Annotated in this window: 96 protein-coding genes (1 of these 96 running past the window's edge); 66 read left to right on the top strand and 30 right to left on the bottom strand. The window is 37.5% G+C overall.

Annotation, left to right across the window (positions count from 1 at the left end; translation table 11 throughout):
• Window positions 1-982, top strand: the 3' portion of a protein-coding gene (fumC, locus tag ACFO3O_RS09815; RefSeq protein ID WP_379978428.1) for a class II fumarate hydratase. Its footprint begins 413 nt before the window's first position; the window shows 982 of its 1,395 coding nt (coding positions 414-1,395); the start codon falls outside the window, past its left edge; the stop codon is at window positions 980-982.
• 107 nt (window positions 983-1,089) lie between these two features.
• A complete protein-coding gene (locus tag ACFO3O_RS09810; RefSeq protein ID WP_379978427.1) occupies window positions 1,090-2,436 on the top strand; it encodes a LuxR C-terminal-related transcriptional regulator in 1,347 nt (448 codons plus the stop codon).
• On the opposite strand, the gene ACFO3O_RS09805 is transcribed toward ACFO3O_RS09810, so the two are convergent.
• Window positions 2,433-5,804 carry a cytochrome c biogenesis protein CcsA gene (locus tag ACFO3O_RS09805; protein WP_379978426.1) on the bottom strand — a complete coding sequence of 1,124 codons (3,372 nt, stop codon included), beginning with the start codon at window positions 5,802-5,804 and terminating at the stop codon, window positions 2,433-2,435. The two genes, ACFO3O_RS09810 and ACFO3O_RS09805, sit on opposite strands and share 4 nt — an antisense overlap.
• A gap of 208 nt (window positions 5,805-6,012) precedes the next feature.
• On the opposite strand from ACFO3O_RS09805, the gene ACFO3O_RS09800 reads away from it, so the two are divergent.
• The 11 genes from ACFO3O_RS09800 (at window position 6,013) to ACFO3O_RS09750 (ending at window position 18,972) form a co-directional block, all read left to right on the top strand.
• On the top strand, window positions 6,013-6,774 hold the full coding sequence (locus ACFO3O_RS09800; protein ID WP_379978425.1) for a Rossmann-like and DUF2520 domain-containing protein: 762 nt from the start codon (window positions 6,013-6,015) through the stop codon (window positions 6,772-6,774).
• A complete protein-coding gene (locus tag ACFO3O_RS09795) occupies window positions 6,758-7,285 on the top strand; it encodes a KdsC family phosphatase (RefSeq protein WP_379978424.1) in 528 nt (175 codons plus the stop codon). The genes ACFO3O_RS09800 and ACFO3O_RS09795 overlap by 17 nt, the downstream gene beginning before the upstream one ends.
• Window positions 7,286-7,464: 179 nt before the next feature.
• Window positions 7,465-7,995 carry a hypothetical protein gene (locus tag ACFO3O_RS09790; RefSeq protein WP_379978423.1) on the top strand — a complete coding sequence of 177 codons (531 nt, stop codon included), beginning with the start codon at window positions 7,465-7,467 and terminating at the stop codon, window positions 7,993-7,995.
• A gap of 341 nt (window positions 7,996-8,336) precedes the next feature.
• Window positions 8,337-10,043 (top strand): hypothetical protein, encoded by a 1,707-nt coding sequence (locus ACFO3O_RS09785; RefSeq protein WP_379978422.1) that lies wholly within the window; start codon window positions 8,337-8,339, stop codon window positions 10,041-10,043.
• A gap of 124 nt (window positions 10,044-10,167) precedes the next feature.
• Window positions 10,168-11,088 (top strand): geranylgeranylglycerol-phosphate geranylgeranyltransferase, encoded by a 921-nt coding sequence (locus ACFO3O_RS09780; protein WP_379978421.1) that lies wholly within the window; start codon window positions 10,168-10,170, stop codon window positions 11,086-11,088.
• A complete protein-coding gene (locus ACFO3O_RS09775) occupies window positions 11,078-11,665 on the top strand; it encodes a Maf-like protein (protein ID WP_379978420.1) in 588 nt (195 codons plus the stop codon). Before ACFO3O_RS09780 ends, ACFO3O_RS09775 begins: the two co-directional genes overlap by 11 nt.
• Window positions 11,666-11,696: 31 nt before the next feature.
• On the top strand, window positions 11,697-12,656 hold the full coding sequence (locus tag ACFO3O_RS09770; RefSeq protein ID WP_379978419.1) for a septum formation inhibitor Maf: 960 nt from the start codon (window positions 11,697-11,699) through the stop codon (window positions 12,654-12,656).
• Between the two features lie 452 nt (window positions 12,657-13,108).
• Window positions 13,109-15,640, top strand: coding sequence for a PIG-L family deacetylase (locus tag ACFO3O_RS09765; protein ID WP_379978418.1), 2,532 nt, complete (start codon window positions 13,109-13,111; stop codon window positions 15,638-15,640).
• Window positions 15,641-15,753: 113 nt separating this feature from the next.
• Complete coding sequence (locus tag ACFO3O_RS09760; RefSeq protein ID WP_379978417.1) at window positions 15,754-17,454, top strand: sodium:solute symporter family protein; 1,701 nt, start codon at window positions 15,754-15,756, stop codon at window positions 17,452-17,454.
• The gene (locus ACFO3O_RS09755) at window positions 17,447-18,418 is read left to right on the top strand and encodes a Gfo/Idh/MocA family protein (RefSeq protein ID WP_379978416.1); all 972 of its coding nucleotides are present in this window, start codon (window positions 17,447-17,449) and stop codon (window positions 18,416-18,418) included. The genes ACFO3O_RS09760 and ACFO3O_RS09755 overlap by 8 nt, the downstream gene beginning before the upstream one ends.
• A gap of 71 nt (window positions 18,419-18,489) precedes the next feature.
• Entirely contained in the window at window positions 18,490-18,972 is a 483-nt protein-coding gene (locus tag ACFO3O_RS09750; protein ID WP_379978415.1) for a hypothetical protein, read from the top strand.
• A 47-nt stretch (window positions 18,973-19,019) separates the two neighbouring features.
• On the opposite strand, the gene ACFO3O_RS09745 is transcribed toward ACFO3O_RS09750, so the two are convergent.
• Window positions 19,020-19,865, bottom strand: coding sequence for a DUF2911 domain-containing protein (locus ACFO3O_RS09745; protein ID WP_379978414.1), 846 nt, complete (start codon window positions 19,863-19,865; stop codon window positions 19,020-19,022).
• A gap of 134 nt (window positions 19,866-19,999) precedes the next feature.
• On the opposite strand from ACFO3O_RS09745, the gene ACFO3O_RS09740 reads away from it, so the two are divergent.
• The 11 genes from ACFO3O_RS09740 to ACFO3O_RS09690 all read left to right on the top strand — a co-directional run bounded on the left by ACFO3O_RS09740 (window position 20,000) and on the right by ACFO3O_RS09690 (window position 32,498).
• Window positions 20,000-20,698 (top strand): MIP/aquaporin family protein, encoded by a 699-nt coding sequence (locus ACFO3O_RS09740; protein ID WP_379978605.1) that lies wholly within the window; start codon window positions 20,000-20,002, stop codon window positions 20,696-20,698.
• 296 nt (window positions 20,699-20,994) lie between these two features.
• The gene (locus ACFO3O_RS09735; RefSeq protein WP_379978413.1) at window positions 20,995-22,107 is read left to right on the top strand and encodes a Gfo/Idh/MocA family protein; all 1,113 of its coding nucleotides are present in this window, start codon (window positions 20,995-20,997) and stop codon (window positions 22,105-22,107) included.
• A gap of 85 nt (window positions 22,108-22,192) precedes the next feature.
• Window positions 22,193-22,669: an SRPBCC family protein gene (locus tag ACFO3O_RS09730; RefSeq protein ID WP_379978412.1), complete on the top strand. Its 477-nt coding sequence runs from the start codon at window positions 22,193-22,195 to the stop codon at window positions 22,667-22,669.
• A 17-nt stretch (window positions 22,670-22,686) separates the two neighbouring features.
• A complete protein-coding gene (locus ACFO3O_RS09725) occupies window positions 22,687-23,385 on the top strand; it encodes an SDR family NAD(P)-dependent oxidoreductase (protein WP_379978411.1) in 699 nt (232 codons plus the stop codon).
• A 335-nt stretch (window positions 23,386-23,720) separates the two neighbouring features.
• On the top strand, window positions 23,721-25,028 hold the full coding sequence (locus ACFO3O_RS09720; protein ID WP_379978410.1) for a cryptochrome/photolyase family protein: 1,308 nt from the start codon (window positions 23,721-23,723) through the stop codon (window positions 25,026-25,028).
• Between the two features lie 190 nt (window positions 25,029-25,218).
• Window positions 25,219-27,099: a CBS domain-containing protein gene (locus ACFO3O_RS09715; protein ID WP_379978409.1), complete on the top strand. Its 1,881-nt coding sequence runs from the start codon at window positions 25,219-25,221 to the stop codon at window positions 27,097-27,099.
• A complete protein-coding gene (locus ACFO3O_RS09710; protein ID WP_379978408.1) occupies window positions 27,083-28,294 on the top strand; it encodes a succinylglutamate desuccinylase/aspartoacylase family protein in 1,212 nt (403 codons plus the stop codon). Before ACFO3O_RS09715 ends, ACFO3O_RS09710 begins: the two co-directional genes overlap by 17 nt.
• 41 nt (window positions 28,295-28,335) lie before the next feature.
• The gene (locus ACFO3O_RS09705; RefSeq protein ID WP_379978407.1) at window positions 28,336-29,766 is read left to right on the top strand and encodes an amidohydrolase; all 1,431 of its coding nucleotides are present in this window, start codon (window positions 28,336-28,338) and stop codon (window positions 29,764-29,766) included.
• Between the two features lie 42 nt (window positions 29,767-29,808).
• Entirely contained in the window at window positions 29,809-31,530 is a 1,722-nt protein-coding gene (locus ACFO3O_RS09700; protein WP_379978406.1) for an FG-GAP-like repeat-containing protein, read from the top strand.
• Window positions 31,530-32,000, top strand: coding sequence for a VOC family protein (locus tag ACFO3O_RS09695; RefSeq protein ID WP_379978405.1), 471 nt, complete (start codon window positions 31,530-31,532; stop codon window positions 31,998-32,000). The genes ACFO3O_RS09700 and ACFO3O_RS09695 overlap by 1 nt, the downstream gene beginning before the upstream one ends.
• A 6-nt stretch (window positions 32,001-32,006) precedes the next feature.
• Window positions 32,007-32,498 carry a hypothetical protein gene (locus ACFO3O_RS09690; protein WP_379978404.1) on the top strand — a complete coding sequence of 164 codons (492 nt, stop codon included), beginning with the start codon at window positions 32,007-32,009 and terminating at the stop codon, window positions 32,496-32,498.
• A 4-nt stretch (window positions 32,499-32,502) separates the two neighbouring features.
• Here the strand turns inward: ACFO3O_RS09690 and ACFO3O_RS09685 are convergent, their stop codons facing one another.
• From ACFO3O_RS09685 to ACFO3O_RS09665, 5 genes are all read right to left on the bottom strand, one after another.
• Window positions 32,503-34,257: an FG-GAP-like repeat-containing protein gene (locus ACFO3O_RS09685; protein ID WP_379978403.1), complete on the bottom strand. Its 1,755-nt coding sequence runs from the start codon at window positions 34,255-34,257 to the stop codon at window positions 32,503-32,505.
• Between the two features lie 177 nt (window positions 34,258-34,434).
• Window positions 34,435-36,075 carry an ABC-F family ATP-binding cassette domain-containing protein gene (locus tag ACFO3O_RS09680; protein ID WP_379978402.1) on the bottom strand — a complete coding sequence of 547 codons (1,641 nt, stop codon included), beginning with the start codon at window positions 36,073-36,075 and terminating at the stop codon, window positions 34,435-34,437.
• 61 nt (window positions 36,076-36,136) lie between these two features.
• On the bottom strand, window positions 36,137-36,637 hold the full coding sequence (locus ACFO3O_RS09675; protein WP_379978401.1) for an endonuclease V: 501 nt from the start codon (window positions 36,635-36,637) through the stop codon (window positions 36,137-36,139).
• A 399-nt stretch (window positions 36,638-37,036) separates the two neighbouring features.
• A complete protein-coding gene (gene murA / locus ACFO3O_RS09670) occupies window positions 37,037-38,350 on the bottom strand; it encodes a UDP-N-acetylglucosamine 1-carboxyvinyltransferase (protein ID WP_379978400.1) in 1,314 nt (437 codons plus the stop codon).
• A gap of 21 nt (window positions 38,351-38,371) precedes the next feature.
• Entirely contained in the window at window positions 38,372-39,016 is a 645-nt protein-coding gene (locus ACFO3O_RS09665; protein WP_379978399.1) for a DUF4290 domain-containing protein, read from the bottom strand.
• A 788-nt stretch (window positions 39,017-39,804) separates the two neighbouring features.
• Between ACFO3O_RS09665 and ACFO3O_RS09660 the strand changes: the two genes are divergently transcribed.
• Window positions 39,805-42,378: a GmrSD restriction endonuclease domain-containing protein gene (locus ACFO3O_RS09660; protein WP_379978398.1), complete on the top strand. Its 2,574-nt coding sequence runs from the start codon at window positions 39,805-39,807 to the stop codon at window positions 42,376-42,378.
• 84 nt (window positions 42,379-42,462) lie between these two features.
• On the opposite strand, the gene ACFO3O_RS09655 is transcribed toward ACFO3O_RS09660, so the two are convergent.
• Window positions 42,463-42,690, bottom strand: coding sequence for a hypothetical protein (locus ACFO3O_RS09655; RefSeq protein ID WP_379978397.1), 228 nt, complete (start codon window positions 42,688-42,690; stop codon window positions 42,463-42,465).
• Window positions 42,691-42,997: 307 nt separating this feature from the next.
• Between ACFO3O_RS09655 and ACFO3O_RS09650 the strand changes: the two genes are divergently transcribed.
• From ACFO3O_RS09650 to ACFO3O_RS09635, 4 genes are all read left to right on the top strand, one after another.
• Complete coding sequence (locus ACFO3O_RS09650; protein WP_379978396.1) at window positions 42,998-43,225, top strand: hypothetical protein; 228 nt, start codon at window positions 42,998-43,000, stop codon at window positions 43,223-43,225.
• Window positions 43,225-44,019, top strand: a complete 795-nt coding sequence (locus tag ACFO3O_RS09645) for a hypothetical protein (protein WP_379978395.1) — start codon at window positions 43,225-43,227, stop codon at window positions 44,017-44,019. The genes ACFO3O_RS09650 and ACFO3O_RS09645 overlap by 1 nt, the downstream gene beginning before the upstream one ends.
• A 509-nt stretch (window positions 44,020-44,528) precedes the next feature.
• A complete protein-coding gene (locus ACFO3O_RS09640) occupies window positions 44,529-44,783 on the top strand; it encodes an autorepressor SdpR family transcription factor (RefSeq protein WP_379978394.1) in 255 nt (84 codons plus the stop codon).
• 19 nt (window positions 44,784-44,802) lie between these two features.
• Entirely contained in the window at window positions 44,803-45,453 is a 651-nt protein-coding gene (locus ACFO3O_RS09635; protein WP_379978393.1) for an SdpI family protein, read from the top strand.
• 161 nt (window positions 45,454-45,614) lie between these two features.
• On the opposite strand, the gene ACFO3O_RS09630 is transcribed toward ACFO3O_RS09635, so the two are convergent.
• Entirely contained in the window at window positions 45,615-45,905 is a 291-nt protein-coding gene (locus tag ACFO3O_RS09630) for a DUF493 family protein (RefSeq protein WP_379978392.1), read from the bottom strand.
• Between the two features lie 91 nt (window positions 45,906-45,996).
• On the opposite strand from ACFO3O_RS09630, the gene ACFO3O_RS09625 reads away from it, so the two are divergent.
• The 11 genes from ACFO3O_RS09625 (at window position 45,997) to ACFO3O_RS09575 (ending at window position 64,599) form a co-directional block, all read left to right on the top strand.
• Window positions 45,997-46,533, top strand: coding sequence for an AAA family ATPase (locus tag ACFO3O_RS09625; RefSeq protein WP_379978391.1), 537 nt, complete (start codon window positions 45,997-45,999; stop codon window positions 46,531-46,533).
• Complete coding sequence (locus ACFO3O_RS09620; protein ID WP_379978390.1) at window positions 46,530-48,422, top strand: RecQ family ATP-dependent DNA helicase; 1,893 nt, start codon at window positions 46,530-46,532, stop codon at window positions 48,420-48,422. Before ACFO3O_RS09625 ends, ACFO3O_RS09620 begins: the two co-directional genes overlap by 4 nt.
• Window positions 48,419-49,444 carry a methionyl-tRNA formyltransferase gene (gene fmt, locus ACFO3O_RS09615; RefSeq protein ID WP_379978389.1) on the top strand — a complete coding sequence of 342 codons (1,026 nt, stop codon included), beginning with the start codon at window positions 48,419-48,421 and terminating at the stop codon, window positions 49,442-49,444. Before ACFO3O_RS09620 ends, fmt begins: the two co-directional genes overlap by 4 nt.
• Before the next feature lie 185 nt (window positions 49,445-49,629).
• The gene (locus ACFO3O_RS09610; protein WP_299208393.1) at window positions 49,630-49,902 is read left to right on the top strand and encodes an HU family DNA-binding protein; all 273 of its coding nucleotides are present in this window, start codon (window positions 49,630-49,632) and stop codon (window positions 49,900-49,902) included.
• Between the two features lie 172 nt (window positions 49,903-50,074).
• Entirely contained in the window at window positions 50,075-51,271 is a 1,197-nt protein-coding gene (locus ACFO3O_RS09605; protein ID WP_379978388.1) for an LETM1-related biofilm-associated protein, read from the top strand.
• A gap of 548 nt (window positions 51,272-51,819) precedes the next feature.
• On the top strand, window positions 51,820-55,317 hold the full coding sequence (locus ACFO3O_RS09600) for a glycoside hydrolase family 9 protein (protein WP_379978387.1): 3,498 nt from the start codon (window positions 51,820-51,822) through the stop codon (window positions 55,315-55,317).
• A gap of 311 nt (window positions 55,318-55,628) precedes the next feature.
• Entirely contained in the window at window positions 55,629-57,317 is a 1,689-nt protein-coding gene (locus ACFO3O_RS09595) for a glycoside hydrolase family 13 protein (RefSeq protein ID WP_379978386.1), read from the top strand.
• A 52-nt stretch (window positions 57,318-57,369) separates the two neighbouring features.
• On the top strand, window positions 57,370-58,581 hold the full coding sequence (locus tag ACFO3O_RS09590; RefSeq protein ID WP_379978385.1) for an RNA methylase: 1,212 nt from the start codon (window positions 57,370-57,372) through the stop codon (window positions 58,579-58,581).
• A gap of 70 nt (window positions 58,582-58,651) precedes the next feature.
• Window positions 58,652-59,929 (top strand): NAD(P)/FAD-dependent oxidoreductase, encoded by a 1,278-nt coding sequence (locus ACFO3O_RS09585; protein ID WP_379978384.1) that lies wholly within the window; start codon window positions 58,652-58,654, stop codon window positions 59,927-59,929.
• Between the two features lie 499 nt (window positions 59,930-60,428).
• Window positions 60,429-62,399, top strand: coding sequence for a vanadium-dependent haloperoxidase (locus ACFO3O_RS09580; protein ID WP_379978383.1), 1,971 nt, complete (start codon window positions 60,429-60,431; stop codon window positions 62,397-62,399).
• 229 nt (window positions 62,400-62,628) lie between these two features.
• Window positions 62,629-64,599, top strand: coding sequence for a vanadium-dependent haloperoxidase (locus ACFO3O_RS09575; protein ID WP_379978382.1), 1,971 nt, complete (start codon window positions 62,629-62,631; stop codon window positions 64,597-64,599).
• 104 nt (window positions 64,600-64,703) lie between these two features.
• Here ACFO3O_RS09575 and ACFO3O_RS09570 read toward each other — a convergent pair whose 3' ends face one another.
• Both ACFO3O_RS09570 and ACFO3O_RS09565 read right to left on the bottom strand, forming a co-directional pair.
• Entirely contained in the window at window positions 64,704-65,987 is a 1,284-nt protein-coding gene (locus ACFO3O_RS09570) for a DEAD/DEAH box helicase (RefSeq protein WP_379978381.1), read from the bottom strand.
• A gap of 163 nt (window positions 65,988-66,150) precedes the next feature.
• Window positions 66,151-66,909 carry a lipopolysaccharide kinase InaA family protein gene (locus ACFO3O_RS09565; protein ID WP_379978380.1) on the bottom strand — a complete coding sequence of 253 codons (759 nt, stop codon included), beginning with the start codon at window positions 66,907-66,909 and terminating at the stop codon, window positions 66,151-66,153.
• Between the two features lie 35 nt (window positions 66,910-66,944).
• On the opposite strand from ACFO3O_RS09565, the gene ACFO3O_RS09560 reads away from it, so the two are divergent.
• The 3 genes from ACFO3O_RS09560 (at window position 66,945) to ACFO3O_RS09550 (ending at window position 70,196) form a co-directional block, all read left to right on the top strand.
• On the top strand, window positions 66,945-68,060 hold the full coding sequence (locus ACFO3O_RS09560; protein ID WP_379978379.1) for a glycosyltransferase family 4 protein: 1,116 nt from the start codon (window positions 66,945-66,947) through the stop codon (window positions 68,058-68,060).
• A gap of 12 nt (window positions 68,061-68,072) precedes the next feature.
• Entirely contained in the window at window positions 68,073-68,633 is a 561-nt protein-coding gene (locus ACFO3O_RS09555; protein WP_379978378.1) for an L-threonylcarbamoyladenylate synthase, read from the top strand.
• Window positions 68,634-68,777: 144 nt separating this feature from the next.
• Window positions 68,778-70,196, top strand: coding sequence for a CCA tRNA nucleotidyltransferase (locus ACFO3O_RS09550; RefSeq protein ID WP_379978377.1), 1,419 nt, complete (start codon window positions 68,778-68,780; stop codon window positions 70,194-70,196).
• A 287-nt stretch (window positions 70,197-70,483) separates the two neighbouring features.
• Here ACFO3O_RS09550 and ACFO3O_RS09545 read toward each other — a convergent pair whose 3' ends face one another.
• The 6 genes from ACFO3O_RS09545 to ACFO3O_RS09520 all read right to left on the bottom strand — a co-directional run bounded on the left by ACFO3O_RS09545 (window position 70,484) and on the right by ACFO3O_RS09520 (window position 78,220).
• Complete coding sequence (locus ACFO3O_RS09545) at window positions 70,484-70,726, bottom strand: CDGSH iron-sulfur domain-containing protein (RefSeq protein ID WP_379978376.1); 243 nt, start codon at window positions 70,724-70,726, stop codon at window positions 70,484-70,486.
• An 84-nt stretch (window positions 70,727-70,810) separates the two neighbouring features.
• Entirely contained in the window at window positions 70,811-71,587 is a 777-nt protein-coding gene (gene bla, locus ACFO3O_RS09540) for a subclass B1 metallo-beta-lactamase (RefSeq protein WP_379978375.1), read from the bottom strand.
• Window positions 71,584-72,942 (bottom strand): DEAD/DEAH box helicase, encoded by a 1,359-nt coding sequence (locus ACFO3O_RS09535; RefSeq protein ID WP_379978374.1) that lies wholly within the window; start codon window positions 72,940-72,942, stop codon window positions 71,584-71,586. Before ACFO3O_RS09535 ends, bla begins: the two co-directional genes overlap by 4 nt.
• A 346-nt stretch (window positions 72,943-73,288) precedes the next feature.
• Window positions 73,289-76,255 carry a T9SS type B sorting domain-containing protein gene (locus ACFO3O_RS09530; protein WP_379978373.1) on the bottom strand — a complete coding sequence of 989 codons (2,967 nt, stop codon included), beginning with the start codon at window positions 76,253-76,255 and terminating at the stop codon, window positions 73,289-73,291.
• A 216-nt stretch (window positions 76,256-76,471) separates the two neighbouring features.
• The gene (locus ACFO3O_RS09525) at window positions 76,472-77,314 is read right to left on the bottom strand and encodes an ABC transporter permease (RefSeq protein ID WP_379978372.1); all 843 of its coding nucleotides are present in this window, start codon (window positions 77,312-77,314) and stop codon (window positions 76,472-76,474) included.
• A 6-nt stretch (window positions 77,315-77,320) separates the two neighbouring features.
• On the bottom strand, window positions 77,321-78,220 hold the full coding sequence (locus ACFO3O_RS09520) for an ABC transporter ATP-binding protein (protein ID WP_379978371.1): 900 nt from the start codon (window positions 78,218-78,220) through the stop codon (window positions 77,321-77,323).
• 95 nt (window positions 78,221-78,315) lie between these two features.
• Between ACFO3O_RS09520 and ACFO3O_RS09515 the strand changes: the two genes are divergently transcribed.
• On the top strand, window positions 78,316-79,389 hold the full coding sequence (locus ACFO3O_RS09515; protein WP_379978370.1) for a hypothetical protein: 1,074 nt from the start codon (window positions 78,316-78,318) through the stop codon (window positions 79,387-79,389).
• Here ACFO3O_RS09515 and ACFO3O_RS09510 read toward each other — a convergent pair.
• Window positions 79,386-80,438 (bottom strand): nucleoid-associated protein, encoded by a 1,053-nt coding sequence (locus ACFO3O_RS09510; RefSeq protein WP_379978369.1) that lies wholly within the window; start codon window positions 80,436-80,438, stop codon window positions 79,386-79,388. The genes ACFO3O_RS09515 and ACFO3O_RS09510 overlap by 4 nt on opposite strands.
• Window positions 80,439-80,542: 104 nt before the next feature.
• Complete coding sequence (locus ACFO3O_RS09505) at window positions 80,543-81,052, bottom strand: IS1096 element passenger TnpR family protein (RefSeq protein ID WP_379978368.1); 510 nt, start codon at window positions 81,050-81,052, stop codon at window positions 80,543-80,545.
• A gap of 438 nt (window positions 81,053-81,490) precedes the next feature.
• Here ACFO3O_RS09505 and ACFO3O_RS09500 point away from each other — a divergent pair, with 438 nt between their 5' ends.
• The 5 genes from ACFO3O_RS09500 (at window position 81,491) to ACFO3O_RS09480 (ending at window position 85,776) form a co-directional block, all read left to right on the top strand.
• The gene (locus ACFO3O_RS09500) at window positions 81,491-82,222 is read left to right on the top strand and encodes an SGNH/GDSL hydrolase family protein (RefSeq protein ID WP_379978367.1); all 732 of its coding nucleotides are present in this window, start codon (window positions 81,491-81,493) and stop codon (window positions 82,220-82,222) included.
• Between the two features lie 158 nt (window positions 82,223-82,380).
• Window positions 82,381-83,115 carry an SGNH/GDSL hydrolase family protein gene (locus ACFO3O_RS09495; protein WP_379978366.1) on the top strand — a complete coding sequence of 245 codons (735 nt, stop codon included), beginning with the start codon at window positions 82,381-82,383 and terminating at the stop codon, window positions 83,113-83,115.
• A gap of 16 nt (window positions 83,116-83,131) precedes the next feature.
• Entirely contained in the window at window positions 83,132-83,848 is a 717-nt protein-coding gene (locus ACFO3O_RS09490) for a phytanoyl-CoA dioxygenase family protein (RefSeq protein ID WP_379978365.1), read from the top strand.
• Between the two features lie 93 nt (window positions 83,849-83,941).
• Window positions 83,942-85,024: an amidohydrolase family protein gene (locus ACFO3O_RS09485; protein ID WP_379978364.1), complete on the top strand. Its 1,083-nt coding sequence runs from the start codon at window positions 83,942-83,944 to the stop codon at window positions 85,022-85,024.
• 77 nt (window positions 85,025-85,101) lie between these two features.
• Window positions 85,102-85,776 carry a leucine-rich repeat domain-containing protein gene (locus ACFO3O_RS09480; protein ID WP_379978363.1) on the top strand — a complete coding sequence of 225 codons (675 nt, stop codon included), beginning with the start codon at window positions 85,102-85,104 and terminating at the stop codon, window positions 85,774-85,776.
• Between the two features lie 4 nt (window positions 85,777-85,780).
• Here the strand turns inward: ACFO3O_RS09480 and ACFO3O_RS09475 are convergent, their stop codons facing one another.
• A complete protein-coding gene (locus ACFO3O_RS09475; protein WP_379978362.1) occupies window positions 85,781-86,311 on the bottom strand; it encodes a hypothetical protein in 531 nt (176 codons plus the stop codon).
• Between the two features lie 93 nt (window positions 86,312-86,404).
• On the opposite strand from ACFO3O_RS09475, the gene ACFO3O_RS09470 reads away from it, so the two are divergent.
• From ACFO3O_RS09470 to ACFO3O_RS09455, 4 genes are all read left to right on the top strand, one after another.
• A complete protein-coding gene (locus tag ACFO3O_RS09470; RefSeq protein WP_379978361.1) occupies window positions 86,405-86,818 on the top strand; it encodes an FKBP-type peptidyl-prolyl cis-trans isomerase in 414 nt (137 codons plus the stop codon).
• A gap of 102 nt (window positions 86,819-86,920) precedes the next feature.
• Window positions 86,921-87,529: a hypothetical protein gene (locus ACFO3O_RS09465; RefSeq protein WP_379978360.1), complete on the top strand. Its 609-nt coding sequence runs from the start codon at window positions 86,921-86,923 to the stop codon at window positions 87,527-87,529.
• A gap of 117 nt (window positions 87,530-87,646) precedes the next feature.
• Window positions 87,647-88,117 carry a nuclear transport factor 2 family protein gene (locus ACFO3O_RS09460; RefSeq protein WP_379978359.1) on the top strand — a complete coding sequence of 157 codons (471 nt, stop codon included), beginning with the start codon at window positions 87,647-87,649 and terminating at the stop codon, window positions 88,115-88,117.
• Complete coding sequence (locus ACFO3O_RS09455) at window positions 88,114-89,001, top strand: alpha/beta hydrolase (protein ID WP_379978358.1); 888 nt, start codon at window positions 88,114-88,116, stop codon at window positions 88,999-89,001. The genes ACFO3O_RS09460 and ACFO3O_RS09455 overlap by 4 nt, the downstream gene beginning before the upstream one ends.
• Before the next feature lie 163 nt (window positions 89,002-89,164).
• On the opposite strand, the gene guaB is transcribed toward ACFO3O_RS09455, so the two are convergent.
• Entirely contained in the window at window positions 89,165-90,637 is a 1,473-nt protein-coding gene (gene guaB / locus ACFO3O_RS09450; protein ID WP_379978357.1) for an IMP dehydrogenase, read from the bottom strand.
• Window positions 90,638-90,949: 312 nt separating this feature from the next.
• Here guaB and ACFO3O_RS09445 point away from each other — a divergent pair, with 312 nt between their 5' ends.
• The 6 genes from ACFO3O_RS09445 (at window position 90,950) to ACFO3O_RS09420 (ending at window position 95,321) form a co-directional block, all read left to right on the top strand.
• Complete coding sequence (locus ACFO3O_RS09445) at window positions 90,950-91,543, top strand: HD domain-containing protein (RefSeq protein ID WP_379978356.1); 594 nt, start codon at window positions 90,950-90,952, stop codon at window positions 91,541-91,543.
• Window positions 91,530-92,228 carry a Crp/Fnr family transcriptional regulator gene (locus ACFO3O_RS09440; protein ID WP_379978355.1) on the top strand — a complete coding sequence of 233 codons (699 nt, stop codon included), beginning with the start codon at window positions 91,530-91,532 and terminating at the stop codon, window positions 92,226-92,228. Before ACFO3O_RS09445 ends, ACFO3O_RS09440 begins: the two co-directional genes overlap by 14 nt.
• A 91-nt stretch (window positions 92,229-92,319) precedes the next feature.
• A complete protein-coding gene (locus ACFO3O_RS09435; RefSeq protein WP_379978354.1) occupies window positions 92,320-92,760 on the top strand; it encodes a thioredoxin family protein in 441 nt (146 codons plus the stop codon).
• 28 nt (window positions 92,761-92,788) lie between these two features.
• Window positions 92,789-93,748, top strand: coding sequence for an FAD:protein FMN transferase (locus ACFO3O_RS09430; RefSeq protein WP_379978353.1), 960 nt, complete (start codon window positions 92,789-92,791; stop codon window positions 93,746-93,748).
• A 2-nt stretch (window positions 93,749-93,750) separates the two neighbouring features.
• Window positions 93,751-93,963, top strand: coding sequence for a DUF4266 domain-containing protein (locus tag ACFO3O_RS09425; RefSeq protein ID WP_379978352.1), 213 nt, complete (start codon window positions 93,751-93,753; stop codon window positions 93,961-93,963).
• A gap of 32 nt (window positions 93,964-93,995) precedes the next feature.
• On the top strand, window positions 93,996-95,321 hold the full coding sequence (locus ACFO3O_RS09420; RefSeq protein ID WP_379978351.1) for a DUF3570 domain-containing protein: 1,326 nt from the start codon (window positions 93,996-93,998) through the stop codon (window positions 95,319-95,321).
• A 120-nt stretch (window positions 95,322-95,441) separates the two neighbouring features.
• Here ACFO3O_RS09420 and ACFO3O_RS09415 read toward each other — a convergent pair whose 3' ends face one another.
• The 5 genes from ACFO3O_RS09415 to ACFO3O_RS09395 all read right to left on the bottom strand — a co-directional run bounded on the left by ACFO3O_RS09415 (window position 95,442) and on the right by ACFO3O_RS09395 (window position 102,274).
• Complete coding sequence (locus tag ACFO3O_RS09415) at window positions 95,442-97,880, bottom strand: TonB-dependent receptor domain-containing protein (RefSeq protein WP_379978350.1); 2,439 nt, start codon at window positions 97,878-97,880, stop codon at window positions 95,442-95,444.
• Window positions 97,861-99,255, bottom strand: a complete 1,395-nt coding sequence (locus tag ACFO3O_RS09410; protein ID WP_379978349.1) for an HTTM domain-containing protein — start codon at window positions 99,253-99,255, stop codon at window positions 97,861-97,863. Before ACFO3O_RS09410 ends, ACFO3O_RS09415 begins: the two co-directional genes overlap by 20 nt.
• 6 nt (window positions 99,256-99,261) lie before the next feature.
• Window positions 99,262-100,380 (bottom strand): imelysin family protein, encoded by a 1,119-nt coding sequence (locus ACFO3O_RS09405; RefSeq protein ID WP_379978348.1) that lies wholly within the window; start codon window positions 100,378-100,380, stop codon window positions 99,262-99,264.
• Between the two features lie 69 nt (window positions 100,381-100,449).
• Window positions 100,450-101,673 (bottom strand): DUF4856 domain-containing protein, encoded by a 1,224-nt coding sequence (locus ACFO3O_RS09400; protein WP_379978347.1) that lies wholly within the window; start codon window positions 101,671-101,673, stop codon window positions 100,450-100,452.
• Between the two features lie 136 nt (window positions 101,674-101,809).
• Entirely contained in the window at window positions 101,810-102,274 is a 465-nt protein-coding gene (locus ACFO3O_RS09395; RefSeq protein WP_379978346.1) for a heme-binding domain-containing protein, read from the bottom strand.
• A gap of 166 nt (window positions 102,275-102,440) precedes the next feature.
• Here ACFO3O_RS09395 and ACFO3O_RS09390 point away from each other — a divergent pair, with 166 nt between their 5' ends.
• From ACFO3O_RS09390 to ACFO3O_RS09380, 3 genes are all read left to right on the top strand, one after another.
• On the top strand, window positions 102,441-102,863 hold the full coding sequence (locus ACFO3O_RS09390) for a hypothetical protein (RefSeq protein ID WP_379978345.1): 423 nt from the start codon (window positions 102,441-102,443) through the stop codon (window positions 102,861-102,863).
• Window positions 102,860-103,288 carry a VOC family protein gene (locus ACFO3O_RS09385; protein ID WP_379978344.1) on the top strand — a complete coding sequence of 143 codons (429 nt, stop codon included), beginning with the start codon at window positions 102,860-102,862 and terminating at the stop codon, window positions 103,286-103,288. The genes ACFO3O_RS09390 and ACFO3O_RS09385 overlap by 4 nt, the downstream gene beginning before the upstream one ends.
• A gap of 123 nt (window positions 103,289-103,411) precedes the next feature.
• Window positions 103,412-103,918: a hypothetical protein gene (locus ACFO3O_RS09380; protein ID WP_379978343.1), complete on the top strand. Its 507-nt coding sequence runs from the start codon at window positions 103,412-103,414 to the stop codon at window positions 103,916-103,918.
• 141 nt (window positions 103,919-104,059) lie between these two features.
• On the opposite strand, the gene ACFO3O_RS09375 is transcribed toward ACFO3O_RS09380, so the two are convergent.
• The 4 genes from ACFO3O_RS09375 to hisS form a co-directional block, all read right to left on the bottom strand.
• Entirely contained in the window at window positions 104,060-105,265 is a 1,206-nt protein-coding gene (locus ACFO3O_RS09375; RefSeq protein ID WP_379978342.1) for a glycosyltransferase family protein, read from the bottom strand.
• Between the two features lie 94 nt (window positions 105,266-105,359).
• Entirely contained in the window at window positions 105,360-105,575 is a 216-nt protein-coding gene (locus tag ACFO3O_RS09370; protein WP_379978341.1) for a hypothetical protein, read from the bottom strand.
• Window positions 105,576-105,787: 212 nt separating this feature from the next.
• Window positions 105,788-107,419, bottom strand: a complete 1,632-nt coding sequence (locus ACFO3O_RS09365; protein WP_379978340.1) for an NAD(P)/FAD-dependent oxidoreductase — start codon at window positions 107,417-107,419, stop codon at window positions 105,788-105,790.
• Between the two features lie 301 nt (window positions 107,420-107,720).
• Window positions 107,721-109,103, bottom strand: a complete 1,383-nt coding sequence (gene hisS, locus ACFO3O_RS09360; protein ID WP_379978339.1) for a histidine--tRNA ligase — start codon at window positions 109,101-109,103, stop codon at window positions 107,721-107,723.
• A gap of 792 nt (window positions 109,104-109,895) precedes the next feature.
• Here hisS and ACFO3O_RS09355 point away from each other — a divergent pair.
• From ACFO3O_RS09355 to ACFO3O_RS09340, 4 genes are all read left to right on the top strand, one after another.
• Complete coding sequence (locus ACFO3O_RS09355; RefSeq protein WP_379978338.1) at window positions 109,896-110,351, top strand: hypothetical protein; 456 nt, start codon at window positions 109,896-109,898, stop codon at window positions 110,349-110,351.
• A gap of 229 nt (window positions 110,352-110,580) precedes the next feature.
• Window positions 110,581-111,900 (top strand): hypothetical protein, encoded by a 1,320-nt coding sequence (locus ACFO3O_RS09350; protein ID WP_379978604.1) that lies wholly within the window; start codon window positions 110,581-110,583, stop codon window positions 111,898-111,900.
• 84 nt (window positions 111,901-111,984) lie between these two features.
• Window positions 111,985-113,439: a T9SS type B sorting domain-containing protein gene (locus ACFO3O_RS09345; RefSeq protein ID WP_379978337.1), complete on the top strand. Its 1,455-nt coding sequence runs from the start codon at window positions 111,985-111,987 to the stop codon at window positions 113,437-113,439.
• Window position 113,440: 1 nt separating this feature from the next.
• On the top strand, window positions 113,441-115,343 hold a 1,903-nt coding region (locus ACFO3O_RS09340), incomplete at its 3' end, for a PorP/SprF family type IX secretion system membrane protein (protein WP_379978336.1).

The following is a 115,343-nucleotide window of genomic DNA, read 5'->3' as shown; positions in this document are numbered from 1 at the left end:
TCAATCCTCTAATGACACATTTCCAACAGGAATGCACATTGCAGGCTACAAGAAAATTGTTGAAATTACGATCCCTGGTGTAAAAAAACTTAGGAATACTTTAAAAGAAAAAGCTACTGCCTTTAAAAAAGTAGTGAAAATAGGTCGTACACACCTTATGGATGCGACCCCTCTAACACTAGGGCAAGAATTTTCTGGGTATGTATCTCAATTAGACCACGGACTAAAAGCTTTAGAAAACACTTTAGATCATCTTGCAGAACTCGCCTTAGGAGGTACTGCTGTAGGTACTGGACTAAACACCCCTAAAGGATATGCGAAACGTGTATCTGAATATATGTCACAGTTTTCTGGCCTGCCTTTTCGTACTGCAGAAAATAAATTTGAAGCACTTGCAGCGCATGATGCTTTTGTAGAAACACACGGAGCCCTGAAACAACTAGCCGTATCGCTAAATAAAATAGCAAACGATATACGCTTAATGGCATCTGGTCCACGAAGCGGTATTGGAGAAATTACTATTCCTGCTAATGAACCTGGATCGTCGATCATGCCAGGTAAGGTAAATCCTACGCAATGCGAAGCTTTGACGATGGTGTGTGCCCAAGTAATAGGAAACGATGTCGCAATAAGTGTAGGGGGACTACAGGGGCATTATGAACTCAATGTATTTAAACCCGTGATGGCTTCCAACTTACTTCAATCTGCTCAACTGATTGGAGATGCATGCGTTTCATTTTCTGATCATTGTGCTTCAGGAATAGAACCTAATGAAAAGAGAATTAAAGAATTACTAGACAATTCACTAATGCTTGTTACAGCTCTTAACACCAAGATAGGCTACTACAAGGCAGCCGAAATTGCCAATACGGCTCACGCAAATGGCACCACATTAAAAGAGGAGGCTGTAAATTTAGGCTATGTCACCCCTGAAGAATTCGATGAATGGGTGAAACCTGAAGACATGGTAGGAGGACTCTAAAATTCTTACAAAGAATTACATTAAAACAGTCAAAATACACAAAAACACCGATTAAAAGTTGCTTTATGTATTTATATTAGTATATTTACACTTTATAATTTGTGTAAATGCGCTTGATATTTTTTATTGTTGCTTTTTTTTGTGTAATGACAGGTTTTTCACAGGAAACCGTTTCCTATTATAAACCTGCTACAGGCCACGAGATCACCGTTGCAGATCTTAAAGAGGTTACATTCTCTCCCATTGAAGATATAAATCACGGTACAAATAATGGCATCTATTGGTTTAAAATAGATGCCATTGATTTACCTAGAGCAATTATAGAACTTCAAAATGCTCACTCCAAAGAGACATCACTTTACGATATTAATGGAAAGGAAATTGCTTTGATGGCTGATACGCGATACCCCTCTTTCTTTGTTCTCAACAAAATAGTAGAGTTTCCTTTATTCCTCAAGGCTGATTTCCCTCTAGAAGCTTATTTCCCAATCCATATAAAAGACGAAGCTACCTTTGCGAAAAATGAAAAAAATAGCCTTTTAGGCATTGGCTTTTTTTATGGAACCGCTTTATCACTGTTATTAGCTACGATTATATTTCTTATTGTAACAAAAAATAGAGTATTTCTCTTTTATGGTATTGTTATTACAGCTGTCTGTATTTCTATTATGTCAAGAGATAATATTTTATACTTCTTTAATGCAAAACCTACTATTGTAAGTAGTATAGAATTATTTGGTCATTTTCTAGTGGGCTTATGTGCTACAGGGTATATATTTAATTATGTGAAATTCAAAAAGAAGAAACAACCTATACAGTATATCTTTATTACACTAAGCGCTTTTTCAACTATCTTTTTGTGCACGTATTGGATATTTAACACGCATTGGAGTTTCTTATTAACCGATATCACCGCCATATTGAGTGTACTACTATTATGGTGTATCACACTATACAACGCTAAAAACACTCGATATCTTCCTTTAATGATTACTATCTATACCATAGATATTCTCATTTTGAGTGATGCTTTTATATTGCATGGTTTAGGTATTAGTATTCTTAATCTTTCCTCGTTTCAACTCAGCATTGCTTCACTTATCAACTTCACATTAATTGCACTTTCATTAATTGTTAGTTTTAGAAAAATACAAGGGAAGACCGTTATTATGAAGCATCAAATAAAGATGCACTTAGAAAGCCTCTCGCTTTTGGATCGTTATAAAAATGTTCAAGATTCTAACGATCAGTACTTGGAATCTTTGATTCAGCAATTTGAATTGGAGAATATTGAAATTAAAGTATTAGATAGTATCTCTAAGGGGTTGACAAATGAACGTATTGCCACTAAGTATAATCTATCTACAGAAAAACTGAAAACAGTGACTTCCAATCTTTACCAAAAACTTGGTATTGAATCAGATCAAGAAGCTACAGGACTATTCACGAGTTAAGATTTCTTATAATAAGTAGCATATTTACGATAGGACAAAAACCCTAATATCGCAATGAAAGCTGCACTTATGATAATTTTTTCATTCGCTATATCACCTCCACTCTGGTAGGCATGTAATCCTGATAAATAAAAATTCACACCAAAATACGTGAAGAGTATACTCCCAAGCGCAATAATTGACAACAAGTTAAATAACCATTTACCACGCAATCCTGGAATGAGTCGCATGTGAATCACAAAAGCATATACGATCAGAGAGATCAACGCCCACGTTTCTTTTGGATCCCAACCCCAATAACGACCCCAGCTTTCATTAGCCCATTGACCTCCTAAAAATGTACCTATGGCGAGCAATACCATTCCAACGGTAAGTGCCATCTCATTAATGACAGTAAGTTCCTTGATATTGAGATCCATTTTCACCTTATTCTTCTTTGTGGTGAAAATCATTAAGAATAGAGATACAATCCCTAAAATAGCGCCTAATGCGAAAGGACCATAGCTCGCTACAATTACGGCTGTATGGATCATTAACCAATAGCTATTAAGCACCGCTTGTAAATTCTCTATCTCTGGGTTCATCCAGTTCATACTCGCAGCCCACAAGATAAACCCAGTCACAAACGCAGTACTGGCTACCGTTAAACTGGACCCTTTTTTTCCAAATAAAATATCTCCCAGAGAGGCCACTCCTGCTCCAATGATGGCAAAGGGTAAAAGAATCTTACTCACTTTTTGAATACTATATATTTTCTGTGTTGCCACCCAGTTCTGAATGGAAATAGAAAGACCAAAAAACATCGTTGCCCAACCTACATATAATACAGACTCATACGCATTTGACCAAGGAGCATGCCCTGAGATATACCAACGCCATATAAGCGACCCTGTGTGTAGTAAAAATAAAATCGTTACTAAAATTGTTCCTAATTGTACCATAAAAGACACAAACTTACTAGGACTAAAGATTTCTGTAATCACAAAAATCATCATAAAAAGCGCCGCTAGCATATAGAGCCAATACAGTTTTGTAAAAGGATCATTATTGTTATACAAAATTTCTGCGTCTATCTTTTCGGCAGTTGGCATGATATCATTACTGACACGTCTTTGAAATTTTTCAATACCCGCTAAAATTTTATCCGCATCTGAGTAATCTCCATCTAATCTCGCTTTACGAAGACTCAATAAGTACGCTGGAAATATTTGATTAGCGATAACAGAATCGGTAGCTCGATATCCGACATCTTTAACTTCTATTGGAGAGATCCACGTATTATTTTGATCATTAGGCTTTGGAAGAATTTTCAAGTTTGCCTTAGATAATGTTCTATTTAACAATCCTAATCTCAAAGAAACATCTCTAAATTCTTTATCAATTATACTAGGTGTTGCCTCACTAAAAGCACGATCTAAATAAGGTTCTAATTTATATTGAAAATCATCTGTAAAGAAATCTAGTACTTTAAAGTTCTTAACATCACTAGGCACCCCAATTACATTACGGATACTGTCATTCCCTTTTTTCAGATACAGAATTTCTGCTGAATTCCAGATAAAAGGATTCTCCATCATAGACAGTAACACTTGATCTGCATTTAATCCTGCATAATTATCACTACGACTAATTTTACGCAACAATAAACTTGCATAGGTATTAATAGGCATCATACGACCTCCCCCATCTTGAACGACCATTCGGCCAAATTTAGCTGCGTGCTCAGCCGGTACTGCATTTGCTATAATCAAAGAATCTATTTGAAACTTTGTAAGCGGTCTATTTTTATCTTCGTGCGCATCATCAGAAGAAGGAATAGCAATAATAGGCTCTTCTGTTAAATCTACCGTAGGTATGGAGTCTTGAACAACTACTGCCGAGGTATTAATGTCTTGTGAAAAAGCTGTTTCCGCTTTCGCGAAAGCGAATAATACAAGAATCATAGCCAGTTTAGACTTTTTAGACTTGATCTTATCCAAGGTTTTTTTGAGTTCTCCAAAACGAGACCCTTTGTCAAATAAAATAAGCATCATCCCTAGATATAATAAAAAATAGCCAATATAAGTTACCCAAGTACCCCAAAAATCATGACTTACCGATAGAATTGTGGTACGCTCTTCATCTTTAAAACTCGCCTGAAAAAAGCGATACCCCTTGTGATCTAACACATGGTTCATATAAATATCGTAGTCAAAAGACTCCTCGTCTTCCACTGTGATTTTACTGGTAAACGAAGCGTAGCTGCTCTCCGTACCAGGATATTTTTCTGCAATAAAATCTTTCAACTTAATCCCAAAAGGAAGTGGTATTGACTTACTACCATAAGATAAATACATTTTGTATCCTCCTACTTCTATCAGTTTTTTATCATTGCTGTAGCCTTTTCCACCTAGTAATCCTACGGTTTTGGTTTCTCCATTGGCCGTAACATCTACAAACAAGGCATCCTGCTCGTTTTTTTGTTTGATGGCTTTTTCTACAATCCCTATTTTTCCTTTTACAGCGGGTTCTGGAATCACAAATAACAATCCTTGTAAATTGTATAAGGAGCGTAATTGTAGAGGCTGTACACTGTCTTTTACAAAAGGGTAATCAGTTTGCGTAGCCATTACTTTATACTCTCCCTCAAAAGGAGAACGTATGGTATAGTTTTCACCATCATATCCTATATTAATGGCACCATCTGTAGGCTTATTGAACGCATAAAGGACATTGTGCATATTTACCAATTCGCCCTCTTCAAGATAATGCTCATGTCTTCCTCCACCGTCACCTGTCTCCACTATTTTAAGGTGGTATTTCCCTGTTTCATCTTCTATTAATCCTTCTTCGGCTCCTCCTATAAATTTATTGAACTTTACTTCTATCGGATTGTTATTAAAATCAGTATCCCAGGTGAAGTTATTATTGAGTCTCGTTGAGAGCATTAATTCTTTATCCAAGGTTCGTTGCATAGGTTGCCCATCAATTTCTCCTTGTACCAATAGCTCTAGATATGTTTTCTCACTTAAAAAAGTAGTTGCTGTTTCTCCTTCAGAAATAGGCATGACCCCTTCAAAACTAATATATCGGGTAATCCCTGCACCAATAAGAATAAGTATAAAGGAAACGTGAAAGATAAGAGTTGTTATTTTTTCTTTTCGCAACAGCTTAAAGCGAAAAATATTACCCAAAAAGTTGATGACAAACAAAATATGAATTAAGCTAAACCACCAAGAATTATACACCCAAACACGAGAATACGGTGTAGGAGACGTTTCTTGTGCATAGTCTAAAAAAGTACCTACCGCCATCGCGACAAAATAGGTTATAAAAAGGAGTCCCATCAAACGAGTGGAGAACAAAATATTTACAAGTTTCTTTTGCATAGCGTTCGGCCATTTTTTCGAGTGCAAAGATAACCCACAGAAGGCAAATAACCCTACAACTCCCCTTGTTAATATTCGTTAAGAAATTACCCCTTATTCAAGATCGCAGTATCTTACCTATGGTTCCAAAAGCTACTTTTTAAATAAGTATAATAACATCCTGATAAGACCCGCATAAAAGACGCCAAAAAGCGTTATTTTTACCCTGATGATAACGATCAATTTAATCGGAACTGGAAACGTAGCCTGGCACTTGGCAGACCACTTTGCAAAAGTTAGTGGATGCGAGCTTCAGCAAATCGCTGGGCGCTCCAAAGAGAAGCTCCAAGATTTTGCTCCTTTTACCAAAAACCTTGTTACAATCAGCGAACTCCGCCCAGCCAATATCACCATCATTGCCGTATCAGATAAAGCCATAGCAGCGGTAGCCTCACAAATACCTTATAAGCATAGTTTGGTTGTACATACCGCAGGAAGTATGGACATGGGAATACTGCCGCAAGATCGTAAAGGCGTCTTTTATCCGTTGCAAAGTTTTTCAAAAAACGATCAAGTTGATTTTACTAAGATTCCTATTTGTATAGAAGCTTCTCACGAAGAGGATCTTCAACAATTACAAAAGTTAGCAACACGCATCACTACTAAAATCCATCATCTAGATAGTTCGCAACGCAAGCAAGCGCATCTCGCCGCTGTATTTGTCAATAATTTCACAAATCATTGCTATACCATTGCAGAGGAGATATGCAATACCGAGAATATTCCGTTTGAATTGTTACATGCATTACTAGAAAAAACAGCACAAAAAGCAGTAGCGCATGCACCTAGTGATGTTCAAACAGGCCCTGCTAAACGTAACGATACCACTGTTATCAATGAGCATCTGGACATGCTTAAAAAAGAAAATTACAAATCAATATATAAAACACTTACCGCCTCTATTATTACACATTATGGAAAAAAGCTATAAAGAATACCTTCATCAAATCACCACCTTTGTTTTTGACGTAGACGGCGTCCTTACCGATGGCACGCTAAAAATCACCACCGACGGACAAATGCATCGCGAGATGAATACAAAAGACGGCTATGCCTTAAAAACGGCACTGAATGAAGGGTTTCACATGTGTATTATCTCTGGAGGAACCGACGAAGGTGTACGTCATCGCCTGCAAGCACTTGGCGTTAAAAATGTGTATTTGGGAGCGCATCAAAAAATGACGCAGCTCAAAGCATATATTAATGAGCATAACATCCAAACAGAAAATATCTTGTACATGGGTGACGACCTTCCTGATTATCCTGTGATGAAAATGGTCGGACTCCCCACTTGTCCGCAGGATGCAGTGAAAGAAATTAAAGAAATCTCCAAATACATCTCGCATAAAAATGGTGGTAAAGGCTGTGTTCGTGATGTGATTGAGCAAGTCCTTAAAGTACAAGGCAAATGGATGCGGGAGTTTGATGCGGGGAGTCATTAAGCACGATTAAAGTCGCAGAGCTAGCCTTTTTTACCATAACCCACCTAAAATTGGTCAACTATAGCTAGGAATGCATAGAAACGGTACATCTAAATTCTTTTTTCTATATTTCATTATCTTACAAGAAACGTAACAAAAAGCCTATATATCGTACATATAACTAAAGACACCATCCAACCATGACATTAGAAATCATCATCTTTATACTTTCCATTCTTTTTGGAATTGCATTATACTGGAGAGAATCCAAAAGCAATGCAATTTATAGATTCATCAATAAGCTCACACACAATGATGAGCTCCAAATGAAACCCGACAATCGCAAAGGGTTTATACACTTACAGCCCTTTTTAATGCGGCTCGTATATGTGAGTTTATTATTTATCATTGCTGCTGTTATCCTTCAATATGCGACACCCATTCAAGCGTTTGTACAATATTTTGTTTCGGCGATTGTAGGCACTATGGTTGGAACCTATATCGCTTCGGCGTTTTTGTTTGCACGAAATAGCACCAAGAAAGAAACCATTGAAAAAGTATTTGATAAAGGAAAAGAAATGGTACACGAATTTACCGAAGATGTAAAAGAAACCTTTGAATCTAAAGAACAACCTGCTCCAGAAACCAAAGAAACCCCAAAAAACACCGCTGAAGAAACTCCTAAAAAAAGCGCGAGAGATCGCTTTAAGGATAAAGGGATGATAAAATAAATTGGAGATTGGTGATTTTTAATTAACGACAATGAGATACCCGCCAGAGTTTATCCTTAGCGATAGTCGAAGGGCGGGTATGAAATGGGAGATGATTGAGTGGTTTTCGCTTTCGCGAAAAAGTATACCGAAAATACCGATTGTTGAAGTAAAAACTAAGAGGTAAGAGTTTCCCCTTTAGAAAGAGGGGATTAAGGGGTGTGTTAGCGCTGAGTGAACTTTAATTTAAAACAGAATAAGTCCGCTTTCGCGAAAGCGAGAACAATAATTCAAAAAACATGAGATATCCGCCTTCGCGGATATGATATAAAATATCGCTAGCGCGGGTAAAACAAACAACCATGATAAAATCATACTGGCAAAAAGGAGGCAAACAAAAACGGATTGTGATCATCAGTGCAGTCGTGTTAATCTTACTATTATTCTTCCTAAGAGATGACTATCAACCCGCATTATTGTTTGTCCGCAAGTATGTGTTTATCATTCTAATCAGTCTCCTGTTTTTGTGGTGGATTCTTAGAAAATTTCGCGCAAGCGCACACACGGGAAAACGTGTTTTATATCTCGTTGGGATTGCTGCCTTTTTTGGTATCTTATGGTTTGCAGGTTGGAAAACAGGATTGTACCAATACATGCAAACCTATAATGTCTACAAAAATCTAAATCTCGTCGAGATTCACGAACTTCCACTCACTCAAAACGAACGGATTCAACCATACAATAATATTGTCACGATGGCCTATGAGTCTATTGGAGAAACCCAAGAGGTATCGCCTCCACAATTAGTGCGAATTGATACAGTGAATCAGTGGACGATGGCGGTGCAACCTGCAAAGGAATATATGTTCCAACGAATGAATGACAACACAGAAGAGCTTTTTACCGTAGAAAGCACCTCCCCTTTCCCTCGTTTTGCCGATAAAAACAGGGTTCCTGTGACCTTCTCCATTGGAGAATCACTAGCCTTTAGTCGAAATACGTATAATGCCGTGGTGCAACGTTTTAATTTCTTTCAATTATTTACATTAGAACCTAGCCAAGTGTATTATATGAAAAACGACGAAGGCAAATGGGTACAAGTCGTCAACCTCATTAAATGGAAGGGTTTCTTTTTTCCATACCCATCTTACGGTGGGGTGATGATTATTGAAGCTGGAGAACACACCGCTGCTGATTATATAGAGCGTATTACCATCGGAAAAGGAACTTATGTATCGCCCGAGGAAACGCAAAATTATCCATTTTTAACCAAGCAAAATACACTGAGTGAAAAAGTATCTCGATTACAAGCGAAATCGCTTCAGTTTTTAGGTGGCTTTACAGATCCGTTACCATGGAATATGGAAACAGCTGTAAAAATACCAGATCTCAAAGATGATGAAAATCAGCAGCCTTTTGTCACTGATTTTAATTGGAGTGGTATTGAAACACAAGCTTACAGTGGCTTGTATCATTGGTTTGGATTAGAACCTATCGGAGAAGAACGTACAAGCCTGTCTTTTAGTGTATTAATTCCTGGAGACGGAACCGACAAATTATATTACTATAACCATGCGGCCAAAAAAGAAGGACTTGCAGGGGTTTCTGCCATGCCCCTTAAGGTGGTTGAGTCTCGCAAAGAATATGATTGGTCTGTAAATAAACCCGTCGAATTTAGACCGTTTGTCAAACACATAGGCGGACGTAAACGCATGTTTGTGATTAGTACCATCGCTGCCAAACGGGATGACAGTAAAAAATTTGATGGGGCAGCCACACCCGATCTTGCGTTAATTGATGTAGAGTATCGCGATGTGATTTGGGTCGATGCCAAACACCCATCCCAATGGGAAGAAACCATCTTACGACAATTAGGCGAAACATGGAAAACTTCAGAAGGATTGACAGATGAAGACCTTTATCCTAATAAAAATGATATAGATATGGAAGGGATGAGGGATTTGACAACCATCATAGAAGCCACTCAAAACACCATTAAAGATACAACAAGCACCAGAATAGATACGATCATTACTGAAATAAAGGAGGTTGTACAGGATTCTTTATAGGTCATTATAGAAGTCAACTAATGAGCTAATTACAACTTACTGACGTTAAAAACTCACAAGTTTTTTTATACTCTAGTTAATTTCCCTTACTTTGTTATTTATACACCACACAGACCTAACTTAAGTGAAGTATTTACGTCTCATCCGTTTTCCTAATTTGATAATGGTTATTGCCACGCAATGTATCATCTTGTATGCCTTTTTTAAACCTTTTGATATTGACGTAACATTAAGTCGACTAGGGTTTATTTTTTTAGTCATAGCGACAGTGTGTATCGCTGCTGGAGGGTACATCATAAATGATATTATTGATGTCACCGCAGACAAAATCAATAAACCAAAAAAAAGAACTGTCGGCGTTTCAATTGACGAAAAGCAAGCTAAACTTCTCTATTACTTATTTACATTTATAGGAATTGGTTTTGGTTTTATATTATGTGCGGTTCACAAAAAACCCTTCTACTTTCTTATTTTCGCAGGGTCTGCATTTGCGTTATACATGTACTCTAGGTTTTTAAGGAAAATTGCCTTGGTTGGGAATTTACTCGTTAGCCTAACCGTAGCTTTAACCATCATAACGGTTGGTATTTTTGAGTTATTTCCAGCTGAAACTGTCATCATCGATGAGTTTAAAATGTTCTTGCTAGATATCATCATAGATTTTTCTATTGCTGCATTTTTGATTAATCTCATTCGAGAAATTGTAAAAGATGTAGAAGATATCCAAGGAGATCATGTGGCAAGGTATAGGACATTACCCATAGTCCTTGGTGCAAAACGAACCGCTCGGGTTGCCTCGGTACTTAGTTTACTCACCATGACCCTTATTTCTTGGTATACCTTTACATTTTTATATGAAGACAAACTTACTGTAGGCATCTTATTTTTTGGAGTGATCGCACCGCTGGGATATGTAGCCACCCAATTATGGGAAGCCGATAAGAAAAGTCAGTTTTCAAGATTATCTATCGTCTTAAAGATCATTATGTTTATAGGTATTATCTCCATTCCATTCATATCACACGCCATCGAAAATGCTATCTAACCGATTACAGCATAAACAGATCATTCTTGCTTCTGGATCCCCTCGTAGACAACTCTTTTTTAAAGAACTTGGAGTAGAGTTTACGATCCAACTCAAACCCATTGACGAAGTATTTCCCGACCATTATAAAGGAGCGGAAATCACAGATTATCTCGCCCAAGCAAAAGCGGCTGCTTTTAATAACCTTAAAGAGAATGATATCCTCATAACCAGTGACACCATCGTTTGGTTTCAAGATAAAGCCCTCAATAAACCCGAAGATCGAGACCATGCATTTGACATGATTTCAAGTCTTTCTGGAAACACACATCAAGTCATTACCAGTGTATGTTTTACAACGCCTGAAAAACAAATCACCATACACGATACCACCCAAGTTACCTTTAAACCCCTTACTACAGAAGAAATCAATTATTACATAGATAACTTCCAGCCATACGATAAAGCCGGCGGTTACGGGATACAAGAATGGTTTGGCTACATTGCTGTCACCCGACTAGAAGGTTCCTATTTTAATGTGATGGGATTGCCCACACATAAAGTATATGAAACGTTAATGCAACTTGCCAACTCTTGAATTTTTAGTAATTTTAACTAAAATTCAAGCTATGTCATTCCGAATAAAAAAAATCAAACTCAAAAGTACATCACTCCTTTTAATGATTGCTGTGGCAATCACTACAATTATTGCTAGTTGTAAAGAACCAATAAAAGCTACAGAAAACGCAGGAATGACCACTGCCAATAGTACACTAGAGATCACTAAGAAAAGAAACATCTCACAAGAATTTAAAGACTATTGGTATGCTGGAAAAGCAGAAATTTCTTCCTACAAACTAGAGCAAGCACGCTATGGTGAAATGCGCGATGGTACCGCAGCGCTTATTTTTGTCACCGAAGATTTCCTGCCAGAAATACAAGTAAAAGCCGACCGTCAAAACGAAGCAAACATTCCCGTTTTAAAAGTAAACATGACAAAAAACTTCAACACAGGTATCTATCCCTATTCGGTCATGACGAGTACATTTTATCCCGTATTTGAAGAAAAACATGCCATCAAAGTATCACAAAGCATGCAAGAATGGTGCGGTCACCAATACGCGCAAATCAATAACCGTGGTCAGTATGAAGTGAAATCTCACTCCTATTTTGAAGGAGAAGCCGATCAAAACTTTACCCTCGCAAAAGACGTGCTCGAAAACGAATTATGGACGCAACTCCGCATAGATCCTAAAGCCCTTCCAACAGGAAACTTTAATGCCATTCCTGACTTTTCGTTTACACGTATGAAACACATTCCACTCAAAGCCTATCAAGCAAAAGGTACGTTAACGGCTACATCGTACACGCTAGAATACCCAGAAATAGCACGGACACTAGTGATCAATTTTTCAGAAGCCTTTCCCTATACCATCGAAAGTTGGGAAGATACGTATGTAGATGGCTACGGAGCCAATGGCAAAGCACTTACCACCAAAGCTATCCGCATCAAAACTATCAAAAGCGCGTATTGGTCTAAAAACAGTAATGCAGATGCTGGTTTACGCACAGAACTTGGATTGGAATGAATTGAATAAGGCACGAGATTGGAAGTACGAGGTTGGAAGTACCAGCGACGAATTCTGAAGTGTGAAGTATGAAGTGTGAAGTGTGAAGTGTGAAGTGTGAAGTGTGAAGTAAATATCGAATAAAAAATATCGAATGATGAAGTGACAAAAGGTGATTGAGTGATTTTCGCTTTTCGCGAAAATCGTATCGAAATTACCGCTTAATTATCCAATGCTCCCCTCCGTCTGTATGTCGTACCTCCATATATCCACCTCCCCTCGATGAGGTGAAGAGCTAAGATTTAGGTAATTAGTAGCTTTTCTTTTAGTTGTTCACTTTCACAGTCTTATATTTTAAAATAGCCAACAGCTAAGAGCTACCGACCAAAAGTTAAAAGTTAAAGAAACTCTAAAGGATTCCTGCACGCATCCATTTTGGTTATATTTGAAAATACTCAATACACCAAAACACAATGCGTACTATTACTTTTGTAGCTACACTACTTATTTGTTCGCTTTGCGCGAAAATCAACGCACAAGGAATCACTGTACAACCCAAGAAACCAACATCCTCAGAGATCTTTGAAGGAATTAAAAAACTCAACTTTTTAGGATCAGTTTTATATGTTGCCGCACATCCAGATGATGAGAACACCACAGCTATTTCTTATTTTGCAAACACCGTAAAAGCTCGTACTGCCTATCTTTCGCTTACACGCGGTGATGGAGGGCAGAATATCATAGGTCCAGAACTCCGCGAACTCCTCGGTGTGATTCGTACGCAAGAACTTCTGGCTGCGCGTGCTACTGATGGAGGTGAACAGCGTTTTACAAGAGCCAATGATTTTGGCTACTCAAAACATCCCGATGAGACCCTTGCGATTTGGAATAAAGATGAAGTCTTAAGCGATGTCGTTTGGGCGATGCGAACCTTCAAACCTGATGTGATCATCAACCGTTTCGACCACAGATCCCCAGGTTCCACACATGGGCATCATACTTCAAGCGCGATGCTAAGTGTCGAAGCTTTCGATCTTGTGAATGACCCAACCAAATATCCCGATCAATTGCAATATACAGAGACATGGCAACCGCAACGCCAATTTTTCAATACTAGCTGGTGGTTTTATGGGAGTCAGGACGCTTTCGCGAAAGCGGACAAATCCAATCTCGTCAAAGTAGATGTAGGCACCTATTACCCTGCTTACGGAATGTCAAATACCGAAATCTCTTCGCTGAGTCGGAGTCAACATAAATCACAAGGATTTGGAAATACAGGATCCCGCGGAAGCAATGAAACGTATTTTGAATTATTACGCGGCATCATGCCCACCAACAATGATGTTTTCCAAGGCATAGATACTACTTGGGGACGTGTCAAAGGAAGTTCTACAGTCGCTGCACTCTTACAAGCTGTCGAAAAAAACTTTGACCACGCACATCCAGAAAAAAGTGTTCCCAAACTTGCACAAGCCTACGCAGCACTTCAAAAACTAGACGATCAGCACTGGAAAACGATAAAAAGTAAAGAAATTAAAGACCTCATCGCTGCCTGTACTGGATTGTATTTGGAAGCCGTTGCCAACACGCAAACCGCCACCATAGGTGAAGAAGTCACTTTAAAACTGGAAGCTATTAACAGAACTGATGTTGCTATGACACTGAATAGCATTGCAGTACCTTCTCAAAAAAGTAAGCTACTAGGAGAAATGTTACTCAATAATAACAGATATCAAGGAGAAGAAAAAGTCACCATATCTAATGCCTTTGCCGCTACCAATGCGTATTGGTTAGAAAACCCAGGTACCCTCGGAATGTATCGCGTAGATGACCGCCGACTCATCGGAAAACCGGAGACTCCAAGAACAAACGTAGTTACATTTGAAATTATGATTGAAGGGATTCCTTTCAATTTTGACAAAGCGATCGTTTATAAATACAATGACCGTGTTAAAGGCGAAGTATATGAACCTTTTGAAATCGTTCCAGAAGCCTCTACGAGTATTAAGGATAAAGTACTCATTTTTGCTAATGCAGACACCAAACAAATTCCTGTAACTGTTACAGCACATAAAAATGAACTTTCAGGTACGCTACAATTACACATCCCAAAAGGTTGGAAAGTCTCACCTCAGAGTGCTCCTATAAACATTGCGACCAAAGGACAACAAGAAACTGTTTCTTTTACGGTGACGCCACCTGCCAATCAAGATGAAGGCGTGATTACGCCAAAAATCACAATCGGCTCGACCACCTATGATAAAGAATTGGTGAAAATTGATTACAGCCATATCCCCTTACAATCCTTATTTCTTCCTGCACAAGCAAAAGTCGTCCGATTGGATATAGAACGTAGAGGGGATTATATAGGCTACATCCAAGGGGCTGGCGATGCGGTACCTCAAAACCTAGAGCAAATAGGCTATCAAGTGGCCATTATCAAACCAGAAGAAATTACCAAAGAACGATTAGCACAGTTTGATGCCGTGGTTGTGGGTATTCGAGCATACAATGTCGTTGACGAATTACAAAGCAAACAACCTACCCTTCTAGAATATGTAAAAGAAGGAGGTACTTTGATTGCACAATACAACACAAGTGGCCGTTGGGGCAATACCAAAATTGGAGCGCCCTATCCTATGAAACTCTCTCGTGATCGTGTAACAGATGAGTACAGTGATGTAAAAATCCTTGCCGAAGATCATCCGCTCATGAATTTCCCAAATAAGATTACCCAAAAAGATTTTGAAGGCTGGACCCAAGAACGTGGGCTTTATTTCCCTAACGAGTGGTCTAGTGAATATACTCCTATTCTATCCATGCAAGACAAAGGAGAAACGGCTAAAGAAGGAAGCTTACTTGTTGCGCCTTACGGGGAAGGGCATTATATCTATACAGGATTGAGTTTCTTTAGAGAACTTCCAGCAGGCGTTTCTGGTGCCTATCGCCTATTCTCAAATATGCTATCAATAGGAAAAGAAACACCCAAAAAAGTAAAAGGATAACACGATGGATAAAGAACCTAAATATGTTTGGAAAAAATCGTACACCCTTGTATTACTAGCCAACGTGATCTATTTTATATTATTCTATTTTTTAATGAGACAATACGTTTAATATGGAAATTATTGATTGGATTGTTCTTGGCGCTACTCTTGTTTTTATAGTGCTTTATGGTGTTTACAAAACACAGGGAAGTAAAAATGTAGAAGACTATATACGCGGAGGGAACACCTCCAAATGGTGGACCGTAGGACTCTCTGTCATGGCAACTCAAGCGAGTGCGATCACCTTCTTATCGACGACAGGACAAGGATTTTATAGCGGAATGGGATTTGTCCAATTTTATTTTGGCCTTCCCCTTGCCATGGTCATTATCTGTCTGGTGTTTATTCCTATTTATCATCGGCTTAAAGTTTTTACCGCCTATGAGTATTTAGAAAGCAGGTTTGATCTTAAAACCAGATCGCTTGCTGCTATTCTATTTTTAACACAACGAAGCCTAGCCGCAGGAATCACGATTTATGCGCCTGCCATTATCTTATCGGCAGTATTAGGTTGGAATCTAACTATGCTCAATATTGTCATTGGAATCGTTGTTATTATTTATACCGTTTCTGGAGGAACCAAAGCAGTAAGTGTCACCCAAAAACAACAAATGGGGGTTATCTTTATTGGGATGTTCATTGCCTTCTTTTTAATTATAGATTATCTCCCAGAAGAGGTTTCTTTCTCAGACGCACTAAGCATTGCAGGAGCAGGAGATAAAATGGAATTACTCGATTTCTCTTTTGATTTTGATAATCGGTACACCGTATGGAGTGGTATTATAGGAGGTACCTTTTTAATGCTTTCCTATTTTGGAACCGATCAGAGTCAAGTACAACGTTATTTGTCTGGAAAGAATATTCGTGAGATGCAGCTTGGGCTTATTTTTAATGGTGTCCTAAAAATCCCTATGCAATTCTTTATCCTGTTAGTGGGTGTTATGGTATTTGTTTTTTATCAGTTCAATGCAACGCCTTTAAACTTTAACCCAGCAGCTACAGAAGCCGTATATGCCTCTGAATATGCTGATGAGTACAAAGCCATCGAAAAACGATTAGAAAGAAATCACAAATATCAAAAAGGTGCTGCCTATAATTTTGCAAAAGATCCTGCAAATGATCGGTTTATAGAAAACGGAGAGGAATACTCGTATATAGAAAAATTTGAAGATGTTGATAAAAACCTCCGATCAGAGGCCAAAGAACTCATTAAAAAAGCCAGTGATACAGTAGAAAGTAACGATAAAGATTATGTCTTTATCCACTTTATCTTAAACAACCTCCCTAAAGGACTAATCGGATTATTATTGGCCGTGATTCTCTCAGCGGCAATGTCATCTACGGCTTCAGAACTCAATGCCCTTGGAGCTACCACGGCTATCGATTTATACAAGCGAAATGTAAAAGACGAAAAAGACGAGCAGCATTATGTAAATGCGACCAAATTATTTACGTTGGGATGGGGTGTACTCGCCATTATTGTCGCCTGTACCGCTAGTCTTTTTGAAAACCTGATTCAGTTGGTCAACATCATAGGATCTATTTTTTACGGAAACATCCTAGGCATCTTCTTGCTCGCATTTTTCATTAAATATGTTCGCAGTAATGCTGTTTTTATCGCTGCATTAATCACACAAGCGATTGTGCTTGTAGGTTATTTTAGTGATTGGATGCCCTATTTATGGCTCAACCTCTTTGGTTGTGCTTTGGTGATGCTAATTGCAACAGGAATAGAAACCTTTTTTAGACTTAACACCTCAGAAAATGCATAATACGAATTGGGCTATTTTGGGATGTGGGAGTATTGCCCACAAATTTGCAGAAGATGTCCTAGCGACAGAAGGTGCAGTACTTTATGCCGTAGGGAGTCGGTCGCAAGAAAAGGCAGAAAACTTTAGACAGCACCACAACGCTCAAAAGGCTTATGGAACCTATGAAGCATTGGTCAAAGACCCTAACGTAGACATCGTATACATCGCAACGCCGCATACCTTTCACAAGGAGGTCACATTGCTTTGCTTAGCGCATAAAAAAGCGGTTTTATGTGAGAAGCCTTTTGCCATGAATCAAGAAGAGGTGGAGGAAATGATCGCTTTCGCGAAAGCGGAAAACACCTTCCTCATGGAGGCATTATGGACCTATTTTGTGCCACATTATCAATTTGCCCTACAAACGGCACATTCAGGCGAATTAGGAGCGATTAATAGTTTGAAAGCCGATTTTGGGATTGATGTCCCCAAAAATCCATCGCATCGATTGTACAATAAAAACTTAGGAGGCGGAAGCCTTTTGGACGTAGGCATCTACCCCCTATTTGCCGCGCTAACAATGTTAGGAATTCCAGAAACCATCGAAGCTAAAGCAACCCTAGACACCAATGGAATCGACCTCAACTGTGACATGGAACTCACCTATGCAAATCAGGTAAAAGCACACTTATTCTCTGCCATCGATACACAAACAGATACGACCTGCCGTATCGAATTGGAAAAAGGAACGATCCTGATCAACAGCCGTTTTCATGATCCTACCAACGTTACCATCACCAAAAACGGCATCACAGAAACCCTTGACTTTCCAGTCTCGGTACACGGGTATCATTACGAGATTGTACATTGTCAAGAAATGCTCGCGCAAGGCAAAACAGAAAGCGATATCATGACGTTTGAAAAAAGTCTACAACTGATCTCTCTACTTGATCAAGTGCGTAAGAAGATTGGATTAACCTATGATTAAATACTAGGAGGCTAAGCGTATCGTGTTTTACCGATTATCTTTGAAATGCTAGAATTCTATATCTTTAAAAGATGAAAGAAGTAAAATACAAAGAGACACAAACTATGTATTGGTTTGTTTCACTATTCGTGCTTATTACTGCATTTATAGTGCTTGCTACCTATTTCAAATGGGGCAATAGACCTATTGTTTCTTGGCTATATGCTATTCCGCTAGTGATTATTAATTGCCTACCTATAGTGGCTTTCTACAATATGACCATTACTATTAACACAGAAGTAGCAAGCGTCACATTTGGCATCGGACTTATTAAAAGACAAATTCCTGTAGACGATCTTGATCTCAGTACGGCAGAAATTGTACACTTACCTTGGTATGCAGGGATAGGTTATAGAATAAGTCGCAAAGGAACCTTCTTTAACACAAAACCTGGTCCTGCCCTACTGATCAAAACAAAAAATAGAAATACAGAGTTTTTTGTAGGCTCCAAACACGGTAAAAAAATCATTGCTATTTTAGAAGACATTCAAAAACAAGCAAACTTAAAAGCATAAAAAAACACCTTCTTTCAAAGGTGTTTTTTTTTTATAGAGTAAGCAACTTACATCGCTCCCCATTCTTTTAAAGAGTCGGTATTCATCTTTATGTAATCTGCATTACCTGCTTCTTTTGCTCCTGCTAATGATGCTTGAGCTGCTTTGATCGCTCCTTTTTTGTCACCACTTTTTGCAAGGATTAATGACTGCTGACGTAATTGCCAAAAAGCTGGCTTTTCTGTCATAGCCATTGCTTTATCCATGTATTCTTTAGCTTTCTTGATGTCTTTATCACTATCAGCTAGATATACTGCAGCTGCATAATAATCTCCAGCACCTGGTCCAGCCATTACTTTTTCGATTTGTGCAGAAACCATTTTCTCTGTAGGAACTCCAAAAGGAACCGCTACATATACATCTGCCCAAAGGATTCCTAGGTTTGCGCCATTGTTTGTAAGATCGTCAATCGTGATCGTGAATGACTCCACCATCATTGGCATTTTCTGTACAGGTACATTGACCATCGCAGCTACTTTAGCGTCATCCCACTCTCTTGGTGCTCCGCCTCCTTGATACTCTGTATAAAAATATACATCCCAAGAAGCTGCTTCTGGTTTTGTGAAAATAGCGTACGTTCCTGCTTTAAGTTCTTTTCCTCCTACAGTAACAGGCGTAGAAAATGTAATCTTAGTACGTTGGTTTGCTCCTGTTCTCCAGATTTTACCATAAGGCACTAAGTTTCCAAAAATCGTTCTTCCACGCATTGCTGGACGTGAATATTCTAAGCTGACATCGGTCAATCCTACTACTTGCTCCATTTTTGAAAACGGACTTGGTGCAGGCGTGTTAATTTGTGCGTATGATCCTACGGTTAATAGGCTCACAAAAGCAACTAAAAGTAATTTCTTCATGATCATTTAGTTTTAAATGTGTTATCTAATTTTATGTAATGATAGCTCTCATATCTACTTGAATTGTTTACCAAGTTGGATATCCTTACAAAAATACCATTCCCTTGCCTAGTAAACGTTAACAAAATCTTAATATCGTACACTGTATCTTTGTTCAAAATTCAAAATACATGAAGCGATATATCGCCGAGCTTATTGGTACCTTCTCTATGGTTTTTTGTGGCTGTGGAGCTATGACTGTTAATGAGATTACAAATGGAGCTGTCACTCATCCTGGTATTGCTATTACGTGGGGACTCATCGTGATGGGAATGATATATGCTTTTGGAGATATTTCTGGAGCACATTTTAACCCTGCTGTGACGGTTGCTTTTGCTTACGCGAAAAAATTCTCTTGGCGTGAAGTACCTAAATATATCGTAGCACAAGTCCTAGGAGCTACATTAGCAGCAGCAATCCTCTGGTTTTTATTCCCCGAAAGTGAATTTCTAGGAAGTACCGTCCCTTCATTTGAACACTATAAAGCCTTTGTATTAGAGATCTTACTCACCTTTTTCTTAATGCTTGTGATTATTAATGTCTCTACGGGCTCAAAAGAAATAGGCGTCATCGCCGGAATCGCTATCGGTGGAATTGTCCTCTTAGAAGCGATGTTTGCAGGCCCTATGACCAATGCGTCTATGAATCCAGCACGTTCTATCGGCCCCGCCATTTTCTCGGGACAGTGGGAACCTATGTGGTTATATGTCACCGCCCCGTTTATCGGAGCTATCCTCGCTGTGATGAGTTGCAAACTAGTAAAGGATGATCAATGTTGCGATGATGTTTGTTGATTGCTGATTTTTAAAAAGAAGTAAGGTGATTGTGTGATTTTACAACGTAACGTAGTGAAGTTTTAAAATAGCGTTGCATTGAGCCTGCCGAAATGTACCGAAATTACCGCTTACTATTCAAGTAATTTTACTCAAATAGAAACTCGATACAAATCAGTTGCATTTTTCTCCTTTCCCTTTCCTTTGATAAAGAATGCAATTTACAGACAAGATACATGAGCGTAGAGAACACAGTATGGATTTTCGCTTTAAGCGAAAAAAAGCTACCTTTCTATTCACTTCTTAAAAATTGAGTTATGAATAGGAGAACCTTTAACACCCAACTATCCAAAGCCGTTGGTGGTGTAGCCTTACTAAGTAATATCCCACTAGCATGTGCTTTTGAAAACTCAGAAAATAAAAAAAGCCTTGGCATTGCCTTGGTGGGGCTTGGTACGTATAGCACCTACGAATTGGCGCCTTCACTTCTAGAAACTAAGCACTGTCATCTTGCAGGGATTGTGACAGGAACTCCAGAAAAAGAAAAAATTTGGGCAGAGAAATATAACATCCCAAAAGAGAATATATACAACTACGAAACCTTTGATACGATTGTCAACAATGATGCAATAGATATTGTCTACGTCGTTCTTCCCAACGCCATGCATGCCGATTTTTGTATCCGAGCGGCGAAAGCTGGAAAGCATGTGATCTGTGAAAAACCCATGGCAGTCAGCGTTGCTGAATGTCAGGCGATTATTGACGCTTGCGCGAAAGCAAATGTAAAATTAAGCGTTGGGTATCGATTACACTCCGAACCCCATACGCAAGAAATCCAGCGGATGGTCCGTGAGAAAACATTTGGAAACGTACAATACATAGCTACAGGAGCGGGCTACCCATCACATGGAAACCCAAATCCTAACCAATGGCGTCTCAACAAAGCCTTATCTGGTGGAGGCGCACTGATGAATATGGGGGTGTATGCCATACAAGGTGCTATTTATGGAACTGGCGAACTCCCGATCTCAGTAACTGCGCAGGAATTTAGCACCAAACCCGAATATTTTAAAGACACGGACGAGACCATTACTGCTCAATTTGAATTTCCAAGTGGTGCGATGGGTTCTATATTTACATCACACAATGCCAAAGCAGATCGATTGTATGCTTCTTGTGATAAAGGATGGTATGAACTAGATGTGGCTTTTTCTTACGGTCCCTTGCACGGACGTACCTCCAACGGAAACGAAATTTCATTTCCTCACAAAAGACAGCAAGCGCTACAAATGGATGACTTTGCGTTGCATATCACTCAAGGAACCCCTAATAAAGTGCCTGGAAGTATGGGACTTAGAGATCTTAAAATAGTAGAAGCCATCTATCAATCAATTAAAGAAGGGGGGCGCAAAATAGCTTTAGATGTATAACATTACTAAATTTTAGATTTTGTTTAACCAAATATCTTTTATTCTTAAACAAAATAGCAATACTTTTATCATCTTAAAGTAGACTATGAAAATATACACCTTTCACGCCAAACAAAATTTACCCATCACTTTAGATGAGGCTTGGCAATTACTTTCTGATCCAAAAAATCTAAAAACCATTACTCCAGATTATATGGGTTTTGAAATTCTTTCTGGAGCAGATAGACCCATGTATCCCGGACAGATCATTCAATATATAGTAACACCGGTTTTAGGGATTAAAACTAAATGGGTGACAGAAATCACACACGTACAGGATCACACCTATTTTGTAGATGAGCAACGTTTTGGTCCTTATGCACTTTGGCATCATAAACATTTTATCAAAGAAATTCCAGGTGGTGTAGAAATGGAGGATATTGTGGACTACAAGGTGCCTCTTGGAATTTTAGGTCAGCTTGTACATCCCGTACTTGTAAAGCCAAAACTCAATGAGATTTTTGAATACAGAAAAAAGAAATTAGTAGAATTATACGGTGAATACAAAGCACCCATATCATAAATTATAACACAAAAAACATGGCAAAAAATATACTCTTAATAGGCGGTAGTCACGGAATTGGTTTTGAAATTGCTACAAAACTACATACTAAACATACACTTTATGTCGCATCAAGAACCAATGAAAACATAGGAAATCTAGATGTAAATTACATTAAGTATGACGCAGAAAAAGACGAATTAGATTTAAACGATTTACCCGATCATCTAGATGGTTTTGTGTATTGCCCAGGCACCATCAATTTAAAGCCTTTCAAAATGCTTTCTACAGATACCTTTAGGGATGATATGGAACTTAATTTTTTAAGTATGGTAAAAATCCTACATCAAGTTATGGAGCTTCTTAAAAAATCAGATCAGGCAAGTCTTGTCTTTTTTAGCACCGTAGCCGTAAAAGTTGGAATGCCTTTTCATACAAGCGTTGCTGCTGCAAAAGGCGCCATTGAAGGTTTCGCTAAAGCATTAGCTGCAGAGTATGCCCCAAAAATACGCGTAAACGTAGTTGCACCATCACTTACGGATACGCCGCTAGCGAAACGTCTTTTAAGCAATGACAAGAAAAAAGAGATGATGGATGCTAGACACCCTCTCAAACGTGTTGGGACCGCAGATGATATCGCAAATGTAGCTGCTTTTTTACTCAGTGATGAGAGTAGCTGGATCACAGGTCAGGTGATAGGCGTAGATGGCGGGATGAGCACCTTGAATGTTAATTAACGTTGAGTACGCTTCCAAGGTGTATAATTATAAATAAATTTATGGAGTATACGCTTTCGCGAAAGCATATAAAAAATAAAAACTCCGCTCTCTAGTAATATCACGATGTTTAAGCCACAACAAGTGTCACGCCAAGCTGGTCGAAATGACATATGAAGACACGAAAGCGTATATTACAGATGAGAGCATGAGATTTTTACTTAGAAAGTAAGGAATCTCAATTTTAAAAATAATGAGATTTCCACTTAGAAAGTAAGGAGTCTCCATCTTAAAACCATGAGATTTCCGTCGGAATTTACGCTGAGCGTAGTCGAAGTGCGGAAATGACAGTATATATGAAGAAAGTAACTATTTTTTGGTTTAGACGTGACTTGCGTTGGTATGATAATGTAGGATTGTATGAAGCATTGCAAGGAGAGTTCCCTGTGCTCCCTATTTTTATTTTTGACAAGGATATTCTAGATAAGCTTCCAGAAGACGACGCAAGGGTGACATTTATTTTTGGGACGTTACAAGAAATGCGTAATGAGGTGCAAGATAAACACAGTAGCTCATTAGCGATGTATCATGACACTCCTGAGCGTGTATTTAAGCATCTCATAGAGGAATATGATGTAGCGTCAGTCTATACAAACCATGACTATGAGCCTTATGCAAGAGAGAGAGATGAGAAAATTGCGTCACTTTTGAAGAAAAAGGATATTGCCTTTAATACCTTTAAAGATCAGGTAATATTTGAAAAAGATGAGGTGGTTAAAAATGGCGGAGATCCGTATGTGGTGTATACCCCTTACAAAAACAAATGGAAAGAACATTTTGATGCTGATAAAGATCTTACCGTTCATTATTCACACAGGACCTTGCAAAATCTTATAGAGCATACACGACTTCCCAATGTTACATTGAGTGATATGGGCTTTAAAAAGTCTTCTATTAAAGTTCCAGATTATACAGTAACAGCGCATCTTATTGAAAATTATGAAGACACGCGTAATTTTCCAGCAAAAAAACATGGCACTTCCAGACTAGGTCCACATCTTCGGTTTGGTACGGTAAGCATTCGTAAAATGGTAAGAAAAGCCATCGCAGAAAAGAATGAAGTGTTTTGGAGCGAACTCATATGGAGAGAGTTTTTTATGCAAATTCTTTGGCATTTCCCACATACGAAAGACAAAGCATTCAGATCAAAATACGATCGTATTGAATGGCGCAATAACGAAGATGAATTTAAAAAATGGTGTGAAGGAAATACAGGATATGCCTTTGTAGATGCAGGAATGCGTGAACTTAACAATACAGGTTTTATGCATAATCGCGTGCGAATGCTTGTCGCTAGTTTTTTATGCAAACACCTATTGATCGACTGGCGATGGGGAGAGGCATATTTCGCTGAAAAGCTATTAGACTATGACATGAGTGCCAACGTTGGTAACTGGCAATGGGCGGCGGGTTCTGGCGTAGATGCCGCTCCGTATTTTAGAATCTTTAATCCCATGACACAGATTGATAAGTTTGACAAACAGAAAGAATACATCAACAAGTGGATTCCCGAACTTGGAGATTCCTCTTATCCAGATAAAATGGTCGATCATAAAGAAGCACGAGAACGTTGTTTAAAAGTGTATAAAGAAGCCGTAGGATAACGTACCTATTTTGTCTGCCTCTTTTTGTATTGTATCCTAACCTATTAGAAAGTGGTATCCACGTATACGATGGTCCCTACGTAAACAAACTTTATTTAAAAATGATTTTTATCAAAAACTAGTCATTCTCTTTTTGTTAATTTAGTGGGCAAGGCTTTTCAGCCTTAAAAAACACTTCATATCAATTAATATGGGAGATCATAAAGTAAATGTAAAGACTGATAATCGTGCGAAAATTGATTTTTTGAGTCATTTGATGGACGACATTAAAAGTCTTGAATATATGTTTAAAGAAGGTATGATAGAAGACGATATCATACGCATTGGAGCTGAACAAGAATTTTGTCTTGTCAATAAAGAGTGGCGGCCAGATACAAATTCACTAAAAGTTCTTGAAGAAATTAATGACCCACATTTTACAACAGAGTTAGCTCGTTACAATTTAGAAATTAATTTAGATCCTATTCAGCTTTCTGGTGATGCTTTCGCGAAAGTGGAACATCAGATCAGATCACTTTTAGAAAAAGCAAAAGTAGTCGCCAACAAAAATGATAGTAAGATTATACTTACGGGTATACTTCCCAGTATTTCAAAGCATGAGTTGGGGATAGAGTACATGACTCCTTTTGATCGCTACTACGCTTTAAATGAGTTGTTCAAAGAAGCAAGAGGTGGAGAATTCAAATTACATCTTCTAGGAGTTGATGAACTATCTATATTGCATAATTCAGTCATGTTTGAAGCGTGTAATACCAGTTTTCAAATGCATTTGCAAATTGACCCAAAAGATTTTATGTCCAGTTATAATTGGGCGCAAGCAATTGCAGGTCCTGTGCTAGGTGCCTGTGTAAACTCACCTATGTTATTAGGAAAAGAGCTTTGGAGTGAGACTCGCATCGCTTTGTTTCAACAGAGTATTGATACACGTGCAGTATCAATGGCTCAAACAGAACAAGAATCTAGAGTCTCTTTTGGACATGATTGGATGAGAGGTAGTATTGTTGACTACTACAAAAATGAAATGTCTCATTTTAAGACCTTACTTACTAAAGAGATTGAGAAAAGCTCTTTGGAAGAATTGAAAGAAGGTAAAATTCCTAAACTAAGCGCGCTTAATTTGCTTAACGGAACCATCTACAGATGGAACCGACCTTGTTATGGGGTCGGAAATGGGAAACCTCATATTAGAATTGAAAACCGATATATTCCATCGGGTCCTACAGTACTAGACGAAATGGCAAATTTTGCCTTTTGGATTGGACTCATGAGAGGTAGGCCTACAGCATTTGATGATCTTCCAAGAATTATGGATTTTAGAGACGTAAGATCCAACTTCATACGAGCAGCTCGAACAGGTTGTGAGTCTGTGATGAACTGGATGGGCAAACCCATACCGATAGACGAATTAATACTCGACGAACTTTTGCCTATTTCTAGAAAAGGCTTAGAAAAAATGGAAATTGACCCAAAAGATATCAATCGATATTTGAATGTCATCAAAGCAAGAGTTCAGAAACAAACAGGATCACGTTGGATGATTCGAAATTATCGAAATATCAAAGAAAAACTAAAACCTAATGATGCTTTAATGGCGCTTACCGAAGCCATGCATCACCATCAATCTTCTGAAAACCCTGTGAGCGAATGGCCAGTACTACACGACTTTACGTCTTTTACCTCTACAGCAAGCAAAGTTGGGCATATTATGACTACAGATTTGGTGACCGCTTGCGAGACGGATTTGGCAATTTTGACCTTGAAATTCATGAAGTGGAATCATATCCATCACTTGCCTGTTGTTGACAATAAGCAGACCCTCGTTGGATTAATTACTTCACAACATTTAAAAAAATATTGGGATCAGGTACACGATACTGATCATTTATCAAGCGCTCGAGAAATCATGGTCAAAGAGGTGATTACTGTTAAAACTACGACCCCGATTAAAGAAGCCATACAACTCATGAGAAAACACGAAATAGGTTGCCTACCTGTATTAGAAGACACGCAATTGGTTGGGATTATTACTATTAAAGATATAGCCCATTTAGAGGATGTCGAAAATTTATAGTAAAGCACTGAATGAAAGCATTAACGTTCATCGAATTATCGGACGCGTTGATGGTGAAAAACAAGGCCCTTGCCTGCTTTTTTTTGGAGGGATTCACGGAAATGAACCTTCTGGAGTCTTTGCGCTACATCAGGTAATTCAAGAGTTAGAAACTAAAAAAGAAGCACTCTCTGGGTCCTGCATCGCGATCAGTGGAAACCTTTGGGCACTTGAAAGAGGAGTACGGTACCAAGAAGCTGATCTAAATCGATTATGGACATCAGCCACTGTAGACGCGATAAAAAAAGGAGACTTTATACCAAAAAACGAAGATGAAAAAGAACAAATTGCTATTTTCAACACACTACAGGATATTTTGACTTCCGAAACAGGCCCTTTTTATTTTTTTGACCTTCATACCACCTCTAGTCATACGATTCCATTTATCACCGTAAATGATAGCCTATTAAACAGAGCCTTTACAAATCAATATCCGATTCCGCTTATTCTAGGCATTGAAGAATACCTCAACGGTCCACTTTTAAGTTACATTAATGAATTAGGATACGTTTCTTTTGGTTTTGAAGCGGGACAACACGACGAACTCAGTGCTATAGAAAATCATAAAATATTTATCTATTTATCACTCGTTTTTTCTGGAGCTTTAGATCAAAGTGTTATAGCATACAAAGAATACCTCAAAAAATGGTCTTTATTACAACCTCAACATCAAGCATTTTATGAAATCTACCATCGGTTTCAACTAAAGAAAAAGGATGATTTCACCATGAAACCTGGTTTTTCAAATTTTCAATCAGTGCAAAGAAATACAGCACTAGCAACGCTTAATGGAAAAACGGTGTATGCTAAAAAGAAAGCTATCATTTTTATGCCTTTGTATCAAAATCAAGGCGATGACGGCTATTTCTTAATCCGGAAAATACCTCCCTTCTTTTTATGGCTTTCAAAATTTGTTCGTAAGTACGCGATAGATCGCCTCTTTGTGTTTCTCCCTGGCATCAGATGGGCTTCAGATAAAAAAGAAACGATGATTGTAGATCTTCGTATTGCAAAATTCATCTCCAAACAACTCTTTCACCTTTTTGGATACCGAAGTAAACAGATAGATAAGAATCACCTACTGATAAAAAATAGAGAGTACCAGTCAAGAAAACAAGAATACGCTAATGAAAACTGGTACAAGAAATACTCCTAGCTTTTCCTTATCTTAGAGGCCACCATTAACTCAAGCTTCTTATGAAACACTTTTATCTTATCGCATGTGCGCTTCTCATCACCTTTGGAGCCACCGCACAAAAACTATCGAAAAACAAAAAAGCCATCATTGCTTCTGTCGAGAAACACGAGCAAGCGCTTATTGAAATTTCAAATAATATCTGGGCACTTGCCGAAACGGCTTTTGAAGAAACCCAATCTAGTAAAATCCTAGCAGATTATGCCGAAAAACAAGGCTTTACGGTAGAAAGAGGGGTGGCAGGAATGCCAACTGCCTTTGTCGCTACCTACGGATCGGGAAGCCCTGTTATTAGTGTTTTAGGAGAATTTGATGCCTTACCAGGAATCTCTCAAAAAGCACAACCTACTAAAGAAGCCCTGAATGAAGGTGCCGCTGGACATGGGTGTGGTCATAATCTTTTTGGCGCAGGAAGCCTTGGTGCGGCAATCGCCATCAAAGAACTGATCGAAGCCGGAAAAATAAAAGGAACGGTTAAATTCATGGGAACCCCATCAGAAGAGAAATTCTTCGGTAAAATATGGATGGTTCGCGAAGGTATTTGGGACGGTGTAGACGCCAATGTCTCTTGGCATCCATCGGCAGCGACAAAGGCAGATGTACAAAGTTCACTAGCGCTTGTGGATTTTAAAATCGAATTTTACGGTCAAGCTGCACACGCCAGCGCCGATCCATGGAACGGACGTAGTGCTTCTGATGCTTTAGAATTATACACCACAGGAATCAATTACTACAGAGAGCACGTAAAACCAACCGTACGCATGCATTACCACATCCAAGATGGTGGGCAAGTCGTCAATGTTGTACCCGATTACGCACGTTTATGGATGCGTGTACGTGATACCAAACGTGAAGGTATGATGCCCGTTTATGAACGTGTTCAAAAAATGGCAGAAGGTGCAGCCATCATGGCAAATGTAGATTATAAAGTCTCTTTAATTTCAGGAATTTATGAAGTGCTTGTTAATAGAGCGGGTGGAGAAGCCATGCAGAAAAACTTAGAATTATTAGGTCCCATTACCTACACTCCCGAAGAAGAAGCTTTTGGTAAAAAAATCCAAGAAGTGACTGGAAAACCACAAGTGGGAATGGACAGCAAGATCAATCCGTTGGAAGAGACGAGAGAGCACCCAGGGGGTGGAAGCACCGATGTAGGAGATGTTAGTTGGAATGTTCCTAATATCAATTTAGGCGTGACCACCGCACCTAAAGATACGCCTTGGCATTCTTGGGCGGTTGTTGCTTGTGGCGGAATGTCTATTGGCCATAAAGGAATGACATATGCAAGCAAGGCCATGGCGATGACCATGTTGGACCTGTTTGAAGACCCTACTCTTTTACAAAACGTAAAAGACGAGTATAAAGAGCGTAAAGGCGATACCGTCTACGAAGCGATTGTCCCAGATGGACCACCACCTATCAGTGGGAATTAAAAACAATTAACACAAAACTACACACAAATAAATCCTATAGTTATGAATAAAAAATTATGTTCCCTAGCAGCGATGCTTCTGGTGTTCGCTTTCGCGAAAGCGCAAGTAACCTTCACAGATGCTACCAATCTATTAGTAAATCAAAGCCTTTCTAGCGGAGTCGCCATGGCGGTAACCGATATGAATAATGACAAACTTGATGACATCATTCGAATAGATAATGGGGTGAATCTGCAAATAGAATACCAACAACCCGATGGAAGTTTTGAACGACTCATTATCGGAAATGTGGCAAATCCTTGGGGGATGTCTATTGCCGACGTGGATGAAAACGGATTTAATGATATTATCTTAGGCGGTGCTTATGATGGAGTTCGTAGGATAATTGCCAATGATGAGGGTACTAGCTTTTCCTTAGAACTATTAGACGGTCCAAATATCTTTGTGCAAAACACCAATTTTGCAGATATTAATAATGATGGCGCCATTGATTTTTTTGCATGTCATGATGATGGGGTTTCTTCTCCGTATAGGAATGATGGTAGTGGAGAATTTACCTATGACCTCAACTTGATTAATGCGGTGAGCGCAGGAGATTCTGATAATTCTGGAAATTATGGATCTATCTGGACCGATTATGATAATGATGGGGATTTAGATCTTTTTATCTCCAAATGTAGACTACAAGCTGCTGGAAACCCTGATGATCCGCGTCGCTTAAATGTATTATACCAAAATGATGGATCAAATAATTTTACAGAAGTAGCTGAAGAAGCCGGTTTACGACCAAGAAGACAGACATGGTCTACCAATTTTGAAGATATTGATAATGATGGAGATTTTGATGCCGTGATGGTCAATCACGATTTACCAAGTCAGATTTTTGAAAATAATGGGGATGGTACATTTACAGACATTAGCTCAAGTTCAGGAGTCGCTGGTATCTTAAGTTCGATGGGACTCGGGATTCAAGTGATGATGGAAGATTTTAATAATGATACGTTTATTGATATCATCTTAACGTCTACAAATCAAAATCACCAACTGTTATTAAATGACGGTGACAATACATTTACAGTCGTTTCAAATCCGTTTCCTGCAAGTAATGATGAGATTCAAAGTGCCGCTGTGGGAGATCTAAATAATGATGGTTTTATTGATGTGATTGCTGGATATGCGACTGGATTTAACAACTCATCTAACATTGACGATCAAGTATTTTTAAACGATGGAAACAACAATAATTGGACAAGAATACATCTAGATGGTGTTGAGAGTAATGTAAATGGAATCGGAGCTCGTGTAGAAATACAAGGCGCTTGGGGATCACAGGTGCGTGAAGTACGTGCAGGTGAAAGTTATGGAACTCAAAACGCGCTTGCTTCTCATTTTGGATTAGGTACTGCCACCGAAATAGAAACGATTATTGTTAGCTGGCCTTCTGGTATTGTAGATACCATTGAGAATCCAGAGATCAATACAAATCTTAGGGTGATAGAAGGACAAGGATTATTAAGTGTAGATGACATTGCCAGTACAGAGGCATTTACCGTATTTCCTAACCCAGCTTCTACGCAAATCAACTTCACATTGAATCCTACGGAGACAGTAACAACCATTTATGTATATGATCTATTAGGAAGACAAGTCCTTTCCCAACAAACGCAACCTAGCGGAACACAATCTGTAGATATATCAAAATTAAACACAGGGGTTTACTTTGTATCTGTAGGAACAACCGTTCAAAAATTTATTAAAAAATAATGAAAAAACTATCTATTTTCATCTTGCTCATCAGTGCTATCTTCAGTTCTTATGGGCAAGATAAAAACCCAGACATGAAATTCTCCATAGACCATTACGCCATTAATGTTACCAATTTACAACGCAGTGTTGATTATTATCAAAATGTTTTTGGGATCAAAGAAATATATAATGGTACACAGCTCGAACATATCAAATGGTTTCGGTTGGGAGAACGTCAAGAACTTCATATTATTAGTGTAGAGGATCTCAAATTAGACATTCCTAAAGGAGTGCATCTCGCACTGACTACTGCAAATTTGTCTGTATTTATAGATCACTTAAATCGTTTGGAGATTTCTTATTATGATTGGCCTGGAGAAAAAAGTGCCGTCTCCATACGACCTGACCGTGTGGAACAAATCTATATTCAAGATCCTGATGGCTATTGGATTGAAATAAACGATGGTGAAAAACGATTTCAAGAGTAATATACAATGACTGAACAACGAGTAGCTACAAATTTCAAATCTTTTTTAAGAACGCTTACAGTTATTCATTTTGCGATGATAGGTGGTCTTATTATGATGACCGTAGTTTTTATGACTTCTAATAAATTAGGCTCATTATCATTTACACAAGAGCCTTTTGAATTTTTGATCCCTGCATTACTCATAGGCGGTATTTTTATAGGAAAATTTATAGCTAAAGTGATACTCACCAAAGAGATTCAAAATAAGGTCTTACGGCAGAAATTAGGTATCTATCAAACCGCACATATTGTTCGTGTTGCTCCTATTGAGGGCATTGGTTTTTTCGCAGCAATCACCTACTCGACTACAAACAATCTATTTTTCTTACTTATTGCAGGAATCGCTATACTTATTATGTTTACACTTATCCCAACCAAAGAAAAAATTGAAAATGCAATACCTATAAGCGCCGAGGATCAAGTGTATTTACGAAATCCTGAAAAGAATTTTGAATAACTATTTATTTGATAATCAATTTCAAAGACTCAATGTTATTTTGAGTGACTACTTTCAAAACATAAAAACCAGGAGACAATCCTTGTACATTAAATTGTGAAGAAACTCCGTTTATCGAAGAGTGTAACACTTCTTTTCCTGTAGTATCATATAAAGTAAGAGCTGCTTCCATTGGATTTTTGCTTTTTAAGAAAAATGTCCCGTCAGAGTTGACTGGATTAGGAAATAAGACAAAATCATTTGCAATCGGTGGTTCTTCAATATTGAGCGCTTGTCCCTCAACAATGGTTAACGACAGATTTACATCTATATCTTCATAAAAATCTACTTGACCACTTAACCAAGTAACTTCTATAAAATCGATGGTGGTAGCGTCACCAAGTCCAAAAAACTCATACGCACTATTTTGTCCTAAAAAACCTTCACCACAAAGCGTGTAATGATATTGTTCTTGACCCCCTGCACTGATACGGATCCAAGAACCTATTCCCATGCGGTTACTTTCTGTTCCTTCCAGTTTCACTTTTAACCAGTTATTATCTTGTGGAGTTTCATTTTTCCAAACATAAATTTCTTCAAATCCACTATTCATAACGATAATTTCTGGGTACCCGTCATTATCTACATCACCTATAGCGTTAGAATAACTTGTCCCGTTGTCTCCCTCAAATCCGGCAGTCTCAGGAATTAAAAAAGTATTATCGCTCTGATTTTCATAAAAAGCGGCTTCCAAAAAATCACTCTGATCGCTAATATTTCCACTAACATATAAGTCATGATGTGTATCATTATCTGCATCTAGAAAAACGGCTCCCCAGCCTACACTGTCAAATCGAGTTCCGTTTTCTCCTGCAACGTTTGTAAAAGTGCCATCCCCATTATTACGCAAAAATGCATTCCCTTCAACACCATTTTCAGGTTCAGGTTCTGGTGGATAAAAATTGGTTACATAAATATCTAACCATCCATCATTGTTATAATCATCTATGGTCGTAGACATAGCCCCCATGTATAAGTCGGCTCCTGTTGCTACTCCCACACTTTCAAAAGTACCGTCACCATTGTTTCTGTACAGTAGATTAGGCGTAAAAAATTTATCATTAGCTACATAAATATCCTGAAAACCATCTTTGTCGTAATCGAAAAAAGCGCTACAAAAAGATAAAAAGCCTGTAAGATCTAGCCCCGCTTCTTCAGTAACATCTGTAAACGTTCCGTCGCCATTATTTTTGTATAAAAAATTAGCCGTTACCTGATTAGGATCTCTTACACTCAAGAATACATCCAGAAAACTATCATTATTATAATCACCCCAAGAAGCTCCAAAGAATTGTAACGTAGTTTGTGGGATTCCGCTACTTGAACTCACATCAGTATACACCCCGTCACCATCATTACGATACAGACGGCACTTACTATTATCATTTGCTGAGAAAAAATCGGCATCTCCATCATTATCATAATCAACCCAAATCACTTGTTTAGCGCGTGCCCCACCATTGGATATATCTAAATCATCTTCTACAAAAAAGCCTCCTTCATTTCTTAGAAATTTGTGATTATTATCAAAGGAAGAAGCCAGTGTAATATCATCTAGACCATCGCCATTGTAATCATAAAAAGAGATTCCTGCTCCTAAAACATTGCCCTCGTACACAATATCTGCCCCCATTGCTGAAGATTGGTTTTCAAAAAAAACTTGTCCGTAAGAAATACAACCAAAGAGTAGGCTGCTAGAAAAGAGTATTAGTTTCTTCATGTCTTAGATTTAAAGAAGGGAAGTTACTAAATTATCCTTGAAATAAGAACAGGCTTATTATCAACAAAGCTACACCTGGCAGACCTATAACCACAACAAACGTATTTGCAACAGATTACATAGGTTTCATGCAAAAGTGATCTTCTTAAATTATCATAAGCATATGTTTTGCAAGGATTATTTCCCTATCAAATCCATTTCTTTTAAGTTTTCGATACGATTACGTTTTAGGAAATCATCAATGGTTTCAAAATGCTCAATCACGCGTTTTTCTTTAAACTCAAATACTTTTTTGGATAATCCTTGTAAAAAGGCACGGTCGTGAGAAACGAGTATTAAAGTACCATCAAAACTCTCTAAGGCTTCTTTCAGCACATCTTTGGATTTGATATCTAGGTGGTTGGTGGGTTCATCAAGAATGAGAAGGTTTACGGGCTCTAGTAATAATTTCACCATCGCTAAGCGTGTTTTTTCTCCTCCTGACAAGACGCTGACTTTCTTATCAATATCATCGCCTGCAAACATAAATCGCCCTAGAATATTTTTGATTTGTGTGCGGACATCGCCTTTGGCAACCTCATCAACCGTTTGGAAAACGGTCAAATCAGGATCTAGCAAAGCCGCTTGATTTTGGGCGAAGTAGCCTACTTTGACATTATGACCTAGTTCGCAGCTTCCCTCATACTCGATTTCTCCCATAATGGCTTTGATCATAGTGGATTTCCCTTCTCCGTTTCGACCCACGAAGGAGACCTTTTCGCCTCGAGCGATAGACATATTGGCATCTTTAAAAACCACATGATCATCATACACTTTGGTCAATCCTTCTACTTTCACAGGATAATCTCCCGAACGCATGGCTGGGGGAAAACGTAACTTTAATGCAGCCGTTTCAATCTCATCAATCTCAATGATTTGAAGCTTTTCTAACATACGCTCACGAGAAGACACTTGATTGGTTTTGGAATACGTTCCCTTAAAGCGTTCTATAAACGCCCTATTATCGGCAATAAATTTTTGTTGTTCTTGATAGGCTTTTATTTGATGTGAACGACGATCTGCGCGAAGTTCTAAGTAATGTGAATAGTTGGCTTTGTAATCATAAATCCGTCCCATCGTGACTTCGATGGTGCGGTTGGTGATGTTGTCAATAAACGTTTTATCGTGAGAGATTACGATCACAGCTTTTGCTTTATTCACTAAGAAATCCTCAAGCCAAATCACCGATTCGATATCTACGTGGTTGGTGGGCTCATCCAATAAAATAAGATCAGGTTTTTGAAGTAAAATTTTAGCCAACTCAATCCGCATACGCCATCCGCCACTAAATTCGCTAGTGGGTCTTGTAAAATCAGTTCGTTTAAATCCTAATCCGCGGAGTGCTTTTTCGACCTCTTCTTCATAATTGGTATCTTCAATAGCATAAAACTTCTCTCCGAGGTCTGATACTTGGGTAATAATATCCATATACGCATCCGACTCGTAATCGGTGCGGGTTTCTAGTTCGGTATTTAAGCGATCCATCTCCGCTTTCATTTCAAAAACATGCGCAAAAGCTTTAGAAGCTTCTTCCATGACGGTGCAATCATCATCGGTGAGTAAATGCTGTGGCAAGTAGGCAATCACCGCATCTTTAGGGTAGCGCACATTTCCTTTGGTTGCTTTTTGAACTCCTGCAATGATTTTCATCATCGTCGATTTTCCAGCACCATTCTTCCCCATTAGCGCAATTTTATCATGCTCATTAATCGAAAAAGACACATTACTAAACAAGGTATCGCCACTAAATTCTACGGCTAAATTATCTACTGCAATCATGGATGTATTTTAGGTGTATTTTAAGGGTGCAAAAATAGGGAAAAGCTTTCTTAGATGAGTATCACTCCCTCCCCAAACGATCGACTTCTTTCAACAATGTAGGAAACCGATATTCCCCATGCATTTCTTGGATATGAGCAGCCGCTTGCTGTAGATTCATTCCTTTCGCCGTGATGTATAATGGTTTTTGGCTATCACCCCTAAGTATAGGGATTTTCAAGGTTTTGATCTTTGCGAAGTTGTTTTTAGCCACACCAATCACAGGAATCTTTTGATCTAAGGCTTCGTACAAATATCCGCCTAATCCTAACGAACCTTCATCATCTAATACGACAAATCCGTCGACGATAATCGCGTCAATCTTAGTAAGATCCATTTGTTTCAATAGGCTTAAAATACACGGAAGTTCCCGTTTGTAAAACGATCCAGATTCGTAGGGTTGAATGCCTTCTAGCGTTTCTTCGTAGACATGAGAAGGAAATTCATCCGTCCAATGTTCAAATTGAATGGCAACGGTTTTTGCTTTATCTTCAAAGTAATGGGTGTCAAAAGCGAGGATCATGGGATTGTAGTACAAGGATTAACTTAGAAAAGTATTTTTTTTTATATGCTTCCGCGAAAAGTGTGCTCATTTTAATTCATATAAAAACTCACTCAGCTTTAACACACCCCTTACTCCCCTCTCTAGAGGGGAAACCAGACCTTCACTTCATATCCGCGAAGGCGGATATCTAAAAAATCAAAAACCAACAATCTCCAATCTCTTCCTTCAGTGTTCGGTCTTCATTATTCAAAAATAGAGTAACACTCTAAATTAGAGTAGTACTCTATTTTAAGTCTATACTCTATACTCTATGCTCTATGCTCTATATTCTATATTCTATACTCTATACTCTATGCTCTATCCTCTATACTCTATACTCTATACTCTATACTCTATATTCTTTTATCTTTTAAAGTACTACGCCGTTCGAATAATCTTGGCTCCGATGGCACGAAGGCGCTCATCTATGTTTTCATACCCACGATCAATTTGCTCGATATTGTGAATGACAGACGTCCCTTTGGCACTCAAAGCAGCGATAAGCAAGGAAATTCCGGCGCGTATGTCTGGAGACACCATTGTGGTAGCTTTAAGCGTTGACTTAAAGTTATGTCCAATAATGGTAGCACGATGCGGATCACACAAAATAATTTTGGCGCCCATATCGATCAGTTTATCGGTAAAGAACAAACGGCTTTCAAACATCTTTTGATGTACCATCACTTCGCCTTTAGCTTGGGTAGCAACCACTAGGACAATACTTAATAAATCAGGTGTAAATCCTGGCCACGGAGCATCGGCAATGGTCATAAAAGAACCATCAATATAGCTTTCTATTTGGTAGCCATTGGTATGCGCAGGAATGTAAATATCATCCCCTTTACGCTCAAGCGTTATGCCTAGTTTTCTAAACGTATTTGGAATCACACCCAAGTCGTCCCAGCTCACATTTTTTATAGTGATTTCGCTTTTGGTCATGGCAGCAAGTCCGATCCACGAACCAATCTCAATCATATCGGGTAAAATACGGTGCTCACAACCGCCTAAAGCTTCTACACCTTCTATATGAAGCATATTAGAGCCTACGCCCGTAATTTTGGCGCCCATACGATTCAACATCTTACAAAGCTGTTGTAAATACGGCTCGCAAGCAGCATTATAAATCGTTGTTTTGCCTTTGGCAAGTACCGCGGCCATCACAATATTTGCAGTTCCTGTCACCGATGCTTCATCTAGAAGCATGTAGGTTCCTGTAAGTCCGTTAGGCGCTTCTACACCATAAAAACGCTCTTCTTTATTGTATCTAAACGCCGCACCAAGTTTAATAAAACCTTCAAAGTGCGTATCTAATCTACGACGACCAATTTTGTCTCCTCCTGGACGTGGAATGTATCCTTTTCCAAAACGAGCTAATAAAGGACCTACTATCATAATAGAACCACGCAGGCCACTCCCCTCTTCTTTAAAAAGTTCGCTCTCTAAGTATTCTAATTTTAGCTCATCGCTTTTAAAGCTATAGGCTCCTTTTCCTAATTTTTGAGTTTTCACTCCTAAATTTCCTAGGATATGGATGAGTTTATTGACATCTAAGATATCTGGGATATTGGTGATTGTGACTTTTTCAGAGGTCAGTAAAACGGCACATAAGATTTGTAGTGCTTCGTTTTTAGCTCCTTGTGGTTGGATTTCACCTTTTAATTGATGACCTCCTTCTATTTGAAATGTACCCATGTAGTGTGTAAAAAAAGGGAGTTAGTATCGTTTTTTACGAGTGTAATTACTTTTTGATTTCTTAATCGGATGATCAGATGCCTTTGCTTTTTTGGTCGCTCTGATGAGTTTTTCAGAATCGCGTAATGTCTCTTCCTTTTCGCGAAGGTTAATTTGTCCTTGGCTCAACTCAAAAAGATGGTCAAAAATCACATCATCATCTACGGTATCTTTGTTCCAGTTAAGGAAACATTTTTTCATGTGTATCGCAATGGTGTACTCAAGGGCTTCGCGCATATCGCCTTCTTCCCATTTTACAGCAACATCAATCATACGTTTGATGTTATTTCCGTAAAATCGGTATTTAGGAAAATTTTGAGGATATTCTAAAGGTTCAGGGCGTTCGGCAAGTTCTTCTCTAGAAGGCTTACCAAAAGGAGAATCTACATCTAGTGCAAAATCAGACATAATAAATAACTGGTCCCAAAGTTTGTGCTGAAAATCAGGTACGTCTCTTAAATGCGGTTGTAAATTACCCATTACTGCAATAATAGCTTTGGCAACTTTATTACGCTCTTCGCGGTCTTCTATAGCGATGGCTTGATCTACCATTTTCTGAATATGGCGTCCATATTCTGGAATGATCAAATGATCTCTCTCTGTGTTGTATTCTAATTGATCTATCAATTGTAAAAAATTAAGTGAAGTTTGTTTACATTACGTAAACTGTTGCAAAATACTAAAAATTGTGCAAACTCTTGTTTATTTTTACTCAATGAAAATAAAAGGGGATCATTATATATTCTCTGCACAATTACAATTTTATTAATAGTCCTTAATATATTTTTAGAATATATAACTACAAAGGAATTGGTAAAACATATAACAGTAAGCCTTATTGTTTCGTTTTTTGCAGCTTATGGTCTCATTTGCAAGGAAGTACATTTTTTAAAGAAATTTATATATTTAAATTGTTTATGCTTATTACCAGCAAATTTGGAGCCCATCATTCATTTAATTTCCGATACAGTATAGGTATTCTAATGAGTGTATCATTTTACACGCTTTCGCGAAAGCGAACTCATTACTTTTTAAAAGGTATGCAATATTGACACCCCCCTTAGTCCCCTCTTTCTAGATGGGAAACGCTTCTCTTTTTTATATTTTCTTCGCTCCTACCTGCCGGCAAGGGAGGTTCGCGAAAAAATATATAGTACCATTTTAGACGTGTTTACGTGTTTCCGTACGGTTTTGTGTTTGAGAGTGGGTACATTTCGTTCCAATTACAAACGTTATACATATTTGAAGTCGTTTGTAAACGGTAGAAGCAGTTTAAAATCAAACAAAGCACCTAAATAACAGCAAACTACAGTCCTATTATTTAAAAATTCAATTACATTTGAGAAAAAATAGCCTTCTATCAAATTAGGATAGAGGTAATGATATATACTAGTTAGGCATAATTAAAACAAACTATGGAGAACAAAGAACAACTTTTTGAGAAAATATTCAAACAGCATTTAAAAATTGAAACTTATTCTCAATCGATTGATAGTTTATATAGTCCTCGACTTAAAAACAGAATTGATTATAAACCGTACTATCAAAGAAATTATGTTTGGGATAATAATAAAGCCACATACTTCATCGAAAGTATTTTAATTGGAACAGAAGTTCCGCCTTTAATTTTCTTTGATAATAATAAAAATATTGAAATAATTGATGGAAGACAGAGGTTCGAGACTATCCTTAGGTTTATGGATAATCAATTTTCATTAAGCACAAAAGGCTTAAAAATATTAAGACAATTAGGAAAAAAAACATTTAGTGAATTAGCAAAAACTGATAACGAAATTTTAGACAACTTTCTTGATGCAAAAATTAGGATAATAAACTTCACTCTTGTCAATGAACCACCTTTAGACGACTATTTAGCTGATAGAGTAAAAAAAGAAATTTTTTCAAGGTATAATACTGGTATAACACCTCTAAAGAAATCAGAAGTTGATAATGCAAAATATGACGAAGATGAACTTTCAAATGAATTTAAGGATATCTTAAATAATGACTTAGCATTACGGAAAAAAATATATAATACCTTTTTTAAACCAACAAAAAATAAAAAAGACAATCCACCGGTTGAGGATATTATGTCATTTATAAGAAGATTTTTAATTCTTCCAATGTACCCAATAAAGTCCTATGCTAGTGGTGGTGGGAGAACTGAGATTTTGACTTTACTTTATGAAGTGTTTTCAAATAACACTGACGATTGCAAATTAGTTATTTCAGATTTTCTAAAAAAATTAGATTACATTTCAAAAATTAAAGAATATTCTGAAAACAATCATTTAAAAAATAATAGACTTGCTCTAGAAACAATTCTTTGGGGTTTAGGTGTTTTAGACCAGGAGAATATTAGTATTAATTTTGACAACGACTTTATAGTAAAAGCTTCAAATTATATTAATGAACATATATCAGAATACTCAACAGAAGATTATCAATTCAATAAAATAGTTTTAGCAAGATTTAATGCTACAACAAATTTTTTAAGTCAATTTTCCAAAAAAAATCTTGACATTTATATTGTTGCAGATTCAGATAAGAAAGAAGAGCTTAAAGAACTTAGAAAGCCTAAAGACACAACAACGGCATTGTCTGAATTAGAAAGTTTAAGGTTAAATAAACCAGAGCCTTCTAGAAATTCGATTGATGATATTGTAAGAACAATGCAACGTAGAAGATTCCTTGTAAGACCATCTTATCAAAGGCAAGAAGTCATTAATCCAACAAAAGCTTCTTCAATAATAGAGAGTATATTATTAGATATTAAACTTCCACCAATATTTGTATTTAAGAGAAATGATGGTATAAATGAAGTAATTGATGGACAGCAAAGACTTTTAACTATTTTAGGTTTTATTGGCGAAAAATATTTGAGTGAAAATGACGAATTAACAGTTTCTAAAAACCATAGCTTCTACCTTAGAAAACTTAGGATTTTAAAAGAATTAGATGGTAGTAAATTCTCAGACCTTACAGATGAACAACAAGGGAAAATTCTTGATTTTCAATTGTACATTATAGAGATAGACGAAAACCAAAACCCTCATTTTGACCCAATTGATTTATTTATAAGACTAAATGACAAACCATATCCAATTAGAGTAAACTCATTTGAGATGTGGAACAGTTGGGTTGATAACTCAATAATTGATGAAATTAAAAAATTAACTTCTGACTTAAAACCTTGGTTTTATTTAAAACAACTATCCAGAAAATCAGATAGAGATAGAATGGAAAGTGAAGAACTATTAACTTCCTTAATTTATTTGGACTATTCATTGAATCATTCAAATTCTTATAAAGGTTTAGATATCTTTCAAAAAACTGACCGTATAAATGCTAGAATCGGTAATAAAGCAACAATTACTTCAGTCTTTCAAGAAGTAAGCGAAAATGATGATGCTAAAAAAAATTACTTTAAATCAGTTAAAAATATTAAATCTTTTGTCAAAAAGGTGAAATTCGTTCTTATTGATAGAGATGTGGATGTTGAAATACAAGAATTTCTTAAAGCTGAATTAGATACTCTTTTTAAAGCTAATAAAGAAAATAAGTTCTTTAGACGAACAATGCAAGACTTCTATATTTTATGGTTTGTCTTAAACGATATTAATTTTGAAATGGTCAAACATCATAGAATTAATTTGAAAAATGAAATTATTGACATTTTCTCTTATATGAAAGACATTCCACTAGAAAATCAAGAAAAGAATAATGGCTTTGAAGTTTTCAGCAAAATGATTTCAGACTTAAAGGATAAATATAAAAAGCAGGAGAGAAAATTAAAATTAACCGAAAAAGAAAAAAGAGAATTTATAAAAGAACAAAATAATATTAGTCCTTTTTCTGGTGCACCTGTTTTTGTTGGAGATGATATTGAAGTTGACCATATTGACTCATTAGCAACAGGTGGAGATGATGAAAAAAATAATCTTCAGATATTGCATAAAGACGAGAATAGAGAAAAAAGTGCAAAATAACTATTGCCAACAATGGTAACCGTTGCACAAGTACATAATTCTGATAAAAACGACTCACTATAAGCCTCGCTACCGAGGCTTTTTTTACGCCATCTCGTATTCAGTCCTGGTTTTAAAAACGTTTATATCAACCCAAAATCGTTTATCAAAAGTGATTTTATAAAACACAGACAAAATCCCCATTCCTACCCCACTTTTCACTTTTTTTTGAGTGAATTTGAGATACTTCTTCAGATGATACGCCATGGCTGAGAGGGGCATGACTTTATTGGCTTGTTGGATACCTATGGTATTGATCTTCTTAAGCCCCATAAACTACGTTAGGGTTCCAAAAACAGGTTCGACTCTACTCTGACGTTTGTAATTCATACAATGACCTTTTTCTAGGGAAGCTTACAGTATAACACCAAAAATAAATTTGCATCTAGCTAATAATAAACCAATTCAAAATTTTACGTATACTTGCAAATGAACTTCATTCGCCATACACATAGAACGTTGTGCGTAATAAAAACACCCGTTTCCTCTGAAAAAATAACTGCAACGTTAAATAAAAAAGAGATAAAAAACATTTCGGAGCGAAAATTGTAGTACATTTAAAATATATTATTAAATTAATATGAACAGAAAAAAAGAACATATAGACAAAAGGGTTATTACCCTCAGACATTCTGACTCAGCTCTAACAAGTAAAAGAGTTAGTATCATTATTAGTAGTCCAAAAGATTCTGTCAAATTAGCTAGAGCTGTTCGTGCAATACGAAATACTGGTAAAACTTCATTTAAATTGTCTGCTGAAACAGAAAAAAAAATAGAATTGGCAACTAAGAAACTAGAAAACGCTTAGTGAGTATAGCTTTATCTACATTAGTTTTATTCTTTTTATTAGTACCTGGCATTTTATTTAGAAGATTTTACTATTCTGAAGAATTTTCAAAAGAATATTTTAAGGAAACATTTTTTGGAGTTTTTATATCAACTATTTTACCGAGTTTATTCTTTCACTTTGTATGGTACTTTATAGTTAAAATATTCGGGCAACAAGTAGACCTTTTTGTTTTGGGCGATATAGTTTCGCAACAACCTTCAAGTATATCTTTTCAAAATTTACAAGATAATTCCGTAAAAATACTGTTTTATAATCTCACAATGTTTATTGTCGCTGGAGCAGGTGGCTATTGGCTCAAAAAGATTGTTAGAAAGGAAAAGTGGGATAGGTTATATAAGTTTTTCAGATTTCAAAATTCTTGGCATTACATTTTAAAAGGAGAGTTTTTTGACTTTCCGAGAGCAGAGATAACATTAGATGAGGATACAGTTGAGGATATAGAACTTGTTTTTGTAGATGCAATAATAGAAATCAATGGATTTTCATATTTGTATGATGGAATTTTAGTTGACTATGAACTTAATGGAAACAATGGACTTGAGACCATTAGTTTAACCAATGCGCAAAGACGAAAACTAAATGACGATAGTGTTATAAGTAAAAAAGGCAAGAAAAAGGATAACTCAAAAAAATATTATCCTATAGATGGCCATATAATTGTGTTGAAATATTGTGAATTAAAAAATCTCAATTTCACTTATTTAACTTTAGATAATGATGGTGATTCTTTTACGCCAAGACTGGTCGAATAAAACACTACGCACAACAACGGTAACCGTTGCACAAGTCCATAATTCTGATAAAAATGACGCATTATAAGCCTCGCTACCGAGGCTTTTTTTACGCCATCTCGTATTAAGTCCTGGTTTTAAAAACGTTTATATCAACCCAAAATCGCTTATCACAAGTGATTTTGTAAAATCCAGATAAAAGTCTCTTTCCTACCCCACTTTTTACGCGTTTTTGAGTGAATTTGAGATATTTCTTCAAATGATACGCCATGGCGAAAGGTGCATTACTTTTATTCGCTTGTTGGATACTTATCGTATTAATCTTTCTAAAGTGTTAAGGTGCCAAAAACAGGCTCAACCGTACTTTAACACTGTAATTTTAGTGTCTTGCAGGTAGGAGCAGAAACCCAATAACCAAAAGCTCTCACAGCGGTTATCACAACGCCCCGAATCAAATTTTTACTTAAAAATGTAACAAATAGTTGAATGTTACGTCTATTAATTAGATATTTGTCTAAATACTTAATTACGTGAATAAACTATTTAAAGCACTCAATGATGAAACCCGACGAGAGATTCTCCAACTCTTAAAAGAAAAGGATCTGACCGCCGGAGAGATTGCCGAATCTTTTGATATTTCAAAACCCAGTATCTCACATCATCTTGATTTATTAAAACAAGCCAATCTCGTAAGCAGTGTAAAAAAAGGGCAATATGTCACATATAGTCTTAACACCACGATTTTGGAAGAAGTCATGCAATGGATTATACACTTAAAAAACTAACCAATTAAAGACTATGATTATGAATGTACGTAAAGAAATTCCGCTGCTTGTTATTGTTATCTTACCGTTCCTTTATTTAGGATATTTGTATGCCGATTTACCTGAAACCGTGCCTACGCACTGGAATTTACAAGGAGAAATAGACGGTTGGGGATCAAAAAATATGCTTTGGATTATTCCGTTTGCCACTGGATTTTTAGGATATGTATTATTGAGTCTTGTTCCTAAAATTGACCCTAAAGGGCAAATCAAACAAATGGGAGCTAAGTTTTACCAGCTTAAGTTTATCACAGTGTTATTTTTAACCACATTAGGATTATATATTTTGTACGCATCACAGCAACAATCCATGTCAAGCCCTAAAATCCTCTTTATCTTATTAGGGGTGTTTTTTACTGCTTTAGGAAATTATTTACCCTCCGTAAAGCCCAATTATTTTGTAGGATTGCGTACACCTTGGACGTTAGAAAATACGACCGTGTGGAAAAAAACGCATCGTCTTGCAGGAAAATTATGGGTTGGTGGCGGATTGTTGATTATCGTATCCACCCTTTTACTCGCACAATCCCAAAACTTTATTGTATTTTTTGTGATCACCGCCATTATTACGATTATACCGCTTGTATATTCATACATCTGGTATAAACAGGAGAAGGTGAAGGTGGGTTAGAAAATCAGAGACAAATTTGATTCTGCTAAAATATGTTCTTTAGTGGTGGCCTGTGTAAAACCACTCTTTTCAGCTTTTGTAAAAATAATTTGTTTTATTATAACACAAAAAAAGCAGGTGTCGTTGTTAACGACACCTGCTTATATATCTAAAAAATAAGGTTATAAAGAAATCACCCCTTCTACCTCTCCTACTTCCTTATACTTTGCAATCACGGCATCGGGATCTTTCATACGTACATTTACAGAAACACTGGTGTATTTTCCTGTACGAGATTGCTTTCTATTAATCACAGCACCTGTGTGATCAAAAATATCTTCTATTTGTTTGATTTTTGCAGCATCAGAAGGCACTATAAACTTATACAAATAAGGACCTGGCCATATAGAGGTATCGCTCAGTTGCTCTTTTAATTTTTTGTAAAATGCGTCGGTTTTATTATCTGGACTCATATCCTGTAGTTAAGTTAGCAAAGATAAGACATCATATAAATTTGTTGTTCGTCTTGGTTTGCCTAATTTTGTGCAAATTAGTACCATTTTTATGCCAAAAAGCATTTTACTCATAGGGGGGCCATCCACGGGAAAAACAACCCTGATCAACCACCTAAAAACACTCGGATATCCTTGCCTAGATGAAATCTCTAGACACGTCATAAAAAAGGCACAAAGTGAGGGTATAGATCAACTTTTTCTTGAAAAGCCGCTATTGTTCAGTCAGTTATTAAAAGACGCTCGTATACAGCAACATCAAGAAGTAACTACGTTTGATACCGAATATGTATTCTTAGACCGAGGCATTCCTGACACTGTGGCATACATGGATTATATTGGACAGACCTACACACAAGAGTTTATAAACGACTGTAAAAACTATAGGTACGACCTTGTTTTTGTATTGCCTGTATGGCAAGAAATCCACGAGACCGATGCAGAGCGGTATGAAAGTTTTGAGCAAGCTCAAAAAATTCAAGAATATTTGCTAGCCACCTATCATACCTATGGCTACACACCTATCGAGGTTCCAAAAAATGATGTTGCCACAAGAGCTGAATTTATTATAAATACATTAAAGGATTGATACAATCCCCAAAAGACATATTAAAAACCTATTGGGGTTTTGACTCCTTTAGACCTTTACAGGAAGATAGTATACAGAGTGTTTTAAACGGCAAAGACACCATTGCATTACTGCCTACTGGTGGAGGAAAATCCCTATGCTATCAAATCCCAGCCATCGCCAAAGAAGGTATTGCTATTGTCGTATCCCCGCTTATTGCGCTCATGAAAGATCAAGTGCTTAACCTTCAAGAAAAAGGCATCAAAGCCCTTGCGATTACAAGCGGCATCAAATACAGCGACCTAGACGCTCTCTTGGATAATTGTATTTATGGTAATTACAAACTTTTGTATGTATCGCCAGAACGGCTTCAGCAAGAACTCGTAGTAGAACGCATCAAACAAATGAATGTCTCCCTGATTGCCGTAGATGAGGCACATTGTATCTCACAATGGGGGCATGATTTTAGACCTGCCTATTGTAAAATTGCCCGCTTACGCGAAATAAAACCCAACGCTCCCATCATAGCGCTCACGGCAACCGCTACCCCCAAAGTGATGCAAGACATTACCGAACAATTACAACTCACCGATCCGTTACTCTGCAAAGGGTCGTACCACAGAGAAAACCTAACCTATACCCTTATTCATAGTACAGATAAAAATTTTCGCCTTGAGCAAATCCTAAAAAAAACGACTCGAAGTGCTATTATCTATGTTCGTAATAGAAAAGCAACCATCGCAACCGCTCAATTTTTAAAAAGCCGAGGGATGACCGCTACATTTTATCATGGAGGGATGTCCCGAGAAGACAGACACAAACATTATAAAGACTGGCGTGATAATAAAACTCAAATTATGGTGAGCACCAATGCCTTTGGCATGGGCATCGATAAAGCAGATGTAGATACTGTAGTACATTTAGAAATTCCTGATAGTCTCGAAAACTACTTTCAGGAATCAGGACGTGCCGGACGAAGCGGACAACCCGCACAAGCTGTCCTTATATATAATGAGAATGACATCATCCGATTGAACAATCAGTTTTTGCAGGTGATTCCTACCGTTTCGTTTGTCAAAGAAATCTACAATCGGTTAAATAACTACTTCCAAATTCCCTACGGAGAAGGAGAAGAAAGTGATCATCGGTTTAATTTTAGTCATTTCTGTCAGACCTATTCCCTGCCTACCATGCGAACGTATAATGCGCTATTAGCCCTAGATCGTAATAGCGTGATTAGCCTGTCACAAGAATTTACAAAAAAAGCCACCGTTACCTTTAATGTCACAGATATTGCCCTGACGTATTATCTAATTAAAAACCCACAATGGGACACGATTGTAAAAACGATCCTCCGTACCTACGGCGGTATTTTTGAACAAGTCGTTACGATTAATTATAGTGTGATTGCTAATAAATCAGGTAGCTCAATAGATAAGGTACATGATGCATTGCTAATGCTTGCCAAAGATGACATCATCACCTACGAGCATCAGAGTTATGATACAGCACTCACTTTTTTAGTTCCCAGAGAAGACGACCGTACCATTCATGTGATTGCAGGCAATATAAAGATACAAGCTACTTTTAAAAAGCAACAAATAGAAACCATCAAAAACTATGTAAACAATAATAAGGTGTGCAGAACCATTCAATTGCTTGCTTATTTTGAAGAAGACGCGACAATCCCTTGTGGCAGATGCGATGTCTGTCTCACACAAAACACCCATAACAAACCAGCGGTTTCGGTAACGCAAGCCATTTTGGATTCGCTTTCGCGAAAGCAACAAAACTCTCGCCAACTCTGTGATCTGCCTTATCCAGAAACCGAAATAATTACGGCACTGCAATTGCTTTTAGACCAGAAAAAGATTACACTTACGTCTACAAATACCTATACATTATTATGAGAGATATACGCATTGTTTTTATGGGCACTCCCGACTTTGCCGCTACGATATTAGAAACCTTAGTGACCCAAGAATACAACATTGTAGGGGTTATTACCGCACCAGATCGACCTGCAGGACGCGGTCAGAAATTGCGTAAGAGCGCTGTCAAAGTATATGCTGAATCCCAAGGATTGACCATCTTACAACCGACCAATCTTAAAAATAAAGACTTCTTGAAGGAATTAGAAGCCTTACAAGCCAATCTGCAAATCGTAGTGGCGTTTCGTATGTTGCCTGCCGCAGTTTGGCAAATGCCAGAATATGGTACATTTAATCTCCATGCATCCCTCCTTCCGCAATATCGCGGTGCCGCTCCTATTAATTGGGCGATTATGAACGGAGAAAAAGAAACAGGCGTAACGACCTTCTTTATAGATGAAAAAATAGATACGGGCGCTGTGATTTTTCAAGAACGTCTTGCGATAGGCGAAAACGAAAACGCAGGCAGCCTACATGATCGGTTGATGCATCTTGGAGCAGGATTGGTTACTAAGACGGTCGACGCCATTGCACAAAATCAGGTCACGACACACATACAACCACAATCGGGCGATCTGAAAACAGCATATAAACTGTATCCAGAAAATACAAAAATAGATTGGGAAGCTCCAATCCAAACCATTCATAATCATATCCGAGGTTTGAGTCCCTATCCAGGAGCTTGGTGCTACCTCATCAACCAAGATAAAGAAGAGCGTATTAAAATTTATGGTGCTGAAGTTTATGCTCAGGGACACACTGAGCCTGTCGAAGCGCCAAGTCAAAACACAAAAGCAGAATCCCAAATCGTAGATAAAGTAGAAGAAACAGTTGCAACATCCTCTTTAGGAACCATTCAAATAGAAGACGGAAACCTAAAAGTCACTACCTTAAATGGATACCTAATAATTACCGAAATACAACTTCCTGGGAAGCGAAAAATGGATGTAAAGGCACTTTTAAACGGGTATCATTTTGACGAAAATGCTAAAATGCGCTAAACCCGCACTATCATTGGGCTAACAGAATACCCCAAAAAGTACCCTCTTTATTAACAATCGCCCTGATTTATTAACAAAATCACTGATTTCCCTTGCTATTACTTGCATGAGTGGATATTACGTATAAATTTGTTACAGAATTAAACACACAGTTTAACTAACAATAATTAATTAAAATTTACATTATGAACAAATCAGAATTAATTGATGGAATGGCGGAGCACGCAGGAATTACAAAAGCAGCTGCAAAAAAAGCATTAGAGTCTTTCTTAGGAAACGTTGAAGGAACACTTAAAGAAGGAGGACGTGTTTCTCTAGTAGGTTTTGGATCTTGGTCTGTATCTAAGCGTAACGCTCGTGAAGGAAGAAATCCACAAACTGGTAAAACTATCAAAATTGCTGCTAAAAATGTAGTAAAATTCAAAGCTGGTTCTGAGTTAGGAAACGCAGTAAACTAATTAAGTTTTGATATAGTATATGTATAAGGCTACTATACCTTATATGTGTATAAACAAAAAGCTCAGCATCATCATGCTGAGCTTTTTTTAATCTAAAACTAGGCATTATTTAATCTTTTAGAAAAAGAATCTCTTCACAATTGAATTACATTTGTGATAAAGTTACAAACGTATGAACCCATCTGCCCTAGGCTGGATAAAAAAACATTTACCCTACTTCATCTCGTTTATGAAGGCACATCCCATGGATGAGGCGGAAATGTATTACCAGCTTAGAATGAATGGTTTTATATATGGTACTTCTATCAAAACCTTATGTGATGAGGAGAGCGAGCAGCTTAAATGGACCGAAGAAGAGAAAACAAAAGTTAACCTTTTTGACGCCTTAACATTTACCTATTTTGATTGTATAGAAAATGGGAGTGCTACAGATGCTATCAAGAGTATGATTTCTTTTTATAGCGAACTTAATAAAAAGCAAGGAGGTCCTCCTATACAATTAGGTAGTTCTACAGATGCTAACTATAGAATCCTAGAGAAGATCATCCAAGAACGGATTCAAACGAATGAGACGCTCTTTAAAAAGAATTTTAGCCATATTATTACCAATGCACTCTTATTTATAGATGTACTGAGCTTTGATCATTACCTCATTTCAGGAGAAGACCCGTTGCCGTATGCAATTGATCTAGAAAAGAACCTTACGCAGATTGTCTGGCTCGCCTTAAAACAAAAAGAAAACAAAGATCATTACAACGAGCTTTTGATTAAGCTTTTTGAAAGCTCTATCCGATACAATACTACTATAAAAAGTGATGCTCGTACTTTAAAAGACATACAAAATGCTGTTGTGTCACAACCGTTAGAGCAACTCTATCTACTAGACCTGTGTGCTTTATCCCTATGGGATGATGAGCAAATAGACCCGCATGAGGAAGTATTTATGAACGAGGTATCCCAAATTCTTCGGATTCCTAACGATAGTAAGGAAGCTTCCTTAAAAGCTGTAGCTACTTTTATCTCAGAACATAAAGAAGATATTGCATATCTTAATTACAGTAATCCGGTGATGCATTTTTATAATCAAACCACGCGAACGGTGTCTACATTGATCCTACGTAATAAAAAACGCCTGATCAAAGAGATTACACAAAGTAAGGATTTGGTGATTTTATTAGGCAATTCCACTGTACGCGACCTTACTGAAGATGAGAAAAAAGTGGTTAAAAACCAATTGCTAGACATTTGCAAAACCGTGCCTTCATTAGCTATTTTCTTGCTTCCGGGTGGTACCATCTTACTTCCTATTTTGGTGAAATTTATCCCCAAATTACTCCCAAGTGCATTTAATGAAAATCAGATGGATTGAGGATTAACGATTTTTGATTGGGGATTGGAGATTTCTGATTCTATTTTAAAAACCTCAAATCACTAGCTCCAAATCTCAATAACTTAATCGCCAAATCCTCTCTATCTCTAGACAATCTCTGAATAAACTTTAATAAGGATCTCTAAAGCAACTATTTTAAGTTTCAACTTCAAATTCGATTTTGATTTTGATTTTGATTTCAGAATACATCTCTCCTGCCTTTTTAAGCTTTCTAAGAACACGGTGACGCAGAAGTTTATACTGAGCTAGGCCAAAGTATGAAAGCAAAAAACAACACTCCACTACGAAAGCAATACACCTGTCTTTTATAATCTAGTGATTTAATAAATATATAATACCACTATCGTATGAATAAAAGCTTAATTCATATGATAACAGAAGGATACATCCAAACGCGTATTCAAAAAAGAAATAAAAAAAATCGAAATAGAAAGTAATTTTTCAATTTGATTTTATAACTTTACCGTACCACAACAGAACAGTATAGCTTAAAAGAAATAAAAACTACTTAAAAAAAATCAAACAGTATGAAAAAGTATTACTACACCCTCATCCTTGCAGGGATGTTTAGTCTGTTCACAAACGCTCAAGTCATTTACAGTGATCAATTCGATGGCGTGCTGACCACTGAGTCCAACAGTGCCTACGACGTAAGTCTTGAAAATGGAAATCTTAAAATTGTTGGAAATGGTACCGCAGGGGCCTTTAATGCCTTTCAGTATAACGTACATGATGCAGGAACTCCTACCACTTTTAACATGACCTCTAGTCCACAGATGTATATAAAAGCAAGAGCCAATGGACCTGGCGTATTACGAATAGACGTAAAAGATGCTGGAGGCTATGTAACGAATCTTTCCGCAAATTTTGCTTCTCTAACGGAAGATTTTGCTATTTATACACTTGATTTTACAGGCGATTTTAGTGATGGCGGTTTTGGAGGTAGTCCATGTGAAGCTGCAGATGCTCCTTGTCCTGTTGATCCATCAACTATAACAAATCTTGTGTTTTTTGTAAATGATGCTACAGGAGGCTATAATGGAACTATTGAAATCGACTGGATTTCGATAGGAGAACCTCTGGAAGAGGAAGATACTGATCTGTTATACAGTGACCAATTTGATGACTTTCTGACTACAGAGTCAAATGGAGCCTACACGTCTAGCCTAGTAGATGGCAATTTAAATATTGTAGGAAATGGCACGGCAGGGGCTTTCAATGCGTTTGAATATGACTTACACGACATGGGCGTATTACAAGATTTTGATCTTTCTTCAAATCCGCAATTGTATATAAAAGCAAGAGGCACCAATACACCCTCGTTTCGAATAGATATGAGAGACGCAGCCGGCTATGTAACAAATCTACAAGCCAATGCTGTGACTTTAGATGATAGTTTTGGCATCTACGCATTAGATTTTACAGGTGATTTTTTAGATGGAGGTTATGGAGGTAGCCCTTGTGAATCAGCAGATGCACCATGCCCCGTAGATCCATCTACCATTGCTAATCTTGTATTCTTCGTTAACGATGCTACGGGTGGTTATGATGGAACGATTGAAATTGATTGGATCTCTGTAGGGGAACCTTTGGAAGCCCAAGAAGAAGCAGCACTTTTATACAGTGATCAATTTGATGACTTTTTAACAACAGAGTCAAATGATGCGTACACTGTATCTCTTGTAGACAGCCATTTGAATATTGTTGCCAATGGTACGGCTGGAGCTTATAATGCGTTTGAATACAGTTTACACGAAATGGGTGTGGCCATGTCATTTGATCTTTCTTCGGCTCCACAACTCTATATCAAAGCAAAAGCTACCAATATGCCTTCGTTTCGAATTGACATGAAAGATGCCGCAGGTTATGTAACCAATCTGCAAGCAAGTGCAGCGACCTTTACAGAAGATTATTTTATTTATACATTAGATTTTGATGGAGATTTTCTAGATGGAGGATTTGGCGGAACGCCTTGCGATGCAGCAGATGCGCCTTGTGCGGTAGATCCTACAACAATCACCAATCTCTTATTTTATGTAAACGATGCCACAGGGGGGTATGAAGGGGTGATTGATATTGATTGGATATCCATAGGACAACCGCTAGAAGATGCACTTCCAGCAGGAAAAAATATACGATACAATCAAGTTGGATACCACTTAAATAGAGAAAAACTAATCAACCTCACCTCTGCAACGGATTTCGATCCATTACCCTATACCGTATTTGATGCTGATGGAGAAACTGTGGCTTCTGGAATGACCTCTACAACACAACTTTGGAATGAATCTCAAGAGTATGTCGCAACCATAGATGTTTCAGAAATTAGTACAGAAGGTACTTATGTGATTGTAGTTGACGAGAAAGAAGCTGAATTTAGCGTAAGCGAAAATGTATATGAAGCCTTAAGCGAAGCCGCCTTTAAGTATTATTACTACAACAGAGCTTCTACAGAAATCACTACGCAATATGGAGGTGACTATGCAAGACCACTTGGCTTACCAGATACAGAAGTCTTAGTTCATTCTTCGGCAGCATCAGATGCACGTCCTGAAGGGACTATTCTATCTGCTCCAAAAGGATGGTATGATGCAGGAGATTATAATAAATATATTGTCAATAGCGGTATCAGTACCTATACACTCCTTGCTGCCTTTGAGCATTACCCTGATTATTTTGAAACAAAAGCCTATGATATTCCTGAAACCTCTAATGATATTCCGGATATTTTAGATGAAATAAAATGGAATTTAGACTGGATGTTAGCCATGCAAGATCCTAATGATGGAGGGGTATATCACAAACTCACAGGATTAAACTTTCAAGGAATCATTATGCCAGCAGAGTATACTGCAGATCGATATGTAGTTCAGAAATCAACGGCAGCTGCGCTCAATTTTGCAGCCGTCACTGCCATGGCATCACGCATCTATGCGCAATACGAAGCACAACTCCCAGGGTATAGCGCACAACTTATCGCTGCATCAGAAAGTGCCTATAGTTGGGCGCAAGCTAATCCTACAGTGTATTATGATCAACCTGATGATGTATTTACAGGAGAATATGGAGATACCAATGTAACAGATGAGTTTCAATGGGCAGCCGTAGAACTTTTCATTACGACAAATGATCAAATATATGCAAACGATATTGACGTAGAAGCCATAGGCAACGGTATCCCTTTTTGGGGCTATACAGCACCACTAGCACTTATTTCTATCATTGCCAATGGAGATCAACTTGCTGAAGACGTAGATGTCGATGGGGCTACTGCAAAGTTTTTAGAAACAGCCAATGAATTAAAAGATAAAGTCAATAACAGTGCTATGCGTGTTGCGATGGGCGCTGGTGATTATAACTGGGGAAGTAATGGCCAAGCTGGAAATCAAATGATGTTATTACTACTAGCGTATCAAATTGATGGAGATGAGAGTTTTCTGGATGCCGCATTTACAGCCTCAGATTATTTATTAGGGCGTAATGCGACGGGCTACTGTTTTGTGAGTGGTTTTGGCGACCTATCCATGAACCATCCACATCATAGGATTTCTGAAGCAGATACGGTAGCAGATGCTGTACCTGGCATGCTTGCTGGAGGTCCGCATTCAGGACAACAAGATGGCTGCCCTGGCTATCCAAGCACCGATCCTGCTCGTTCGTATGTAGATACCTGGTGTTCATACTCTTCCAATGAAGTAACGATTAATTGGAATGCTCCATTATTCTACTCGACGGCGGCACTTTACAGAATTCAAGAAGAAAGCCTTTCGGTAGAAGATCTTGATATCCCAACGGCAAATCCGTTGCAGTTGTACCCTAATCCTTCTACAGATTTTATTACGATTAATTTAGAAAACGCATCTAATCTATCTGTAAAAGTGTTTGCAATCGATGGTAAACTGATTATGACCAAAAAACTTGAATCTTCAACATCCCTCAATATTAGTTCCCTTTCAAAAGGAATGTATTTCATGCAAGTAGAAAGTGAAGGAGAAAAACATGTCGCTAAGTTTTTTAAAATCTAATATTTTGAAATTCTATTCAGAAAAGGTGCTTGTTATGAGCACCTTTTTTTTATGATTTTTCCTCACTACTTCTTAAACCCGCAGTATACATTAGAACCTCGTAATGTATAATGCGGGTTAAATCCATCTTGACCTTCTCTATAACAAATCAATGAAGAACAATATTTTGAGACCCTATATAATACCGTTTACACCTTACTTATGAAATAGATTTATTTTACGCTTTCGCGAAAGCGCATACCTAGAAATCTACCATCGTCTACATGCTCTTTTTTCAATTCCTTTTCCCTAAATTAGTACTAAAATAACGTATGAATCAAACATGGTGGAAAGAAGGCATTGTCTATCAAATATATCCTAGGAGTTTTAAGGATACGACTGGAAATGGGATAGGCGACTTACAGGGAATTATTGAAAAACTAGATTACATCGCAAGTTTGGGTGTTGATATTATTTGGCTCAATCCCGTGTATGATTCGCCCAATGATGATAATGGTTATGACATTCGAGACTATCGTACCATCATGACTGAGTTTGGCACCATGGCTGATTTTGACCAACTACTTGCGGGCATGAAAGCTCTCAACCTGCGTCTAGTCATGGATTTGGTTGTAAACCATTGTAGTGATGAACACGAATGGTTTCAACAATCTCGATCCTCGCGTGAAAATCCATATCGTGATTATTTTCACTGGTGGCCCGCTGAAAAAGGGACGCCTCCCAAACGATGGAGCTATTTTGATGTAGAAGAAAATGCCTGGCAATACGATGCCCAAACCGATGCCTATTACTTACATTATTTCGCTGTAAAGCAACCCGACCTTAAGTGGGAAAATCCGCAGGTACGCAGCGAAATTTACGAAATGATGCATTTCTGGTTTCAAAAAGGCGTGGATGGTTTCCGTATGGATGTGATCCCGTTTATAAGCAAGGATACCACCTATCCAGAAATTGACGCCACCGAACCTCATGAGTTTATTGCCTATTACGCCAACGGTCCTAAAGTGCATGAATACCTCAACGAACTCAACCGCGAAGTGATCTCCAAATACGATGCATTTACTGTGGGCGAAGGCCCTGGTATTCATATCGATCAGGCATTGGATTTTGTGCATGAAGACCGCAAAGAGATGGATATGTTTTTCCACTTTGACCTGATGTCTCTAGACCGTAAACCAGGTGAGGTGTTTACTATGAGAGAGGATAGATGGAAACTCTCAGAATTTAAAAAAGTATTTAGTGATTGGGATGCCGCTTTCGCGAAAGCGGGATGGGGCAGCTTATTTCTGGCAAACCACGATTTTCCTAGGTCTGTGAGTCGCTGGGGAAATGACAGTCCCGAACATTGGAAAAATAGCGCTACCCTACTTCACACCTTTTTATTAACCATGCGCGGCACGCCTTATTTTTATCAAGGTGACGAAATCGGAATGACTAATGTCCGTTTTACCGATATTCAGGATTATCGAGATATCAATACTATCAATCGGTATGAAAATGTAAAAAATAACGGAGGTGATCTAAATGCCTTTATGGAAAGTGAGCAACACGCTGCCAGAGAAAACGCGCGAACTCCCATGCATTGGGACATCACTCCAAATGCTGGCTTCACAAAAGCTACCCCATGGATACGCGTGAATCCGAACTACAAAAACGGCGTTTCTGTGGCGCATCAGGAAGATGAAGAATATTCGGTGCTTTCTTATTTTAGAAAAATCACAATCGTTAGGAAATCAAACCCTGCGCTAGTTTATGGTGCATATGAATGTCTAGATCTGGATCATGAGCAGATATATGCCTACACCCGAACACTGGGTAATGATCGGTTTTTGATCTTACTTAATTTTAGTGATGACACTGTAAATTACACGGTACCATCGCATATCACCTACAACAGAAAAGTGAAAGTAATTGCTAACGGACGTATCTTAGATGATCAAACCTACAGAGAGTTTATGCTCGGAGCTTGGCAAGCAGTGGTGTACAAGATTGAAGATTAACGATTCTTGTTATCTAAAAAACATAGTACGTATCAAACACAAATTATAACGCATGAACACAAACGCTTGGAACACTTTTATTCAAGATACACAACAATTGACCAAACCTGCAAGAGCAACACAATTAATTCCAAAAACAGCTATCATCGAGATTAAGCAATTGATTATAGAGGTGTTACAAGGGTTTCTGAATAAAGAAGAGCTTCACATGGGTTTAAAAGTCTATATCGATCACAAGCTCAGAAATGATATGATTGAGAAAATGGCTGCGAATCCGCCTACCTTAGACTGTGATCTTGAGGAGTGGTCAGAACAGATTTTTGGTGACCAGAAGTTTGGTATGGTACTGATTGGTTTAGAACAATACAGCAATGCCTTTGCAGAAAAAGCAGCAACCACTGTTCATCCTTTATTAGAAATGGCTGGATTACCACTTCATGGGTTGTCTTTTCTCTTTTTTATGGGAAATTATGGCTTTACGCCTTTCGGAATCCATAAAGAGGCTACGGGAGAGGATGGTATTTTATTTCATCTAGGCCCTGGAAATAAACAATTCTACACCTGGGATGATCCTAAATACAATGCGATAGAACACAACTCGGAAGTTTTTCATAACATCTCTGAGATGCTCCCAAAAGGAGAGGTCTATGCATTAGCCCCTGGAGATGCCATGTTTATTCCGCATTATGTCTATCATGTTGGTAATACCCCTGAGTTTTCTTTGAGTTTTGTATTGGATTATATCAATCCGCCTAAAGACCGGTTTGAAAATGAACTGATAAAAGAAACATCAGAAGAAGCGCTTCATACACAAACGGAGTACACAAATCCTATAACCTTAGATACATCTTTTCAAGAACTCAGCTCCGTAATTGATTATCAATCAATTCAGCAAAAAATAGCGATTTCATTTGCAAGAAAAATAATGCGATTAAAAAGTAACGGAGGGATCCGAAGGAAATCAAATATGATAAGAACTGTCATCCCTCCTACAGAAAATTTCTCCATCAAAGGTAAAAAAGCATTCCCTATCTATCTGGATGAACAAGACCCAAAAGAGACCTTACTCTTTGCAAGAGGGCATCGTTTAATGGTAAAAAAACACCCTATGCTTTCACAATTGATTGAGCAGTTAAACAAAGAAAGTGCCATTAGCATAACAATGATAAGACAGCAAATGGAACCTGAGTGGGACCTCATAGAGGTGTTGGGTTTTGTACAAGAACTTTTGAGTATAGAAGCTGTCCTATTAGAAGAGAATTAATAACAAAGAATGCCCTAGTACCAATAGCACATCTTTCAACAATTTTGTATCTTTATATCAAACTTTTTGAATGAATATTCCCACTATCGATTTGCCTAGAATCGTTGTTATCGGGGCAGGATTTGCAGGGCTTCAAGTTGCAAAAAAGATAGATACGACCCGGTATCAACTCATCATCATTGACAAAAACAATTATCACACCTTTCAACCGCTTTTATACCAAGTATCATCTGCTGGATTAGAGCCAGATTCCATCGCCTACCCAATTCGGAAAGTCTTACAAAAAAAACAGAATGCCTACTACAGACTTGCTAATGTTACTCGTGTAGACTCCCAAAACTCCTGTATTAAGACAGACATAGGAGATTTAAAATATGATACGTTGGTTATTGCTACTGGCGCTACCAATAATTTCTTCGGGAATGATGCTATTGCAAAGGAATCACTTCCTATGAAATCGCTTACAGACGCATTGGACTTACGTTCTAAAATTCTAGGTAATTTCGAAAAAGCCTTAAACAGCACTAATCTTGATAAACGGGAAGAACTCATGAATTTTGTAATTGTAGGCGCTGGTCCAACAGGTGTTGAACTTGCAGGAGCGCTGGCCGAACTCAAAAACAAAATCCTTCCTAAAGATTTTCCTGACCTCGATTTACGGCTCATGAAAATACACCTCATAGAAGCCTCAGATGCTGTCCTAGCAACGATGCACGAAGAATCTTCAGAAAGAGCGTTTGCAGATCTCAAAAAATTGGGCGTTCATATCTGGACAAAAACTTCTGTAAAGGATTACAAAGACAATCTCGTAACTACAGATGGTGACCAATCGTTTAAAACCGACACGCTTATCTGGGCAGCAGGGGTTAAAGGAGATTTTCCAGAAGGGATTACTGCAGATGTAGGCAAAGGAAATCGGATTATCGTTGATGATTTCTGTAAAATAAAAGATGTAGAAAACATATACATCCTTGGTGATGCTGGACTCATTAAATCTGAACGCTATCCAGAAGGCTTACCCATGCTAGCCGCTGTGGCAATGCAACAAGGCACCTATCTTGCAAAAACATTGAATCGCTTGGCGCAAAATAAAGAAGCAACGCCTTTCATATACAACGATAAAGGATCGATGGCGACTATAGGGCGTAATAAAGCTGTCGTAGAAGTTGGAAAATTTAGATTTCAAGGAATCTTTGCGTGGCTCGTTTGGATGTTTGTACATCTTATGCTACTCGTTGGCTTTAGAAACCGAGTCGTTGTTTTCATTAATTGGTTGTGGAATTACATTAGATATAATAATGGCCTACGACTTATTGTGAGACCTTATAAAAATGCTTCAAAAACATAACTTTTTTATTAAAAGATTCTGTAAAATCAGTAAATAGAACACATTTTTTTAGTCGCTATAGAAGCTGATGTACAGGTGTGTATTTCTTGTAAAAAGATCCACGGTATCTTCTCATGAGTTCAAATTTAATTTTTAATTATTCTTTATACGCTTTCGCGAAAGCGTATAGAAAAATGTCCCTTCATATCCCAAAATAGTTAGCACTTTTTACTTTCAATAACGCATCGTATATTCTTGAATGGCGCTTGCAATCCCCTTTCCACAAAAGAACATCTTCAAAACACAAATAAAACTGCAATAGCTTCATTAAAAGTAACTTACATTTTAATTTTTAAATTTTACAAACTACTGAAACTACGGATTCAATCCTGAAAAAGTAGCATAATTCTTCCTTATCTGACCTACTTTTACTCTGTAATTTATGATGAAACACATCATAATAACACGTGCTGATACTAGTAAGGGACGTGTGCCAATTAATTAATTTAAATCAAAAAAAATGAACAATTACAGAAGAAAAGAAGCGTTGGCAAAACGAAAAGAAGCCGCGCAACTTGCGTTTGATCGGGAACATCCATCACATATAAGTAATGGTGATGAGCAAAGTTTTAGACACAAGCAAGAAACTGCTGAAAGTCATGGGATTTCAAAAGGAGAGTCGTCGTATTTAATGACGTTTACCAAAGGAATGCCGCACAATGAAAAAACAGGATTGGTAAACACGCCTGATAATGTGCAAAAATTTATTAGAGCTATAGATAGTGGTGACGTAAGAGATTTTAGAGATACGCCATTAGGGAGTGAAGAAAATGTGGGAGACAATTGTGTAGTTCCTGATTGGTTATCAGTAAAAGCACAAACAGGAAACAATGGACGACCAGTAGGTTTACGTGCTTGGGAAAGCCAAAGTGCAGGACTTGCATTTGACCTTGAAGGACCAGATGCACAAGCAGTAACCATGCCTCCTGCTCCTGCTCTTGGAAGTGAAGAATTAGAAGGTGAAATGGCAGAGGTATATACCCAAGCTTTATTGAGAGATATCCCTTTTCATGCATTTAGTAATGGAGTTATGGGATTAGGAACTGGTCAAGATCCTAAAAAAGATATCTCTCCTGATTTTATACTTAAAGCTTTTGATACAAATCTTGATGCAGTAAAAACAGTAAACGAACTTACTAAGAGACTACAAAAACTTGATTGGTTCAATGAAAAAATACCATTAAAATTAAATGATCAGGAAGAAATTCGTAGATGTGATCGTTTTTGCCCTACACCTGCCACTGGATATAGAGGGATTACTCCTGGTGATGATATAGGACCGTATATTTCTCAATTCCTTTTAGTAGGAAATACAGGAATTAACGGAAATGATGCAGAGCGTTTAAGCAGAGATGGATTGATCACATATGGAGGTATTTCTGTAGATCAACGTGTGCGAACTGCAACCCCAGGACAAGATTATATGCAAACTTGGGAAGAGTGGTTAGATGTACAAAATGGAGCTGCGGTAGGCGCTCTCGAAACGTATCTTCCGGGAAATCTTCCTGAAGGCCGTCGTTTTATCTACACACCTCGTGATCTTGCTACGTATGTGCATTATGATGCTTTATACGAAGCCTACTTAAATGCATGTTTGATTCTTCTTGGTAATGGTACACCATTTGATCCGGGAATCCCTTTCCAAGCAAGTGATAAAGTAGATCACCAACAAGGATTTGCTCATTTTGGAGGGCCACACATCTTGTCATTAGTAACAGAGGTAGCCACACGTGCATTAAAAGCCGTGCGTTTCCAAAAGTATAATGTACACAGACGTTTACGTCCAGAAGCATTAGCAGCAAGATTTTTTAGAATCAATGAATTAGAACACATGGCTCCAGATTTAAGAGAAATGTTTGATAATTTAGAAGCATGTGATATCCTTAAAGCTGTTGAAGATAGAAACGGAGAGGCAGGTAATTACTTATTACCAATGCCTTTCTGTGAAGGATCACCTATGCACCCTGCCTATGGAGCAGGTCACGCAACAGTCGCTGGTGCTTGTGTTACCATACTTAAAGCATTTTTTGATCACAGTCATAAGCTTGAAGTAGTACCTAAAAGTGAGTTAGAAGGTGAGATTGTAGAAGTTTTCAACATTGTAAAACCAGGAATCACAGATGATAAGATTCACTCATCAAATCTTGCCTACGTATCTGTAGAGAAAGGACAAAAACTAGATGTCGTTCCTGTATTAGATAGTAATAACAAAATTGCAAGTCTTACGGTAGAAGGAGAACTTAATAAATTATGTTCTAACATATCTATTGGACGTGATTGGGCAGGAGTACATTACTTTACAGATTATTATGAGTCTATATTAATGGGTGAGCAAATTGCCCTTGGTATTCTTGAAGAGCAAAAATTAACGTTCGGAGAGAATTTCTCAATGACAGTACCATTATTTAATGGAGAGTCAAGAAGAATATAAGTATTTATAGTGTCTTAATTGATAAAGTGCCACTCATTTCTGAGTGGCACTTTTTTTACATCTCATTTTTATAATTTTCTCCTATTGAGATATTTTTTAAAGTATCATAATTAGCCAAACAACTTTACACTAAAGGGGCAAACACCCCTATTAAATTAGTAATCAACACTATAATTTTACACTGTTATAAAATAACACATGGGGAATTACTAATTTAAATCAAAAAAAAATGAACAATTACAGAAGGAAAGAAGCGCTTGAAAGAAGACAAAAAGCAGCACAACTCGCGTTCGATCGAGAGCATCCGCAGCACATAAGTAATGGAGATGAGCAAAGTTTTAGACACGATCAAAATACTGCTGATAGTCATGGAATCTCAAAAGGAGAATCTTCTTACTTAATGACTTTCACTAAAGGGATGCCTCACAATGAAAAAACAGGATTGGTCAACACACCACTTAATGTGCAAAAATTTATTAATGCCATTGATAGTGGTGATGAAAGAGATTTTAGAGATACACCCTTAGGGCGTGAAGAAAATGTAGGTTATGAATGCAAGCTTCCAGATTGGTTATCAGAAAAGGCAAAAACAGGTAATAATGGGGGACCTGTTGGATTACGTGCTTGGGAAAGTCAAAGTGCGGGACTTGCCTTTGATCTTGAAGGACCAGATGCTCAGGCAGTCACAATGCCTCCTGCTCCTCGCTTAGGAAGTGAAGAACTGGAAGGTGAAATGGCGGAGGTATATACTCAAGCTTTATTAAGAGATGTTCCTTTTCATGCATTTTCAAATGGTGTAATGGGATGTGGTGCTGGATTAGATCCCAAAAAAGACATCTCTCCTAATGCTGTTTTGAATGCTTTTGACACAACGCTTGCCGATGTAAAGAAAGTGAAGGAATTAACAAGTAGATTACAAAAATTGGATTGGTTTAATGAAAAAATACCTTTAAAATTAAACGAACAGGAAGAGATTCGTAGATGTGATCGTTTTTGTCCTACTCCTGCAACTGGCTACAGAGGTATCACCCCTGGTGATGACATAGGACCTTACATTTCTCAATTCCTTTTAGTAGGAAACACAGGAATTAATGGAAATGATGCAGAACGTAAAACAAGAGATGGATTGATCACATATGGAGGTATTTCTGTAAATCAGCGTGTGCGTACCGCAACGCCTGGACAGGATTATATGCAAACTTGGGAGGAATGGTTAGATGTTCAAAATGCTGCCGCTGTTGGAGCTCTTGAGACGTACCTTCCTGGAAATACACCTGCAGGTCGTCGATTTATTTATACACCACGTGATCTTGCTACATATGTGCATTATGATGCTTTATATGAAGCCTATTTGAATGCCTGTTTAATTCTTCTTGGAAATGGTACTCCATTTGATCCGGGAATTCCTTTCCAAGGAAATGACAAAATTGATCATCAACAAGGATTTGCGCATTTTGGAGGTCCACATATCTTATCATTAGTCACTGAGGTAGCTACACGTGCATTAAAAGCCGTACGTTTCCAAAAATATAATGTCCACAGACGTTTACGTCCAGAAGCATTAGCTGCTAGATTGTTTAAAATTGATACATTACAACATATGGCTCCAGATTTAAGAGAGCTATTTGATAACCTAAAAGATTGCAAAATTTTAGATGCTGTAGCAGATAGGAATGGAGAGGCAGGAAATTATTTATTACCGATGCCTTTCTGTGAAGGATCTCCGATGCATCCTGCCTATGGAGCAGGTCACGCAACAGTCGCTGGAGCTTGTGTCACCATCCTTAAAGCATTCTTTGATCATAGTCATCTTCTTGAAGTAGTGCCTAAAGATGAATTATTGAAAGAAGATTTTAATGTACTTAAAAAAGTAAAGCCAGGGCTTACAATAGATAAAGTTCATTCATCAAATCTTGCCTATGTATCTGTAGATAATGGTCAATCATTAAGTGTAGTACCCGTATTAGACAGTAATAATGACATTGCAAAACTTACAGTAGAAGGAGAACTTAACAAGTTATGTTCTAATATTTCTATAGGACGTGATTGGGCTGGAGTACATTACTTCACTGACTATTATGAGTCAATACTTATGGGAGAAGAAATTGCCCTTGGTATTCTTGAAGAGCAGAAATTAACGTTTGGAGAGAATTTCTCAATGACTGTTCCATTATTTAATGGAGAGTCAAGAAGAATATAAGCATTATCACATGCTTACATAATAAAGCGTCACTCAATAATGAGTGGCGCTTTTTCTATATATAAATTCCCTAAATAACCAGATCTACTAGCTATTATCTAATCTTATGATTTTCTTCTATGACGACTTTGAGTATTCTTAGCACGGCTACTACCTCCGCCTCCTTTTGGAGCACCTTGTCCTTGTTTAGTACCTCTAGACTGTCTGTGATTTCGTTTATTTTCGGCTGCCTGTGCTTTTAGCTGTTCAATGGTATCTGTGGGTTCAAAACCTGGCACTACGCTACTTGGTAAGCGCTCACCTAGTAATTTTTCAATACCGCGCACGTACTCTGTTTCATCTACACCCACAAAGGAGATTGCGTTACCGCTAGCACCTGCTCGCCCAGTACGTCCAATACGATGCACGTAATCTTCAGGTACATTAGGAAGCTCATAATTAATCACATACGGCAGTAACGGAATATCGAGACCACGTGCCGCAATATCTGTTGCCACAAGCACTCTAATCTTTCCCTTTTTAAAACCATCTAACGCCCTTGTTCGTGCATTTTGGGTTTTATTTCCATGAATCGCCGCCGATGTAATTCCCGCTTTATCCAATTTCTGACTTAGTCTATTAGCGCCATGTTTGGTGCGTGTAAACACCAATACCTGATCCCAGTTACCATCATCAATTAATTTGGTAACAAGTGCTGTTTTCTTAGATTTATCAACGCGATAGGTAGTTTGATCTACTTTTTCGGCAGTCGTATTTTCTGGGGTTGCCTCTACGAGTATTGGATTCTTAAGCATACTGCTGGCCAATGCTTTAATCTCTTTAGAGAACGTGGCACTAAACAATAAGGTTTGTCTGTTTTTAGGTACTAGTGAAATCACTTTCTTAATATCCCTCACAAATCCCATATCTAGCATACGATCTGCTTCATCTAATACGAGAAACTCTATTTTAGACAGTGATAATTCGCCTTGATTGATCAAATCCAATAAACGCCCTGGCGTAGCAATCAAAATATCGACCCCTTGTCGTAAGGTACGTACCTGTGGATTCTGATTTACTCCCCCAAAAATAACGGTAGATTTCATATCTAAAAACGCACTGTATTCTTTTACGTTGTCGTACACCTGTGCTGCGAGTTCGCGCGTGGGTGTGAGCACTAATGCTCGTATAGGACGTCTGCGTTGCGCAGGTGTTTTGGTTAATAATTGCAACATCGGTAAAGTAAACCCTGCTGTTTTCCCAGTTCCTGTTTGCGCAGAAGCAAGCACATCTTTTCCCTCTAATATAGGAGGAATGGCTTTTTCTTGAATAGGAGAAGGAGTTGTGTATCCTTTTTTACTCACTGCTTTGAGTAGGGCATCAGATAAGCCCAATGATTGAAATGACATAAATAAGTCTTAAGATAAGAAATGACTTTTAGTGTATGATGTCATTTCGTGTATGATGCAAAGGTACGTTTATTTTAAGGGATAAAAGATTTTATGATTTCTGTGTCCGCTTTCGCGAAAGCATATAAAGAAAGATTCCCATAGTAAACACTTCTTCTATTATCTAGGAGCGCTTCCAGAATTTAAGTTTTTTCTTGAGTCGTTTCTTTCTATGAAATCCTTTTTGAAACTCTTGAATCTCTTGCCACATGGCAATAAACACGGTATCTGGGTCTTCACCACTGGCGCTGGCATAGGCCGTTGCCATGATTCGCACTTGAGATTCAATAGCCGATAAACGCCTGAAGTTTGCCATACGGGTTTTAAAATCCATAGGGCCAAATTCCATTCGGTTGAGATCTACTAGGTAAAAATCGTATCCATTTTCTTTGATGTTGATGAGGGTATTCCCAGGAGAGTGATCTAGAAAATGAATATTTTTTTGATGTAAACCTTGGGTAAATTTCGCGAAAGCGGACAACATTTCTTCATTACCTGCATACTCCGAGTCACGTATGAGTTCGCGATACGTCAAGTCATACGACAAATGTTTACTCACGTAATAACTTCGCCCAAAGAACCATCCGCGTTCTTCAAAATACGCAATAGGCGCTGGGGTAAGCACTCCTTTTTCCAACAACCGATGGGCATATTCAAAAGACCGACGTGCTTTGGAGGTTCTAAAATACCGATAGGCAATCTTATTAATCAGATTAGGCACCTTAAACGATTTCACATTAATGGTTTCTCCGTCAAGGTCAAACAGCTTGAGGGAATTGCGATTACGCTCATCAAAATTTTCACCTCGAGACTCAAAATGAGTCACGATATCCAAAATACGATCTGCCTGATCTTGATATGTAGACGCTATATGATACTTCACTCTGCAAAACTACTGAAACTACCGTTTATAAAATAATGAACAATCAGGAGTTTTCATTTATCTTTGCCATCATGTCTAGTATCCCAACTGTTTTTTTAGAAAGCCATAATATCAAAAACCTAAAAACAGGTTTTGGACAGTTTAATTATCACTTGATTAAAGGAATTTACGAAGCACAAGAGACAGACCTACGTTGTACCCTATATGCTAAGAATCCAACACCACTTCAGGAAGAATTTGGCGATTATTTTGATTACAAAAAATACTACACCCTGCATAGACGGGCTCCTTTTAGAATCCGCAAAAAGTATGATGTATGGCATTCACTTAATCAAAATGTAAAAATAGAACCGCATCATGATCTTCCATATGTGCTTACGGTGCACGACGTGAATTTTATAGATGAAGTCTCTACAGATTTGAACCATGAGAGCAATCAGCGGTTTCAGGCAAAACTAGATCGGAGTCATGCCATTACGTACATTTCTAAATATTCTCAAGCATCTACACACAAGTATTTTAAGGTACCCAATGTGCCTGAGCATATCATTTATAATGGGAATACTCTAGAGATCATTACATTGCCTAAAGACCATCATCCGAAGGTAGCGATTGAGGGTCCTTTTTTGTTTAGTATTGGAGAATTTAGTACTCGCAAAAACTTCCATTCACTGGTGGAGATGCTCGCATTGGTTCCTGAATACAAACTCGTTCTTTCGGGAAATAGCGGCACCGACTATGCAAAAACCACCTTACAAGCGTCTATAGAGAAACACGGACTCCAAGACAGGGTGATCATTACAGGAAAAATCTCTGAATTTGACAAACAATATTACCTAAAACACTGCACCGCTTTTGTCTTTCCATCGTTACGAGAAGGCTTTGGAATTCCACCGATAGAAGCCATGCGATTTGGAAAGCCTGTATTTATATCTAATAACACCTCCTTACCTGAAGTAGGTGGAACCCACGCTTTTTATTGGGATCATTATGATCCTGAATATATGGCAACGGTATTAAAAGAAGGGTTAGCGATGTATTTTAAAAATCAAGAAGCGCTTTCAAAGGCATATATTGAACATACAAAACAATTTAGTTGGGCGCGTGCCGCACAACACTATATAGACGTTTATAAAAGTCTTACATTTTAGATAGCTTATACTATGAGAGAAGAACACGAAAAAGCCATTGCTACCCTTAAAAGAGGAGGTCTTATCCTCTACCCGACTGATACGGTTTGGGGCATAGGATGTGATGCCACAAATGCAGAAGCCATCGAAAAGGTGTATCGACTAAAAAAACGAGCAGCAAACAAGTCTTTAATCTGTTTGGTAAGTGATTTTAAAATGCTACAACAATATGTTGAAGATATTCCTGAAGTAGCATACGATATTTTAAAATACGCTGTAAAACCTACCACCATCATTTACGATGATCCGATTCGTATTTCTGAAAATCTCATTGCACCAGACAATACGCTGGGCTTTCGGGTATGCCGAAACAAATTTTGTAATATTCTGCTCAAGAAATTTAGAAAACCCATTGTTTCGACCAGTGCCAATGTAGAAGGTGCTCCTACGCCTAAAAGATTCAGTGAGATCGATCCTGTGATTTTGGAAGGCGTCGACTATATTGTAAATTTGGATCGAGATAAGAAAAGTCTTCCGCCATCTGCTATCATTAAGCTGAGTAATGATGGAAAAGTCACGATTATTAGAAAATAAAGAGTCATAAATCATAGATCCCGCTGAAAAAGCGGGATTAGCCTGCCTGCATAGGCAGGTTCAACTAGCTATTTTGAATTCGTCTTTGGGCTTTTCAAAACAGCGTTACGTTAAAATAAAAAAGACCCGATTAAACTTATACGAATGCCTAATTACCAAAACGCTTTATCTGAACCTATTTTTAAAACCATCTCTCAGGCAGCTGATGCACTAAACCTCGAGACCTATGTGATTGGTGGTTTTGTGAGAGATTATATCTTACAACGAGGAACCGCAAAAGATATTGATGTAGTTGCTGTAGGAAGTGGTATTGCGCTTGCGCGAAAGGTTTCCGAGCTCCTTCCCAACAAGCCAAAGATTCAGGTGTTTAAAACCTACGGAACCGCCATGCTCAAAAGCGGTCAAATTGAAGTAGAGTTTGTGGGTGCCCGAAAAGAATCCTATACTAAAGATAGCCGAAATCCTATTGTAGAAGACGGAAGTTTACAAGATGATCAAAACCGTCGAGATTTTACGATCAATGCCCTTGCTATTCGATTGAATGATGCCCATTATGGAGAACTTGTAGATCCGTTTGGAGGTATTGAAGACCTGAAAAAAAGAATCATCAGAACCCCACTAGACCCGGATATCACGTATAGTGACGACCCATTGCGGATGATGCGAGGGATTCGGTTTGCTTCACAACTCAACTTTACGATTGAAAAAGAATCCTTGGCTTCTATCAAGCGTAATGCAGATCGCATCAAGATCATTACCAAAGAGCGTATAGTCGTCGAACTTCATAAAATCATGGGCAGCCCAACACCTTCAAAAGGGTTCTTACTTCTAGAAAAAACAGGCTTATTACCCTATATTCTTCCTGAATTAATGGCGCTAAAAGGCATCGACGAAGTGGAAGGTCAAAAGCATAAAGATAATTTTTATCATACGTTGGAAGTGGTTGATAATATTTCTAAAAACACCGATGATTTATGGTTGCGATGGGCTGCTTTATTGCATGACATTGGGAAAGCACCCACCAAAAAATTCAGTAAAAAAGTCGGTTGGACCTTTCACGGTCATGAATTTGTAGGTTCCAAAATGGTGTACAAGTTATTTAAGCGTCTCAAAATGCCGCTGAATGATAAGATGAAGTTCGTGCAGAAAATGGTGTTAATGAGTTCGCGACCCATCGTGATCTCTGAAGATCATGTAACCGATAGTGCTGTGCGAAGATTGGTATTTGATGCTGGCGATTATATTGAAGATCTCATGACCTTATGTGAAGCCGATATTACCACTAAAAACCCCAGACGTTTTAAACGCTATCACAACAATTTTAAAGTAGTCCGCAGTAAAATTAAAGAGGTCGAAGAGCGTGATCATATCCGTAATTTTCAACCGCCTGTTTCTGGTGAGGAGATCATGGAAACCTTTGGGCTTTCTCCAGGACGAGAAATTGGGATTATCAAAGAAGCCATTAAAGAAGCAATTCTAGAAGGCGTGATTCCTAATGAACATGAGGCTGCGCATGCGTTTATGATTGAAAAGGGAAAAGAAATTGGGCTTAGTTTGAAGTGAAATTTCTAAACTTCCCATCGGTGATTTCGGTACAATTTTAAAACTTCACTACGTTACGTATTAAAATCACTCAATCTCCTTACATCTTTTTTAAGTTTAAGAACCTTCAATCGGTAATTTCGATACTATTTTCGCGAAAAGCGAAAATCACTCAATCACCTTATATTCTTAATTCAATATTCGGAGTTGGGCGTTTATTATTAGATTTTTAACCAGAAAAGATCAAAACAAAAACAGCAGATTGTACGTTTACAATCTGCTGTTTTTAGTATAAAATATAATGTTGTCTAACCATTATGCGACCCATCGCAATACGGTGGATTCTTAGTCAGTTTACAGGTACACAAATACGCTGTTTTTGTTTCTGTTGCTTCAAAACGTAAACTAGGGGTGCTTTCGGCAGCTTTGTGAGATCCATCACAAAAAGGCTGATTCTCACTATGCCCACAGGTACACCATGAATATTTTTTTCCTGCTTCTACGTCACATGCAATAGGAGCATCTCCTCCTCTTTTTTTATTGTCTTCCATATCTTTCTCATTTCCGTGTACACGGAAATCACATTTTTTTAAGTTACTATTATTGCTCTAAGATATATATAAAGACTTTTGGAATTATTCTAAATTATGACTATAATCTGTCGTATCATCAGAAAATAATTCAATGGTATAATCTAGTAAACGGGCATCCCCTTTACCACCATGTCCTGGAATCACCACTTGCACCTCTGGATAGGCTTCTTTTATTTTGCCAACCGTTTCTGGCCATTGCTGAACGTAGGCATCTTCAAGATTTCCTTTTCCTGCATACAATGATTTTATCATACATCCACCGTATAATAAATGTTCATCAGGAATATAAGAGACGATATTATCTTGTGTATGCGCAGGTCCAAAATAGGTATTTTCTACAACGGTGCTTCCTACTTTAAGTTCTTGTTTTGTTTCAAAAGGATAGGTAATCTCTACAGCATCATTATGTAGTATTTGAGCGGTTATACTGGATGCGTATGAAGGTATATTTGCTTTCGCGAAAGCTTCTAATCCGCCTGCTGCATCTGCATGAAAGTGATTTACAATCACTCCCTTCAATTCTACTTTCAGCTCGTTTTGTAAAAAATGAATAAGTTGTGAAGCGCTCGTTTCATCTATAGGAGAATCAAACACAACGGCTTCTCCATCAGATATATACACATATCCGTTGCATGGATAAAAATTTGATTGACTCAGCTTTAAATACGAGATGTATTGATAATTATTTTCCGATAGTTTGACAATTTCTAAAGGTCTCACGTAGGCATCTGGATCAAATTCAGTTCTTTCTACACAAGAAGATACGCATACTGTAAAAACACAAAAAACAATCCATTTAAAGAGAACCTTTTTTATCATTTTCGCTTATTTCGTTTGTTATAGTTTTTATCTCCTCTAGTTTTAGGTTTTTTATATTTTTGCTTGATTGTTCTGCTATAAGATCCGCCTAAATTAACTTTTTTGTTTTTTTCCTTCTTTTCGTGAAACGCTGGACCAGGAGCATCTTCATCACTATTCTTTCTGTTTAAAGGATTATAAATTTCTTTTGCTTCTGGGCGTTCTTCTGGAGCGAGTTCATCAGATATTTCAATAGCATCTGACAAGACTTTTTGCGGAACTTTATACTGCATTAATTCCTCAATTTCTTCTAAAAATTTCTCTTCTTGAGGGGTGGTCAGAACGATGGCTGTTCCTTGTCGTTGTGCACGCCCTGTTCTACCAATACGATGTAGGTAGTTTTCAGGATAGCTTGGCGTATCTACATTAATCACATGAGAGATATCGTCTATATCGAGTCCTCTCGCCATCACATCGGTGGCCACAAGAATACGCACGACACCTTCTTCAAAATCTTTAATACTATTGAGGCGGTAGTTTTGAGTTTTATTAGAATGAATGACTTCACATTGTTGTGGGAATGCTTCGTCTAGTCTTTTAAAGAGGCGGTCAGCCATCCGTTTGTCTCTTGTAAAGAGGAGTGCTTTTGGGTACGCTTTCGCGGAAGCGAGCTCTGCTAAAAGAAAGTTCACTTTAGTATAAAAGTTAGGAATCTTGTAGCCTATTTGCGTGATATTCTCCAAAGGCGTACCACTACGAGCGACAGAAATACGCTGAGGGTTTTGGAAAAAATCAGTAATTAGTGCATCGACATCATCTGTCATCGTTGCAGAAAACATAATGTTTTGTCTGCGTGGAGGTAAGACATCAAAGATATTCATCAACTGAGGTCTGAATCCTAGATCTAGCATCACATCTACCTCATCAATGACTAATTTCTGGATGGTCTTAAGTTGTAATACCCTACTTACAGCAAGATCAAACAATCGACCTGGAGTGGCAACAATAATATCCTGTCCCTCTGCAATACGTTTTTTCTGTGTGTTGATGTTTGCTCCTCCATATACACCTGCCACACGGACTTCTAGATATTTGGAGAGTTTCTCTATTTCGTCAACTACCTGAACTACCAATTCTCGTGTGGGGACTAGTATTAACACTCTGGGTGTTTCTTGACGAGAATGTGTCAAAACTCGTAGGATTGGGAGCATATATGCATACGTTTTTCCCGTACCTGTTTGTGCAATACCTACCACATCTCTACCCGACATGACGGGAGAAAAAGCAAGTTCTTGAATAGACGTAGCTTCTGAAAAACCAAGGTCTTCCAGTGCATTCCATAAGGAATTATTAAGATTAAGTTCTCTAAAAATCATAGTGTTAGAAGGATCGCACAAAGCTAGTGAATTTTAACAGACTTTTGTAAGAAATTCTTATCAACGATTTGTGTGCTAAAATCATTTTAGATGATACCCCTTTTTTATTTTACAATACTAAGAAGTATTAAATCTAGATCCCGCCAGATACTGAAACGAGTTCAGCAAACAGCGGGATTCCCGCCTGCCGGACGGGCAGGAGTTCACCTTACAATTTTAACCCGCATTATGCATTAGAAAATCTATTACAACGTAAATAAGCATCATTACGAAGTTCTAATGCATAATGCGGGTTTAAGTACGTCTTGCAGACTTCTTATAATTGAATTTCACTAAGAAATTCTCGCTATCGGTTTAAGTACACCCAACCGACTCGATCTTCAAAATTAGGGTCGCCTAATTTTAAGACCCAAAAGTACACCCCAGTGGGGGCTTCACTTCCTCCAATCCCCTCATTTGGAGTTCCATCCCAAAACGGAATGCTGGGATCTCCTCTATAAATAAGGTTCCCTAATCTAGAATAAATGGTAAGTTCATAGTCAAATATATCTTTGAGCCCGCTAATTTCAAACGTATCGTTGATGGAGTCTCCGTTTGGAGAAAAGCCTTCGGGCACAAAGGGAGGACAATTCTCTATAGACAATGATACTATTGCTAGGTTGTAACATGTATTACTATCTAGACTATCGGTGCGAATAAAAATCGTCTGGGGATTGGTAGTGTTGGTATAAGAAAACGGATCTGTAATTTGATTTTCTTCATTAAAAGCATCGTCTGCATTTCGGTAATATCCCGTGATCGTTTCCCCATCTAGTAATACAATCGCTTCTGCGGCAGTAACCAAATCAAAAACAGCCATCTCAAAGCCTTCATTACAAGAGATAATTTCCGGCAATACTTGAGGTGTTGCAATGGTTTGTGCCTCTAGAGAAAAGATGCCTAAGTCAAAACAACTGGTATTGCTAGGATTCTCTAATCGTACATAGATGTTTTGAGGGTTGGTTGTATTTTGAAAACTCTCCGGGTTTTGAATGTTTCCAATACCTAGCTCTGCATCTTCTATGGTTGTATGATACGTAATCACAACTTCTTCTTGACCCGCGAGAAGTATACTTTCTTGCTGGGTAAGATCAAATAGTAAAATACCATCATTACTACTATCATCACAAGCAACAAAATCTTCTAAAACAGGAACGATCGGTTGATTAAACACCTCTAATGCAAAGGAGTCAGTTGTAACACAGATCAAGTCGTCATCTTGTACGATACGCACATATATAGTTTGTGGGGATGTGGTATTCTCAAAGCTATCTGGATTAGGAATAGAATTTACTCCGTCTATTGCATCTTGTTCTGTGATATGAAAACTTACTGATACGTCTGTTTGACTTCCTACGGAAAGGGTTTCATTGATGGTAAAGTCAAAAGTAAATACACCATCATTTCCTTGATCGTCACAGACTAGAAAACTTTCTAGGGGATTTGCAATCACAGGCACATCTTCTACGTCAAGTTGAAAAGAAGCGACATCAAAACAAACAGATGCTAAGGTATTGGTCAGTCGTACAAAAATGGATTGTGTATTGGATGTATTTTGAAAAGCTTCAGGCGTCACAATAGGATTGGTTGCTGTCGATGCATCTTCAAAGCTTGTAAAGAATTGGATAGTTACATTTGTTTGCGTTCCTATAATAAGCGCGTTTTGGAATGTCAAATCAAAAGTAGCAACTCCATCATTACTCACATCATCACATACAGTGATATCATCTAACAGAGGAATGACTGGCGCTGCGATGACCTCTATTATAAATGACTCGATACGGACACATAATGGGTCTACTTCTAAACTAAACCTTACGAATACTTCTTGAGGATTAGATATATTAACATACGTCTCTGGGGTTAAAATAGGATTATCTCCTGTCATCGCATCTTGTGGTGTCTCATGATAGGTGACTATAATTCCTGTTTGTCCATTTATGGCTGCGTCACCATTTACAGTAAGATCAAAAATAGCCACTCCATCGTTGGTCTCATCATCACAAACACTCAAGTTTTCTAGAGGGGTTACGATATCTATTACATTGAGATTGACTGTAACACTTGCCGACTCATTATTCACTTCATTTGTTTCTGTGACGATACCATTTCCAGTTCCATCATCATCGATCACTGCGATTAGGTTAAAAACGTCAGGAATCCCGTTAGGGATTGTAAGTGTACTAGTTTCTGTTAGCGATTCATTGGGAAGTATCGCTATTGTAGTTGTGGTTGTCCCTACAAGTATTCCATCTGCATAAAATGCAATAGGTGTTCCTGAGGGTAATGGATCTGTGCCTAGATTTGATACGGTATAACTCACGGCTATATCTCTGCTTCCACAGGTAACATCAGACGTATCTACAGTAATTACACCATCAGGTAGCTGACTATTTAATACGGTGATGATATTGTTAATCATCACAAAATCCTGTCCGGACGTCAGCATAATAGTAGCAGAGGTATCTCCTATGTTGATATTATTTTCGATATTATAAAAATCGATATCCATATTAAACAAATCATCTTGCCCTGTAAAGCTATTGGTGCCATTAAATTGATTATCGGCTGGATTTAGAGGAGGGTTGCTTAGAATATTACCGTTGATAGATAAGGTTTCATTTACTGCAATTCCTGCATCGCCTTCCCAGGCGATAAAACCGATACGTGCATTTTCATTGTCTAAAACGTTGAGGTTTTCTAATTCGATGGTGAGTTCATTGTTAAACTGAGAGACATTTTCAAGTCCATCAAATACATTGACAAGATTGAGTGGCAGATCTGGGTCTTCAAAAATCACGGTGATTGCCCACCCAGCAAAGTTGGTGCCTGTGGGACAAAAAGGCGGAATCACATCGGTTAAATCTAAATCGCCGAAGGTATACTCTCCTGCCCCAGTCTCTTGGACAATGGCGGTGACGTCTACAAACCCAGCAAAAAACACACGATCTTCATCTATTTGATCTGCAAACGTACGCTCTGCGGTAAGGGGAATATCATTGAGCGTAATATCAAAATCGCCTGTTCCTGAACCTGCCCAATACAAATACGCGGCTTCTACGGTTTGGTCTGGCTCAAGCGTTAAGGTAGCACTACTTTCAGTAAGGATTTCGCAAGGAGCATTTACCCCATTTTCTCCAGTATTGAGCGTGTTTCCTATTGCAGTATAATCAAAACGACCTGCAAATACGGTAAACTGCGCGATTTCTTGTGCCCCCATCCAAGAAGTCATCAAAAGAAAAAAGAGTAGGATGATCGTGTAGTTTTTTTGCATAACTGCCTCGTATCCTATAAATGTAAGATTTCTTTTTTGGATATACTATACCAGAACCTCCTCAATCATAAAGAAGCATGTAGTGTACGCTTTCGCGAAAGCGTACACACAAAGAACATACGCACAAAAAAGAGTCAAGACTTTATAGTGAAATCTTGACTCTTGTATATTTTATTGTTTGATTCTTTTTATGCTTTCGCGAAAGCATAAAACTATTTATAAATCACGCTTTTTCAATAATGCAAAAGACCCATAAATAAATAAGAAAATCCATACCGATACAATGGCAATTTCATACCAATGTACTGCGTAATCAAATCCTATATCAGTTTGTAATTGATTAGCCGCAGACTGGATAACATTTAATCGTGTAAAAGGTTGCTCAATAAGATTACTCATAGATTCTAGTGGCAAGAACTGGACTACGGAGGAACGTAATCCTTCCATATCGTACTTGTTTTCAAAATATAACATAATCAGTTGTACGATTCCTTCTATAAAGTACCAGAAAAGTAAAAATCCTATGGCAAATGCCGATCGCTTTATTAATATTCCTAGGAATAAACAGAAAGAGAAAAAGCCAACTAGTTTTAAGAAAAATGCAAATAGATATTCTAAATCTTGCGTAATAATACTGAACTCATTAAAGTCTGAAAAAGATAATCCTAATAACAAGCTCACAACAAAAATAAAAACAGTAGAGATCGCAGAAAAAACGATCACCGTAATAAATTTGGATAAAATAAATTCTTTTTTACTCAATCCATCTATCAGGTTTTGTTTAAGTGTTCTGTTACTATATTCATTGGCTGTCATCGATACAATCACAACGGCTAAGAAAAATTTGAGAATAGCCGCTATATATGTGTTAAAATGCCATATATAGGGGAAATTAAAAATGCCTTGATCTGCTAGGCGGAACTCAGCTCCAAAAAGATTAAATTTTATAGAGGCCAAAAGTGCAATCGCAGAAAGTAATATAAAGTAACCCAAGATCAATACTCTTGAGGTTTTATTGTGTTTAAGCTTGTAATATTCTATGGTTAAAAGTCGTAACATGGTGGTTTAGTTTAGGTTGTTAGTCAATTGTAAAAACTGCTCTTCTAAGCTTTCTTTACGTTGTACAAGATGGCTAAGAACAATGCCTTGCGCATGAAGTTGGCTGTTTAATTCTTTCGCGCTAAGCGGTGTTTTTAAAAATCCTGTCACCAAATCACCTTCTGTTTTAACCTCTCCAAACATAGGATTGCTTTTAAGGTAGGTTACAAGTTTCTTAGTATCATCACACTTAAGTTCAAAGAAACCATGACTTGCATTCATGGCATCTACACGACCTGAATACAACATGACACCCTTACGTAAAATTACCACATGTGAACAGACCTTCTCTACCTCATCAAGTAAGTGAGAGGCTAATAAAATAGTTGTTCCAGTCGCTGCAATTTTTTTTATAATCTCCCGGATTTGATGTATTCCCTGAGGATCTAAACCATTGGTAGGCTCGTCAAGTATTAAAATTTCAGGATCATTCAATAAAGCCGATGCAATGGCAAGACGTTGTTTCATTCCTAAAGAATAGGTTCTAAATTTACTATCCTTACGATCTAATAAACCAACGATTTCTAGTTTTTCGTCTATTTTATCTTTAGACACTCCTTTTATTTGGCATACCAACCCAAGGTTTTGACTTGCAGTCATATAGGGGTAAAAATTAGGACGTTCAATAATAGCGCCTACCTTTTTAAGAGCGTTATGTGTAGAGTCAGATCCATCAAACCAATGATAGCTGCCTCTTGTAGCGTTTACAACATTAAGCACCATTCCTAAAGTGGTTGATTTTCCACTTCCGTTAGGCCCTAAGATACCGTATACATTACCCTTTTCTATAGTAAATGAAAGATCATTTACTGCACGTACCGCACCATAATGTTTGGTAAGTTTATTTAATGTGAGTATAGTTTCCAAGAAGTTATTATTTTTTAGGTTGTGTTATGTAAACAAGACGTTAAAGCCTAGCAATTGTTACATCACTTTCTTATATTGTGTTTTAAACCTACGCTATGGAAGAAAAATTAATGTCTAAAAAGAAGCCTGCCTACCCTGTTAATCAAAAACTTCATGATTTTTTAAAAAAATACAATAGGGATATTAAAATATCTGTCTCTTATGATGACCTTTTACGTTTTACAGGAGGAGTGAATCTTTATGATCAACAAGATAATGACACGTTGTGGATTAGTGTGTACTATGCTGAGCATGAGAGAGAAGAGATCATGGATAGTTTAAAGCGTGTATATGCGGTACTTCACTCAGATGGAAATGAGCAGATTCTTCCCTTTCTAGAAGTAGCCTCTATAGATTATTGCTCTTTTGGAAATTCAAAACCCTTCCGAATAAAAATTAAAAACATCTATAACGATAACTACACCTACTTTTATGTAAAAAGAGCTGATGCGAGTAGAATTTATGGTTTAGAGCTTGAACATATATTATCTCCTAACAGAATTAACTTTCTAGTGTATACAGATACACTTATAGAAGAACATATTGCTGGAATTCCAGGAGATGAGTTTATCGCAAATTACCTTGACAAATGTGATGAAGTAGGAAGAGCACAAATTGCCAAAGAGTTTGTTAAATTTAATGAGCGATGTACCATTGTGCTACTAGGAGATATGCGTTCTTATAACTATGTGGTGATTCCAACGCATGATTTTGACCATATTAAATATAAAATACGCGCTATTGATTTTGATCAGCAATGTTATGAAGGAAAACTTAAAGTATATAAACCTCATATCTTTAAGGAAAATTTTAGGATGGTTGACTTGGTTTCAAAAATGTTAAGTGCTAGCGTTATTGAACTCTATCAAAAAGAAGAGCGTGCCGTCCTCGCAAAACGTGTTATTGCTTCCCGCACTCGGCTTAAAAGGCTAATGAGTTGTATGACCACAGATAAAATTTCGACCCAAGAAAACTTATCCCAATTGCGATCTGAATTATATGACTATACGAAAGATATGAAGTTTAAACGCTCCAGATCTATGGGACAAATTGTAAAGAATGCCCTCGAGTTTGTAAGCCGTAATTACGAAGATGTAAGTCTTAAAAGGTTAATGCAAGAATCCCCTTAATTTTCCTTATTGAAATACACGAGATAGTAATACATCTGCTTCTCTTCATCCCAACCTTTTTCCACAAACTTTTCTGCACTCTCAGGGTTTATAAAATCAAGTTTAATTTGAATGTTAGTATCTAATTGAATTAAGTTTTTGATTTTTTTGCGTTGAGAGCTTACCGCCTTATTACTAATAGGAAAATCGGTAAGATCCTCTATTTTATATTTAGGCGCTTGTTCCGTTTTGTAATGATTAAATTCTGGGATCAAATCAGGATTCTCCAAGACTTCATTCATAAACGCACTTTCATTAAAAGCATCATTCTTTGCAAAATGATTCACAGCACGGTTCATAAACAACACCTCTTCTCTTTTATCTTCTGCAGGAAGAACAACATCTTTTGCAAAGTCTTGACAAAACTTCAAATACTTTTTGGTGTAAAAATTATCATCTTCAAAAATCTCTACTCCCAAGAAATTTTCAAGCCAGTATTTAGTATCATACCGATTAGAATCTACCGAAAGGATTTTATATCCTTCTTCTGCTTTATGATTAATAATCAAGCACCCTTTATCTAATTTATTAAGATTGATCCCTTGCTCTAAAAGCATTTCTAAGTTAGATCCGCTTTCGCGAAATTGCAAAAAGTCTTGCTTTAACTCGCTTTTAAAAATACCAATCGCATCTGTTTTTTGATTATCGATCATGACATTTTCTAAATGAGCGATATATAACTCTCCTGCCTTGATATGCGGATGCTCACTTTGCTCATACAGATGTTTTGCAATCTCTTCAGATAATAAGTGTGTCGCGCTAGGGTTTTCAAAAACTTTTTGAACAATTCCAAATAAGGTGTGAAATTCTAAATCAGTCTCATGATCAAAACGATAGTAATTCTCTTCTTTTTCTCTAAAAGGCTTAAAGAAAAATTCCTTGATCAAAGGCGTAATTTCATCACTTAACGGATACGGGTCATTAGACACAAAAAGACCCTCTGCTTTACTTTTATTTCCTACTCTATGAATAGAAAGCGACTCTATTTGCGTGTTGTATAAGTTAATCATGAGGCAGTTGTATTGTTGGTTGCATCTATAAGTAATTCTGATATTGTTTAAAATATCATCATCTTAGATGAATAAAATAATGTGTTATTTCTTTAGAGATATGACTAATTCCAGTTTTGGTCAAAATTAAGGTCATCAAGATCGTCTATATCCAAACCATCTTCAAACTCTATATCATCATCACTCTCTTCGGCTTCAAAAGCAATCTCTGGAGCCTGGTCAGGAATTTGTCCGTGTACAAACATAAGATTGGGATAAGTAATACCCTCTTCACGTTCGGCAATTTCTCCAAGTTCTACCATAAAACGCCACATACTAAGAAAATCATATACATATAGCATACGAGTTTCTGCTTCACTAATCACATCCTCTATTAAGGTTTCACTCATTAAGCGTACATCCGTGGTGCCATCACTCATATCAAAAAGAGAAATTTCCTGTCCTTGATTCCACTGGTCATCGCTTCTATAAAAAGAAGCCATCTCCCCACCATCAAATCCAAAAGACTGATTGATAGCATTATGCAAATCCTCAAGACTCGCCTGCTGATCAATCTCTAAGTCTCTAAACACATCTTCTTCGGTATCTAGAATGACTCTAAAACGATATATCATATCCTACAAATTTTTGGTCTGTAAAGATACTAATACCTTTATGAGTATACGCAAGCTTTGAATAAGAAGTTATCAAAAGCTATTTTCTTTCTATATAATAAACATATGGCTATTTTTATTTCCCAAAAAATTAATGGCCAAGAATACTTTCTCTAAATAGCGTATCAATGATGTAGTATTTCATCTGTATTAATCCATATACTTTCTGGAGCACTCATAGACGATTTGGATGATGATGATTAAAATACATAAAATAGTAATCAAATGGCAAGCATATCACTATTTACGGAGATTTAGGTAAACAACTATCCTAGATCCATGGTTCATAGTACGTGAAATACGCAATAATATTGTAAGAATTAACTTACCTGTAAATTATTATTTTATCGCTGAATTACACAAAAAACACTATATTTGTGATCCCCAAATCAATATGTTATGAAATTGTCTAAAGTTTACAAGTATGCCGCATTCCTATTACTTTTTATTGTACTCTCCTGTTATGACGATGGTATCGAAGAAGAGCCACCTGTCAATGAAATTAATATTCTAACCATAGGAGATTCTAGAGTTCAAGGAAATAGACCATATCATGAAAGTTATCGTTATGAGCTGTGGAAAAGTCTAATTGAAAGCGACTGGACCGTTGACTTTCTAGGTCCTAATACGGATCAAGCTGAATATCCAGAATTTTTAGGTTTAGAATTTGATAAAAATCATGCCGCCGTAGGCGGATACACCACAAAAAATGTATTAACCACCATAGAGGCAACACTCGCTGATATAGAAGTACCTGATGTAATTTTAATGGGTATAGGGGGGATTGATCTCATCAGAGATAATTCTTATGACCAGGCTATTGCCAATATGCATGTTATTATTGATATTCTACAAGAAAACAATCCAGATGTTACTATTTTCATGGAACAAATAGCACCTGCTATTTCTGATATATACACAGATGAAAATATTTTGATATTTGAAGGTTTTAATGACGCTATTTTAACTGTTTCTGAAGAGCGTACAACTGAGGATTCTAAAGTGGTTGCTGTAGATATGGCAGAAGGATGGCAAGATCTATTTTTAGCAGATGATCTCCACTACAATGCTATTGGAGCTAAAATTGTAGCTGATAGATATTTTGACGCGATAGAAGAGCACGTAGAATAATACAACCCAAGCATTAAAAAATTAGTCTTTCTATCGAAAAACCTATCAAAATGCAATTTTTCGACTTGTAAGAATAATCTGTTAAAAATTTAGAATATATTTTTAATTAGCTATAAATCAACGTAGTTTTGCGCCTTTATAATTTTTAAAGGTTCTTTATGTCTAAATTTACAAGAATAGCGTTTGCTGCATTATTAATACATATAATTTTTTCTTGTACAGAAGACGATTCTGACTACATAAATCCACCTGATTACGAAGTAATTATACTTCCCATAGGAGATTCTAGGGTTGCTGGGGATCGCCCTGTGCATGAAAGCTATCGCTATGATCTTTGGAAAAACCTAATAGACAACAATTGGGATTTTGACTTTGTGGGGTCTGAAACAGATGCGAGTGAATATCCTACATATTCAGGAGAAATATTCGATAAAGAACACGCTGGCGTAGGAGGTCATACAACCAAGGATGTATTAATTTCATTAGAGAGTACACTTTCTGTCGTTGAAACACCAGATATTGTCTTATTAGGTATTGGAGGAAATGATTTAGTAAGAACAAATTCCTATGAGGAAGCGATACAAAATATAAACAGTATCATCGATATTTTACAAGATCATAATCCTGAGGTGACTATTTTTTTAGAGCAAATAGCTCCTGGAAATTCGAGTTCGTTCTCTGAAGAAAATTTAGAACTTTTTGAAAATTTTCAAAACGCCATTCTTACTATTTCTGAAGAGCGTTCTACAGAAGACTCCAATGTAATTACTGTAGATATGGCAATGGGATGGACAGATATTTTATTAATAGATGATGTTCATTATAATATTTACGGTGCGAAAGTTGTGGGAAACAGATATTTTGATGCTATTGATTTGTATTTTGAGAGATAAATAAGCTACAGCCATTTTGAATATTGACGGTCTAAAATTTACGTTAGAAGAACAAGGAAGTGCTATTTTAGATAGTGTATACACAACCCTAGAACTTCAACAAATCGTTGCTTGTATTAAGGAAGCTTCTCAAAACGATGATAACCTTCCAAAAACAAAAGACCTGTTCGCCATTAGGCAGCTTTTAAATACGATACCTCAACTTAAAAAATTTCTGTTTAATCAGAAGCTCCTCTCGATATTATCTAATATTTATTCAACTCCCTATTTTTTAACTAAAGCTATTTATTTTGATAAACCGAGTACATCTAACTGGTTTGTGCCCTATCATCAAGACTTAAGTATTTCTGTGAATCAAAAAACGGATTCATCAGATTATACACATTGGACATACAAAAGAGGTCAATATGGCGTACAGCCACCCTTATCCATTTTAGAGAATACGACTACCGTTAGAATACATTTGGATGACACTAATGCCCATAATGGTGCCTTGAGAGTGATTCCCACATCACACCTAAAAGGGGTTATTCGTGTAGATAAAAGAGAATGGAACATACAAGAAGAGTATATATGTAATGTCAAAAAGGGAGGTGTTATGTTTATGAAACCATTGACACTACACGCGTCAAATAGAACGACAAATAATAAACAACGAAGAGTCATTCATTTAGAGTTTTGCAACCAGATGTTAGTATCTCCACTAGAATGGTTAGAGTATCAAAAAATCTAAGTTTATTTAGACAAGAACGTTAAACCTATTTTAAAATTTCTAGGTATCCTTTAGAGGTAGTATCTTAGACATGTTCTCTATAAACGTATTTCGATGTATAAAAAAGTACTCCTTCTAAGTCTGTGTCTGTGTATTTTTTCGCTTCAAGCGCAAAACCTTTCATTTGAAGAATATAATCCTACCTCTACCCTTGTTGTTCCCGGAGAGGTTATAGAGAAAGCTAAGTTCCCTTTTATAGATGTGCATGGACATCAATACCGTATGCCTAATCAGGATCTTGCACCAGTCATTGCTGCCATGGACACCCTTAACATGGGGATTATGGTCAACTTAAGTGGTCGCTCTGGAGACGACTTACAAAAATCAGTTCAAAATATTGCGGATCATTATCCTAATCGCTTTGTGGTGTTTGCTAATATTAATTTTGAAGGTGTTGGTAGTCCTGAATGGACAGAAAAAACAGTTGCACAATTAGAAAAAGATGTGCAAAACGGAGCTAGAGGTTTAAAAATTTATAAAAGTTTAGGATTACGATACAAAGATATAAACGGCAAGCGGCTTGCGGTAGATGACTCAAGGCTTGATGCTATATGGGCCACTTGCGGAAAATTGGGGATCCCAGTTTTAATTCATACCGCAGACCCTAAACCCTTCTGGGATGAATTTAATGGTGACAATGAGCGTTGGTTAGAATTAAAAACACGTCCAAATAGAAAAAGAGATGCTAACAATCCTGCGCCTTGGGAAACGCTCATTGCAGAGCAACACCGCATGTTTAAAAAACATCCAAACACGACCTTTATCAACGCACACATGGGGTGGTATGCAAACAATCTTCCTAAACTAAGTCAATTACTAGATGAAATGCCTAATATGAATGTGGGAATTGGCGCTATTATTGCCGAACTTGGACGACAGCCGCGACAAGCTAGAGCATTCTTTATTAAATACCAAGATCGTATCTTATTTGGAAAAGACAGCTGGAAACCAGAAGAATTCCCTACGTATTTTAGAGTATTAGAAAGTGATGATGAGTATTTCCCATACCATAAAAAGTATCATGCTTTTTGGGCAATGTACGGACTAGACTTACCCGATGATGTTCTAAAAAAAGTATATTATAAAAATGCATTGCGTATTGTTCCAGGACTTGATAAAACTCTATTTCCAGAATAATATTTTGTTAAACTTATTTTAATAATAATTAAACAATAATTAAATTTCATAGTTTAGAGGAATAAAATTATCTCATCATGGAATTTTCAAAGATTACATTTCGCTTTCTAAGTATATATCTGACCACTACACTACTCCTTATTTCTTGTGGTTCTGATGATACAGATTCAGTAACGGAAACCATAGACCCCGTAACTCCACAAGCACAACGTACCTTGATTCCAGACCCAGCGTTTGAAGCTGCTCTTATAGAATTAAATTTAGATAATGAATTAGATGGTTCTGTTTTATCAGATAATATTGATGAAGTTATGGATCTTATACTCAATGAAAAAGGGATATCTGATCTTACAGGTATAGAAGGGTTTACAAATCTGTATAACTTATGGTTAAATGACAATGCTATTTCTGAGATTGACTTGTCTCAAAATAACATGGTGAAATTTATTTTTATAGAAAACAATAATCTTTCTGAAATTCAGGTGAGTACTATGCCTAATTTGGAAAAACTAGAGTTAAGCGGAAACGCTATTTCTGCTTTGGATGTGAGTAATAACCAACAGCTACAGTTTTTAATCTTAGACGATAATACCATTACCGCATTAGATGTTTCTAACAACCCTGAACTCTTCACGCTAGAAGTTCGCAACAACCCACTGGATTGTATCAAAGTGAGCCAATCTCAACTCGATAATACTCCTACCAATTGGGTAATCGACGAGAATGACACTTTATCTCTTGAGTGTAATTAAAACCCTACCAGTGAAAATCACGATCCTCTACGCGTAAGTCTTCCCGTACCAAATAATCAGTAATTCTAAGTCGCTTATTAAACTGCTTATGAACATAAGAGAGTGTCAGAGAATCATTGCTTAAGTACAGAATCTTAAAGAATTTCTCCTTTGACTCTTGCCCTAACAATTCAGGAATCTGATCACTTGTTAATTTCAAATAAGAATCTCCCTTATCAGACGTTGTGATTTCCCATCTGGCTTCCAAGCTTGGTCCGCAATTTCTTAATTCGCCATTGTTATCCCTCACTTGTCCGCTGGAGTTTACACTGAGCGCTGCCGAAGTGCGAAAGCGTTGCCTGTATCCCAAAAAGCAATCTCCCATATTCATGCGTGTCTTACCATTATAACGTCTTGCAATTTTCCACGACTTTATAGAATCTGCAGTTAATAGTGTCACTGCATTTTTAGGAATACTATATGGAGGTGTGGGCTCATCCTTACAAGAAATGATTCCAATAACTAAAAGTGCATATAAAATAATGATCTTATTCATTCATCTAAAATAAACATTCTATACATTTGAAAAGTATCAATGTATAACATACTACATATTCTTTTTAATATTATATCTTAAATAATTATAGTTATGATAAAATTAGTAGGTTTTATCCTATTGGTGTGTATATCCCTAAGTTGTCAAAAAAACAGATCGCAAAAATCAAATATGATCACAACAACTTCTGGATTACAGTATAAAATTCTTAAAGAAGGTCGTGGTGAAGGAGCAAAAATAGGTCAAGATGTAAAAATACACGAAAGTACTTCCTATCGAGACGGAACGCTTATTTTCACTTCAAAAGATATGCAACCTATACAGTTTATGCCTGGGTCTAAAACAGTTATCCAGGGTGTAGATGAAGGAGTTCGCGGTATGAAAAAAGGAGAAGTCCGTAAGCTCATCGTTCCGGCTTCCCTTAGCAAGAGATCTAGCTACCCTCCTATTTTATCTAAAGATTCTATTTTGGTCTATAGAATAGAACTTGTTGATATTTTAGAATAATTAAAAATAAGATATTAACATTGTTTAACATAAAGATAGTAGGAATACACATAATTGAAATGTTTTGTACTAAAGAAATCATCAATTAAAAAACAATCATTTATGAAAAAATCCCTCTTTATATTATTCGCCTTCTCGCTACTTCTTATGTCATTTCAATGTGATGACGAACCAAGTGAGGTTATTATAAATAATAATTTTGAAGCTACTGTATCAAATGGAAGTATTACTTTAAACGATACTTTATGGATTACTGGTAGAGTGTCCTCACAAGCTTTTAATGAAACCCTTGGAGACTCGATCCCTTCTGATTTTAACAGAGATTTAATTTCTATTTACAGACTAAGATCTGCAGATAATCAAAGTAATAGTGTGGATGCTATCAATAATTTTGAAATTATTGAAAAAGTGGGACAAACGTCTCCTTTGGGCGCATGTCCTAACGGTGGATTATCTATCGAAGGCATACTTTCTGATGATAGCTCAGAATATATCTATAGAATAGGTCTAAAACCAACTATTGAAGGAGACTTTGTACTAAATTGGGATTTTGACACTAGTCTTACAAATATAGACAGAAATACAGAAATCCTCTCTAATTATCCCGTTGACGGAAACCCAAATACTATCGAATTTGATAATTGTGGTATCGTTTCAACACTACCTAACATAGACACTTCTGATCAATTGTATTTCTTTTCTGTAGAATAATATATAGTGAACCATTTTAAAGACGCATTCTAAAAGCAGATACCTACTTTTAGAATGCGTCTTTAGTTGAATACGGTTTTAAAATTGTAACTTTAATTTCACTTAAAACGATATCACTTGAACATTATTGAAACTTTCTACACAGCTTTTGCTGCAAAAGATCCTGATGCAATGACGGCTTGTTACCATAAAGACATTCATTTTGAAGACCCCGCTTTTGGTGTGCTTAAAGGAGAAAAAGCAGGACAGATGTGGCATATGCTATGCAACTCTCAAAAAGGAAAAGAGTTCCACATTTCATTTTCTAATATTACCTGCCAAGAAGATAAAGGGACAGCTCATTGGGAAGCGCAGTACGAATTTAGTGCTACTGGAAGAAAAGTACATAATAAAATAAAAGCATCTTTTGAGTTTAAAGAGGGTAAGATTAGTAAGCACGTTGACTCTTTTAGCCTTCGTACTTGGGCGAGTCAAGCGATGGGCTTTAAAGGTTTTTTAATAGGAGGCACTCGCTTTTTTAAGAAAAAGCTACAAGAAAAAACGAAGCATGCATTAGAGACGTATATGTCAAAACAAAAAGAATCATGACATATTCTAGGATATACATAAAGAATCTACTACTCATTTTTGGTTTCTCTTTATTAGTCACAAGCTGTAAACATACTCCTGAAACATTAGTAATTAAAAACCCTGAGATTGCGGTCATAAACGATAGTCTTTTCTCAAAGACACTCAACAAATATGTACAGTATCACTATAGTCTTCCTCAAAATTATAACGAATCTCTCAGCTATCCAATCATCTATTTACTACATGGACATGGAGGAAGCTCACAAGACTGGTTTACTACTGAAGGAGGTAATGCCGCAGTAACTCTTAGTGAAATGGCAAAGAATACCGGTATACCCCCTATGATTGGGGTAAGTATGAGCGCGGGTAATTCTTGGTATGTAAACAGTGTAGAGGATTGGGAGTCTTTCTACATCAAAGAGTTTATACCCCATTTTGAATCTATTGTTACTACTAGTGATTATCCTACAGGTAGGCATATAGCAGGACTCTCCGCAGGAGGATTTGGTGCTTTGCGTTTTTCCTTAAAATTTCCTTCGCTATTTCAAAATGTAATTCTATTAAGCCCTGCTTCTTATGATCCTTTACCTCCTCTCAATTCGTCTTCTAGAAAAGTAGCTGCTTTTGCCGTGGATGGTGTTTTTAGTGACTCTCTTTGGTCAACATTTTCATACAAGCATCTGCAACAAGATTTTTTAAAAAGTACGCAGCGACCAAAATTCCATATTTCCGTTGGCGATGATGATGTATTTAATATTGTCCCCGTGGTAACTGATTTACAACAGTTTTTCCTTAAAAATGATGTCACAAATGAACTACGCATTACAAATGGAGGACATGATTGGGAATGCTGGAATACGAATTTCAAAGAAGCTCTTTCAGTCTTGTTTATACCCAAATAAATAAACTAAGCATGCGATGCGTTGGAGCCCTCTATTTGGTAAAACAAAATAGCTAGTCAATTGTCGACTAGCTATTTCTTTATATTGTACTATACGCTTTCGCGAAACGAAGTAAAGCAGAAGTTTATACTGAGCGATAGTCGAAGTACGAAAGCGGACTCTTTTATCTACTATAATTAGGTGATTCTTTAGTGATCGTTACATCATGCGGATGGCTTTCATTAATTCCACTTGCAGTAATTTTTATAAAACGTCCATTTTCTTTTAACGCATCTACGGTACCTGCACCACAATAGCCCATTCCTGCTCTTAATCCGCCAACAAATTGGTGGATACTTTCATTTAACTCTCCTTTATAAGGTACGCGTCCTACAATTCCTTCTGGCACCAATTTTTTGATATCATCTTCTACATCTTGAAAATACCGATCTTTTGATCCTTGCTTCATCGCTTCGACAGATCCCATACCACGATAGGATTTAAACTTACGTCCCTCATAAATAATGGTTTCTCCTGGAGATTCTTTGGTTCCTGCAAGTAATGATCCTAACATCACACAATCGGCTCCTGCGGCGATGGCTTTCGGAATATCTCCTGTATACCGAATCCCACCATCAGCAATAACAGGAACGCCAGACCCTTTAATGGCTGCTGCACATTCTAGTACTGCAGAAAATTGAGGAAACCCAACCCCAGCCACCACACGTGTGGTACAGATAGATCCTGGTCCTATACCTACTTTTACAGCATCGGCGCCTGCTTCTACTAGGTACTTGGCTGCTTCACCAGTAGCAATATTACCCACCACACAATCTAAATTTGGATATACCTTCTTGACTGCTTTAAGGACAGAAACAACTCCTTTGGTATGTCCATGTGCAGTATCAATGACAATGGCATCGACCCCTGCGTTGACCAAAGCACCAGCACGCTCTACGGCATCTCCTGTCACTCCAATAGCAGCCGCTACACGCAAACGACCGTACGAATCTTTATTAGCATTTGGTTTTAGTGTAAGCTTTGTAATATCTCTAAAGGTTATAAGACCTACTAAAGTATTATCATCTGTAACGACGGGTAGTTTTTCTATTTTATGGTCTTGTAAAATCTCTTCTGCTTGTGCGAGTGATGTCCCTTCTGCGGCAGTGACTAGATTTTCAGAAGTCATCACCTCTGACACTGGGCGATCGTTATTTTTTTCAAAACGAAGATCTCGATTGGTGACAATTCCTAATAATTTTCCTGCGTCATCTACAATAGGAATTCCCCCTATACTATGCTCACGCATCGCATTTTTTGCATCTAGCACGATAGAACTTAACGGCAAGGTCACTGGATCAATGATCATCCCACTTTCTGCACGCTTTACTTTACGTACTTTCATGGCTTGCTCCTCTATCGTCATATTTTTATGAAGTACGCCTATACCTCCTTCTTGAGCCATAGCAATCGCCATACGACTTTCTGTTACCGTATCCATCGCCGCAGAGATGATAGGCACATTAAGCGTAATATTTTTGGTGAATTTTGATTGTATACTTACTTCTCTTGGGAGTACTTCAGAAAAAGCGGGAACAAGAAGTACATCATCATACGTGAGTCCTTCTCCTAAGATTTTATTCTCGTGTGCAGTCATTGCAATTATGTTTTATCGTTCGCTAAGTATTTATATGCTTTCGCGAAAGCGTAAAAACCAAGAAAAGTTTCTACTAGTTAACATTTAATTGCGTGCAAAGATACATATAAATTAACTAGTATTTTGTAACATCGTATTTATTTCAAAAAGTTAATTAACCTCTAATTTTAACCATGCTCCATAAAAATTTAAAATTATAAACGTTTTACAACGATCCATGTATATAACAACTCGTAGTATGATACTAAAGAAGTTGTCAAATGATTATTCTAAAAAAATAATTAACATTACATATTGAAAAATGATGCTATTATGATTAAAGAAGTAGAAATGTATTGTCGCAATTTATTACATACCACGAGATGTAAAACATTGCCTTTTCATAATCTTACACATACGGAGGAAGTTGTTCTGCATGTAAATCATATCTGCAACGCCATGGATGTTGACCAAAAAGACAAAGAATTAGTAATCACGGCTGCTTGGTTCCACGATACCGGTTTTTCAAAAACCTACAAAGGACACGAAGAGGAGAGTAAAAATATTGCCATTCAATTTCTTTCAGAGTTAGGCACCGAAGAAGAAGTAATCAAAAACATATGCGTTTGTATTGAGGCTACCAAAATACCCCAGACTCCAACCACAACACTAGCAGAAATACTGTGTGATGCAGATATATTTCATATAAGCACTCCTCACTTTTATTATCGGAAAATTTTATTACGTAGAGAATGGGAGGTGTATTGCAACATGAGTATGACCGATAAAGAATGGCATGAACTCAATCTTGACTTTTTAAAAAACATCCATTTTAAAAGTACCTATGGAAAAGAAATTCTTGAAAAAGGAAAGCAAGAAAACATAAAAAAAGTACAACAAATCTTAGCCTATTATGATAGAGAATGAATTTCTATACAAAAGATATGATTTTGACAATCAAGACTTATTCTCTGGATTACCCGACGCTATTTGTGAAAAAATAACTACTTATAGAATCACAAAACAGTATCAAGCTGGACAATCCATCTTTATAGAAGGCGAAGTCCCTATGGGTGTTTACAGAGTTAAAAAAGGAAAGGTTAAAAAATTCACAGAAACCAACTTTGGAACCGAACATATTTTTTACATCTGTAAAGAAGGGGAGTACTTAGGATACCATGCGCTTTTAGGAGAAGAAGTATATGCCGATGCAGCGTCTGCTTTGACAGATTGTGAGATTGAGTTTATTCCAAAAAAAGATTTTTGTGAGGCTTTAGAAACGTCACATATACTGTCTAAACGACTATTAAAAAGCCTAGGGCACGAATTTAGTGTTTTTATAAACGCTACCAAATTACTAGCAAAATACACTGTTAGAGAGCGCGCAGCTTTAAATCTTTTAATTCTTGAAAGCAAATTCAGAGAAAATACTCACCGTGAAACTGAAATTATCATTAACAGAGATGACTTTGCTAGCATGGTAGGCACAGCAAAAGAATCTTTGGTACGCATGTTAAAAGATTTTAAAGAAGAAAATCTCATCGTTACCAGAGGAAGGGTAATTATCATTAAGGATCTTAAAGGGCTTGTAAAAGTTTCCAACTTTCGTTAAGTCACCCATATAATCCTAGCTAGAATTGATAAATATCAATGTAAGTTTTTTTGTCAAACAGCGTTTAAGGAGTAATTATGTAATATAATCTATGAAAAAAATACTGCCTATACTGCTGTTGTTTTTAGCAACCTATACTACCGTTCAATCTCAAGAATGGAATACCAATTTTGCAGCCGCCCAAAAGAGAGCGACCAAAGAACACAAAACCATCATCCTTGTCTTTCAAGGTTCTGACTGGTGTGCACCCTGCATTAAACTGGATCGTGCAATTTGGAGCACTGAAACCTTTAAAAAATATGCGAAAGATCATTTTGTGATGGTACAAGCTGATTTTCCTAGAAAAAAGAAAAACGAACTTCCTGCGGCTTTAAAAGCACACAACGAAAAGCTTGCAGATACGTATAACAAACAAGGAATTTTTCCATTTGTTGTTGTCATGACTCCTGAGGGAAAAGTACTAGGCCAAGCTACCTATCAAAAAGCAACACCAGAAGAATACATAAAAATGCTAACCGACTTTGAAGGGTAATTCTATATACGTACTGAGCATTGTATGTATGCTCTCTTTTTCGCTTGAAGCGAAAGCACAAGACACTTACAAGCGCACTTTAAAAATGATGGGCTCCCGTTTTGATATTACCGTAGTGGCCCAAAACGGAACCGAAGGACAAGGCTTTATCGATGACGCTGTTGCAGAAATTACCCGTATAGAAACCCTTATTTCCTCATGGGATGCAAATTCACAAACATCCCTTATTAATAAAAATGCAGGAATCAAACCAGTTCCCGTAGACAAGGAGTTGTATGATCTTATAGAACGTGCCTTAAAAATATCAAAGCTCACCAATGGCGCTTTTGACATCTCATACGCTTCTATGGATCGTATTTGGAAGTTTGATGGATCTATGACTGTCATGCCATCTCCAGAAGAGATTAAAAAATCGGTAGCAAAAGTAGGATATAAAAACATCCTTTTGAATCCAGAAAACCATAGTGTTTTCTTAACTCAAAGAGGAATGAAAATAGGATTTGGGGCGATTGGAAAAGGATATGCGGCAGACAAAGCTAAAGCGCTTCTTATAAAAAAAGGAGTGATTGCAGGAATCATAAATGCTTCTGGAGATTTGACCACCTGGGGACAACAACCCGATGGAAAAGATTGGATGGTCGCTATTACCAACCCGTTGAATAAAGAAAAAGCCTTCTCGTGGCTCCCTGTAAAAAATAGTGCCGTAGTCACCTCTGGTAACTATGAAAAATTTGTCAAGTTTGACAACACCCGATATTCTCATATTATAGATCCAAGAACAGGATACCCAAGTACAGGGATCATCAGTGCTAGTATTTTTACCAAAAATGCAGAACTCGCCGATGCACTTGCTACTTCGATTTTTGTAATGGGCACAGACGTAGGACTGGATTTTATAAATCAATTGAAAGGGGTAGAATGCGTGATTGTAGATGAAGAAAACAAAGTTCACACCTCAAAAAACATCGACTTAAAAACACTCGAATAAATATGTATAAATATATGATCTGTGCCTTTGTATGCCTTTGCTCCCTGCAGTCTTGTGTGGTGGTAAAAGAATACGAAAAAGTAAACATAAACGACCCAGATATGGCATTGGCGAGTCGGAAAATAGAAAAAGGACTGAATACATTTCATTCCTACAGAGAGGCTTCTTCGGGTGCAAACGGAGGAAAAACAGGCGGAGGTTGCGGCTGTAACTAAAAGCTCACAACCTAACTATTAAAAATAACTAGATGAAATTTATATATAAGCTTCTTTACAGGGTTCTCTTCCTTATTCCAATGGGAATGGTGGCGCAACAAACACAAGACGCTACTACTGTTTTTAAGAAAAGAGTCCTGGAAACTACCGAGGTAGATTTTTTAGCGAGTTATTACTCGCAAGATGGGAATAATGCTGCCGTTAGTGGCGGTATTGGTACCGAAGAACTCACCGACATAGCTCCTACAATCATTGTGTCAGTTCCTTTAAATGAGGATGATGTACTTACAGTCGAATTAGGAGTCTCAGCATATACATCGGCATCATCTAGTAACGTAAACCCTTTTGATGATTCTGGCTCAGCAGATCCTTTTCAAGCATCTTCTGGCGCTTCCGGTTCTGATGTATGGACCAATCTAACCGCAAGCTATTCTCATAGTTCTGATGACAGAAACACCCTTTGGAGCGGGAACATATCCGTTTCTAGCGAATACGACTATTTTTCGGCAGGTGCAGGAGGAAGCTACACACGTCTCTTTAATGAAAAAAATACAGAATTTAGCATAAAAGCCAATGTCTTTATAGATACATGGAATGCGATTTACCCGTCAGAATTAAGACCATTTGGTGAAGGCGGCAATGGACTTTCTAATGCATTATTCACTCAAAATACCATTACAGGAAACCCAAACTACAACCCTACGTTTACAAAGTTTCAGGACGAAGGACGTAATTCGTATTCGGTAGGACTCGGGTTTTCTCAAATTCTATCCAAAAACCTGCAAGGATCTTTATCACTAGATTTTGTACAACAACAAGGGTTATTATCTACGCCATTTCAAAGAGTCTATTTTGCAGATGTGGCAGATTCCTTTATTGAAAATTTTCAACTGGCAGATGATATTGAACGCTTACCCGATACCCGATTTAAAATTGCTGTGGGCGGACGCTTGCATTATTACATTAATGAGATTTTTGCGCTTCGCTCCTTTTATAGATATTACACAGATGACTTTGGCATACAATCTCATACCGCAAGTCTAGAAGTTCCTGTCAAAATCTCAGATAAGTTTACTCTCTATCCCTCCTATCGCTATTATACACAAACTGCTGCAGATTATTTTGCACCTGCAGAGCAACATCTCTCTACTCAAGAGTTTTATACCTCAGATTTTGATCTTTCAGAGTATGTTGCCAATCAGTTTGGATTTGGAATCCGCTATAACGATTTGTTTGCCAACACTCATATTTGGAAACTAGGCATTAAAAGCGTAGACCTTCAATACAACACCTATGCGCGCGACTCGGGCTTACAATCCAACCTTATCAGTTTCGGTATGGGGTTTGTGATGGATTGAGCAGGAGTACGCTTTCGCGAACCTGCCTCACCGGCAGGCAGGAGCGTGTAAAGGACGGAATACGGAAATTAAAAAATCGATTGGAAAAATAGTATGTTCAATCGATTTTTATACTGTCTTTTACAACTTCAACTGCAAAGTGGTATAAAAAGCAAGGGGTTCGGCAGGGATAATTCCGGGTCCAGGATATCCTGTCGCTCGTCGGGTAAAATAAGACTCATCCAACGCATTGTTAATCCCTGCTTCGAGTTTCCAACGTTTGTACGTATATGCCGCCGAAATATCTAAAATCCCATAGGACGGAATCGTTCCTTCAATCCCTCGCTGATTGTCATTGACATCTTGAGGCGCATTGGTCGCGTCTGTAAATTGCTCTGTAAGGTAGGTATATTGAATACTTGCGGTTAGATTTTTATACCCAAAATTAATCCCTGTTTTTAAGTTTACGTCAGGGATAAATTCTACTTGATTACCTTCTACCCCAATTTCTTCAGAGCGGGTATACTCAGATTCTGTGAGGGCGAGATTGACGAACACATTCAATTTCATATTCTCTTTTTCTTCAAAAAATGTATTTCTCAGATTCCAATCGCCAAAAAATTCAAGCCCATAAATAAAGGCATCCCCTATATTGCCTCGTCGTCTTTTAAGACTCCCATCAGCATCTTCAAATAAAACTTCTCCAAGACGTTGATCATAACGCACGCCAAACAGACTTACATCATATGAGAGTTGATTATCAAGACGACCTCGCGCACCAATATCTACCGTAAAGCCTTCTTCATCGGTGATATTTTCATCAATCACAAAGGAAGGGTTGACGACTCTGATATCATTAAAAGTCACCGAACGGTAATTCTGACTGATATTTCCATACAACTCTATCCCCCTTTGTAATCTATAGGTAATTCCTGTTCCAAGTAACACAAAGTCTCTCTCAAAGGTTCTATTGTCTGGCACCTCTTCATTTAATAAAGGGTTTCCTGCAAGGTCTAATACAATGTTTTTAAAAGCCCCTTCACTTTCGGTTTTGATGTATTCAAAACGAAACCCTGGTGTAATCGTGAGTTTATCAGTGATATTAAAAATATTTTCACCAAAAACAGCTAAATTTCTATTTGGAAAATCAAATTGTGCTTGGCGTTCATAATTTGGAAATTGATCCTCTGCAAAGGAAAAATCAGCATTAGCCGCTGTGGTCCCCGGTCCTTGTCGCTGATTATTATTGGCATCATAATACTTAGAACCTATAAGAAGAACTGCATTTTGTTTTCCAATCTTATAACGAGTTAACAATCTTGCTTCTGCACCCCAGTTGGTAAAATTGTCAACGAGCACTTCTCGTGGTTCTTCTAGGTCGTCAGGTTGTGAGACTCGGTTGGTACGAAATCCAACCGCACTTCGTTGAGCATCCAGCCCAAAAAGATTCAAACTAAAATTAGTTTTCTGACTGAACTTATGATCCAATCGTACCGAGTACACTTTCCAATCGATATCAAACCAATTACGATCCCTATTACTAAAATCCGGATCATCCAGAAATTGAGCGTCTGTAAGCCCACCCGCTTGCTTGGCGAGGTAATTAAACAGGGTTAATTCTCCTGTAATCGTGGTTTTATCACTCAATTGATAGCCTACCTGTGCAAAATAATTTCGACTATTAAACTGAGAATTCGGTCGGAAGCCATCACCTTCTTTGTAATTAAAATAGGTGTAATAACTCACCTTTCCTACCGTTCCACTCAGGCTATTAAAAGAAGTTCGTAGCCCAAACGAACCTACGGTTTGACGAGAAATCAGCTCTATTTTCTTAGCTGCGTTTGGTTTTTTAAACTTGAAATTAATGAGCCCGCCAAACTGTGTCCCATACTGTAAAGAAGCGGCACCGCGCACCACTTGGATTTCGCTTAATGCCTCGGCAGGAGGTGTGTAGTAACTTTCGGGATAGCCTAACACATCAGCACTGATATCATAATTATTCTGACGAATATTAAAGTTTGCCGATCGGTTGGGGTCTAGTCCTCTTCCGCCAATGTTCAATTGCAAACCTGCGTCACCATTTTCATAGATATTTAGACCCACAACTTGACTGTAGATTTGGCGAGGCGCATTGGCTGCCAGATTTCCCGTGATTTGATCCAAAAGCACTACCTCACTTTTTTTACCTGCATAAATTGCAGTTCCTTCCACTTTTTTAAGAGACCGCAATGCAAATATTTTCTCTTGACGCGTTGTTAAAATCACTTCAGAAAGCGCTTCTCCTAAGGGAAACAAACGATAGTTCTTTTGCATATCACTTGTAATGGTGAGAGGCTCTTCTTGCAACTGATACGACAATCCGAAAATCGTAAGCACATACGATCCTTCTTTTATATTTTCAAAAATATAGGCTCCTTGTGCATCGGTTGTTGTGATCTGATTTCCGCCTTGTAAATAGATTTCTACACCTTGTAATGGCACGTTCCCATCATCTGTAACAGTTCCAGAGAGGGTGTATTGCGCTTGCGCGAAAAACGGTATAAGAAAGAAAACAAGTAAACTATAAACCTTTAATTTCATCGTTGAAGGGTTTGATCCAATTTTTATGTGAAAATGATTCGTTGATTTCAGCCAGATTAACGTCTGGATCTATAAATGTGGTGCTCAACCGACCATTAAGTGCCACGTACGATTCTACATACACCTCGACATTTTGATGTCCTTGTGCTGCAAAATGATCTCGTAAATAGTGTGCGTATTCCAATATAAAGTCGGGTTGAAAACTCATTTGCTTTTCTTGTAATGGTGTCAGAAAATCAGCATTATTGACGTAAAATCGTTTTCCGGTGACTCCATCTTTAATTTTAAATTGTGCATAGCCCGATTTTTCCATGAGCATTACACGCCATGAAAAACGATACCCTTCCTCGGTCCAGAAAAGTTCGCCAGGATACAGTAAATATCGCCATGGTAGCAATAATTGTATACCAAAGAAAACACCTACAACCCATAATGAGACCTTGTATTTTTTTACAGAAACGGGTTTCCATATCCGAGATGATTCTAGTAATTCTTTAGGATATTTTACTGCTTTCGCGAAAGCGTATACCACCCTCTTATGCAAACGTGCATCAAAAAATATAAGTGCACTCACAATCATAATGTACGGAAACATCCCGATAGGAAATAATACACGAGTGAGTATATGAAAAATCACCACCGCTCCAAAAGCAAACGTACGGGTGGGTTTCCAAAGTAATAAAAACGGAATAAACAAGTCGTATCCTGCGCCTATCCAACTAAAGGCGTATTGCACCCATTCTTGGCCCAACAAGTTCCCTATCAAAGGAATATCAAACTTGGAGGGCAACCAGATTTTAAGGGGCATGGCATTGAGTAACCAATCGCTATTTAATTTGGCGAGGCCGGCATATACATACACAATCCCCAAGAGTAATTTGATACTATCGATGGTCCAGCGCGGTACAAATCCGATGACGTTTGAGGTAGCAGTGGGATTATTGTTTTTATGCTTTCGCGAAAGCGTATCTAGAGAAAAATAATGCCCTGCTGGTAAAAAGATGAGTAAAAAACTGAGAATGGATATAAAATAATAATGATTCAGATAGGTGGTTTTATCCATCAATTCGATGTAGGTAAAACTCAAAAAGAAGGTAATCATCGCCAAACGATACTTCCATCCTAGGGTAATCATGATCGTACTTAGGGCACAAATAGCAAATAAGAGATAGGTCCACTCACCAAGCGGACGTACCCAACTAAAGCCATAAAACGTAAAATGAAATTCGGGTGCGATGTAAAATTTTTCGATCCATCCGTAACTCCAAAACCGAAGAATACTAACCAACATTAACAAACCAAAAAACACACGAAAGACCGCTAGTGGAGCGGCCTCTGTGTGGCTATTCAAATAGGTTTGTAATTTATTAATCATAAATTCTTAATCTCCGTCTGCATCTGCAAAATCAATACTGATACTTAGGGCGCTGACAGCATCTACTTTTAAGAGAGGAACGATACGTTGTACCTCATCATAGGCGTTTAAAAAGGTAACAGGCGGATTATTTTGGAGTTCTTGTTCAAAACTTCCTAATCCTTGTACTGCTTCTCGTGCTGCATTAAATTGGCTGTTAATGATCACGTTTAGATCGGCGCCATCTTTGATGACATTTAAAGCGTCGAGGTAACTATTCAAGCTTTCGCCTTGAGCGTTGCCATTGTATGCACGCCCATTAAAGAAATCCTGAACGGCGTCCAGTCCTTCTAAAAAGAGTTGCTTTGAAAGGTTTCCTGCGTATAAGGCTTCTATATTTCCTGCTTCTACAGAACCCGAGAAGATGCCCCCTGGGATTCCCATTTTGCCCGCTCTTAGAAATTTTTCGTAATAAAAGATATAATCATTAACCATTCGATCTACAGAGGCAGTTGCAGAAGAACCATTATTATTAACGAAGGTGTCTCTAAAGCCATTTTGCCATTCATTAAGTACAGTTGTAGTGAGTGTTTGCATATCTGCCACTACATCTTGAAGGTATTGTAAGTATTGTGTTCCTTGTGCGCCAGTATAGATAGCTAGAATTGCTACATCATCTGTAGCGATACCATGTAAGAGATAATCTAAAGCAGGAAAGCCTTTGGCAGATCTATTGGAAGACAACGTAAGGTTGTAGGTTCCGTTTGTGATATTATCTTCTATGTTGGTGACGTTGGCAGGGAATATATTGACATTTAATCTGAGTCCTACGGTTTCGGCAGGTCCTATCTCAAACATAGAGACTCGTTGCCAAGTTGTGTAAGCATCTAACCAAGAAACTCTGAGCGCTTCAAGATTTGACTCCGTAGGCTGATTGCTAAAAAGAAGGGTATTACTTTCTAAAGCAGCTACTTTTGAATCAAAATCAACATAACCAGGAACAATGATGTTATCTGCCCAATTTTCTAATAAAGCAGTTCTATCAAAAGAGGAAGGTGTAGGTCCTTGATCTTCTGGTGAACTATCATCACTAGAACACGCATAGGCTACTAAAACTACGAATACAATTCCTAAAATCTTTTTCATGTGTATTGTTTCTTTTTCAATATTAACTAATGTGCAAAATTTTACTATGCCAATCTTTCTTTACAACTTTTAATTTATCGTTGCCGCTTGAGTTACTGTAAAGTTGAATCGATCTGCAATGGCATTTGAAATTTCATCTAAGGTCGCTGGCGTTACGTCCCAAAATCCGTTGCCTGCGGTCAACTGATCAATAAATCCTTGGACCTCATCTGCTGAGAAATAAGGTGTATTGGTTTGTGGGTTTCTAGTAAATTGTAAGCTAAAGATGAATCCATATCCTTCTGATAAATCATGTAATGCGGCTCCAAAATCATTAGATTCAATCCCATTTTTACCTTGTTGCAAATAATACACTGCACGGATTCCTACAATTTCAGAAATGAGTGTTCTTAAAATAGCCGCTTGTGCATCTCTTACTTCATAGTTTTTAGCCACAATGGCAGCGCGTCCTAATTTGAAGGCATTAAAGATCTCTTCTGCAATGCCTGCAAAATCACTATCACTTTCTACTCTTCCTATATATTTATTCAAGAAAAGATCATCTTGACCAATGGTTAGATTTGGATTGGCCGTATTTGCTGACGTCCCATAGGCATATCCATACGCTTCATCCCATTTGTGCTCCATATCTGTGTACGACTCTCCATCTACAAGTAAGTCGTTATCGTTATCTTCTTGATTGGTCCCTGCGTCAAGTACTGCTGTTCCTAGATAATTATTAAGCGTTTGATCTACCATTAATGAACCTATCAATCCTATGATCACGGCTTGATCATATTCTAATCCTTGTGGGTTTACATAACGGGTGGCTTCTCCATCGGCTATTTGACCTGCAACACCAGCAGAGGCTGCTGTATTTTGAGCTGGAATTAATTCGTTTACGTTTGCCGAAAGCCACGCTTCAAATTGGGCTTTAATAGTTGCTGATGCTGCACTGTTGATGCTAAAATAATCTTGAGAAGCAGCTACTTTGCTACGTATATTTTTTGTAGAAGCATTCAAATCATCACTAGAAAAGGGAGTATTTTCATTTGCATACATATCTAACAATAATGATTCTGTTGCGGTATCAAAATCTCTCATAGAAGCAATTAATTCATCTGCCATGAGGATACGTGTGGTTTGTCCTGAGAAGCTCACCGTAGAAACTCCATCTCTTTCAAAAGAATAGGTTGTTGGGACTTCAATAGTTACGTCTGGTCCTGGATCTACGATGTCAGTATCGTCATCGTTACTGCATGAAATAAGGGATATGGCGGTAAAAGCTAGGGTGGAAAATAAGAGTTTTTTCATGTTTATTTAGACTTAATATAAATAGTGTTTCGTTTTCGAGGACAAAAATAATACAGAGAATTGGTTCTGCAAAGTTTATTTAGATTAAATTTAAATAAGGAGTGTTAAGTTTTTGTTATGCGCACTTTAAAATAGCCTACATCTGGCTCTGTAGCTCAGTTCGCACTGATTTTGCCCATGTCTCCAAAAGCTCTTTTTCTTCTTGAGATAGATTCCCATGGATCAATGCATAGGATTCTAGAGGCATTTCTCCTTCTTCAACCTCTTCGATAAGCTCATCGAGTTTATGATCTTTCTTTTTAAGGGAATAGGTCTCCCATTTGGCAAAGTCAAGGTGTTTTTTTCCATCCTCTATATGTTCGTCAATAAAGAATGTAAACGGAGCCACTTCTGCGTACCAAGGATAAACCGTACTATTACTATGACAGTCGTAACAGTTATTTTTAAGAATTGCTTTTACTTCTTTTGAAGGTTTAGTTTCTGCTTCAAAGGCAGCAACATCCGTATAATCTCCAATATTTTTTTCTGGTCTGATAAACTGAATAATAACCAATGCGACAAGTGCTACAAGAGCAACGATTTTTAAGACTTTACGGATCATATTATTTTGATTTAGGATGCAAAAATAAAAATATTAAGACGTATTCACAATACTATTTTTAATTATTCTAAATAAAATTAATTATTCATAGACTTAGAAAATCTAGTAGAAAAACATTCATAAAACTGGGTTGTATAACTGAAATATTATGTAGACTTTTATACGAATGAAAATAATAGATATACAAGAGAATTGGTCAGGATATTTTACCTATCCTGTGTATGATGAGAAAGGTGATGTATCTAATGAGGAGGAAGGAAGACGTGTCCCTTTTGAAATAGCTATCAATCTCCATAATGGAACTTTTACTGGGACTTCATGGGACGAAGAATCTAAGCCTCTTTTTAACAAACCTGCAACGATTAAGGGTTTTATTGAAAAAAATCTAATAAGCTTCACCATGCAGTATCCTTATCTTTATTATATAAATGAGCAAGGAGTACTCGCTACCGATAAGGATCAAAAACATCCAGCAATACGATATACAGGCTTTTTTAATGATACCGAAGATGAGATTGTAGGAGAATGGGAAATGGGGGAAACCCCTGGAGAAGGTCAATGGGGTGAATTTGAATTAAAAAAAAGATGATGAATGAATTTACAATAGACGATCTCGATCATGTAGCGATCCGTGTAAAGGATCTAGAGGTATCGGCTTCTTGGTATGAAAAAGTGTTAGGTCTTACTCGTAAAACAACTCCTGAATGGGGTGCTTTTCCTATTTTTATGATGGCTCATAAAACAGGTGTTGCTTTGTTTCCTGCCACGATAGGGGATCCTATGTTAGATCCTACATCTAAAAACGTCAAAATAGACCACTTTGCTTTTCATGTGAGTGTGGAGAATTTCGCGAAAGCGAGAAAAAAATACGAAGCTTTACAATTGGACTATATATTTACAGACCATCACTACTTTCATTCTATCTACACCAAAGATCCAGATGGACATACGGTAGAGCTTACAACTATTGTTGTAGAACCAACATCTTTTTATGGAGATGCGTTTTATAAGTAACTATTGAGTTTAAAAATAAGCGTTATTACTTATAAGAAAACGCTCTGCTAAGAAGCTTTCTTTTTATAATTTGCTTTACTTACGCTAATCAATTACTTTAGAATCAGATATTAAAATTTTGTTATGAATGTAAGTTCCTCACAAGAAGTGATTGCTTTTGTGGTTACTGTACTTGGTCTTATACTTGTTATTTTAAAGTTATACCTCAGTACAAAACAACTAAAACAACAAGCCAATATTGAAAAGAAACAACGGGAAGAAGAAAAACAACTTCTTCTTTCTGCAGCAGCGCAAGAAAACCAAAAAGAGCAACAGGCTAATGAGCTTTACAAAAAGACCGTACAATCTGTTCTAAAATACATGCACGAAGAATTGAGCGAATATGTGAAGAAAGAAGATCTTTCTGCTTTAGATAAAAATTTGAAAAAATTTATCGATCAGAAAATAGAAACGCTTTCGCTTCCTAAAGCAGAAGCAGCATCTATTCAAAAAGAACTAAGATCATTACAAGATGCTTTTCACTTTAATCCACTAGACGTCCTCACACCTACCGCAACCCCAGAGACATTTTTTAGAGATCGAGTTGAGAGAAGGTATCAGGAATATTTAGAAAAGAATAAAAACACCTAAAAGAATCTACTCCCCTATCCTTTTTCTTCTTTTTTTGACTTTAGGCGCTCTCGAAATTAAGAGGATTACTAGTTATAGTTGTAGGAAACAAAGTGTTACTTTATGGGATAAATATGATATCGTTCATACCAATACCTTTCTTTATATTAAGATTGACAATTGATCTTCAATGATAACTTCCCATTGTTTAGATATTCTTGCCCAGTTATATGCTGCTTTCGTAGCGTTTTTGTAGCACAGCTGCTCTTTAAGAGCAAGGTCATTCTTATCGCTCCATGCTTTTTCTAACGCCAAAGCGATATCCTCAGGATGAATAATATGTTCATTAATTTTGGTGTCTGGATTTATTAAAGTAATGGTATAAGGTAAGAGATAAGCACTATCACACCATAACTCTCTCCCACTTGTATGATCAGGAACAATTTGTGCAAGTCCTGCTGCAGCCTGTTCAAAACTTAATAATCCCCACCCTTCACTAGATGCAGTATTTATACCTACAGAAGCTGCGTTAAAAATAGTATTCAACGATGCTTGACTTACATTAGGAGGTGTATCCAGATCGGTAGAGTAAATCAATCTATCTTCCAATTGGTAACGTTTTTCTAAAGCCTTAATATCCCAACCTATATCTTTTAATCCCATATGCAAGTGTAAGAATACATTGCTAGGTTTATCTTTTACAAACAAAGCAAAACCTTCCATGGTAAGATCAATACGTTTACGAGGTTGGTTTCTATTGGCATTCAAAACGATAAAACCATTTTGTAAATCGTTATTTTCTTTAGGGTAAATAGCTTCTCGTGCGATCTTTTGTGATGTTGATCTATCAGGGCCTAAAGGTTTAAATATGTCTGTATCTACTCCATGTGGGAGCACGTCTATACTCGGAAAAACCAAATCAGACTGTTTTTGTAGCGCCTTTTCCAAAGCTGCCTTTGCAAACTGCGTATACACGACAAGATAATTTGCTTTACCCAACCATGGGAGTACTAAAGGATCAATATCTGCCGCGTTAAATGAAGCATATACCACCGTGGGTATATGAGGAAATTCTTCTAGTTCTTTAAAATAAGAAACCAACGCCCATGGATCTTGCAACATAAAGATGACATCAGGTCTCAAATTTGAAACTAAATCTTTAATACGATGTGCTCCCATACTATAGCTACCCACGTCGGCTGGAAAGATTTCCCAAGGCCACGTATGTGGATCTCCAAAATAATTGGTTCCTAATTGCACAAGACGATAGCGATCTTTAAGAGGATAAAAAATCTCATAAATAACTCTCGCAAATCCAGTATTAGCAACAGCATCTCCTATAATAAGAATACATTTTTTGTTTGGCATTGAAATTTAATATAAACAATTGTTTATCAATTATACATATCCAAAATCAACCTCAATACTTCATTAATTTTGGATATGCATACTAATTTTTAAATTACAGTCCTTTTTCAGATACTTCCATTGTGTATACTTTGTTATCATTTACTGGGAATGAAAAGTACGACGAATTACCTCCTCTTTTCCAAGAAACTCGTGTAGCACCTTCAACACTAACTGTACCTCCATTTGCCTTAATTGTACCTGACCCTACACTAGGTGATGTATCATACCTTACATCTTCATTGAGTGCATTTTTTAAAATAATTGCCATAATTTGTTACGTTTTAAATTGAATACCAAAAGTATACGCAATAACCGTAGAAACTCTACGTATAAACACTCAACTTATTTTCAAGTACAAACACCTGCTTTCTAAAATTCTATGATTCTTCCAAAACGTATCAATATTCATGTAGCAACTTAAATAGCCAAGAATAAAATTATAAAAACAAAAACTATATAACTTAGTTTTTCTATTGAAGATCACTCCCCTATCCTTTTTCTTCTTTTTTTAACTTTAGGAGTAGTTTCTGTGAGAGGTAAAGCTGCTGAAGATACCAATGCACTATACTTCTCTACGACTTTATCTACACAATTAATCCCATCAATAGCCGCAGAGATAATCCCACCGGCATAACCAGCTCCTTCGCCACATGGATACAACCCTTTTACTTCGATGTGTTCTAACGTTTCTGGGTCACGAGGAATAGACACGGGGGAAGACGTTCTACTCTCAGGGGCATGCAAAACGGCATCATTGGTAAGATATCCTTTCATTTTTCTCCCAAAAGCAATAAATGCTTTTTTAAGACGCTTTGCGATTAATGGAGGCAATACCTTATTTAAATCGACAGCGACAATGCCAGGTTGATAGGAGGTTTTCGGGAAATCTTTTGAAATGCGTCCATCCACAAAATCACGCATTCGTTGGGCAGGGACTGCTTGTGTTTTTCCAGCCGCTTCCCAACACGCATGCTCCACTGATTTTTGAAAATCCAAACACACAAACGGGTCGCCTTTTGTATAATTAGGCAAATCTTCTGGCGTCACACTGACGACAATTCCCGAGTTAGCATACGGATTATCACGCTTAGAAGGGCTCCATCCATTGGTCACTACTTCTTCTTGAGCGGTAGCACAAGGAGCTATAATCCCCCCTGGACACATACAAAATGAATATACCCCCATCCCATCTACTTGTTGCACTAGGCTATACGAAGCGGGTGGTAAATACGGATTATCACTATCGCCGTGGTATTGAATCTCATCAATCAATGCTTGTTGATGCTCAATCCGCACCCCTATAGCAAAAGGCTTCGCTTCTATCTTGACCTTTCGTTTATGTAATAAATAAAAGATATCACGTGCGCTATGGCCTGTCGCTAAAATGACATGATCAAAAGACAACCAATCGGTATCATTGATTTGGATTTCTTTGATATGGTTGTCTATGACCTTAAGATCGGTCAATTTACTTCCAAAGCGAACTTCGCCGCCTGCTTCAATAATTGCTTCGCGCATGGCGGTAATAATTTTCGGTAATTTATTGGTACCGATATGCGGATGCGCATCGACTAGAATATCTTCGACCGCGCCAAAATGTACAAACCATTCTAGGGCTTTCAGGACATTTCCTCGTTTTTTAGACCGGGTATAGAGCTTCCCATCCGAATAGGTACCTGCCCCTCCTTCTCCAAAACAGTAATTCGAATCTTCATTGACGATATGCTCTTTATTGATTGCTGCCAGATCCCGACGCCGAGCTCGTACATCTTTCCCACGTTCAAAAATAATGGGTTTCAATCCGCCTTCAACAGCTCGTAACGCGGCATATAACCCCGCAGGTCCAGCTCCAATAATCGCTACTTCGGGGGCATGGTGTACGTGTTGTGGGACAAAGGCAGGAATGGATGCTCGTATCTCATCATGCTTCCAAAATTCAATTTGTAAGGATACCCGCACGGGTGATTTACGGGCATCAATACTTCGCTTTCGGATATCCCATTCGCGCACGTCGTCTGCTCTTAGTCTCGCTTTCGCGAAAGCTTTCTCAGCCACATAATCATCGTCTTCAGCTTGGTGGGGTAAGACATGTATTTGAACAAGTGTACTCATAGCTTTCGTTTTCATTTCCGCGAAGGCAGAAATCTCAATAATGTGAAAAATATTTGGTCGTTAGTCGGTAGCTGTTAGCGTCAAATTAAAAAATATATTAGTATGTTTTCGCGAAAACGGAAATCTCAATAGTGTAAGGAATTTATCTAATTCGTATTCACTATTTAAAATAGAGTACTACTCTAAATTAGAATACTACTCTATTTTGAATCTTAATTATGTTATGAGTACATCATTCTGTCAAAATGATTCCTATTTCTTATACGCTTTCGCGAAAGCAATCACCACATCATGAGTTGCTTTATCTCAATCTCTCAATCAATACATCTAGCGTTACCGTCTCTTGCTCTCCAGCCCGCATATCTTTAAGGGTAAACGTTTTGTTAGTCATTTCTTCTTCTCCTGCTAAAATCACAAATGGAATCTCCCGACGGTTGGCATGCGTCATTTGCTTTTTCATGTGTTTTCCAGAAGTCATCTTATCAGGATACAACTCGGCAACAATTCCTTGGGTACGAAGGCTTTTGATCGCTTTCATCGCATACAATGCTTCTTTTTCTCCAAAATTGATAAACAACACTTTGGTACCTTCTACAGTTTCTTTTGGAAATAGATTAAGTTCTTCAATCACTAATGCAATCCGATCCAATCCAAAGGAAATCCCTACTCCGCTCACATTGGGAAGTCCAAAAATCCCGGTAAGGTCAGCATAGCGACCACCACCGCCTATGCTTCCCATCTGCACACCTTCTGGCGCTGCTACTTCAAAAATAGCGCCTGTGTAGTAATTGAGTCCGCGAGCAAGAGTGACGTCTAGTTGTAGTTTAGCACTTTCCAAACCAAGGCTTTCTATGGCTTCGTTGATAAAGGTTAACTCTTCAATTCCTTGCATGCCTGTTTCAGAATTTGCAAGCAAGGTTTGTAATGTTTTGAGTTGTTCACCAAAACTTCCGTCTAATGTAAATAAAGGCGCTACTGTATTTATGGCTTCTTGGGTAATCCCTTTAGCGAGCATTTCTTTGGTCACCCCTTCTTCGCCAATTTTATCGAGTTTATCAAGGGCTACGGTAAAATCAATCAATTTATCACTTGCGCCAATCACTTCAGCAATTCCCGAAAGGATTTTGCGGTTATTCATTTTAATGGTCACCCCTTCTAGTTGCAACGCGGTAAAAACAGCATCGTATAACTGTACAAACTCGACTTCTTGCCATAAGGAATCGCTTCCTACGACATCGGCATCACATTGATAGAATTCTCTAAAACGTCCTTTCTGCGGACGGTCTGCACGCCAAACGGGTTGCATCTGGTATCGCTTAAACGGAAATTCGATTTCATTCTGGTGTTGTACCACGTATCTCGCAAAAGGCACGGTAAGATCGTACCGTAAGGCTTTTTCTGAGATTTGAGGAGTGAGTGCGGTTGAGTCTGCTTTCGCGAAAGCGTCATCCTTAACCTTCCCTAAATAATCCCCACTATTCAGAATCTTAAAAATCAACCGATCGCCTTCTTCCCCGTATTTTCCCATCAGGGTACTGCTATTTTCAAAACTAGGGGTCTCTATTGGTTGAAACCCGTAGCGCTGAAATTGCGTACGAATGGTATTCATAATATAGGAGCGTTTTGCCACCTCTATAGGTGAAAAATCACGGGTTCCTTTAGGTATGGAAGGTTTTTGTGCCATTTCTCTTTGTCGTTAGCTTTTAGCCGATACTTTAATTATATAGTACATCACAAAAAAATCAAAGAGTCAAATTTCAATTTCATCTTCATTTTCATCTTCAATTTCGATGTGTGCAAATATCTTAAAAAATAGACACTATTGATCTGTTTACAGATAGTATTTACAGTGTTTTCTCCATACATCTAAGTATAAAAATGTATTTCGCCAATTTTTCCTTTTCCCTAGCCTTGAGCGATCGAAAAATTATGCTACAACTTGTAGGATTCTTTTTACTTTTCAGAATGTATCATTTAAAAAATTAAAGGATACATAGGAAAGCTACAGGCTAAACGCTTGTACTTACCAATTGACAAAAAAAAATTAAGTATCAAATGTAATTAACTATCAAATCTATTTCAATTCTTATAGCTCTAGTAAAAGGCAGCTATTTTTTTTAAACATGATCTATCCAATTTTCCTAAAATTTTAGAAACCAAAATTATATTCAACATCAGAAAAAGTGTTTTTATTGTATAAAAAAAAGTAACTTTGGGCCGTAAAATTCTCTTTCTAGTTTTAATCGTAATTGATACTATTGAATTTTATAAGTTAAAACCAAATAAAATTAATGACTAAAAGAAATGGACTATATAGTAAGTTAGAGTGCTTGATATTTAAAAAAAAGTAATGTTCATGTAAGTTATTTATTCAAAAAAGTGCTTTTTGTCGATGTTTTATTTGATTTCATCGATTTTATTTGTAGTTTCCCCTCCATTTAAGAAAAATTTAAGACTGACTTTAAAAATTTTACCTATGACTACCAAACTTAATCTGCGCCCTGCAATCATATTTTTACTACTATTTGGGTTCGCTCAAGGAGCTTTTTCCCAAGTTACTAAAGAACAAGAAATTATTAGCAAGAATGTGAGAATCGATAAATATCATGATCGTGAAGAATTACTTGCGATGAACAAAGGTCAACTTCTAGATTTATATATACAACGCATTGACGTGATTATTAAGATTTTGCCAAATATTGCCTTCACAACAAAACCTGGGGTAACTATGAGCGACTTGGGAATACCTGACACAAAAGAGCACAGAAAAGCATTATTAGACAATATTGAGGCTACCTCCTCTTATTTTGAAGACACCATGGCTTTTCAGAAGCTAGTGCTACCTTATTCTGACAAATCTAGTTTATTATCGGCCATTTTATTTTATGAGCAGACCCTAAAGTCCTTACATACTTATAATGACTTTGACTAGTAGTTTGGGATGATATTCCATTATGTAGGATATATCTGACTAAGTTGTTTAATCGCATAAATTCAGTAGGAGGCTAGCCTAAAGGGCACATAAAAATCCACTCTGTAGTATAAAAAAGCATGTAAAACTACATATACACGTATTTTATCGACGTTATTTGGTTATTCGTCCTATATATTGTAGATTAGTTCTTTATAAAAGGTTAAAAAATTGAGTTTGAATAAAAATGATGATTTTGAAAAAACATAACGTACTTCTATTATTGGTCATTTCTCTCTTCTTTTCGACGGGTTCTACTTTTGCACAGCAAGAGAAGGGTATTGTTGGTCAAAATAATTGGTTGAGTTATTGGACTAAATTTCATTTGAAGCCAGAAACAAAGCCAAAGCCTACTCAGATTCTAAGTGGAGAGATAAAAGGTGATACGGTAACTTTACTAAAAAAAGAGATTTATCTCTTGTTGGGAGATGTATTTGTTACTGACAGCACACGATTAGTTATTGAACCAGGCACACTTATTCTAGCAGACCATAAAACAAAAGCATCCCTCATAATTACCTCAGGCTCTACTATTCATGCAAAAGGAAACCAGACAGATCCAATCGTATTTACATCATCCAAGGATGCTCCTAGAGCTGGAGACTGGGGAGGTATTTTCCTATTAGGTGATGCCCCTAGTAATAAACTCAGTGAAAAAGACCTTGTTAAAAAAGGACTTGTTTCCTACTCACCAGATAATTTAATTTATGGTGGTACAAATACAGAAAGTAATTCTGGAGTGATGGAATACGTGAGAATAGAATATGCTGGTAAACGAACGAAAGATTTTGGGTTCTTTGATGCCTTAAGCCTCTATGCTGTGGGTAACCAAACCCAGATTTCTAATATCATGATGAGCTATAGTAAAGGAAACTCCCTGTATATAGTAGGTGGAGGAGTAGATTTAAAGCAACTCGTGTCATTTAAAGCTAGTCATTCAGATTATATGTTTGATTCAGGAACACAAGTAAATATTTCGAACTCTTTAGCCGTAAGGTCACCTTATGACTCTGCATCCAAAGGTGCTGCAAGTATACACGTTACAACTAATAGCAATGAAGAGGAAGCAAATTTTGCAAAAGTAAAAACATCAGTCACGGCAAATAATCTTACCCTTCTTAATTTTAGTAATAATTTAAAAAATGCCATTGAAGTAGGATTAGTACATGAAGCCATCTATGTAGATGCAAACACCCAATTGACAATGAACAAGAGTGTGATATCTGGATTTAATCCAGCAGTTATTTTTAGCCGTGAAATTTCTCTAAATGATAAAAATTTACAACAAATTAGATTTACCAACATGTACTTTAATAGTTGTGAAGGAAACATTTTTGTTGAATTTTCCAAGGACAATGAAGATCTTGAAAGCTGGTATGGTAACAGTAGTTTTCAAAATGTATATTCAAAAGGAGAAGATGTTAAAACCTTCATTGATCATAAGAATCTGAAAAATCCAGATTTTCGTTTACGTATTAATAAAATTATAGCATCGAGCAGTTCTAACTAACCAAAACAATATTATTTTTAATAAATCACAGGTTAACAAACCTAGTCAAACATTTGCCACAATTAACCATAATTCCCCCAAATCATGGCTTACATTACCCGAATCATTTTTCAGGGCATATTTCTGATATGTTTTACTGTCAGTAGTGTTCCTACCGCTACAGCTCAACTAGTTATTGGTCAGCCAACCTTAGAGTTTAGTAAAGCGTGTGCTAATGAGTCATTTAACACCTTTGAGGCGACTTTTGTTTTTAACCCTCCTTCTTCCTTAAACACTTCCAATCAGTTTATTGTAGAACTTTCTGATGCCAATGGTGAATTTACAGAGGCTGTTGAAGTTTTTGTTTCAAATTCTAACGAGATTACTACCTCTCCAGCAACTGTTGCCTTTTCCTTACCTACCGATACAGCAGGAGAAAACTATAAGATTAGAATAAAGAGTACGTCCCCAGCTTCGACAAGTGCTCCATCATCAGCTTTTGCTGCCTATTTTAAACTACACGACACTCCATTTACGATTAATGGACTCATAGATACTGGAACTTTTTGTCCAGGATTAGCTTACCTACTTACAATAGATAATCCAGGTTTTGATGGCACTATATCACCCCTCACTTTTGAAAGTCTAAGCTTTAATTGGTATAAGGTTATAGATGATACAAATTCAATTTTAATCGCTCAAGGCGAAACATTCCAAGTATCTGAAGAAGGAACTTACTTTGCTGAGACAAATTATGGCAGCTGTACCTCAGAATCATTTTCTAATAGAGTAACTATTTCCCAAGCGTCTAATGAAGAGCCAGCTAATGCAACGATAACGTCAAGTCTTGGAAATCCGTTTTGCTCCAATGGCGAAGGAACAATACTCACAACAGTGATAGGTGAAAATTACCAATGGTTCAAAGATGACGAACTAATCGAAGGAGCAAATCAAAACACATTACAAACAAATGATTCTGGAAATTATGCAGTCATTGTTACGGCGGGAGACTGTGTTGCAGTAGGAAGCATCCTCCTTGAAAGTCTAGCTGGTTCCATAACCATAGATGTACCTGCAATAAACTTTATTGAGATGGGAGAAGATCTTACGGTTACCGTAGAAACGACATTAGATAATGTTCAGTACGAGTGGTATTTCAATGATGAAATCATTGAAAATGCTACAGAAAATCAATTGATCGCCTCCCAAGTTGGTAATTATAAAGTTATAGCAACAGCAACAGGGCTCTGTGATTTTAGTATAGAACTATTTTTTGAAATCAAAATAGAAATTAACACAGATACTATTCCTAATGTTATTAGTCCTAATGGTGATGGCCTTAATGACACTTGGATGATACCCGCAGAATATTTAAGTGGCACCAATACAGAGATAGTCATTTTTAATAGCAATGGTACTGCTGCTCTTAACACCAACGATTATTTAAATAATTGGCCAGAGAATACTCAGGAGTTAAGCGATGCAAATCAAGTCTACTATTATATGATAACTCCTCCAAATAAAAAAGTAATAACAGGCTCCATAACAGTTGTGAGATAACGTGAAAAAAATCGTAGCACATATAATTTTGATTATCTGTTGTTCGGCTCTTTCTGAAGCTCAGGAAAGTACAGGGGCTATTGCATTGGGTTTACCAGCACGCAATTCATTGATGTTTAATAAATATATCCTTAGTCCCGCTTTAAGTTACGCTAGAGAAGATTACAGGCATATTACAATCAATAATAAGCGTGAATTTTTTCAAATAGAAGATGCTCCAGAAACATATTTAGCAAGCTTTTCTGGTCGATTCTCTGAAAATATTGGCGCAGGGATGGGTCTCTTTCAGAGAAACTTTGGAGTATTCACTACTTTTGGAGGTATTGCAAATTTTGCATATAACGCCCAACTCGCTCCAGAAAACAACTTGACTTTTGGTCTCAATCTATTGGTTTATAATAGTAGTGTTAACATGGACAGGGTAGTAACGACAGTTCCTGACCCCTTGCTTGACAACTTACCTTCTAGCTTAATAACCACTATAAGCCCTGGTATAAATTATGGAGGTGGTTTTATAGATGTTGGTTTAACTATAAATAATTTAATAAGCTATGATGTGAATACTTCACAAATATTAAAAGAGCAACCACAAAGAGGTATCCAAGGGCACTTAATGTATTCAGGTTATATTGATTCATATGGCTTTTTTAATAATAGCAAATTTTCTGCATTAGGACGTGCCGAAATTCGAGAAGACACTTCCATTTACTCAGGAACAGCTATGCTTAGAGTACCTAAAGGGTTCTGGATACAAGGCGGTTACAGCACACTCTACGGAGGTTCTGCTGGTGTCGGTTTTAATATTACCTCAAACATTGCATTAGAATATAATTATGAAAAATCTCTAGGTGATTTCCTTGACTTAGGCTCTTCGCACGAGTTAACACTAGCATTCATACTTACAACACAAGACGATTCTAGTTTTAGACAAGAAAGAATCACAGGGCTTTTAAACTTTGAAAAGAAAAGAAAAAGTTCTTATAGTAAACGTAGCCGCTTAGCGCGAAATAAAACAAAGGAGCAAACAAAACCTACAGAGAGTACTCCTGAACAACAGATTAAAGAACAGGAACAAGTTGTTGTAGCAGAAAAAACAAGTTCAGAAGCCGAAGAACAAGCAAGAATAGAAGCAGAAGCATTAGCTAAAAAAGCAGCCGAAGAAAAAGCGCGACTTGCTACAGAAGAACAAGCACGTTTGGAAGCCGAAGAGCAAGCAAGAATAGAAGCGGAAGCATTAGCTAAAAAAGCAGCCGAAGAGCAAGCACGACTTGCTGCAGAAGAGCAAGCACGTTTGGAAGCCGAAGAACAAGCAAGAATAGAAGCGGAAGCAATAGCTAAAAAAGCAGCCGAAGAACAAGCGCGACTTGCCGCAGAAGAGCAAGCACGTTTGGAAGCAGAAGAACAAGCAAGAATAGAAGCGGAAGCAATAGCTAAAAAAGCAGCCGAAGAACAAGCGCGACTTGCTGCAGAAGAACAAGCACGTTTGGAAGCAGAAGAACAAGCAAGAATAGAAGCGGAAGCATTAGCTAAAAAAGCAGCCGAAGAACAAGCACGACTTGCCGCAGAAGAACAAGCACGTTTAGAAGCAGAAGAGCAAGCAAGAATAGAAGCGGAAGCAATAGCTAAAAAAGCAGCCGAAGAACAAGCACGACTTGCCGCAGAAGAACAAGCGCGACTTGCTGCCGAAGAGCAAGCACGTTTGGAAGCCGAAGAGCAAGCAAGAATAGAAGCGGAAGCAATAGCTAAAAAAGCAGCTGAAGAACAAGCACGACTTGCCGCAGAAGAGCAAGCACGTTTGGAAGCCGAAGAACAAGCAAGAATAGAAGCGGAAGCAATAGCTAAAAAAGCAGCCGAAGAACAAGCGCGACTTGCCGCAGAAGAGCAAGCACGTTTGGAAGCAGAAG

The organism is Dokdonia ponticola, assembly GCF_042653865.1.
In the GTDB taxonomy this organism is placed as follows: Bacteria; Bacteroidota; Bacteroidia; order Flavobacteriales; family Flavobacteriaceae; genus Dokdonia; species Dokdonia ponticola.
Note: the sequence above shows the minus strand (reverse complement) of the source record. Positions and strands in the feature narration are given on the sequence as shown.

Coding starts and splice junctions, on each gene's coding strand:
- ACFO3O_RS09810 (WP_379978427.1), top strand. CDS start 1,090: ATGCGCTTGATATTTTTTATTGTTGCTTTTTTTTGTGTAATGACAGGT.
- ACFO3O_RS09805 (WP_379978426.1), bottom strand. CDS start 5,804: ATGCAAAAGAAACTTGTAAATATTTTGTTCTCCACTCGTTTGATGGGA.
- ACFO3O_RS09800 (WP_379978425.1), top strand. CDS start 6,013: ATGATAACGATCAATTTAATCGGAACTGGAAACGTAGCCTGGCACTTG.
- ACFO3O_RS09795 (WP_379978424.1), top strand. CDS start 6,758: ATGGAAAAAAGCTATAAAGAATACCTTCATCAAATCACCACCTTTGTT.
- ACFO3O_RS09790 (WP_379978423.1), top strand. CDS start 7,465: ATGACATTAGAAATCATCATCTTTATACTTTCCATTCTTTTTGGAATT.
- ACFO3O_RS09785 (WP_379978422.1), top strand. CDS start 8,337: ATGATAAAATCATACTGGCAAAAAGGAGGCAAACAAAAACGGATTGTG.
- ACFO3O_RS09775 (WP_379978420.1), top strand. CDS start 11,078: ATGCTATCTAACCGATTACAGCATAAACAGATCATTCTTGCTTCTGGA.
- ACFO3O_RS09770 (WP_379978419.1), top strand. CDS start 11,697: ATGTCATTCCGAATAAAAAAAATCAAACTCAAAAGTACATCACTCCTT.
- ACFO3O_RS09765 (WP_379978418.1), top strand. CDS start 13,109: ATGCGTACTATTACTTTTGTAGCTACACTACTTATTTGTTCGCTTTGC.
- ACFO3O_RS09760 (WP_379978417.1), top strand. CDS start 15,754: ATGGAAATTATTGATTGGATTGTTCTTGGCGCTACTCTTGTTTTTATA.
- ACFO3O_RS09755 (WP_379978416.1), top strand. CDS start 17,447: ATGCATAATACGAATTGGGCTATTTTGGGATGTGGGAGTATTGCCCAC.
- ACFO3O_RS09750 (WP_379978415.1), top strand. CDS start 18,490: ATGAAAGAAGTAAAATACAAAGAGACACAAACTATGTATTGGTTTGTT.
- ACFO3O_RS09745 (WP_379978414.1), bottom strand. CDS start 19,865: ATGAAGAAATTACTTTTAGTTGCTTTTGTGAGCCTATTAACCGTAGGA.
- ACFO3O_RS09735 (WP_379978413.1), top strand. CDS start 20,995: ATGAATAGGAGAACCTTTAACACCCAACTATCCAAAGCCGTTGGTGGT.
- ACFO3O_RS09730 (WP_379978412.1), top strand. CDS start 22,193: ATGAAAATATACACCTTTCACGCCAAACAAAATTTACCCATCACTTTA.
- ACFO3O_RS09725 (WP_379978411.1), top strand. CDS start 22,687: ATGGCAAAAAATATACTCTTAATAGGCGGTAGTCACGGAATTGGTTTT.
- ACFO3O_RS09720 (WP_379978410.1), top strand. CDS start 23,721: ATGAAGAAAGTAACTATTTTTTGGTTTAGACGTGACTTGCGTTGGTAT.
- ACFO3O_RS09715 (WP_379978409.1), top strand. CDS start 25,219: ATGGGAGATCATAAAGTAAATGTAAAGACTGATAATCGTGCGAAAATT.
- ACFO3O_RS09710 (WP_379978408.1), top strand. CDS start 27,083: ATGTCGAAAATTTATAGTAAAGCACTGAATGAAAGCATTAACGTTCAT.
- ACFO3O_RS09705 (WP_379978407.1), top strand. CDS start 28,336: ATGAAACACTTTTATCTTATCGCATGTGCGCTTCTCATCACCTTTGGA.
- ACFO3O_RS09700 (WP_379978406.1), top strand. CDS start 29,809: ATGAATAAAAAATTATGTTCCCTAGCAGCGATGCTTCTGGTGTTCGCT.
- ACFO3O_RS09695 (WP_379978405.1), top strand. CDS start 31,530: ATGAAAAAACTATCTATTTTCATCTTGCTCATCAGTGCTATCTTCAGT.
- ACFO3O_RS09690 (WP_379978404.1), top strand. CDS start 32,007: ATGACTGAACAACGAGTAGCTACAAATTTCAAATCTTTTTTAAGAACG.
- ACFO3O_RS09685 (WP_379978403.1), bottom strand. CDS start 34,257: ATGAAGAAACTAATACTCTTTTCTAGCAGCCTACTCTTTGGTTGTATT.
- ACFO3O_RS09680 (WP_379978402.1), bottom strand. CDS start 36,075: ATGATTGCAGTAGATAATTTAGCCGTAGAATTTAGTGGCGATACCTTG.
- ACFO3O_RS09675 (WP_379978401.1), bottom strand. CDS start 36,637: ATGATCCTCGCTTTTGACACCCATTACTTTGAAGATAAAGCAAAAACC.
- murA (WP_379978400.1), bottom strand. CDS start 38,350: ATGGGTACATTTCAAATAGAAGGAGGTCATCAATTAAAAGGTGAAATC.
- ACFO3O_RS09660 (WP_379978398.1), top strand. CDS start 39,805: ATGGAGAACAAAGAACAACTTTTTGAGAAAATATTCAAACAGCATTTA.
- ACFO3O_RS09655 (WP_379978397.1), bottom strand. CDS start 42,690: ATGGGGCTTAAGAAGATCAATACCATAGGTATCCAACAAGCCAATAAA.
- ACFO3O_RS09650 (WP_379978396.1), top strand. CDS start 42,998: ATGAACAGAAAAAAAGAACATATAGACAAAAGGGTTATTACCCTCAGA.
- ACFO3O_RS09635 (WP_379978393.1), top strand. CDS start 44,803: ATGAATGTACGTAAAGAAATTCCGCTGCTTGTTATTGTTATCTTACCG.
- ACFO3O_RS09630 (WP_379978392.1), bottom strand. CDS start 45,905: ATGAGTCCAGATAATAAAACCGACGCATTTTACAAAAAATTAAAAGAG.
- ACFO3O_RS09625 (WP_379978391.1), top strand. CDS start 45,997: ATGCCAAAAAGCATTTTACTCATAGGGGGGCCATCCACGGGAAAAACA.
- fmt (WP_379978389.1), top strand. CDS start 48,419: ATGAGAGATATACGCATTGTTTTTATGGGCACTCCCGACTTTGCCGCT.
- ACFO3O_RS09610 (WP_299208393.1), top strand. CDS start 49,630: ATGAACAAATCAGAATTAATTGATGGAATGGCGGAGCACGCAGGAATT.
- ACFO3O_RS09605 (WP_379978388.1), top strand. CDS start 50,075: ATGAACCCATCTGCCCTAGGCTGGATAAAAAAACATTTACCCTACTTC.
- ACFO3O_RS09600 (WP_379978387.1), top strand. CDS start 51,820: ATGAAAAAGTATTACTACACCCTCATCCTTGCAGGGATGTTTAGTCTG.
- ACFO3O_RS09595 (WP_379978386.1), top strand. CDS start 55,629: ATGAATCAAACATGGTGGAAAGAAGGCATTGTCTATCAAATATATCCT.
- ACFO3O_RS09590 (WP_379978385.1), top strand. CDS start 57,370: ATGAACACAAACGCTTGGAACACTTTTATTCAAGATACACAACAATTG.
- ACFO3O_RS09585 (WP_379978384.1), top strand. CDS start 58,652: ATGAATATTCCCACTATCGATTTGCCTAGAATCGTTGTTATCGGGGCA.
- ACFO3O_RS09580 (WP_379978383.1), top strand. CDS start 60,429: ATGAACAATTACAGAAGAAAAGAAGCGTTGGCAAAACGAAAAGAAGCC.
- ACFO3O_RS09575 (WP_379978382.1), top strand. CDS start 62,629: ATGAACAATTACAGAAGGAAAGAAGCGCTTGAAAGAAGACAAAAAGCA.
- ACFO3O_RS09570 (WP_379978381.1), bottom strand. CDS start 65,987: ATGTCATTTCAATCATTGGGCTTATCTGATGCCCTACTCAAAGCAGTG.
- ACFO3O_RS09560 (WP_379978379.1), top strand. CDS start 66,945: ATGAACAATCAGGAGTTTTCATTTATCTTTGCCATCATGTCTAGTATC.
- ACFO3O_RS09555 (WP_379978378.1), top strand. CDS start 68,073: ATGAGAGAAGAACACGAAAAAGCCATTGCTACCCTTAAAAGAGGAGGT.
- ACFO3O_RS09550 (WP_379978377.1), top strand. CDS start 68,778: ATGCCTAATTACCAAAACGCTTTATCTGAACCTATTTTTAAAACCATC.
- ACFO3O_RS09545 (WP_379978376.1), bottom strand. CDS start 70,726: ATGGAAGACAATAAAAAAAGAGGAGGAGATGCTCCTATTGCATGTGAC.
- bla (WP_379978375.1), bottom strand. CDS start 71,587: ATGATAAAAAAGGTTCTCTTTAAATGGATTGTTTTTTGTGTTTTTACA.
- ACFO3O_RS09535 (WP_379978374.1), bottom strand. CDS start 72,942: ATGATTTTTAGAGAACTTAATCTTAATAATTCCTTATGGAATGCACTG.
- ACFO3O_RS09530 (WP_379978373.1), bottom strand. CDS start 76,255: ATGCAAAAAAACTACACGATCATCCTACTCTTTTTTCTTTTGATGACT.
- ACFO3O_RS09525 (WP_379978372.1), bottom strand. CDS start 77,314: ATGTTACGACTTTTAACCATAGAATATTACAAGCTTAAACACAATAAA.
- ACFO3O_RS09515 (WP_379978370.1), top strand. CDS start 78,316: ATGGAAGAAAAATTAATGTCTAAAAAGAAGCCTGCCTACCCTGTTAAT.
- ACFO3O_RS09510 (WP_379978369.1), bottom strand. CDS start 80,438: ATGATTAACTTATACAACACGCAAATAGAGTCGCTTTCTATTCATAGA.
- ACFO3O_RS09505 (WP_379978368.1), bottom strand. CDS start 81,052: ATGATATATCGTTTTAGAGTCATTCTAGATACCGAAGAAGATGTGTTT.
- ACFO3O_RS09500 (WP_379978367.1), top strand. CDS start 81,491: ATGAAATTGTCTAAAGTTTACAAGTATGCCGCATTCCTATTACTTTTT.
- ACFO3O_RS09495 (WP_379978366.1), top strand. CDS start 82,381: ATGTCTAAATTTACAAGAATAGCGTTTGCTGCATTATTAATACATATA.
- ACFO3O_RS09485 (WP_379978364.1), top strand. CDS start 83,942: ATGTATAAAAAAGTACTCCTTCTAAGTCTGTGTCTGTGTATTTTTTCG.
- ACFO3O_RS09480 (WP_379978363.1), top strand. CDS start 85,102: ATGGAATTTTCAAAGATTACATTTCGCTTTCTAAGTATATATCTGACC.
- ACFO3O_RS09475 (WP_379978362.1), bottom strand. CDS start 86,311: ATGAATAAGATCATTATTTTATATGCACTTTTAGTTATTGGAATCATT.
- ACFO3O_RS09470 (WP_379978361.1), top strand. CDS start 86,405: ATGATAAAATTAGTAGGTTTTATCCTATTGGTGTGTATATCCCTAAGT.
- ACFO3O_RS09465 (WP_379978360.1), top strand. CDS start 86,921: ATGAAAAAATCCCTCTTTATATTATTCGCCTTCTCGCTACTTCTTATG.
- ACFO3O_RS09455 (WP_379978358.1), top strand. CDS start 88,114: ATGACATATTCTAGGATATACATAAAGAATCTACTACTCATTTTTGGT.
- guaB (WP_379978357.1), bottom strand. CDS start 90,637: ATGACTGCACACGAGAATAAAATCTTAGGAGAAGGACTCACGTATGAT.
- ACFO3O_RS09445 (WP_379978356.1), top strand. CDS start 90,950: ATGATTAAAGAAGTAGAAATGTATTGTCGCAATTTATTACATACCACG.
- ACFO3O_RS09440 (WP_379978355.1), top strand. CDS start 91,530: ATGATAGAGAATGAATTTCTATACAAAAGATATGATTTTGACAATCAA.
- ACFO3O_RS09435 (WP_379978354.1), top strand. CDS start 92,320: ATGAAAAAAATACTGCCTATACTGCTGTTGTTTTTAGCAACCTATACT.
- ACFO3O_RS09430 (WP_379978353.1), top strand. CDS start 92,789: ATGCTCTCTTTTTCGCTTGAAGCGAAAGCACAAGACACTTACAAGCGC.
- ACFO3O_RS09425 (WP_379978352.1), top strand. CDS start 93,751: ATGTATAAATATATGATCTGTGCCTTTGTATGCCTTTGCTCCCTGCAG.
- ACFO3O_RS09420 (WP_379978351.1), top strand. CDS start 93,996: ATGAAATTTATATATAAGCTTCTTTACAGGGTTCTCTTCCTTATTCCA.
- ACFO3O_RS09415 (WP_379978350.1), bottom strand. CDS start 97,880: ATGAAATTAAAGGTTTATAGTTTACTTGTTTTCTTTCTTATACCGTTT.
- ACFO3O_RS09410 (WP_379978349.1), bottom strand. CDS start 99,255: ATGATTAATAAATTACAAACCTATTTGAATAGCCACACAGAGGCCGCT.
- ACFO3O_RS09405 (WP_379978348.1), bottom strand. CDS start 100,380: ATGAAAAAGATTTTAGGAATTGTATTCGTAGTTTTAGTAGCCTATGCG.
- ACFO3O_RS09400 (WP_379978347.1), bottom strand. CDS start 101,673: ATGAAAAAACTCTTATTTTCCACCCTAGCTTTTACCGCCATATCCCTT.
- ACFO3O_RS09395 (WP_379978346.1), bottom strand. CDS start 102,274: ATGATCCGTAAAGTCTTAAAAATCGTTGCTCTTGTAGCACTTGTCGCA.
- ACFO3O_RS09390 (WP_379978345.1), top strand. CDS start 102,441: ATGAAAATAATAGATATACAAGAGAATTGGTCAGGATATTTTACCTAT.
- ACFO3O_RS09385 (WP_379978344.1), top strand. CDS start 102,860: ATGATGAATGAATTTACAATAGACGATCTCGATCATGTAGCGATCCGT.
- ACFO3O_RS09380 (WP_379978343.1), top strand. CDS start 103,412: ATGAATGTAAGTTCCTCACAAGAAGTGATTGCTTTTGTGGTTACTGTA.
- ACFO3O_RS09375 (WP_379978342.1), bottom strand. CDS start 105,265: ATGCCAAACAAAAAATGTATTCTTATTATAGGAGATGCTGTTGCTAAT.
- ACFO3O_RS09370 (WP_379978341.1), bottom strand. CDS start 105,575: ATGGCAATTATTTTAAAAAATGCACTCAATGAAGATGTAAGGTATGAT.
- ACFO3O_RS09365 (WP_379978340.1), bottom strand. CDS start 107,419: ATGAGTACACTTGTTCAAATACATGTCTTACCCCACCAAGCTGAAGAC.
- hisS (WP_379978339.1), bottom strand. CDS start 109,103: ATGGCACAAAAACCTTCCATACCTAAAGGAACCCGTGATTTTTCACCT.
- ACFO3O_RS09355 (WP_379978338.1), top strand. CDS start 109,896: ATGACTACCAAACTTAATCTGCGCCCTGCAATCATATTTTTACTACTA.
- ACFO3O_RS09350 (WP_379978604.1), top strand. CDS start 110,581: ATGATTTTGAAAAAACATAACGTACTTCTATTATTGGTCATTTCTCTC.
- ACFO3O_RS09345 (WP_379978337.1), top strand. CDS start 111,985: ATGGCTTACATTACCCGAATCATTTTTCAGGGCATATTTCTGATATGT.